This window comes from Aurantiacibacter suaedae, from assembly GCF_005434915.1.
Taxonomy (GTDB): domain Bacteria; phylum Pseudomonadota; class Alphaproteobacteria; order Sphingomonadales; family Sphingomonadaceae; genus Alteraurantiacibacter; species Alteraurantiacibacter suaedae.
Genome location: NZ_SKCG01000002.1, coordinates 520,451 through 632,209, shown reverse-complemented (window position 1 = coordinate 632,209; position 111,759 = coordinate 520,451). Strand labels below are relative to the sequence as shown.

Genomic DNA, 111,759 nt, shown 5'->3' with positions numbered 1-111,759 from the left:
CGCGCCGCGCTGACCTGGCTGGGCGTGGGCGTGTCGCTCCCTGTGCTCAGCGCCTGCGGCAGCGAGCCCGCCAAGGCCCAGCAGAGCTTCCGCGTTTCCCGCACCGACGGCGAATGGCGCCGCCGCCTCACCGATATGGAATACCGCGTGCTGCGCGAAGAGGCGACCGAGCGCCCGTTCTCCTCGCCGCTGAATGATGAAAAGCGCGCGGGCACCTTCACCTGTGCCGGATGCGGCAATGCGGTCTATTCGTCTCAAACCAAGTTCGAGAGCGGCACCGGCTGGCCGAGCTTCTATCAGGCGATCGACGCGGGCGCGGTGGGCTATTCTACCGACCGCAAGCTCGGCTACGTCCGCCGCGAGGTCCATTGCGCGGATTGCGGCGGGCATCTGGGCCACGTGTTCGACGATGGCCCCCGCCCGACCGGCAAGCGCCACTGCATCAACGGCGTGGCACTCGATTTCCGGCCTGCCTAGGGCCTAGCCGCAGGTCAGAGCGAAACGTGCTGCATGGCGGCGACAATGCGCGCCAGTTCGCTCATTTGCAGCGTATCCTCGAACACGAGGCCATAGGCCCCGTTGCGCCGCCAGCGGATCTTGGCTCGCGTGGAGGGAAGGTGAGCGGCCCTGAGGACGACGCTGGAGGCGAGCATCAGGTGCTCGTCACAGGCGATTTTCGCCCCCTGGCCCGAGATATCGCAGATCCGTACCGAAAAATCGCGCCCCGGCATCGCGAGAATGGCGGGACAATCGAACTCGACGCGAATCGGACGCTTGCCGAAGCGGCTCGGGCTCTGGATGAGCCGGTCGAGATCGGCACGCTCCATAAATTGCAGGCCCATCCGGTCGCCATCGCGCCACATCACTTCGGCCTTGATCTGGTCGCCGTTCTGAAACTCGATCGTATATTCGCTGCAATCGGGCAGGGCGTGAAACACGCAGACGCTAAGCCCGGTCTCCGACAAGTCGCGGATAACGCAGACGAACTGGTGTTCGGGCGAGATGAGCTTGGCTGGGCGAATCAGCAGCCCAACGCGAGGCGCCGCACGCATTTCGGCGCCCTTGGGCTCCGGCCCTGAGTTTGCGGTGCTCGTGCTGTCGAGCCTTGCTGGGTCTTGCATAGGCGTTACCGATTGCTCCGTGACAGAAAGGTTCATTGTTTCTGCCTGCGTCACAAATTGACAAAAGATCGTTCAGGATTGGTTTATCAACACCTACGCCCAGACACTAGAAGGTATCAGACCAGCGACAGTAATGGCACCGCATCTTCATGGCATTTACATAGCGCAAAGCGCATAGTGCGGTGTTCGAGCAGCGATGCTGCGGTAGCGGGATGCTGGTGCGGGCGGCGGGACTCGAACCCGCACGAGCAAGGCTCAGGGGATTTTAAGTCCCCGGCGTCTACCATTCCGCCACGCCCGCACTGCCAGCAGCCCGCCTAGCGCGGGAAGGCCCGGCTTACCAGTAGCGTGACGTGGCTATCCGCGCGCCTTCGCTCAGCGCGGCCAGTTTCGCCCAGACCACTTGCGGATCGAGCGCATTGCTGCCGGCATGGACCGAGAACCCGCAGTCCACCCCCGCCATCACCCGCTCGCGCCCGAGCAGATCAGCATAGCGGCCGATCCGCTGCGCGATCAGCTCGGGGTGCTCGATATAGGGGCTTTGCGGTTCGATCATGCCAGGGCAGAGCACCTTGTCTTGCGGCAAGGGATGGCTTTCGAAGTAGGCGAACTCGTGCGCATGGCGCGGGTTGGCGCCTTCGAGCAGCACCGTCTGCGGCTTCGCCTGCCACACGATGTCGGCGATTTCGGCCAGCGCCACGTCGCAGTGGTGCGGGCCGGGGTAATTGCCCCAGCACAGGTGCATCCGGCATTGCTCGGGCGGAATGTTCTGCAAGGCATGGTTGAGCGCGGCGACGTTCATGCCGATCCGCTGGCGGAACTCTGCAAGGGTGAGATCGGTGAACTGCACATGGCGGCCCATGGCAAGGTCGGGGCAATCGACCTGCAAGGTGATCCCCGCCGCTGCGATGGTCTCGTATTCGTGCCGCAGCCCCTCGGCGAGCGCGAAGACATAGTCCTCGTCGCTGGCATAGTACTGGTTGGGGAAGAACAGCGCCGTAACCCCCGGCGAGGCCGCCGACATGAAGGTGCCGCGCCCCTGCGCCAGCCGCTGGAGCCGCTCGGCGTCGATGCGCGGGGCTTCCATGTCGATCACCGTGATCGGCGCGGTGCAGGCGGGGGCCGAGCGTTTCGTGCGCCCCTTGTTGCCGAACACCTGTGCCTTGGCACCGGGGAAGTCCTCGAGGTCGGCGAATTCGTATTGCCCTGCCTCGCCGCCAAAGCCCGAGAGCCGGTGCTTGATGTAGGTGGCGTAGCTCGGCTTCGACATCTCGCCATCGTTGACGACAGTGAGCCCCGCTTCGATCTGCCGCGCAACCACCTCCGCCGTGGCCTGTTCCACCGCTGCATCGAGCGCGGCGGGATCGACCGTCTCGCCGCCCTCGCGCGCGAACATCAGATCGAGCAGATAGTCGGGACGTGGCAGGCTGCCGGTGTGGGTGGTGGCGAAACCGCTCATGCGCGTGGCCCTATGCCGCCTCTTCCTTGCGGAAGGTGTTGTTGTTCTCATAATTGCCCGCGAGCCAGCGCTTGAGCTCGGCATGGGCCTTGGCCTTGCGCTCGGCCTTGCCTTCGTCCGCGCGCGGGTCGTCGTTGCAGAATTCCACGATCATGCCATTCGGGTCCTTCACATAGACCGAGCGGCAATAGCCGTGCTCCAGCACATAGGTATCGGGCGCTGAAATCCCGGCCTCCTTGATCCGCTGCTCGATCCCTGCCTGGCATTCGGCATCGACATTCAGCGCGATGTGGATGAACGGCGAAGAGGGAATCTCCGGCCCGAACTCGGCCTGATCGTCGGCATTGGCGAACTGGAAGAACGCCAGCGAACTGCCGTCGCCAAGGTCGAAGAACACGTGGCAATAGGTGCGCATTTTGCCGAACAGCATATCCGCCTCGCACCAGGTGGCCGACAGCGGCAGGCCGATCACGTCCTCGTAAAAGGCGCGCGTCTTTTCCAGATTCTTCGTCACATAGGCGGTGTGGTGCAGTCTGCTCGGCAGCTTTGCCATGATCCATTCTCCCGTTGGGCCGAGTCTTTTCGCGCGGCCTCAAGCTTAGCAATCTAACGCATCATGGCTTGCGGCCAAGTATTTCTTCATTGTGCTGGCCAAGCTCGGGCGGCGGGGTCACATCGCTTTCTGCCTCGCCATCGAACCGGATAGGATTGCGGATCGTGCGGAAAGTACCGCGCTGGCCCTCACCGCTAACCTCCAGCTGGTGGTGCTTGGCGAGATCGCCTTCCAGCACTTCCTTGCTCGAATAGACCGCCGAATGCGGCACTTCGAGGCTGGTCAGCCGCTCCTCCCAATAAGCGCGCGGCTGTCCGGCGAAGATCGGGGCGAGGAATTTCACCACGTTCTCGTAGTTCGCGATCCGCGCCGGGCGGCTTTCGAACTCGGGCCGCGCGAGCATATCAGGCTGGCCGACCGCCTCGGCGAGGTTCTCCCAGAACTTGGGCGGGCTCGACATGTGCAGCGCAATCCAGCCGCCGTCCGCGCATTCGAACACATAGCTCTGCGAAACATGCGGGCGGCTCCACGGCCCCATCACCTCATCGGCGCTGAGATAGTGCGTAAAGTCGTCGAGGTTGAAGTGCGCCATGGCCTCGAACATCGAGGTTTCGACCCGGCGGCCCTTGCCCGTCTTCTCCCGCTCATAGAGCGCGGCCAGCACGCCATAGGCGGCATAGAACCCGGTCACCGCATCGCCAATCGCGGGGCCGACCACGCGCGGATTGCCGGGGTTCACCAGCAGCCTGAGGAAACCGCTCGCGGCCTGCGATACGGTGTCGAAGGCCGGACGGTCCTTCCACGGGCCATCGTTGCCGAAGCCGGAAATATCGACATAGACCAGCCGTGGGTTGATCACCTGCAACCGCGCGGCATCGACATGCAGCCGCTCGGCCACGCCGGGGCGGAAATTCTGGATGAACACGTCTGCCGTTTCGACCAACTCGTCGAGCGCCTTGCGGTCGTCCTCGCTGGTCTTGGTGTTGAGCGTGATCGACTTCTTGTTCCGGTTATAGGTCTGATAATGCGGCGAATAGAGGTCGCCCTTGAAGGCGCGGAACGGGTCGCCCGTCTCGGGCATCTCGACCTTGATGACCTCGCCCCCGAGGTCCGCCAGCAGCATCCCGCAGGCCGGCCCGGTAATGAAGGTGCCCATATCGAGCACACGAATGCCGTTAAGCGGCTTTGCCATTTGTCTCTCCCACGATCCCCGCACCCGCTCGTCCTGAGCTTGTCGAAGGACTGTCCTTACTTCTAGTCCAAGCTTGAAGAAAAAGCGGTGCTTCGACAAGCTCGGCACAAACGGATCTGGGAGAATTGAATGCGCATCGGGAAACAGGATCAGCCCTACACTGCGATCTGCACCTCGGACGCGGAATCGATCACCGTGCGCGGGCGCGACCTGTGCGAGGACATCATCGGCAAGTTCGATTTCTCCAGCTACTTCTGGCTGCTGGTGACGGGCGAGGAGCCCAATGAGAACCAGAGCTTCTTCCTCAACGCGGTGCTCTGCGCGCTGGCCGAGCACGGGCTGGTGCCCTCGGTGGTGGCCGCGCGGATGACGCTCGCCGCCGCGCCCGAGGCAGTGCAGGGCGCGGTCGCGGCGGGGTTGCTGGGCTGCGGCTCGGTGGTGCTGGGCAGCGCCGAGATCGCGGGCAAGTTCTACCACGACTGCGTGAACGACCAACGCGCGAGCGGCGATGCGGTGGAAACGGTGGCGCGGCGCAAGATCGCCGAGTGGCGCGCGCATACGAAGGCCGTCCCCGGCTTCGGCCACCCGCAGCACTCCGAGGGCGACCCGCGCGCGAACCTGTTGCTGAAGCTTGCGGACGAGCGCGGTGTCTCGGGCGAGCACGTGGCGATGATGCGCGCGTTGCAGGCGGCGCTGCCCGAGACGATTGGCCGCGCGCTGCCGGTTAACGTGAACGGCCCGATCCCCGCGATCATGCTCGATCTGGGCTGGCCGGTGGCGGCGCTGAAGGGGATCGGCCTGCTGTGCCGGACCGGCGGGCTGATCGGGCACCTGACCGAGGAGGCCGAGCGGCCTATCGGGTTCGTGATGAGCGGGGCTGCGGCTGGGGCGATTAGCTATGATGGGGAGTGAAGCGGAAAGGCCGACGTGCTCTCAAATGCCCAAGGCCGTTCGATGGTTCGAGGCTCTCACTATACTACTCTTCACACTCGGTATAATTGCTCTCTGGCTATGGCCAAATGATCCAATCGAGCGGGCTATCTCGGTTTTTGTTGGCGTAGCGACGCTCCTGTTAGCTCTGGCAGCGTCTAGAGGAAAAAGCACCATTGCCCGGATCGTTCTTACGACCCTATTTATTGGCGACATCTTATTGTTAGCATACCGAGCTACCCGCTACGGAACCTATTGGCCGCCAAGCGGGCTTGAGGACTGGCTCAGTTTTGTTATTTTTTCGGGTCTCTCGATTGGGCAGATCATTTTTCTGTGGTCACCGGGATTCTCCGATTGGATCACTGATCGAGCAAGCGCAAAAAGCGCTAACATCCCCCAACCCTAACGCCCAACACAATTAGCCTTGCAATCATCGCGCCCGCTGGCACCATGCGCGGCGGGAGAGTACAACAATGCTGGCAGGCGAGTTCGACTACATCGTCATTGGCGCAGGTTCGTCCGGCGCATGCGTGGCCGCGCGGCTGGGCGAGGACACCAGCAAGACCACCTGCGTGCTCGAAGCGGGCGGGCATGACAGCCATCCGTTCATCCACGTGCCCAGCTTCGTCGCCGCCGCCATCGGGCGCAAGGTCACCAACTGGGGGTTCGAGACCGTCCCCCAGCCCGGCATGGCAGGCCGCAAGATCGGCGTGCCGCGCGGAAAAGTCATCGGCGGCAGCGGCTCGATCAACGGCATGGTCTACTTTCGCGGCCACCCCACCGACTATGACGACTGGGCCGACGCGGGCTGCAAGGGCTGGTCCTATGCCGAGGTGCTGCCCTACTTCACCCGCACCGAGCATAACGAGGACTATCCCGAAAGCGTCTTCCACGGCACCAGCGGCCCTATCAACGCGAAGATGGTCGAGGGGCCGAACCCGCTCAATTACGACTTCATGGCCGCGCTGGCCGAGCAGCAGTTCCCCGCCTGCCCCGACTTCAACGGCCCCGATCCCGAGGGCTATGGCCGCCGTCAGGGCCTGATCCGTGATGGCCAGCGCGAGAGCACGGCGAAATGCATGCTCCGCCCCGCGATGGCGCGGGGGAATATCCATTTGCAGGTCGATGCGCGGGTGGCGCGCATCGTGGTCGAGAACCGGCGTGCGGTGGGGGTCGAGCTGACCGATGGCCGTATTCTGCGCGCCCGCCACGAGGTGATCCTGAGCGCCGGTGCGGTGCAGAGCCCGCAGATCCTGATGCTCAGCGGCATCGGCCCCGCCGCACATTTGCGCGAGCACGGCATCGAAGTGGTCCACGATGTGCCCGGCGTCGGCCAGAACTATCAGGACCATGTCGCCAGCCCAATCCACATGGAGACGGGCGACATGACCAGCTATGGCATCAGCTGGCGCGCGATGCCGCGCAACGTGCTCCAGTTTTTCAACTATCTGCTCACCCGCAAGGGGCCGCTCGCGGGCAACGTGTTCGAGAGCGTGGCCTTCCTGCGCACCGACCCGAGCCTCGCCAGGCCCGATGTGCAATTCGTGTTCCAGCCCGCCAGGCGGCTGACGGTTAAGGGCGTGCCGTTCCCGGTCGGCCACGGCTATGCGATCAGCCCGGTGGCGCTTTATCCCAAGAGCTGCGGCGAAGTGACGCTCGCCTCCGCCGACCCGGCCGCAGCCCCGCTGATCGACCCGCACCTGCTCGAACACCCCGACGATATCCAGCCGCTGATCCGCGCTTTGAAGATCGCCCGCACGGCCTTCGCCAGCCAGCCTTTCGCGAAGTATCAGGGCACCGAAGTCGCCCCCGGCCCGGAGTGCCAGAGCGACAAGCAGTGGGACGCCTATATCCGCAAGACAGGCTACACCGTTCACCACCCGGTCGGCACCTGCAAGATGGGGGCGGCGGACGATTCAAGCGCCGTGGTCGACCCCGAGCTGCGCCTGATCGGGATCGATGGCCTGCGCGTGGCCGATGCGAGCGTGATGCCCAGCGTGATCGGCGGCAACACCAACGCCCCCTGCGTGATGATCGGCGAGAAATGCGCCGACTTCGTTCTCGGCAAAGCGCGGTTGACACCGGCGCAGCTTCCGGAGGAAAGTGTAGCACGCTACAAGCCGAAAGCGGCTGTGGCAGCCTGAGGAGAGGACAATGGCCGCAGAGCACGTGAAGAGCTGGCAGGTCGGCGATGTAACAATCAGCCGCATCGTCGAGCTTTGGGACTTCCGCGACGACATCCACATGACCATGCCCGACGCCACCCCGGAAGAGGTGATCGCGCTCGACTGGCTGCACCCGCACTATGCCACCCCGGAGGGCCAGCAGCGGATGAACTTCCAGGGCTTCGTGGTGCAGACGCCCGACAAGGTGATCGTGGTCGACAGCTGCATCGGCGCGGGGCGCGAGCGCGATTTCGATGTGTTCTGCAACTTGCCCGAAGGTTTTCTCGAAGACCTCGCCAGCCTTGGCATCACGCGCGAACAGGTGGACATAGTGTTCTGCACTCACCTGCACTTCGACCATGTCGGCTGGAACACCTACAAGGACCCGGCAACCGGCGAATACAAGCCGACTTTCCCCAACGCCCGCTACCTCTTCGGCAAGACCGAATACGAGGCATGGCAGGAGGTGATCCGCCACGATGGCGTGCATTCGGACGGCCATTTGGTCGAATGCGTCGATCCGATCGTGGCGCTGGGCATGGCCGACTTTATCGATACCGACCACCGGATCTGCCCCGAACTCACCTGCGAGCCGAGCCACGGCCACACCCCCGGCCACATCCACGTCCGCATCGAGAGCAAGGGCGAACGCGCGGTCATCACCGGCGACCTGATGCACCACCCGATGCAATGCGCGATGCCGCACCGCGACGCCACCTTCGACATGGACAAGGATGCAGGCCGCGCCACCCGCGTCGCCTTCGTCGACACCTACAAGGACAGCGGCACGCTGATCGTCGGCGCCCACTTCGCCGAGCCGACCGCCGGGCACTTCGAAACCGGCGCAGATGGCAAGGTGTGGTTCCGGGGGCTTGGGCTGTGAGCACGCCGATCCCCGACTATCCGCTCGACATCTTCACCCCCGAGGCGGTGCGCGATGCCCGCAGCGTCGACGATGCCCTGCGCGAATTCGCCCCCGTGGTGCGGCTGCACGACGGCACCTGCATGATCGCGCGGCACGAACACGTCACCAGCGGATTGCTCGACTGGAAGAGCTTCTCCTCCACTAGCCGCCCCTGGCACGATCCCAATTCGCCGCGGCCCGAAATCCTCCTGACCGACGATCCGCCCCGCCACACGCAGGTGCGCAAGGTCGTCTCCGACGCGCTCAGCCCGCGCGCGCTGGAGCGGACCAAGGCGATCTTTCAGGCCTCCGCCGAAGCGTTCGTCGGCAAGCTGCGCGAGCGTGAAGGCGAGGCCGTCGACGCCGTGGGCGAGATCACGCAGGCGTGGATCTTCGACATCCTGCCCGAGGTGCTCGGCCTGCCCAAGGAGGGCCGTCACCACATGCACGGCTTCTCGCAAATGGTCTGGGCGACGATGGGGCCACCGGGCGAGCTGTTCGACGAGGCGATGGACCACGATTTCAGCGCCGTGGTCGAATGGCTTGGTACGGCCTGCGATCGGAATGCGCTCGATCCGGCGGGCATCGGCGCGAGCATCTTCGCCGCCGCCGATGCGGGGCAAGTGACCGAGGACGAGGCCAAGCTGCTGCTGCAAACCGTGCTCAGCGCCGGGGCCGACACCACCTATCTCACCATGGCCAACGCGATCCGCGCCTGGGCGCTGTTCCCCGAGGAATATGCCAAGCTGCGCGCGAATCCCAAGCTGCTGCGCAGCGCCTTCGACGAATCGCTGCGGTGGGATTCGCCCAGCCGCATGGCGGGCCGCATCGCCACGGTCGATGTGGCGATTGGCGACTATGTGGTGCCCGCCGGCACCCGCTGCGGGCTGATGTTCGCCGCCGCCAACCGCGATCCGCGCTTCTGGGACGCGCCTGATGAGTATCGCATTGAGCGCGACACCAGGCACTCGCTCGGTTGGGGCTACGGGGTGCATGGCTGCGTCGGGCGGATGCTCGCGCAGACCGAGGCGCAGGCGTTTCTCGGCACGCTCGTGCGCGAGGTCGAGGCGTTCGAAATCGCAGGTGAATACGAGCCGTGGATGACCACCGTCGGCCACGGCCCGATCAAGCAGCCCGTGAGGCTCAAGTTCACTTGAGCATGGCCGTCACCCGTATCGACGCCATCCGCTACGCCCGGCACGAGCGGACGGCTGCGGCCAACTTCGCCGCGCCGGTCGACGATCACGATCTGCCGATGCCGCTCGACTATTTCGTGTGGGCGATCCACCGCGAAGGCGCGCCGCCGCTGGTGGTCGACACCGGCTTCGGCGAGGAGGCAGCGGTGGCGCGCGGGCGCGTAATCACCCGCTCGGTGAGCGAAGGGTTGCGCGCGGCGGGGATCGATCCGCTGCTGGTCGAGGACGTGATCCTCACCCACCTGCACTACGACCACGCTGGCAACCTGAGCACCTTTTCCAATGCGCGGTTCCATCTGCAAGACGCCGAGCTCGCCTTCGCCACCAGCCGCCATATTCTCGAAGAACCGACCCGCGCGCCGTTCGATGGCGAGCCGGTCGCGCAACTGGTGCGCAAGCTCTATGCCGACCACGTAGTGTTCCACGATGGCGACAGCCAGTTTGCGCAGGGCATCCGCCTGGTGCAGCTTGCCGGGCACACCGCCGGGTTGCAGGCGGTGGTCTGCGACACCGCGCGCGGGGCCGTGGTGCTGGCGAGCGACGCCGCGCATCTCTATGCCAACATCACCCGCGCGATTCCCTTCCCTATCTTCGTCGACGAAGCCGCCTATACGGAAGCCCAGAAGCGGCTGATGGACCTAGCGGGCCATTCGCTTGACCACGTCATTCCGGGCCACGATCCGCTGGTGCTGCGCTGCTTCCCCTCGGATAACGACATCGCGCGGGTCGATCTCGCCCCGCATACCGCAATCGCCAACGCGTTATCGGAGCACACATGACCAAGGTTGGATTTCTCGGACTGGGCCGGATGGGCGCAGGCATGGCCGCACGCCTGATCGGTCATGTCGATAGCCTGCTGGTCCACGACATCGCCCCCCATACCATTGCCGCGCTGGTGGCCAAGGGGGCTGAGGCTGCTGACAGTGCAAAGGCGCTCGGCGCGCAGTGCGATATTGTGTTCACCAGCCTGCCAACCCCGGCCATCGTGCGCGATGCGATGGCCGAGATCGCCGGTGGCGGCAGCCCAGCGATCCTGTGCGATCTGTCGACCTCGGGGCCGCAGCTCGCAGCCGAACTCGATGCGCTGCTTGCGCCGAGAGGCGTGGCGAGCTTCGACGCGCCGGTGTCGGGCGGGATCGCCAAGGCGCACGATGGCACGCTGTCGCTGATGGTGGGCGGCCCGGCGCAGCATTATCCAAGGCTCGAACCGCTGCTCGAACGGCTGGGCAAGCCTACCTTCATGGGCGAAACGCCCGGAGCGGGGCAAACGATGAAGCTGGTCAACAACCTGCTCGGCGCAGTCGCTATCGGGGTCACCGCGGAGGGCATGGCCTTCGGGATCAAGGCCGGGCTCGATCCGGCCAAGATGATCGACGTGCTCAATCAGTCGACCGGTATCAATTCAGCCACCCGCGACAAATGGCCCAAATCGGTCCTGCCGCGCACCTTCGACTTCGGCTTTGCGGCGGCGCTGAGCCTGAAGGATACGCGCCTGTTGCTGGATGAGGCCGAGGCAGCCGAAGTGCCGCTGCCGCTCGGCCATATCATCGCCGACTATCTCGAACGCACGCTGGCGCGCGAGGGCGGCGAGGCGGATTTCACCGCCATCGCCAAGGTGGTGGAGGAAGCCGCCGGGCTCAACCCCGAAAGGCCGGCCTGAGCCTCCTCCGTTCGTGAGATCAGACCCCCGCTGCCGCCACCGTGGTGTCCGCCTGCACCTTTTCGCGAGCCTTTTCCTCGGGCGTCTTCGTCTTGCGTTCGGAATACTTCTTGTAGGCATAGCCGCCCGCGCCGAGCGCGATCAGCGCCGGAAGCGAGAGGCGGCGTACTACGGCCACACTCGCCGCGCCGAGCAGCGCGCCACCGGCACCGCCGATGTTCGAAGTCTTTTCCGCCATCTTGGCGCCTGCGAAGCCGCCGATAATCTTGCCGATCATGGTATTTCTCCTGTTGGGGTCTTTGCAGGATAAACCCCTGATGATGCGGGCTGGTTCCTGACTATCGCGCGCGGCAGCGCGAGGGCGGCGGAACATCCTGCAAAGCGGCGCGGATCACATCGGTCCATATCCGATAGCCGGAGGCGCGCATGTGCAGCCGGTCGGCTCCGAAGATGTTCTTCGGCGTGCCGGCCGGGGTCAGCATGGGGGAGGCCACGTCGATATAGCCCACGTCGCTTTCCTCCAGCGCCAGCTCGCGCGCCATGGCGTTGAATTCGACCTGATCTTCCCGCTGTGCCCAGCGCGATGGCGAGGGCTTGATGGAGACGACCCACATCGGCGTATCGCTCAGCCGTTCGCGCTTCAGCCGCAGCAACGCCTGCAGATCGCGAAACACCTGCCGCGGGCTCTTGCCGGCGGCGAGATCGTTCTCCCCAGCGTAAAACACGATGGCGCGGGGCGCGTAGGGCGTCACGATGCGGTCGAAGAAGCGGACCGTATCGGCGATGGTCGAACCGCCGTAGCCGCGATTGAGCACCCGGCGGTCGGAGAAATCGTTGGCAAGGCTCCGCCACATCCGGATCGAGGACGAGCCGACGAACAGCGTCGAACACGGTGGCGGCGGAAAGGCTGCGTCCACCAGTTCGAAAGCCTCGATGTCCGCTTCGAACGGGACGGACCGGACCACCGGCACGGGCCGGATAACGGGCGCGGCCTGCCGATTTGGCGCGGGCTGCGCCTGCACCTGCGATCCCGCCACAAGGCTAAGCACGGCGAGAATATTGAGGACTTTGCGCAGTGTCGTTTCCCTTCGAGAGGTCTTTACGCCGGCCCTTAGATATCGTTCCTGATCGTCGCCAGGGCCCCGCCGTCGATTTCCCACTTCGCGCCGTTGACGTAGCTCGCCTCCTCGCTGAGCAGGAAGGAAACGACATCGCCCACCTCGCGCGGCTGGCCCACGCGGTTGAGCGTAGCGGTCTGGCCGAGCTTCTTCATCCCCTCTTCAACGCTGTCGAACATCTGGTCGAGCATGCCGACCAGCAGCGGGGTCTCGATCACGCCGGGCATCACGCAGTTCACCCGAACACCTTTCTGCGCCACTTCGCTGGCCGCAGTGCGGGTGAGGCCGACCGCGCCGTGCTTGGCGGCATTGTAGGCGCAGGCCCCCGCCAGCCCGCGCTCGGAACCGATGCTGGCGGTGTTCACCACCGCGCCGCTGCCCGCTTCGACCATGTAAGGCAGCACGAAGCGCAAGCCGAGGAACATGCCGCGCAGGTTCACGTGCAGCACCTTGTCGAACCAGCCGATGTCGTATTCGTGCGTGGGGGCCAGTTCGCCTTCGATGCCGGCGTTGTTGAAGAAACCGTCGATCTTGCCGAATGTGTCGTGCGCCGCCTTGGCATAGGCTTCGACCGCCGCGTCATCAGCGCAATCGGCGACGTGGCCGTGCGCCTTATAACCCTTGCCTTGCAGCTCGGCGACACATTGTTCCAGCTTGTCGGCGGCGATATCGACCAGCATCACCTCGGCCCCGTCGCGGCAGAGAATTTCGCTGGTGGCAAATCCGATGGCGCCCGCCGCGCCGGTGACGATGATGGACTTGTCCTTGTGGCGCATCACTTGGCTCCTTTCCGAAATGGCATGGTGAGCAGGAACCACATAAGTTTCGGCGTCAGCATCTTGCCGAACTTGCGGGCTTCCTCGGGGGTGACGATAGCGGTCATCGGCATTGCGCCATAGACCTTGCCCTTCAGCACGAGATCGTCGCCCTTCACCTCGATTTTGCTGATTTCCATCAGCTCGCTTTTGTCGGCTGCGCGGATCTTCATGCCACTGCAATCCCGTCGAAATCGATGCCGAGATCCTCGGCCATCACCATGGCTGTCGCGCGGCCAGCCCCGAACACCCCGCCGCCCGGATGCTGGAACGGACCGACCAGATAGAGCCGCTCGACTCCGGGTACGGTGTAGCCGCCAAGATCGGGCGTGGGCCGGTGGCGACCCGATTGGTAGGTGGTGGTGGCGATGCCGTGAAGGTCACCGCGCAGGAAGCTGGGGCTGGTGCGCTCCATGTCGACGGGTGAGTCGCAGTGGTAGCTGAGCACCGCTTCGGGCACATTCTCGATATAATTGCCCATTTGCGCGATCATGGTCTCGGCGAATTCGCCCTTGGCCTCGTCCCAATCGCGGCCGTCCTTGCGCTGGTAGGGCACATAGTCCCAGGCGTGGAAAATGCTCTTGCCCTCGGGGCAGCGCGAGGGATCGTGTTGCGGCAACTGGCCCACGCCCACCAGCGGGGTGGGGCTGAAATTGCCATAGCGCAGCTCGTCGAAGGCGCGGCGCATGTCCTCGTAGCTGGCGGGCATCAGCTCATACATCACCGCCGAAAGCGCGCTGCCATCGGCATTCTTCGCCTTGAACTGTAACGGCGCATCGAGCGCAGCGTGGACGGTGAAGCAGGCGGCATCGGTGATGTGCGTGCGCTTCGCCTTGCGCGCGACCTCGGCGGGCAGGCTCGGCACGACATCGGGCAGAATATGCGGGTGAAGCGCGCCGATCACGCCATCGGTGCAGGTGAGCCGCTCGCCGCTGTCGAGCACCACGCCTGAAGCACGCGCGCCATCGGTGAACACCTCGCGCACCTCGCAACCCGAGCGGACCGCGCCGCCGTGGTCCTCGATGCAGGCGACCAGTGCATTGGTCAGGCTGCCCGAGCCGCCCACCGGCACGCCAAAGCCGAATTTCTCCAGGAAGCCGAGGAAGACATAGGCGCCGATGCCGGTCGCCTTCTCATCCGGGCTGACAAGGTTTTCGCCCGCCACCCGGCCGAAATGCGCCTTCACCTTGTCGTGCTCGAACAGCTCTTCCATCAGATCGAAGGTGGAGACGGCCATGGTCCGCATGATCTCCTGACCCTCGCCGCTCTGGTCCATCATCGCGGCCTGCGCGCCCAAAGGCATCGGCGGCGAATAGAGCCCGGCCTGAATCATCGGCAGCCACTGCGCAGCTTGCTGGCTCATTGTGAGGAAGGTCTCGGCGTCCTTCTGGCTGAACCGCGCGATGGCCTCCGCGCTTTTGGCCGGGTCGCGGTGAAGCGGCAGGGTGGTGCCATCCTCCCACACGCTCATCATCGGCACTTCGGGGAACACGTATTGGAGGCCGTACTTGCGCTTGAGGCCGAGATCATCGTTCAGCAGCAGCGGATTGCCCTGGATGAAGATGTGGCTCATCGAGTGCTGGTCGTGGAGGAAGCCGGGCTCGGTCAGCTCGCGGCTGACTACCCCGCCGCCAAGCCATTCGTTGCGTTCGAGCACCAGCACCCGCTTGCCCCCCACCGCCAGATAGGCAGCCGCGACGAGGCCATTGTGCCCTGCGCCGATTACGATGATGTCTGCGTCACTCATGGTCTCTTTCCCAAAATCCGCTCGTCCAGAGCCTGTCGAAGGACATGCACCGAGGGTCGCCCCACGGTTGGGCCGAAGTCGTGGCTGCCCTTCGACAGGCTCAGGGTGAGCGGGTGTGGTGTGGCTCGAAGGGTCACAGCATCGCACTCAGCGCGATGTCGGAGAGCTTGCCGCAGCGTTCGATATTCGCCGCCTGCGCCATCACCCCCGCGCTGAGGAACGAGAAAGTCACGTCGGCTTCGGGATCGACCCACAACATGGTCGAGCCCGCGCCATAGTTGCCGAAGGTTTCGGGGCTGGCGAGCTGGCCGAACAGGTGCTGGAACACGCCGCTCCCGCGCACCTGAAAGCCGAGCCCCTGATTGGCCGGTGGCACCTGCCACCCGGCGCGCAGGGCCACGCCTTTGTACAGCTCGTTGGGCTTGTCGCCGGTGTGGACCTTGCGCGCCAGCCGCACCATGCGGGGTGAGAGAATGCGCGCGCCATCCAGCTCGCCCTCGCGCCGCAGCATCTCGGCGAAGCGCCAGAGATCACCGCAGGTGCTGGCGCAGCCGACATGCGGGGCCTCGACCTCTGGATCTTCGAACAGCGCGTGATCGCCTTCGATATTGCGCGAGAGGTGCTTAATCGGGACCGTGCCGCGCATGTCTGGCCGCACGTGGCGTGCATCCAGATCGGGGCGCAGGCCCATCGAGGTCGAATCCATGCCGAGCGGGGCGAAGAGGTCTTCGTAAAGCAGCGTCTGATAGTTGCGGCCCTTCGGGTCGGTGCGGACCAGCGCCATCCCCATCAGCACATGGTTCACCAGCGGCGAATAGTCGCTCTTCTCGCCGGGCTGGCTGGTGCCGTGGACATGGGCGATGCTCTCGTCGAACAGCTCCTGCAGGCGGTCGAGGAACATGCCCGGCTTCGGGCTCCACACGCCGGGCATCCCCGCCTGATGGGTGATGAGGTGAAAGAACGTCGCATCCTCGCGCGGTTTGCCGGTGAACTCCGGCAGCACGTCCTTCACCTTGGTGGTGAGCTGGAAGCGCCCTTCTTCGATGGCGCGCATTATCAGCACGTTGGTGAAGGCCTTGGTAACCGAGAACAGCGAGAACACGTCGTCCTTTTGCAAGGGCCTCTCGCCCCCCGCATAGGCGTGGCCGATGGCCTCGTCGAACACGATGGTACCGCCGCGCGCCACGCGCAGCACGACGCCGAAATAATCGTCATTCGCGATGTCGGCTTCGATCACGCTTTTGAGGTGGTCGAGGCGTTCCTGCCAGATTTTCATCGTTTCTCTCCCCGTTCGCAGCGCACGATCACCCGGCCGCGATGATGCCGCCATCGACGGCGAGCATCGCTCCGTTGATGAATTCCGCCTCATCGCTGAGGAGAAAGGACACCGCCTGCGCCACATCGCGCGGCGTGCCATTGCGGCGCAAAGGAATGCCCTTGGCGCGCTGCTCGTACTGTTCGGCGGTAACGAAGCCTTCGGTCGCGGGCGTGGGCACCGAGCCGGGCGCAATCGCGTTCACCCGCACCCCGCGCGGACCGAGTTCTCCGGCCAGCACCTTGGTCAGCCCGGCAATCCCGGCCTTGATCGTGGTATAGGCCCCGGTATTGGGCCGCCCGCGATAGGCCACCGGCGAGGAATAGTTGAGGATCGAGCCCGGCGCGCTTTCGTTACGGTGGGCCAGGAAGGCCTGTACGCCCCAGAACACGCTTTTCAGCCCTGCCGACAGCATCTTGTCGAGCGTCTCTTCGGTCACCTGCTCTATCGGCTCGTAAACCAGCACCGAGGCGTTGTTGATTACCGCGCGCAGGGGCCCGGCATCCGCAGCAAAGTCCTCAGCCAGTTGGAAAAACGCGGCGCGGCTGCCGCAGTCCGCTCCATAGCTGAAGGCCTTGCCGCCCTCGGCAATGATCGCCTCGGCCACGGCGAGTGCGCTTTCACCGTTGATATCGGCCACACCGACAATCGCACCCTCGGCAGCGAGGTGCCGCGCGATCCCCTCGCCCAGCCCGCGCCCGGCGCCCGAAATCAGGATCGGCTGGCCATCGAAACGCGCCATCGCTTACTCCATACCAAAGAGTTTGGCGGTGTAATGCGAGTCCATATACTCGCGCATCGCGTCGATCTTGCCGTTCGAGACCTCGAACACCCAGCAATAGTCGTTGTCATAGACGAGGCCGTCCAGCGTCTTGCCGGTGGAGTTGCTCTCCACGCAGACGAATGGCCCGGCAGAGAACATGTTCTGCACGTGAATCTTGGGATCACCCGGCTCGAACATCCCGCGCACCGGGGCGAGGAACTTGTCGATGATGTCCATCCCGATGTGCTTGCCGGCGCCCGCGATCTCCTTGACCTTGGGCTCCCACACCGAATGGTCGTGGTAAAACGCGCGCAGCTTTTCCAGATCGCCCGAGGACAGCACCTCGAAGAAATCGAGCACCAGTTGTTCGTTTGCGTTTGCGGCTGTTACCGTCATTGTCATCCTCTCCCGTGGATGGTTAGCTGAGCCCGCGCGCCTCGTCGGATGGCGGCGGGAAATTGGGTATCGCCCCGCCCTCGTGCAGCGCGAGGTGGCCCTTGCGGCTGGCAAAGCGCCATGTGTCGCCGTCGAGCACGTATTCGTCGTCGAACCCGCCCACGAATATGCCGTTCGACTTCTGCGGCGGGGTGACGTGATCGTGGTTGCTCATCATGATGAGGTAGCTGCTACCGCGCGCGGTGGTTTCACTAGTCACCTCGACCAGCACGTTGCTGACCAGATGGCGCACGAGGATCGGCGGGCGGTCGCGGAAGATCGCCTGAATGCGTGTCCGCCCGTGGAACGGGTAGCCGGGGCTGAACGGGCGGTCGTAGGTGCCATCCGCCGTGAACAGGTCGGCCAGCGCAGCGTGGTCGCCGTTGTCGGCATATCTGGCGAACAGCAGCGGCAACTTGCCGCATTCGTGCTCGATCAGGAGGCGCGCGCTGGCATCCATCACTCGGCTTCCTCGGCTTCGATGGCGGCAAAGGCCTCGTTGGCGATGCGGAACGAATCGACCGCCGCCGGGATGCCGGCATAGATGCCCACCTGCAGCAACACCTCGCGGATTTCCTCTTTCGAGAGCCCGTTGTTGAGCGCACCGCGAATATGGATCTTCAGCTCGTTCTCTCGGCCGAGCACGGCGATCATGGCGAGGTTGATCAGGCTGCGGTCGCGCAGGGGCAGGCCCTCGCGGCCCCAGTTCCACCCCCAGCAATATGTGGTGACCAGCTCCTGCAACGGCTCGTTGAACGGCCCGCTTTTCGCCAGCGCCTTGTCGACATATTCGTCGCCCAGCACCTTGCGGCGGATCGCCATGCCCTGGTCGAACATCTCCTGTCCGGTCATTTCGGGCGCGCTTTTCTTGTCGGTCATTTTGAAACCTTCGATGACTAATATTCGCGAATATATTTCAATGATTGTCCGCAGGACCCATGATGGCCCATCACGGAAACACCTGCCTCCATCTCGAGCCAATCAGAGTATGTTGCAAAAAACAAAATTCTCGATTCCAAATGATCAATACGGTTAGATTCATTTACTTCAAACACTGGCGATGCAATGAGATTTATTGCTTTCTTGCATGAGGGATTTTTTGGAAATTCGATCTGACAAAGAGTTTCTCTGCATTTTGAGACTGCGTGCCCAAACTGCTCTGCCCGTTCTATGTCGGCAGAACGTTCAACTCGCAGCCTGTTGGTCTTCCAAACATCGTATAAATGACTGATTCCAATGGTCGACGCGCTAACCCCGGCAACCAATATCGCGGTCGATGCGGCCTTGTGCAGCGCCATCACTCGAACGCCCCGTAAACCGCGTCGATCAGCCGCCTTGCGCGCGGGCCGTTGTCGCCCACGGCGTGCATCTGGTTGCAGCAATAGGAAAAGCCGAGCTTCGCATCGGGGTCGCCGAAACCAATCGAGCCGCCGAGGCCATGGTGTCCGAAGCTGCGCATGTTCGGCCCCATGTAGACGGCCTCAGGCGTGTTCAGCAGCACGCCCAAGGCCTGATGATAGGGCCGGTCCTGCAACAGCTCGACCTGGTTGTGCTGCTCGGTGATCATCGCCTCCAGCGCGGAGTTGCTCAACAGCGACACACCCTCGACCTCGCCCGTCGCCGCGCCATAGATCCGCGCCACCCCGCGCGCATTGCCGTGGCCCGAGCCGCTGGCGATCTCGCAGGTGCGCCAACTCGGTGAGTTCATCGTGGTGTGCCACGGCTCCTCCGGGTTCTGGAGGAAGGCAAACTTGCGCAGCACCGCGCCATCCTGCCAGCCTTCGGGCGTGGAGGGTTTCTCGGGCATGGCCGTATCCTTCGCCGCGAACAGCCGCGCTCCGGTGTTGGGCAGCACCTCGGCGACATGGCTCTGCTCCTCTGCGTCCATCCCGCCGATGTAATATTCCGCCTCAAGCGGCCCGGTGACATGCTCGCGCAGGAACGGGCCGACCGTCAGCCCCGTCACCCGGCGCATGATCTCGCCCAATAGAAAGCCCTGATTGTGCACATGGTAAGCCGCGCGCGTGCCCGGCTCCCACAGCGGCTCCTGCACTTCGAGCGCCTTGATGTAGGGCCCATATTCGAGGAACACGCCGGGCCACAGCACATCGGTGGTGAGCACCGGAATCGCCGCGCGGTGATCGAGGCACCAGCGCACGAGAATATCCTCTTTTCCGTTCTGCGCGAACTCGGGCCAGTAATGCGCCACCGGCTTGTCGATATCGATCAGCCCCTGATCTACAGCCATGTTGAAGGCGATTCCCGTCACGCCCTTGGCCGTGCTCATCATGCAGACGGTGGAATGGGCATCCCATTCGCGGCTGCGATCGGCATTGGCCCAGCCGCCCCACAGGTCGACCACGGTCTCGCCGTCCACCACCACCGAGCAGGCCGCGCCCAGCTCTTCTTCCTGTTCAAAATTCTGCACGAAGGCATCGAAGACGGGCGCGAACTTCTCGTCGCAGATCCCGCGCAGAGTGGCGCTGCCACCGCGCGCTTCGACGGTCTTCTCGAAATCGAAATGGCCCAAGGTTTCTCTCTCCCGTTGAGTACTTGCGACTCTAACGATTTTTAGTGCTACGGGTGCAAAGGCCGCGTGGCAATGGGCTGCGGGCGCAATCGCGGCGCGCGGTCAGAGATAGGCGATGGTCCGCAGCTCGATCGACTGGCGCGGGGCGGCATCGGCAGGTGCGCCCGGATCCTCGAACGCGGTGTGCGCGGTGAACTGGACGGCATCGTCGTCGCTATCGAACAGCTTGAAGGCGAGCAGCTCGTGCGGCTGCATCTGCGGCGCCCAATACCAGCGTTGCCCCGGCGCATGGGCGAGGTTGAAGCCCCAAAGCGAGCGGTCGATCCCGCCCAGCCCGCCGACGACTTCGCTGTCGAACAGGTCTTCGCAGCGGATGGTGCTGGCATCGGCAACGGCGAAGGGCGTCGATTCGACCGGCGCAATCGGACGCCAGACGTTGATCAGGATGTGCCGCCGCGCCAACCGCGCCTCGGCCTCTTCGCGCGGCAGCAGGTCGAAGGTGTAATCGGCCACGGTGAGCGCGCCATAATCGACATGGGCCCCGAAGGCGGGCTGGTTATGCCCGTGCGTTCCAGCCGCGCTGGTGCGCACGACTGCGCCGAAGCTCACCACCTTGTCCGCGCCGGTCAGCCGCTGCACCAGCGCTTCGCACTGGCGGGAATAGCGCGCCTTTTCGTCCGGATCGGTAAAGTCGGTGACGTCGGTGGGCTCCTCGATCAGCACGAAGCCGTTGCGTTCAAGCGCAAGCTCTTCAAGGATCGGGCGCATGTCGTGGATCGTGACCTCGTGCTCCTCGCCGGGCCAGTAGCTGCGCTCGCGGTCACCCGCGTAGAAGGTCGCCTTCTCGCCGCGTTTCACATGCCGCAACGTGGTGGTGACATCGCGCGGCAGCGTCGCCTCCTTGGTCATTGCGGGGCCGTCCTTTCGTTCTGGCTAGAGGCAAAGCGCGGGTTGGTCTCGGCCACAAACAGCGCCACCAGCGCCGCCAGCATTCCGCAAATGAGCTGCGCATAGAGCGCGAAGTCGAGCGAGAAGCTGTCGGCCAGCCGCCCGGTCAGCGGCGGCAAAGCGAAGCCGCCGAAGATCTCGCCCACGGCAACCACCGCGCCCATGGCGGTCGCCGCGCGGGCATGCCCCAGCGTCTCGGCGGGGATCACCCCCATGAACAGCGGGAACGACCCCAGCCCCATCCAGCTCACGAACAGCGCCATCGCCAGCACCACCGGCGAAGAATCTAGCCACAGCAGCGCAGCGGGCGAAATCGCGAACAGCGCGCAGAACAGCACCAGCGCCGGCTTGCGCCCGATCCGCTCGGACAACAGCCCGGCGCTCACTGCGCCGACGGCGGGCGAGAATCCGATCACCGACATGATCCGGCTCCAGGTGGCAGGCTCGATCCCGCGCGGCCCGTCGAGGTAGAGCGGCATGAAGATCGAGCCGATGACCACGGTGCCGACCCCGAACACGCTCACCAGCGAACACAGCGCGATGTTGCGCGTCGCCATCAGCCCGCGCATCTCGCGCAGTTCCGACCCGATCATCTCGCCAAACGTTTCGCGGCGCACCGGCACGGCCATGGCCGGTTCGGCCATCGGCTCACGGATAAAGCGCCAGATCAGCAACGCCAGCACCAGCCCCGGAATGCCCGAGAAGAAAAACGCCGCGCGCCAGTCGAAAGCCTCGGCAATGGCGATCAGCACCACCGGCGCCAGGGCGGTGCCGATGATCGAGCCGAACACGTTCTGAACCACGCCCGCGTTCAGCCCCTTGCGGTGCTCGGCCGAGGTGGCGACCATGATTGCAAGACAGATCGGCAGGAACGGTCCCTCCGCCGCGCCCATCACGATCCGGCTGACCAGCAACGAACCGAAACTCCATGCCAGCCCGGAAAAGACCGAACACAGCGAGAAGACGACCAGCGCGGCCAGCAGGAACGGCTTGCGCCTGCCGATCCGGTCGGACCAGCGGCCCACGAAGTAGGCCCCCAGCGCCCAGGTCAGCGACAGGCCCGAGCCGAGCCAGCCCAGCTCCTCGTTGCTCAAGCCAAGGTCAGCCTTCACCAGCGGGCCGAGGAAGGTCATCGCCATGCGATCGAAATAGGCGAACCCGTAGGCCAGCCCGAGCAGCAGCAGAACTCTCAGCTCATAGCCGCCCAGCCGCGCATGTGCGACGCTGCCAGCCTTCGTCATACAGTCTCTCCCGTGGGCGGCTTTTCTTGCCACCTCAGCGGTGCAGCATGACGCGGCGCGGGCAGCGGGGCAAGCCCCGGCTTGCGTAACAGTCAACAAGCCGCCCGACGTATCACTGTTGCCAAATTGCGACAGATAGCTGCCCCCTGTTGTTCCGTTACCAAGGCGGCTTGATTGCCTTGACAGACCGTCTAAGCAGGTTGCGGGAGAGATGACTGAAACAGGCAGCTTGTGCTCAAAATTTTAGCACACTTCCTGTATTTCTCCCGCCAGTTCTGCCGTCGGATCGCTACATAAATCTGACCGCTGGCAGAGCACCACATCGGAGGGCCACTGGCCCTCGCACCTGGGGAGGATGCCTGATGAAGTTCAAGTCGCTCAGCGTCGTGTCGTCGCTGGCCATTATGGCCGGGATGGCGGCGCCAGCCTTCGCGCAAGATGAAGAAGAAGGTGCTCGCACCAATACAATCGTCGTCACCGCCGAGTTCCGCGAAGCCAATTTGCAAGATACCCCGATCGCAATCACCGCGGTCAACTCCGAGATGCTGGAAGCCCGCGGGCAGACCGACATCGCCCAAGTCGCCGCACAGGCACCGAACGTCACCCTAAAAGCGCAGCCGCAGGGCGGCGGCAGCGGCCTGATCGCGTTCATCCGAGGCGTCGGCCAAGTCGACTTCAACTATGCGCTCGATCCCGGTGTGGGTGTCTATATCGACGATGTCTTCATCCCGACGCTATCTAGCTCGTTGCTTGACCTGATGGATCTGGACCGGATCGAAGTGCTGCGCGGCCCGCAAGGCACACTCGCCGGGAAGAACTCCATCGGCGGTGCGATCAAACTCTTCAGCGCGCGCCCCCAAGGCGACAACAGCGGCTCTTTCCGCGCAACCTACGGTTCGTACAACCGGATCGAAGCGCGCGGGATGGCCGACTTCGCGATAACCGACAATCTTTTCGCCCGTGTCTCCGGGATCGGTCGCAGCGTGGACGGCTACGTCACGCGCCTCGACTATGCAACGACACACCCGGATTCGAACGTGCCAGCCAACAATGCACGCGGGCGCGGCAATGCCGGCAACGAGACGCTCGGCGGCGGATCGACCGTGGCCGGCCGCCTGGCGCTGCGCTGGGTCCCGACCGATCGGCTGGAGGTCAATGTCTCGGGCGATTACTCGTCAGACAAGGGCGAAGCCGGGCCGCAGGTTCTCCTCGCCATGGGCGCGGTATCGGACACCCCAGAGACATTCGACCCGTTCTCGCAGAACCCGGCCGTCTCGCTTGGCGAGTACAACCCTGCGGCCCCCTTTATCCCCGGTGTGGGCCGCTATGAAACCTTGCCCTGGCTGGTCGGCAAGGATGGTAATGCAGTACCGGGCAGCTGCGCCTTCGTGCCATCCGGCCCTTACAGCTGCGACACCGGCGGCAATCTGCAGGGGCTCGATCCGCGCTTCATCAACTATGGCAACTTCCTCGACGCACGCCAGCCCACTTCGCAGGCGCCCTACAAGCCCTACGCAACGAATCCGATCAGCGAACTCGTCGGCTGGGGTGTGCACGGCAACATCACCTTCGACGCTACCGAAAACCTGCAACTGGTGTGGATCGGTTCGTGGCGCGAATACCAGTCCAACTGGGGTGAAGATCAGGATGGAACGCCGATTCCGGTCGCACAGCTCGACAACCAGCTGAACCACCGTGCGTGGAGCCAGGAGGTCCGCGTCAACTTCGAACTGGCCGACGGACTGATCGAAGGCACGGTTGGCGGCTACTATCTCGACCAGGACGGCGAATACACCGCCCGGGTCGATCTGAACTATGCCGGTATCGACTTCATCCACGGCCCGGATACCACGCCGAGCACCACCAAGGCCGGGTTCGGCACGCTGACTATCCGTCCGACGGACTCGCTCAGCTTCACCGGCGGCATTCGCTATACGAAGGACGAGAAGATCTACACCTACTTCCGGTCCAATCCCGACGGCACCGCGCCGTTCGACGTCAATGCGGACGGAACGCCCGATATCTTCCCGCCCGCCTGCGAGTCGTTCGTCGGCGCCGGACCAGTCATCCGCGATGCCGACGGCAATGTCGTGCTTGGCCCCAATGGCCTGCCGCAAGCCCTGCCTACGGCGCTGGGCAACACGCCTAACTGTCTACTGGTCGGGCTGTTCGACGTTTCGGACACCTTCGAAGGCGATCGGTGGGACTGGCGCCTCGCGGCAGACTACCGTTTCTCGGACGGGTTCCTCGTGTATGCTTCAGCGTCAACCGGGTTCAAGGGCGGCGGCGTAAACCCGCGGCCGTTCTTCGGTCCGTCAGCGGGAAGCTGCGACCCTGCCGATGGCTATGTGGCCGGGCCATGCAACCAGCTCAAGGCGTTCAACCCGGAAACGATCACGACCTATGAACTCGGCTTCAAGTCCGACCTTCTGGATCGTCGCCTCCGCCTGAACGGTGCCGCCTTCTTCAACAAGTACGACAACATCATCCTGCAGCTGTCGGCTTGCCCGAGCACGCCGTGTCTCCAGCCGAACAATGTCGGCTCGGCTGACGTGAAGGGCTTCGAGCTTGAAATGTCGGCTTACCCGGTCGACGGCCTCTCGCTCGACGGCGGCCTGTCGTACATCGATTTCGAATATACCGACGTCGGTGCCTCGGGCCTGATCGGCAACGAAGTGACCCCCTTCACGCCCGAATGGACCTACAGCTTCGGCATCCAGTACGACTACGAAATGGACGCCGGAACGCTGATGGCCCGCTTCGACGGGGCCTATCAGTCGGAGATCTTCACCGACAGCTTCAACACCTCGTGGTCGAAGATCGACAGCTACTTCCTCGGCAACGCCCGACTCGGCTTCACCACCGCCGACGAGGACTGGAACGTCGCTCTCGAAGTGCAGAATGTGTTCGACAAATATTACTTCCTGACCGTTAGCGACGTTACGACCTCGCTCGGACTGGTGACCGCGCAGCCCGGCATGCCGCGCACGTGGTCGCTTTCGGTCGGACGCAAGTTCTGATCCTGGTGCGCTGCCCTCCCGCAAGGAAGGGCAGCCACCGCCATAGAAAAAGGGGCGCGAAGCCTATTCGGATCGCGCCCCCTTTTCCTGTCTTGCGACTGGCAAACGAAATCAGTCGGCGTTCAAACGCTCGCGGATTTCCTTGCCCGGCTTGAAATAGGGTACCTTCTTTGCCGGCACGTCGACGCTGTCGCCGGTGCGCGGGTTGCGCCCGCTGCGCGCATCGCGCTGGCGCGTGGAGAACGTGCCGAAGCCGCGCAACTCTACCCGGCCGCCTTCGGACAGGCGCTGCGCAATTTCGTCGAAGAACAGGTCCACCACCTGTTCCACCTCTTCGGCCCGCAAGTCCGGATTATCCTCAGCGAGGGATTGCAGGAGTTCAGAGCGGATCATCGAGACCTCTTTAGTGACGCGCGAAACGAAGGGTTTTGTTTTGTGCCGCGAGTGATCCGCCTTGGCGCCCCCCGCGTGCTTGCCTGTTTCAGTGCCAGAGAACTTGACATAGTGCAACGTTGTATCACCCGCCACCGTGGACGGACCTACCCCGGCGTTAACAGGTCTTCCAGCCGCAGGCCGAGGCGTTTGAGCCGCTGGCACAGTTCGGGCCACTCGTCGCGCAGGAAGGCGGCCCGCTCTCGCTCGCGCAATTTGGCCGCCGCACCTTCGCACACGAAAATGCCCACGCCGCGCTGCACGCGGACCAGACCATCGGCCTGGAACTGCTGATAGGCCTTGGCGACGGTCAGGGGATTGGCCCCCTGTTCGGCTGCGAAGGCCCGCACCGAAGGAAGCATCTCACCTTCGCGATAGACCCCGTCGATAATGGCGGCGGCAATGCGATCGCGCAAACGCAGATAGACGGGACGGGTGTCGCTCATGACAGGTGCCTCACTGCCATAATACAGCGGCGCAGGTCAAGCGAGAGCGCACAAGGTCGGTTTCCAATGCAACCTTTTGCGCTTCACATGCGCGCGCGAGGCGTTAGTGTGCCTCGCTTGTGCGCAGGCTGCGGCCGCGCTGCCAAGTATGGATGAGGACGAACATATGGTTTCACAAACACTGCCTGATGGGGATTCCAAGGGCACTATTTTGGGTCACCCCAAAGGCCTGTTTGTCCTGTTCTTTGCCGAAATGTGGGAGCGCTTCTCCTACTACGGTATGCGCGCGCTGCTGATTTTCTATCTCATCCAGCACTGGATGTTCTCCGACGCCGACGCCTCGGTGATCTATGGTGCCTACACGGCGCTGGTCTATATCGCCCCGGTGGTGGGCGGCTATCTCGCCGACCGCTATCTTGGCCAGCGCAAGGCGGTGACCTTTGGCGCAGTGCTGCTCACACTGGGCCATCTGTTCATGGCTTTCGAAGGCGACGGCGGACAGGCGGGCGCGGCGATCAACGTGTTCTGGCTGGCGCTGGCGCTGATCATCGTGGGCTCTGGCTTCCTCAAGGCCAACATCTCGGTGATGGTCGGCCAGCTTTATCCCCGCACCGACGTGCGCCGCGATCCGGCTTACACGATCTTCTACATGGGCATTAACGTTGGCGCAGCGCTGGGTTCGCTGCTGTGCGGTTATCTCGGAATGCACCCGGATTATGGCTGGTCCTACGGCTTCGGCGCGGCGGGCGTGGGCATGTTGCTTGGCCTGATTGTGTTCATCATCGGCAAGCCGCTGCTGCTGGGCCGGGGTGAACCGAAGGATCCGGCGGCGCTGGCCGGCGGCAAGGAATGGGCGATCTACGGCGCGGGCTTTGCCATGGTCGCGCTGTGCTGGCTCGCGATCCAGTATCAGGATCTGGTCGGCTGGGTGCTGGCTTTCTTCGGGCTGGCGCTGGTCGCCTACGTTGTCTTCATCGCGGTGGTAAGGCTGCCCGCGCAGGAGCGCGACCGGATTTTCGCCGCGCTGTTCCTGATCATCGTCTCGATCATCTTCTGGGCGCTGTTCGAGCAGGCCGGATCGAGCCTCAACCTGTTCACCGATCGCCACGTCGATCGCTCGATCCTCGGATGGGAGCCGACCGCGGCGATGTTCCAGTCGCTGAACGCGATCTACATCGTTACGCTGGCCCCGCTGTTTGCCGGGCTGTGGCTGTGGCTGGGCCGCCGGGGGTTCGAGCCTTCGGCCCCGATGAAGTTCGGCCTCGGCGTGGTGCAGGTCGGGCTCGGCTTTCTGGTGCTGGTGTGGGGCGCGCAGGCGGTAGGCGTGAATGCCGCCACCCCGGTAATCCTCATCTTCCTCGTTTATCTGCTGCACACCACGGGCGAACTGTGCCTGTCTCCGGTCGGCCTTTCGGCCATGAACCGGCTGAGCCCGGCGCACATGGCCTCGCTGGTGATGGGCACCTGGTTCTTCGCCTCGGCCACCGGCAACTTCGCCGCTGGCCTGATCGCGGCCGCCACGGGCGGTGAGGGCGTGGGCGAGGAAGCGGGCAAGCAAGTGGTGCTCGATGTCTATTCCAACGTCGGCTGGGTCGCCGTGGGTGTGGGCGTTGTGGTCCTGCTGGTCAGCCCGCTGGTGAAGAAGCTGATGCACCTCGATACGCTCGAAGACGAGAATGTCGGCGACGATCTGGTCGGCGGCGGCGAAGTGGGCGAGCCGCAGGCGGCAGGCGTCCATCCCGAGGTGCGCGGCTGATTTCAGCGGGCGGCGCACGCCAAAGGTGCTAGGGTCCTTCGCAAGAGGACCTTGGCCATGGACCCGCTTACCTCGCTGCTGGCTGCCTGCGTGACCTTCGTCGGCAGCCATTTCGCCATGTCGCATCCCTTGCGCCCCGCCATCGTGGGCGCGCTGGGGGAGAAGGGCTTCCAGGCGGTCTATTCGTTGGTGAGCCTGGCCGAATTCGTGTGGATATACTTCGCGTTCAAGGCCGTCGCCCCTTCGATCCCGCTGTGGCCGGGCTTCGACGATGTGAGCTGGGCGCTGGCCTCGGCGCTCACCCTGGTGGCCATGGTGCTGCTGGCTGGATCGTTCGTCGGCAACCCCGCCTTGCCCGCTCCGGGTGCGGCCGAGGCAGCAGCCAAAGAGCCGCGCGGAGTGTTCCGCGTAACCCGCCATCCGATGATGTGGGCAATTGGCCTGTGGGCGCTCGGCCACCTGATCGCCGCGCCGACCGCCCGCACGCTGGTCGTAGCAAGTGCGATTGGCTTTCTCGCGCTGGTCGGCGCACACTTGCAGGACCGCAAGAAGGAGGCGCTGATGGACGAAGCCTGGGCGGGGTGGGAAGCGCGCACAAGCTACTGGCCGAAGCTGGGCAAGCTGTTTTCGGTCGGCTGGCTGTGGTGGCTGATCGGCACCGCACTATGGCTCGCCTTCACCTATGCCCATATTCACCCCAGCGGCTGGGCTGCCGGGGTATGGCGCTGGGTGCTTTAAGCCCGCGCCTCTTCAACGCCCGCGCTGTTGTGCCGCAGCGCGCTGAGCACCGTATCGACGATCTGCGGCGCATTAAGCCCCGCCTCGTCGTACTGCTTCTCGGGCGCGTTATGGTCGATGAAAACATCGGGCAGGCGCAGAGTGCGGATCTTCAATCCGTCGTCGAGCAGGCCTGTATCGCTCGCCATGGTCAGCACGTGCGCGCCAAGTCCGCCGAAAGCCGCCTCTTCCACCGTCACCACCACATCGTGGCTGGCGATCAGCTTGCGGATCAGGGCTTCGTCCAGCGGCTTCACGAAGCGCATGTCGGCCACCGTGGTCGGCAGGCCCTTCGCTTCAAGCTGGTCTGCGGCCTTCAGCGCCTCGGCCAATCTCGGGCCGAGCGACAGGATCGCGACCTTGCCGCCATCCACATCGCCGCGCACCACGCGGCCCTTGCCGATCTCCAGCCGCTGCGGCGTTTCCGGCAGCGCCACGCCAACGCCGTTGCCGCGCGGATAGCGGAACGCAATCGGGCCGTCGTCATGCAGAGCGGCGGTGTAAGTCATATGGACCAGCTCGGCCTCGTCCGCCGCGGCCATCACCACGAAGTTGGGCAGGCTGGCAAGATAGGTGACGTCGAACGAACCCGCATGCGTCGCGCCATCCGCCCCGACCAGACCGGCACGGTCGATGGCGAAGCGCACGGGCAGGTTCTGGATCGCCACGTCATGCACCACCTGATCGTAGGCACGCTGAAGGAAGGTCGAGTAAATCGCGGCGAAAGGGCGCATCCCCTGCGCAGCAAGGCCCGCGGCAAAGGTGACCGCGTGCTGCTCGGCGATGCCGACATCGAATGTGCGCTTCGGATGCGCCTTGGCGAACTTGTCCACCCCCGTGCCCGAAGGCATGGCGGCGGTGATGGCGACGATGGTCTTGTCGCTATCGGCCAGCTTGGCCAGCGTTTCGCCGAACACGTTCTGGTAAGCGGGCGGGCCTTCGGCGCTCTTGGCCTTTTCGCCGGTGACGACGTTGAACTTCGGCACGCCGTGATACTTGTCGGCGGCGTTTTCTGCGGGCTCGTAGCCCTTGCCCTTCTGGGTCACGACATGGACCAACACCGGCCCCTGCTCCGAATCGCGCACGTTTTCGAGCACCGGGATCAGGTGGTCGAGATTGTGCCCGTCGATCGGGCCGACATAGTAGAAGCCCAGCTCCTCGAACAATGTGCCGCCGGTTGCCATGCCGCGGGCATATTCCTCGGCCTTGCCCAGCCCCTGATGGACCCGCCGCGAAAACTTGCGCGCCACCTTCGAAGCCAGCGAGCGCAGGCCAAGGTACTCACTGGAAGACACCATCCGCGCCAGATAGGCAGACAGCCCGCCAACCGGCGGCGCAATCGACATGTCGTTATCGTTCAGGATCACGATCAGCCGGTTGCCCGCCTGCTCGGCATTGTTCATCGCTTCGTAGGCCATGCCGGCGCTCATCGCGCCGTCGCCGATCACCGCGATGGCGCGACCCGGCTGGCCCGAAAGCTTGTTGGCAATGGCAAAGCCCAGTCCGGCACTGATCGAAGTGGATGAATGCGCGGCGCCGAACGGATCGTATTCGCTTTCGCTGCGCTTGGTGAAACCCGACAGCCCGCCCGCCTGCCGCAGCGTGCGAATGCGATCGCGCCGTCCGGTCAGGATCTTGTGCGGATAGGCCTGGTGGCCGACATCCCAGATCAGCCGATCTTCGGGCGTGTTGAAAACATAGTGGATCGCCGCCGTCAGCTCGACCACGCCAAGCCCGGAACCCAGATGCCCGCCCGTCGAACCGACGGCATCGATCATTTCAAGGCGCAGCTCGTCAGCGAGCTGGCGCAGTTGCGCAGGCTCAAGCTGGCGCAGCTCAGCGGGGCTATTGACCGTATCGAGCAGGGGAGTTTGCGGGCGATTGCTCATCGAACCGGCTTAGCCGCTGCTTCACCCCAAGTCGACCTAACAAACACTTGGTTTAGCCGGAGCATTCCGCGCAAAGGCCGCGCAGCTCCACCACGGGGCGCACTTGTGTGAAGCCAGCGTCGGTCCCGGCCTTACGCAGCGCGCCAGTCAGGTTGTCGTCATCGAGGTGATCGGCAAGGCCGCAATCGTCGCAGATCAGGAAGATGCAATCGTGGCGGCAGCCAGGGTGGCTGTTCACGATATAAGCATTGGCGCTCTCTATCCGGTTGGCAAGGTTGGTGCGCACGAACAGGTCGAGAATGCGGTAAACGCTGTTGGCAGCGACCCGCTTGCCCCGCATGGTGCCGACCTCTTCAGCAATGTCATAGGCCGAGGCGGGGCGGCTCTGCGCGGCGAGCGCGCGAAACACGTCCTGTCGCATGGCGGTCCACTGTTCGCCCGCCTTCACGATGGCATGGCCAGCTTCTTCGATCAGCCGGTCGCCGCTATGTTCCTTGTGCGCATGATGTGCCATGGCAACCTACATAGGCACGCACCGCGCCGTGGGCAATCAGCCCTTGCGGAAGCTGGCGCGGTAGAAGCGGGGGAAGTTTTCCTCCAACGCCTCTACCTTGGGCGCATCCCAGCGCCGGATGTAGGCGTTGTTGGGGTTCTTGTCGGCGAAATCCTGATGATAGGCTTCGGCCGGATAGAAGCGCTGCTCACGCTCGACCTGAACGACGATGGGATCGTCCCACACGCCCGACTGGTTCATCTGCCGCACGTAAGCCGTGGCAACCGCGCGCTGTTCGGCGGTGGTGGGAACAATCGCGGCGCGGTACTGGGTGCCGTGGTCGGGGCCCTGGCGGTTGAGCAGCGTGGGATCTGCACCTACCGAAAAGAGGATTTGCAGCAATTGATCGTAACGGATCACGGTCGGATCGTAGGTGATCTTGACTGCTTCGGCATGGCCAGTGCGCCCGCTCGTCACGCGCGAGTAGGTCGCATTGTCGGCGCTCCCGCCGTGATAGCCGGATACCGCGCTGGTCACGCCGCGCGTGTGGCTGAACACCGCCTCGATACCCCAGAAACAACCGCCGGCCAGGATCGCGGTCTGCAATCCACGCTCGTTCGCTTGGCGGGTGGCAACCGGTGCGTCAAACACCTCCTCGGCAGCAATCGCCGGGCCGGAGCATGCGCTCGTCGCCAAGGCCGCGCCAATCAGCAAGGCTTTCCAATGCATCAGGATCCTCCAAGCAGCGGCAGTATGTGCGCTCCCAATACAATAGCAGTAATGCCGAAGCCGGCAAGGAAGCTGCGATAGAGTTCAGATGTGAAGAGGGCCATTGGGCAGTCCGTGGGGTTTGTTGCGTTTCAATCGTTGCCACGGGTGTAGCGCAGGCAAACTTGCTACGCGGTGAAGCGCGCTCGATTTTCGTCTCGCCCGGGCGCCGCTTCGTCGCAGTGGCGCACCGTGGGGCCTAATGGCGGAAGTGGCGCATTCCCGTGAACACCATGGCAAGGCCCGCCTTATCGGCGGCAGCGATCACCTCCTCGTCGCGCATTGCGCCGCCCGGCTGGATCGCCACGCTGGCGCCTGCGTCGAGCGCAACTTCGATCCCGTCGGCGAAAGGCAGGAAGGCGTCGGAAGCCATGGCGCTGCCTTGCGTGCGCGAGGCGCTCCAGCCTGCGATCTCCGCCGCTTCCTGCGCGCGGACATTGGCAATGCGCCCCGAGTCGCGGCGGTTCATCTGTCCGGCCCCGATGCCTGCCGTCGCCCCGTCCTTCGCGAAGACGATGGCGTTCGACTTCACGTGCTTGGCCACCTTCCAGGCGAACAGGCAATCGGCCAGCTCCTGCTCGGTCGGCTGGCGCTTGGTCACGACCTTGAGGTCAGCCAACCCGATATCGCCATTGTCGCGCGATTGCAGCAGCATACCGCCGGCGATGGTCTTCATCTGCATGCCCGGACGGTTCGCCTCAGGCAGCGCGTCGAGCAGCAACAGCCGTAGGTTCTTCTTGGCCGAGAAGGCCGCCAGCGCCGCATCGTCGGCACCGGGCGCGATCACCACCTCGGTGAAGATTTCGCAGATCGCTTCCGCCGTCGCGCCATCGAGCGCGCGGTTACACGCCACGATCCCGCCGAAGGCCGAAACGCTGTCACAGGCGAGCGCTTGTTGCCATGCCTCGAGCAGGCTCGGCGCCTGCGCCACGCCGCAGGGATTGGCATGCTTGATGATCGCGATGGCTGGATCGCCCCCCGCAAATTCGCTCACCAGTTCAAGCGCGGCATCGGCATCGTTGAAGTTGTTGTAAGACAGCTCCTTGCCCTGCACCTGCCGCGCCTGCGGAATGCCCGCGACCGAAGGCCCGCGCGGAACATAGACCGCCGCGCTCTGGTGCGGGTTTTCGCCGTAACGCAGCTCGTCCTGCTTGGCGAAAGCGAGCGTCATGCTTTCGGGGAAGGGCGTGGCCTTCAGCGCCTCGGGCCCGAGCGGATTGGTATAGGCATCGCCCTGCGCGAACCAGGTCGCAATCGCCGAATCGTAAGCCGCGGTGCGGGCATAGGCCTTGCCCGCCATGCGGGTGCGAAAGGCGAGGCTGGTCTTCCCGCCGAGCGTTCCCAGCTCGGCCAGCAGTTCGGCATAGTCGGCCGGATCGGTGACGATAGTGACGAAATCGTGGTTCTTGGCCGAGCTACGCACCATGGCCGGGCCGCCGATGTCGATGTTCTCGACGATTTCCTCGCGCGTGCCGCCGCGGGCAACGGTCTGCTCGAACGGGTAGAGGTTGACCACCAGCAGGTCGATCGCGCCGATCCCGTGGGCTTCCATCGCAGCGACGTGCTCGGCATTGTCGCGCACCGCCAGCAGCCCGCCGTGGACAACCGGGTGCAATGTCTTCACGCGGCCGTCCATCATCTCGGGAAAGCCGGTCAGCTCGGAAATGTCCTTCACCGGCAGGCCTGCATCGCGGATCGCCTTCGCGGTGCCGCCGGTCGACACCAGCTCCACGCCGCGCCCGGCCAGATTACGCGCGAGATCAACCACGCCTTCCTTGTCGGACACCGAGAGGAGGGCCCGTTTGATCGCAACATCGGTCATGTCAGAAGCTATCCCATTTTCTTCAGCAGCCACGCAAAGTGGCCGCCGCCGCGCGAGGCGAGTCCTTGAATCACCAGCTGCTGTACAGGATGCAGGTGCCCCATGCCATCGACCCAGAGGCTTTCATCGACCTCGATCTCGCCATCGGCGCTGACAAACTGCCAGTAGCTGCCATCGGGCAGGACCAGCCCTGCGCTGCGGTTGTTGCTGGACGACCTCAACTCAACTTGAGGTCCGAGGTGGAAGCGGATGGCAAACGGCACTTTTCCGCGCTTTCCGCGCCGCCCGGCGGGCACCAGCAGATCCTCGCCGCGCAGTTCCGAGCCGTCTTCGCGCAGTGTCAGGATGCGCTGGTGAACCAGCCCGAAGCGCGCGGCATAGCCATCGTGGCTCGCCTCAAGCCGGGTTGCCGTGCCATATTCAAGCTCGATCGTGCGCCGGTCGATTTCGACCTCGTTGACGCCGCCGCCCAGTTTGCCGTTGATCAACACCGCAGTGGAATTGGCATCGCCCAGCACCATGGTCGAATGTGCCGCCGTCGCGCGCAGCCCCTGCTCGATCCGCACCGGGACCTGCCCGCCCGCGATCCCCGCGCCGCCGCAGTTCACGATGAGGCGGTGCGCGCCATAGGAGAACTCGAAGGCCAGCGTCGAGCCACAGCCGCTGCGCGCATGTTTGGCGAGCGGCGGCGGCGACGCATCGAGCTGCAGCGTAGCGGGCTTGGCATAGACGCGCTGATAGCCCCAGCCACGCACCTCGCGCAGCGGCCGCGTGCGCACGCCGCTGGCGGCGATAAGCGCGGCCAGCCGCTCTGCCGAAATGGCAGGCGCGCCCTGCCAGCTGCCGAGGCCGCCGTCTGAATGCATCAGCGCCAGCAACGGCGGCACCAGCATGGCCAGCATCGTCTCAATCGCCGAAGGCGGATCGCGCCGCGTTGCGCGATAGCAGGCGCGCAGATCGATCAGCATGGCGATGGCCTGCATCTGCGCCTGCGGGCTGCGCGACAGCACACCGCCATCGTCGCCCACCATTTCACCCAGCGCGCGCACAAGGCCAGCCTCGCCAAACAACCGGCGCGGCTTGCCGTCGGGCAGCAACAGGCCCGCCGCCGTGATCGCGCACCAGCCCGCCACCTCGCCCAGCCGGTCATCCGCACGGCCCACATGCCGATCGAGCCAGCGCGCGGTTTCCTCGCAGGCTTCGAGCGTGCGGGTGCGCAGCGCCTTATCCTGCCCGCCCATCACCAGCGGCGCGTGGACCAGCCAGGCCAGCAACCGCAGCCCGGCATTCTCGACCTTCCAGGCCGCACCCTTGCCCGGCTGGCCATTGGCATCGAGCCAGGCCGTCAGCACCCGCTCCGCCACCGGTGCGCATTGCGCCCGCGCGCCGCAGCTTTCGAGATCGCGCAGCCACGAGAAGCCATGCACGGTCCGCTCGAACGGCGGGGTCAGCTTGGCGACGGGCGAAAAGTCGACCTGCGCGATCGGCGCCTTGACTCCGTAAACCAGAAAGTGCCCTGCCCGCATCGCCATGCCGGCCACCCGGTCACCGTCGAGCGGGCATTCGACCGTCGCCAACAGGCGCGGCTTGGCTGGCTTGCGGAAGGGCGAAAGGATGGTCGGCCCCGACATGCCCAGCCGATAGGCCATCCGCATCAGCCGCTCACCCGCCGTGGTGGCGGGCGGCGTGATGTCGGAGACGATCAGCGAGCGCTGCGTTACCGGCTCGGCAGCGGGCTTCTCGCTGTTCACCAGCGCCTCGCTGCCAGTGTTGCGCAAAGGGATGGCGCTCGAAGACCCATCGCCATCGGCCACGTGACTATCCGGGGCCTGCCGATCCTTGGCGCTAGCGGTGCGCAACGTAGCTTCGGCAGACTGGGCATTCACGCTGCTTCCCCCCTCAGCGCAAGAATGTTGTTGGCGTAGTGGTCTGGCCCACCCTTGAACGTCGCCGAGCCCGCCACCAGCACGTCGGCCCCGGCGTCAATACATTGGCGGGCGGTTTCGGCATTGACCCCGCCGTCGACCTCCACCAGCACATCCAGCCCGCGCTTATCGATGGCTTGCCGGATCGCCTCGATCTTGCGCAACTGGCTGGAGATGAAGCTCTGCCCGCCGAAGCCGGGGTTCACGCTCATCACCAGCACCAGATCGATCTCTTCATAGAGATAGTCCAGCATCTTGGCGGGCGTGCCGGGGTTGAGCGATAGCCCGGCCTTGCACCCAGCCGCCCTGATCGCCTGCACGCTGCGGTGCACATGCGGGCCAGCCTCAGGGTGAACGGTGATGATATCGGCACCGGCCTGCGCGAACTCGTCGATCCACATGTCGACCGGCGAAACCATCAGATGCACGTCGAAGGTCTTTTGCGTGTGCGGCCGCAGGGCTTTCACCACGCCTGGCCCGATGGTGAGGTTGGGCACATAGTGGCCGTCCATCACGTCGACATGGATCCAGTCGGCCCCGGCTGCGTCGATCGCGCGCACCTCTTCCCCAAGCCGCGCAAAGTCGGCCGAAAGGATCGAGGGAGAGATGAGCACATCGCGCATGGATTGCCTAGGAGCGTTATAGCCCTGTGATTCGCCCTACAAGCTCAAAGCAAATTCTTATCCACGAACAGTTTGCTCCGTTTCGGAGCCGCTTTGCGCCCAAACACAGATTTGTGTCGCCCTGCCAGTTGCGCTTTAGGGGCCATGAGGGGCAAGATCGCCATGCCTAAACAGAAAGCCAGACCATGCTGACAGACTCCTTGATGGACAACGCCCTTGCGCTACGAGACCGCATCGTCGCCCTGCGCCGCAACATCCATTCCGAACCTGAACTGGGGCTGGAAACCCCGCTCACGCTCGCCAAGGTGAAGGCCGATCTGGCCGATCTTCCGCTCGAATGGCGGGACGGCGCCTCGTGCACCGGGGCGGTAGCCGTCCTCAAGGGCATGCGCGAGGGGCGCAGCGTGTTGCTGCGCGGCGATATGGATGCGCTGCCCATGAGCGAACAGACCGGCCTGCCCTTCGCCTCGCAGCTTGACGGACGAATGCACGCCTGCGGCCACGATGCCCACACCGCGATGCTCGCGGGCGCGGCGCGGCTGCTGGCCGAGCGGCAGGGCGAACTGGCGGGCGAAGTGCGCTTCATGTTCCAGCCGGGCGAAGAGGGTTTTCACGGCGCGCGCCACATGCTCGACGACGGCCTGCTCGATCCGCTGCCCGAGGCGGCCTTCGCGCTGCACGTATGGCCCAATGCGCCGCACGGCGTGCTGATCGGACGCGCGGGTCCGATGCTGGCCTCGGCCGATCAGCTCGAAATCACGGTTTCGGGCAAGGGCGGCCATGCCTCAATGCCGCACGACGGAGTGGACCCGGTGCCGGTCGCGGCGGAGATCGTGCTCGCCCTGCAAACGATGGTCACACGCCGCTTCAACGCTGCCGAGGCGACCATCGTCACCATTGCCAAGCTGAAGGCGGGTTCGGCGCACAATGTCATCCCTGACGAGGCACATCTGCTGGGCACGATGCGCACGCTTTCGGCGGAGCGCCGCGCCGATCTTCATGCAGCGGTCGCGCAAGTGGCGGAACATGTGGCGCTTGCGCATGGCTGCACCGCATCGGTGCGTATCATCGAAGGCTTCCCTGTCACGGTGAACGACCCGCGCGCCGCGCGCCTGGGCGAAAAGGTCGCGCGCGATCTCGGCGGCGAAGGCGCGTGGGAAGAGCGCAGCCACCCGACCATGGGTGCGGAAGACTTCTCTTACGTGCTGCAACAGGTGCCGGGCGCGATGTTCTTCCTCGGCGTGGCGGCAGAGGGCAGCGATTGGCAGGACTGCTGCGGCCTCCATTCCAGCCGGATGATCGTCGACGAGACCGTGCTGCCGAAGGGCGCAGCGCTGATGGCAGGCTTCGCGCTGCGCTTTCTCGAGCGTGGTTGGGACTGAGCCGAGCAGGCTCAGGAGGCGAGCGCCAGGGGGCGCACACGGTCTTCAAGAATGAAGTCCGCCGCGCGTTCGGCGATCATTATGGTTGGTGCGTGGGTGTTGGCGCTGACCAGTGTCGGCATGATCGAGGCATCGACCACCCGCAGCCCCGCCATGCCATGCACACTCAGCCGCTCGTCGACCACGGCCATCGGATCGATGCCCATCTTGCAGGTGCCGACGGGGTGAAAAACGGTCGAGGCGTTCTGCGCGATCCAGTCGTCGATTTCGTCGTCGGTCTGCGGATCGCTGGCGGGGACCAGGCGCTTGCCGCGGATGCCGTCGTAGGCGGGCTGCGCAAAAATGCGGCCCAGTTCGCGGAAGCCCGCACGCAGAGCAATACGGTCGGCCTCCTCGGTGGCGTAGTTGCCCTGAATGCGCGGGGGCCGCGTGGCGTCGGCGCTGTGGAGCGAGATGGTGCCCCTGCTGTGCGGATGCAGGTGGCACATATGGCCCGCAAAACCATAGGGCGTGCCGCCCTGAAGCGCCTGCAACGGCCAGCGGATTTTCCGGCTGTTGAAGCCTGCGGGCATGTAGTGAATCTGGAGGTCGGGCGAGGCTTTTGCCGGATCGCTCTTGAGGAAGGCCCCCGCGTTGTGCGGCACGATGGCCCCCTTACCGGACTTGCGCAGGAACGCGTTGGCCAGCAGCCCGAAGGCGCGATCGAAACGGGCCTCGCGGAAGAACAGGTCGGGCACCAGGCTCTCGTAGAAATGGGTGAAGTTGAGGTGATCCTGCAAATTGCGACCAACCCCTTTGAGTTCGTGGCGCGTTTCGATGCCGACCTTGGCAAGCTCCGCCGGATCGCCGATTCCGGAATGAAGCAGCGCGACAGGCGAACCGATAGCGCCGCCTGAAAGAATGACCTCGCCGCCGCAACGATAGGTCTCGACGCTTTCGCCCCGGCGAATCTCGACGCCTGTGGCGCGCCTGCCCTCGATCAGCACGCGCTCCACCAGGCCGCCGGTCACGACATGCAGGTTGTCGCGCCCACGCGCGGGTTGGAGATAGGCGCGAGCCGTGCTCCAGCGCTGGCCTGCGGCAATGTTGGTATCATACCGCCCCACGCCTTCGAGTTCCGCCCCGTTGAAATCAGGGTTGTAGGGCAGCCCCGCTTGCTGCCCCGCTTCGATAAAGGCGTCGAACAGCGGATGCTCGCTGTCGAGCCGGCTCACGCGAATAGGGCCTTCGGTTCCGCGATAGTCGCTGGCCTCGCCCTCATAGCTTTCCAGTTTGCGGAAATAGGGGAGCACCTTGTCGTAAGACCACTGCGGCAAGCCCGCCTGCGCCCAGCAATCGTAATCCTCGCGCGCGCCGCGGGTGTAGATCATGCCGTTCATCGAGGATGATCCGCCAATCACCCTGCCGCGCGGCCAGATAATGCGGCGATTGTTGAGACCCGGCTCGGGCTCGGTCTGGAAATTCCAGTTGTTGTATTGCCACTGGTAGAGATGCACGCCCATGATCGGCACGCGGTAAAGCGGATTGGAATCCCACGGCCCGGCTTCGATCAGCAACACCCGTGACCGGCCATCGGCGGTGAGCCGGTCGGCCAGAACGCATCCCGCAGTTCCGCCTCCAGCGATAATATAATCGTAGACCTGCGCAGAAGCGCCGCCAGCCATGCCCTTTTTCGTGGTCATGCCTTTTCCCTTTTTCCTCACCCGGCCTGCCCGCTTGCCCGTCAGGACCAGGACCGGACAGACACCGCAACCGCACCCGTTGAGGCGCGATTAAGTTTAACTATAAACAAAAGCTGCGTCAAAACGGTTGACATGTCAAGCGCGGGCAGGAACGGCTTGGCTATCTGGTTGGCATGAGCAGCCGCGCGCGATTAGGGCCGGCCGCCATGCACGAGAAGGGACATGAGCAGCCAATGGCATCGAGTGAGGACCGCAAGCAGGAGCCGACCGTCAATCGCCACACCTTCGTGCCGCATTACCTGGGCGTGCTGTCCAATAATTTCATCTGGTCGCAGTCGCGCTTCTTCCTCGAAGCCTACGGGACCGGCGTGAACGAAATCCGCGTAATCTCGGTCCTCGCCGACTGCCCTAATCTCACCGCAACAGGGCTTTGCGACGCACTGGTGATGAACAAGTCCATTGTCAGCCGCACGGTGAGAGATCTGTTGCAGAAGGGCCTGATCCAGTCCGATGGCACGGGCCGCAAGCAGCAACTCACCCTCACCGACGAGGGATATGTGCTCAACGCCAGGATCGTCAAAATCTCGCTCGCCCGTGAGAAAAGGCTCCTCAACGGCCTCTCGGAGAGCGACAAGGTCATCCTGCTGGGCTATCTCGCACGCATGGCGAAAAACCTCGAATATGCCGGCGACTTCGAGAGCCTGCTGCGCGAACTGGGCATGGAGGAGTAAGCGAACACAGGTCGCTCCCGCCCGAAAAAGGACAATTGTGTCCATCTATCCGCATTGACCTTGTTTATATTTACACATATCGTTCCCGCTGAATCACAACAGTGATCGCCATTTCCGGCCGCTAGGCCGGATCGCGCAGCCGGGAGAGTTCGCGATGTTGGAAAGCCGTTTCGTGCGGGGGCGCAGCTCCTGCGAGCACGCAAGCCGGGCAGCAGGCAAATGAGCACCGCGCCCGCCATCGACGTCTCGCAAGTGGTCGAGAACCGCCGCCTCAACCTCTTCAACTACAAGCTGATCGCGGCCTCCTGGATTCTCACCGTCTTCGACGGCTTCGATCTCTCCATCGCAGCCTTCGCCGCACCCTACATGCGCGATGACATGGGACTGGGGCCGAACCAGCTTGCCAACATCCTGTCAGCGGGCCTGCTGGGCACCGTCATCGGGGCCATCGTGTTCTCATCCCTCAGCGACAAGGTCGGCCGGCGACCGGTTTTGCTGGGGTGCTCATTCGCTTTCGGGCTGCTCACGCTGGCGATGGGCTTTGCGCCCTCATACGAATGGCTGGTGGCGATCCGCTTCCTCGATGGCATTGCGATCGGTGCGGTTGTCCCGATCGCCTGGGCGCTCAACAGCGAGTATGTGCCCAAACGGCTTCGCGCCACCGTGGTGACCGTGATCATGGTCGGCTACAGCGTCGGCACCAGCGGAGCCGGGCCGATCACCGTCTTCCTCGAACCGCATTTCGGCTGGCGCGGGCTGTTCATTTTCGGCGGGCTTGGCTCGCTTGCAGCAGCGATGCTGCTGGTCGCAACCCTGCCCGAGAGCATTCGCTGGCTCGTCCTGCGCGGAGACCGCAAGCCGCGCGTGCGCGCCATTCTCGGCCTGCTGGGGCAGGACACCTCGCGCATTTCGCAATCAGCCGATTTCGTGTTGGGTGACGAGCCAGAAATCTCTGTCCGCAAGACCCGGTTCAGCGATCTTTTCGCGGGTTGGCTGCGCTATGCCACGCCGCTCATCTGGCTCGCCTATACTGCGGCCATCATTGCAGTTTACTACGTGAACGGCTGGGGGCCGATCATTCTGGAAGAGCTTGGCTTCGACCGCACGACAGCCGCCATGGCTACGGCTTTTGGCGGCGTGATGGGATCGGTCGCGGGGCTCGCGATCATGCGCTTTACCGACCGGTTCGGCTATGTGACGGTGCTGTTCTATCCGTCCCTGCTGGTGCCGATCCTGCTCGTGCTGGGGCTTGTCCCGCTGTCACAGGATGCGGTGCTCGTTCTGGCCATGGTGACGCTCGCACTCATCGGCGGCATGACCTTTGCGGTGCTCAGCATAATCGCCCCACTCTATCCCACGCAGATCCGCGCCAGTGGCTCGGGCTGGGCCAACTCGGTGGGCAAGCTGGGCGGAGTGCTCGGCCCGATCTTCGGCGGCTGGATGCTGGCCAGCGAGATTCCGATCGTTCGCAGTTATGCCCTGCTCGCGCTGATGCCTGCCATCGTGATCGCCGCCATGTTTGCGATCATGGCCGCCAAACGGCGCGCGCAAAACCCGTCCAGCAATCTGGAAACCATGGAGGGTGCGCTCGTCCCGGCAGAGTGACGACGCCATCGCCACATCAACGGAGAGTAACGCAATGAGCCCCGAAGGCGTCAAAATCACCCACACCGCATCGCTGTTCATCAACGGCGAGTGGGTCGCGCCGAGCGGCGGCGAGATCGCGGTGGTCAGCCCGAACACCGAAGAGGTGGTGGCCCGCGTTGCGCAAGCCTCGGCCGCCGACATGGACACGGCGGTTGCCGCAGCACGCCACGCCTTCGATCACGGCGAATGGCCCCGCACCGACCCGGCCAGGCGCGGCGCGATGCTGGCTGAACTGGGCAAGCGGCTGGAGGCGCGCGCGGGTGAACTGGAAGCGGCGTGGATCGCACAGATCGGCGGCCTGCCCGGCATGGCCAAGGGCGTTGTCGCCAGCGGCCATCGCCACATCGCCGATATTGCCGCGCTCGGGGAGAGCTTTGCCTGGGTGGAGGAAGTCGCCGGCACGACGGTAGACACCGCCTTCATCGTGCGTGAGCCGGTAGGCGTCGTCGCCGCCATTGCGCCTTGGAATTCGCCCTACATGATCATGGCGACCAAGCTCGCCTATTCGCTGGTGGCAGGCTGCACCTTGGTGATGAAACCGGCGCCCGAAACGCCGCTGGAGGCCTATATCATCGCCGAGGAGGCGGAGAAGGTCGGCTTCCCGCCGGGCGTGATCAACCTCGTGCCCGCCGATCGCGAGGTGGCCGACCAGCTCATCACCAATCCGGCTATCGACAAGGTCAGCTTCACCGGCTCCACCGCGGTCGGCAAGCGTATCGCACAGGTCTGCGGCGCGCGCATCGCGCGCTATTCGCTCGAACTGGGCGGAAAGTCGGCGGCGATCATCCGCGACGACTATCCCACCGAGGAAGCCGCGAAGCTGCTGGGCAATACGATCACCATGCTTTCGGGCCAGATCTGCGCCATGCTCACGCGCGCCATCGTGCCCGAGACGCGCCACGATGAGATCGCCGAGGCCATCGCCAAGGTCATGCAGGGCGTGACCATCGGGCACAGCCGCGATGAAGGCGTGCAGCTCGGCCCGCTGGCTATGAAGCGCCAGCTCGAGCGCGTCGAAAGCTATATCGAGGAAGGTCGCAAGAGCGCCGATCTGGTGACCGGCGGCCAGCGTCCGGCCCATCTCAACAAGGGCTATTTCATCGAGCCCACGCTGTTTGCCAATGTCGACAACACCTCTCGCATTGCGCAGGAAGAGATCTTCGGCCCCGTGTTGTGCCTGATCCCGGCCAAGGACGATGACGATGCGATCCGCATCGCCAATGAAAGCGACTATGGCCTGCACGGCTCGGTCCTGACCAAGGATCCGAAAGCCGCCTTCGCCATCGCGCGGCGCGTGCGAACCGGCACGATTGCGCAGAACGGGATGCGGACACAGCCCGGGATGCCTTTCGGCGGTTTCAAGCAGTCCGGCATTGGCCGCGAGGGCGGGGCCGAAGGATTGCTCCCCTACGTCGAGACGAAGAGCATCCTGCTCGACGGGGCGCCCTGATAGGCAACCCTGCGCGCAGGCGATGGATCGGCGTTCAGGAAGCAAGGTCCGATGACGGACAAAAGCAGGCACGAGAAGCCGCATCTGCGGAACCCACCCGTTCGTCATGTTCATATTTCAACTTATTGTTGGGCTTTTTATCACAATACTAAGTATTAGCCTTCTAATTCTAGTTTACATTCCAACTTGTCCGACTTAGCCTGCATGTTCGGAGCGCGAGGCTCCGAAACAGAGGATAGCCCGCCACGAAGACGGGTGGCCGACATGGGAGGTATGCTATGAGTTCACGACACTCGAGATGTGTCCGTGCCGCACTGGGCTGCACCAGTGCGATCTACCTTTTTGCAGGTGCGCAGGGCGTTCACGCGCAGCAGGTCCCGGGCGAAGAGGCGGCACAGGGCGGCGATGATACCCGCATCGTCGTAACCGGCTCGCGCATTCAGCGGCGCGACTTCGAGGCCAGCAGCCCGATCGTGACGGCAGGTGAGGACCTGTTTGAAAACAGCTCCACCGCCGCGATCGAGACCAGCCTCAACAAATTGCCAGCCTTTACGCCGGTGCAGACGCCATCGCTGGGCGGCGACGTTCAGCCCACGGCCACCAGCACGCCGGGTGCGGCCACCGTCTCGCTGCGCGGGCTGGGTACGAACCGCAATCTGGTGCTGGTCGACGGTCGCCGCGCAACGCCCGCCAATGCGCTGGGCGTGGTCGACATCAACACGATCCCCTCCGCTGCCATCGAACGCGTGGAGATCATCACCGGCGGCGCTTCGGCCACCTACGGTGCCGACGCCATCGGAGGTGTCGTGAACTTCATTCTGAAGAAGGATTTTGAAGGTCTTGAACTCGATGCCTCCGCAGGCATTTCGCAGGAAGGCGACGCGTTCGAATATACGATCAGCGGCCTGATGGGCACGAACTTCTCCGACGGACGCGGCAATGTCACGATCGGCTTTTCGACCAACACCCGCGAATCCGCCTATGCGCGCGACCGCGACTACCAGATCGATGCCTGGAACGATCCGCGCTTCGTCGGGACCGAGTTCTTCCCCGACTTCTCGGGCTTCCAGCCGCTTGGCGGCGTCAACCCTTCGCAGGAATCCTATGACAACCTGTTCGGAGCGGGCAACGTCGGGGCGGGCAGCCGTCTCTACTTCAACCCCGATGGCACGGCTTTCACCGGCTTCTTCCAGAGCCCTCCGGGCGGGGCGTTCCGCTTCAAGGGCGATCTGAGCGATCCCAAGTTCAAGCTGCTCAACGACGGTTCGCTGGGCCAGAACTTCCAGGACAGCCTGCTCGTGCTGCCGCTCACGCGCTATAACATCTATGCGCGCGGGAATTACGAGATCAACGACTGGATCGGCGCCTTCGCGCAGATGAACTATACGGCGGTGCAGACTGATACGGTTCAGCAGCCTTCGCCCTCGGTCAACGGGTGGTCGGCACTGGTTCCGGCCTCTAACCCGGTGCCCGAGGAACTGCGCACCATCCTGGATAGCCGCACCATTCCCGTCGGCACCTCGCAGGCCGCGCTGGAGGGGCTGGGCTGCGATCCGAGTGCCACGCCGGGCGCTCCGGGATCGGGCGCAAGCTGCAACTGGCAGCTGACCTATTACCTCGATTATGCCAACCGCGAGGCCAGCACCGATGTGCAGACCTACAATATGACCGGTGGCTTCGAAGGCAGCGTTCCCGGGACGGACTGGACCTGGGAAGCCTTCGTGCAGCACGGCGAATCGCAGACATCGACCGTCATCACCGGCATCGCTTCGCTATCGCGTCTGCGCTCAGTTCTGACCAGCCCTGATTGGGGCCGAGGCTTCTCAGCGCAAGGGAACCCGGCATTCGGTGGCTTCGGCGCGGCGAGCGCGAGCTGCACCAGCGGGCTCGATCCTTTCGATCTCGATTTGCAGATTTCAGACGACTGTATTCAGGCCATATCGGCCAACTTGCAGAGCAAGGCGACAATGCGGCAGACCATAGCCGAGGCGAACGTGCAGGGTCCGCTGTTCTCGCTCCCGGCTGGCGAAGTTCGCGCCGCTTTCGGCACCAGCTATCGCGAGAACGATTACGAGTTCATCAATGATAACCTGACATCACAGGGTGTTTCGTTCGAGGATCAGGCCGTCGGCATCTATCCTTCGGGAAATTCCGAGGGCTTCATCAAGGTCCACGACATCTACGGCGAGGTGCTGATCCCGCTGTTGTCGGACCTGCCTGCCATCGAGAGCTTCGAACTGACGCTCGGCGCGCGGCATTCGGATTACAACACGACCGGAAGCGACACGACGTGGAAGATCATGGCCGACTGGCAGGTGACCGACTTCCTGCGTCTGCGTGGCGGATTCAACAAGGCAGTGCGCGCTCCGAACGTTGCCGAACTGTTCCTCGCGCCGCAGCAGACCTTCACCGCAGCGGGCGGCGGCGACGTCTGCCGGCTCAACAACACGCTGTCATATTCGGCCAATCCGAACACCAACAGCAATGCAGCCAACGTCGAGGCCGTGTGCCGAATCCTGATGGACCAGTCGATCGCTGGCACTGCGGATACGTTCTATTCGAACCCGCAGTTCTTCAACGCGCTCGGCCCGGCATTCGCCTTCCCCACGCTGGTGGGCAATGTCGACGTCCAGCCTGAAACGGCCAAGACCTGGACCATCGGCGCAGTGATCGATTCGCCGTTCTATGGCAGCGAAGCGCTCAGCAACCTGCGGCTGTCGATCGACTATTATAACATCGCCGTCGACGACGCGATTGGCCCGCAAACGCTGGATTCGGCCCAGCGTTCGTGCTTCGATCCCACGTTCAACCCGGACATTGCGACCAACCCGCAGGCGGCAGCGGCAAATCCGTTCTGCCAGGCGATCGGCCGCGTGGCAGGTGATGGCGCACTGGGCAACGTGAAGACGACTTTCCTCAACAACGGGCGCTTCCGCACCGAAGGGATCGACGTCCAGCTCAACTGGCGCGCTCCGGTCGGGCCAGGCGATCTCTCGCTCACCTCGGTGTTCAACTACCTGATCACGATGAAGTCGTCGCCGCTTCCCGAAAGCGTCGGGCCGGCAGGCGAACTGGTGGAATATGCCGGAACGCTCGGCCCCTCGGGCAGCGCCGGCGTGGCCGAGAACGGGCTCAACCCCGGCTCTTTCCGCTGGAAGATGCTGAACACGCTTGGCTATTCGATCGGTCCGGCAACGGTGTCACTGCAATGGCAGCATCAGCCTGCCGCGAAGTCGATCACGGCTCCGTTCAACCCGAACACACCCTTCGTCGGATCGCCCGCCTACAACCTGTTCAACCTGAACACGACCTTTGCGGCGACCGACAACGTTACCCTGCGGTTCGGCGTGGACAACCTTTTCAACCAGAAGCCGCCACTGGTGGAATATAATGCCGAGAGCACCGGACTCGCCAATGCGGTCGGCTCCAATCCGATCAATCCCTATTTCTTCGATCTGATCGGACGGCGTTTCTACCTCGGCGCGAAGATGACCTTCTAGGTTTGCCGGTCGGGAAGTCGGCTTTCTAGCTCCCTTCGAAAATCGGCTTACCGAAACGGCAAGGGGTGTCCGACATGTGCTGGGCACCCCTTTTCTTGTAAGCGGTTTGGCCCCGCGCGAAGGAACTTGGCGTGCGCCTATTGCGCGAGGTCGAGAACCATGCGTCCTTCGATTTGACCCTTGCGCATCTTCTCGAACACCGAATTGATGTCTTCCAGCCTAGCGGTGAAGATCGTCGCCTTGACCTTGCCGTCGCCTGCGAAATCGAGCGATTCTCGACAGCAACATACCTATAAAGTCCCTCAGATCGGACGAAGACTCGCCGAGAACTGCGTCGACAAGCAAAGTGGGCTAGCTGCTTTACACGGCGTTCACCCCGAAGTGGTCGAAGCAGCCTGCCTTGCGCATGACCTAGGACATCCCCCGTTTGGTCATGCTGCTGAAGGCGAACTTGATCGACTGGCATCCGATCCCACACTGGCAGGCGGAAAGCTCGCGGATCCAGCCGACGATGGCTATGAGGGCAACGCGCAAACTTTTCGCATACTGACGAAACTAGCGGTCAGGTACGGCCGAGGAACGCCAGGCCTTGGTTTAACACGGGCAACCCTTGCTGCTACATTGAAGTACCCTTGGCTCCGCGATCGTAAGGATCGAAAGAAGGCCAAAAAGTGGTCAGCATACCAGACCGAGAGAGACGCATTCGAGTGGGCGAGAGAACATTGCTCTGGTGATCATAAGACTGCTGAGGCCGAGCTAATGGATTGGGCTGACGACATTGCCTATTCTGTTCACGACTTTGAAGATTTCCACCGTGTTGGCGTAATTCCATGGGATAGAATTGCTTCAGGTTGAACGCGGACGATCTGCTTTCTGGTGCGCACAAGGACTGGTCCAAGGACCCCGATTGCCCGGACGATGCGCCCGCGAGGCTGGAGGCCGCTCTGGGGCGATTGGGAAGAAAAATTGTCCTGTTTCCCGCCATGACAAACGAAGCGTACGACGGCTCTCGAGAACAGCGTAGACAGCTTCGGAACTTCTGCTGGACCCTTATAGGTCAATATGTGAGTGCGGCGACACTCAGCAACGCACTAGGAAACGTAAAGAGCGTAGCGATTGAGCCATCCGCGGCAGATGAGGTGAAGCTGTTAAAGCGCTTTGCACGGCACTACATAATTAGCCTGCCCTCCCTCCATGCCCAGCAATATGGTCAAAAGCGTATTGTCCAAGAGCTCTTTGGCATTTTCCTATCTGAAGGCAAATCCGGCAGCTCGAAACTACTCCCTAAGCGAATGCGCTACATTTGGGAGGACAATCCATCTGATCCTCCCGCACGGCTTGCCGCTGACTGCGTCGCTTCCTTGACCGAAAACGAGGCGTACGAATTCCACGCTCGACTTACCGGTAGCCACAGCGGCTTAGTTCTTGACCCAATTGTGCGATAAACCTGTGGCCAGAGCCGCAAGAGCTACGCCTACCCGAAACCGTTAGCCCTCCTTAGATTTCCGTACGCGTTCCGCACGAACTTCCCGAAAACCGCCTAAGTCATTGAAAAGCTGGTGCACCCGACAGGATTCGAACCTGTGGCCTCTGCCTTCGGAGGGCAGCGCCTAATACCATAAATGGCGGAAAACCGACGTTTATATAATCACAATTGGCAGAACAATTGCTGAACGAAAGGAGAATATCAGCTACTTTCGACGGAGACTCGCCGGAGAATCGCTGCGTCGAAAAGCTCCGGCGAGAGGCTTTTCAACGCCCTTCTTCAATATTTGAGTAGTGTCACGGCGAGCCGTTCAAGCGGCCAACGCTATCGATCTGGTCTGAGTAGGGGATCAATATCTCCGCCTCGCTGCGGTCGTTGAGGAAGGCCAAGACCTCACCCTCACCGACCTTGGCCGATACAATCACGGGCTCTCTAGTGTCGCCCCAACGTTGCGGCCACTCGTTTGCGTAAAATGACGCTACCTCAGGCTTGAGAGTCCAACTGATGCCAGTTGCGACTTCCTCGACTGCGCCCCTCCCACCACGATAAACAGTCAGCGGAAATTCCATTGACTTCAGCTCCCGCTCCTCAGTTTCCAACATAAGGGATTCGCCCCATTCTTCGATGAACTCGTCCATGCTGAACATGTCGGCGTCACGAAGTCTCGCCACTGCGCTTGTCACATAGGAGCCGACGCGGATCCCACCAACGTAAGGCTCGCTATCCCAAGCGTGTCGCAGCGCGCCGCTCACCATGGCCCTATTGAGATCGCCCTCGTCGAGCCAAGTGTCGAGGATTTTGGTAATTAGATCGACACGTTCGCCTTCCCCGAGGCGAAGAAAGATAGCCACGCCCTTTTCGCGATCTTCCGCCCAAGCTTCGGCCCCGCTGATGCCAGGCTCAAAGTAGTCACCCGAACCCTGCGCATCATGCCCAATCGAGATGCTCATTACCTTACTCCCCAAAATTTAGGGGACGCTGCCTGCAAGAGCTTGAAATTTCATTGAAATAAGACCTCCCCATAGCCTGCTCTGCTCGAGACGGCGCCACAAACGCCAACAAGCGTTTTCCCAACTGGCCGGGCCCCTGATCGGACACTAAGAGCCGCCTTCTCCCCATGAACGAACTTAAAGTGACTGAATTAACTTGGCCAAGGACAGATATTTTGAACATTTCCGCATTGGAAAGTGTCAAGGATTTCTGCGCACCTACGAGTTAAAAGGCAATATATAGGTAACAGAATTTCTGTAAGTTTCAGACATTTCGTCTTTCTCGCATTACTCTAATATCTCTGGCCATACTATAACTTCTGGACGGGCAATGACGCCGCAATGGCTGAGCACCCTTTCAACCAGAAGGAGGAAAGAGATGAATTGGATAAATGAAGCAGTAGCCGACAGTGGACCAAAAACCCCCGTCAGGGATGCACTTCGGGAGGTCCTCGGCGAAGTCGCGCGCATGCATGTGGCCGGAGCATCGTGGGCCGCGATTTTTCGCACGCTCAAGAAAGAGGGCAAGGATGTCGGCGCCGGCGTCTCCAGCTTCAACAACGCACGCCGCCTGTTGCAGGACGAGCTGGACGTCCTGATTGAGGAAGCGCGGGTTGGCGAAGGCGGAGATGCAGCTGCGATCGCGAACCAAGCAACCTCCTCTGCAGAGCAGTCCACTGGACTGGCGCTCAATCGCGACAGGTTTGCCGACGATCGCAAGCCGCTCACTTTCGGTGCTCACTGAGCGCAACTCTAGCGATACGTCCGGCACGCATGGCAGCCCGACCTCGACCGCAATCCGCAGCTCATCGTCTGACCATCACCCCGGACAACCAAGAACATGAAACCGGCGGAGCGCCGCTTACGGATGCGCCATTTTCCGCCCTCAATAATGGAGAACCACATGAGCATGATCCATCGCCTGCTCTTCATCATCATCCTGAGCAACGCCGGCGGCCAAGGCAAAACGACCATTGCTCGCATTATAAAGGCACTGCTCGAGACTTCCGGTCATCACCCGGTGCAGATCCTCGACGCCGATGCTGGAAACGCGGCGGCATCTATCCTCGATCCGAACTCCGAGCGGCTCGGATGGGGTGTCCAAGCTACCGTCGGACCGCAAATCGTAGAGGCATATTCAGGACGGCACGTGATCCTTGATCTCGGGGCGAACACGATGGCCTCGGCCCGGGAAATTGCCGATATGCTCCCCGAGCTCACCACTTTGTTCGAAAAGGTTGGCTACAGCAGTCTCGCTATCTATCCGGTCACACCAAACAAGCCGGGAGCTTTGGGTGCGCTCGAAAAGCTGATGCTTCAGCTGCCTGCACAAGAAAAAATGCTCGTGCTCAACAATGCTGACGGCACCGGCAATTTTGAACAGCCCCTCCCCACTCTCCCGACCGCCCGGCTTGGCGCGCTCAAGCCTGGCTTCATGGATTACGTGAATGCGCTCGACAGTCGTTCATTCTCCGAGGCGGTGTTTTCGCCCGCACCTGATCGCACGATCGCCGCTCAGCACATCGCGGAATGGATGAGAAATTTCGCTCGGGATCTGCCCTTGCAGGATGCATTCCTGCCTGCGCTGAATAGGCTCGGGGAGATCCCAAAGCCCACGCCCATTCGCTTCCAGGTCCCGAAGGCTTCGGATACCAGCAACGTTAAACTCGTCGAGCTTGCTCATAGAAGTGCGATTTTGAAGCTGCTTGATGCTCATGGGTGGGACAAGGTTGGACTCGGCCGGGCTGCCGATGAGTTGGAGATCATCCAACCATAGAAGTTCTCACAACTCACATGCGATCCTTATTGACGCCGGCCAATCCATCGATTGGCCGGGGCTTTTTTAGCCTAGTTTGGAAAATGCTCAGACAGTGCTTGGGCGGAGCACAAATTCTGTCAGCCAAAGATCGCCAAGAAAGTTATAACCAATGTCGAGCCATCACTAAGATGATGGTCGTTAAATGTTCTGAGGCGCAATACCGCTAACTTGGGTCCCAAGTTAGCTTGCGGTTTCAATAGCTATTGTCAGTAGCTATAAGAATAAATTCTACTATTCATATCATCGAACCGTCCAGCCACTGTCCATACAGTGTCTATCTGAATATTTATGTCAGTATAGGTGATTTATAACTTGGGCCCGGCCCTTTTCTGTCCCATAATTGCGGCAGGAGACCTTCTCATGCCAACCAATGCACAGATGGAAGCCCGCAACGAATTCGAGGCTGCTTGCATCAGGATCAAGCTGAAACGAGAGGGGTTGCTCGAAGAGCTCGAGGGTAAGGCGATGAGCCATCGCCCCATGCGCAGTAGCGCCATGCGGTGGGATGGATCTGGAGCGGGCGGGCGCGGGAAATCGCCAGACTTCCACATACCTGCGGCTCGGCAGATTCGGCATCGAACACCCCAGGGCGTGACCTCATTTCATTTCGCCCATACCTCGATCACGAAGGTCACCTATCGCGTAGTGATCGAAGGAAAGTCTCAAATGCCGGGGGCTGCCCGTGCCCACGGCCTCTACATCGAACGTGAGAGCGCCGTCGCCGATGTCACGCTTGAACCCGATCGAGGCCTCGAACTCGTCCCGACCCGTGGGTCCCCTCCTGAAGCCGAGCTTGAACGATCGGGGGCTACGCCTGCATCTCGAACGGCCGGCGATGTCGCCGAAACTCCGCCACCTCATACTCGAAGCGACCGCCGCGCATCAGTGAATGGGCCGAACGCGGAAGGCCTGCAAGGGGGGCTGCTTAGCGAGCAGCAAGCTGGAGAAGAAGCAGACCACGAAGAATGCTCGCCCGCGTCAGAGTTCGATAACTATCTTATACGGCCTTCGGCCCTGGCCGTCGAGCCAAGTCAATCGCGTGCCCTTGTGACCACCATTGACGACGATGATGAGGAGCGCGCCGAATTCTGGAAACTAGTCGAAAAGCATGAGCGCACACCAGGTCCGGACAAGATGGTCTTCCGCCATCGTGACCACCCTGAGTTCTGGGATTCCATCGCCCAGCAGCCCGACTGCCCGAGCGCGATAAGGGAAAAACTTGCCGGACCTTCCCGGGACTCGAACACGCCGATCAAGATCGGCAGTGGCAAGAAAGTCCGGGCCTTTCTGCGCCGCCAAAACGGGTGGGTGAAGGCCGACCCTACCTGTGAGCAGCCCACTGCCGAACCGCCCATGGCTGAGTTTAAAGATGGCCGGGGCGGAAGAGTCCAATACCGGATTAATGGTGAGCTACCCGACGAGCTAAGTCCTGCCCAGAACTTTGCCCTTCTCAAGGATTTTGCCAAAGAATTTGAGAAGCGGGCGATGCCTTTCGTGGCCGTAATGCATGCACCTGATCATCATAATGACGATCGCAACTGGCACTTTCATCTGGCCTACTCGGATCGCCCTGCCCGCCGGATCACGCCATATGATATTGATCGACTGGCGCGAGAAGGTTTCGATGTAGCAGGCCTCGCGCCTGGCCAGTGGGATTTCACCGTGCGCGTCCCCACCCCCGGTCGAACCGATGGCCGCACGACGGCCCCACTCAAACAGAACAAGGTCTCAGAGGTTTCCCGTTCGAAGGAGTGGCCGAAGAAACTGCGCGTCGCTCTTGCAAACGTGACAAACTATCATCTCGCACTCGCCGGTGTCGGGAGGCGGGTTAGCCCCGATAGCTTCAAGGATATCGGCATAATCGCCGACCCCCATGAACATCTCGGCACAGCGTTCAATGCGAAGGAAACAAAGGGTGTCGCAACACCAATCGGTATCGAGAACGAAACGAAGCAGTGGAAAGCGGTTCAAGCTCAAGCCACGGCGCGGTATCAACAAGAGCTCGAAGCGATAGAATCTCGGTTCGCCACAATGGCGCTAGGACAATCGGCCGATGCCGCAAAAAAAGCGAAGCAGATGAAGATTCGTGAGAACCTCGAGCGAGCTGCACGGCTCCGCTTAGATGCTCTCCTGCTCCACGAGGAATTGGAAAGATCTGCTTCGCGAGCGCGCATGATTCGCGAGCGCAATCTGAAATTGCTCAAAGCGTCGCAGGCAAATCCACAATCCGGCAGCGCCAATCGGATGGCTGAATATCAGCGGCTCATTGGCCAGGCGACGCGCTATCTTGTGGCGCTGGAGGAAAGCACTGCCGATGAAATGATGTTGGCTGCCCGCTGGCAAGCCAACGCCCGCCGATGCGAGGAAAAAGCGAAGGCGCTGGAGGCACAGATGGAGCGGGAAGTAACAGAAAGAGCGCGGACACCGGCTCAACAGTCTTCAGATTTCGAGCCGCCACAGTCCGCTCAGCGGTTGACATCTGATCGACACCGCGGGTCCTTCCAACTGCCGAATGACGAGAACGACTACATGTCGAAGGCCCGTCGCAAAGTCGAAGCGACGCACAAGAAGCAGGAGACGATAGCGAAGAAAGGCACAGGATCCGCGCCTGGCCCGGCTCCCGTGGACAAGCGGAAGCGACCACCGCGCCCAGCTCCGCAAATGCCCTCGCCGGGATACGATTTCGGACGGTGATACACTAAGGAACTGGGATGGTCACGATATGCCTGGACCGGAATGCATGGCCGGGGGCCTGCGGACCAGTTGCTCTGCGTAGCGGTCATTCCTTACCGCTTGTTAGCATCTTCGCTCATACCCTATCGGAATGCGCTGGACGATTTATTTCGCCATTTTCCTATCGCCCGCGGCTGTTGCTGCACAGACGTATACGGGCCCTGTCGAGGTCATCGACGGCGATACATTGATCATGACCGGCGAGCGGTTCCGGCTTTTCGGAATCGACGCCCCGGAGATGGACCAGACCTGCGCCCGGGGCAGTGAGAATTGGGAGTGCGGGAAGGACGCCGCTGCCTTCTTGGCAGGGTTGGCCAGGGGCAAGCAGATCGCATGTCAACAGGTGGAGCGCGACAGCTATCGACGCATAATCGCGATTTGCAGATCCGGGCGGGTCGACCTTTCCGAGGCCATGGCGTCAGCAGGTATGGCGATCTCCCTACCGCAATTTAGTAGCGCCTACGTCTCTGCGGAAGCAGATGCGAAAGCACGCCAGGCAGGTATCTGGGGTTCCACGTTCGAGTTGCCGGAGAATTACCGAGCGGCACGGCCGGAGCATTACGCGCAGCGAGCTCGCACCAACCAGCGGGTGGCCATTGAAGATGAGCCGCGGACAACCGTCCAAGTCTATTATCGCAACTGTGCAGCGGCCCGGGCTGCTGGGGCTGCGCCACTCTATCGCGGACAGCCTGGCTATCGGCCACAGATGTATGGCGACGGCGATGGGATCGCTTGCGAACCATATAGGCAGCGTTAGGCCCGGTAGCGCAAGGCTCCGCAGTAGCGCTCTAGCATCCGCGGAAGTTGGACCGGTTGCTGACTGGCAGTAATTGGCTGGCTAATGGCCGAAACATACATCGCCAGTTTCGGTTCCAGCCTAGACGACTGATGGGTCCTCAGCGCGAGCTGACTGCGCGAAGCTCTTTGCCTTCCCGCGTTACGCGCAGTCCAAGCCGCCCGGCCAGCGGTTCGAGTGCGTCGAGGACCACTCCCTTAAGGTGACCGTCCTTGAGTGGACCGTATGCTCTGATGAGGGCGTCGGCTGCCTCTCTGGTTCCCCGCCCAGCAATCACCCTCGCTGCTGAAGACGACATGTTATAGTCCTCCTCGGCCAGCAGTTCGAGGAGTCGCGATAGAGTGAGCCGGTTGGGTCCCTTCTCCAGTTCCTCAATGGCCCGCCCGGCGGTCGCCGCGTCCGCCAAGTGGCTGTCGGCGGGTTCCTTCAGTGCCTCCTCCAAGAGAACCGACAGGTCCGACGCTGAGGACGCCCCGATACCGATCGCGTCCAGCACGAGACTTAGCCGCTCTCGTGCCGTGTAGCCGCCAAGTGAAAGCCACTGTCCGATGAGATCGAGGGGGATAGCCCGTCCGGGGTGTGGCGGGATCGGGTGAAGCGAGCCCGACCGGAACGAGAACATTTCCATGCGGTAGGTCAGGCCCGTGATCAACGAGTGCGCGATCATCAACCGGTCGGCGGGGGACCAGTCTCGGGCCTCGATAAGTTCGACAGCGCGCTCGACCGGCCCACGCCGCAGCACATGCCCGAACATGATCGCCACGGCGGCCACCATCTGTGCGTCCGTGGCCGACATACGCTCGACGAGCGGGTCGATCAGTTCCCCCGCACCGGCGGCCAGGGCGAAGAGTGCCGCGCGGTCGCGCAGAGCGTTGGGCAACGACTTGTCGCGGGCCAGCTTCTCAATGCGGCCGCGCTCCTTCGAGCGGAGCCAATCCGCCAGCAGATAGTCCAGCGCGTTCTCGCGGGCTTCATCCTCCAGATTGGGGTCCAAAAGTAGGCGAAGCACCGCCTCTGTGCTCATCGCTGGGACGCTCAGCGCCCGCGCCGCGGAACTACGGTGCTCGTAGTCGTCGACGCGGAGTGCCTCCGAGATCAAGCCTTCGATTACGTCGTCGACCGGCGCATTCGTGTGCACCCAGGCTGCCAGCCTGATCACGATCGGAAGTTTCTCATTCAAGAAAGCATCGTGGGCGTCGACTTCGGGGACCGACCCACGGCCCATGTGCGAGATCAGAGCCGCGATAGCCCCGAACGCGCCGTCTGATGGGTTGGTGAGCGCCGCCCCGACATACATCGCGAAGACCGGTCCTCCGATGCGGTTCACCTCTCCCTGCAGCTCGCCGATATTCAGCATGTGGTCGATGTTGCCGGCCAGTAGCCGCGCCATGACATCCAACGTGAGCCCATGGTCTCGGTGCCGCGCCAGTATCGCACCCGAGCCGTGGTGGATGAGGTGCCGGTCGCCAAGTCGCTCGCGAACTGCCGGGTGGAGGGGCTGCGAGAACGCGTCGATGATGATGCCCGCCACGAGCTCGGCGGTTCGCCAGGAGGTCCGGCCCCAAATTGCTACAAGACGGTCGCCCACCTCGTTTCGGAGCCCCGTCGGCAGCCGCATTCCATTCGAGACACAGCGTCCTGTAAGGCGGAGCGCGGTGTGGAAGGCGTCGTCGGTCGTTGAGAGCATATGCCGCACGAGCGGTTCGGGATGGGGATGCCGCTCGAGCGCAAATTGGATCGCCTGGGCCCACGGACGGTGCGCGATCATCGCAAGGCGCGCCTCCAGCTCCGGCGCGTGGTTACGCAGCAGTTCGGTCGATGCCAGGAACTCCTGCACGATCGGGAACGGGAAGTCGAAGCGCACCGCATTGACCCTCCGTATCACGCCCCGGCTGAGCAGGGAGCGGCGGACGACGTCAGGACCCACTTCCGGTGCAAGGTGGTGGGCGCACCCATCGAGGGCCTGCGCGTCAATGCTCACATCGTCATCCTCCAGCGCCTCGAACGCGGCGCGCTCGGCAATGTTGCGCAGGATGGTCGGATCGACGGCCTCGTCCTGCGACGCCTTGTAGTCCTTGGGGTTGAACAGGACTTCGAGATAGGTCTCGAGCAGGTCGCTCCTGCTGATGTTCCTCTCCTCCTGGCGGAGCACTAGCATCAACGCGATGAATATCGGGATGCGCACCAGGCGGTTTAGGTCGGGCCGCCCGCGCAGGCGTTCGCGTATCAGCGCCGGCAGTGCGGGTTCGCCCGGACGGTAGAATTCGACGTAGCGGTCTATCTCCTCGTCGCTCAGCGGTGCCAGCTCGAGGATGCGCACACCTTCGGGCATGGCGAGTGCCGCAGGATCACGCACCGTCATGAGCCATCGCACCTGAGGCGAGCTGGCGCGGTAGTCGGACAGCTTTTGCAGCACCGCGGTCCGCCGGGATCCCGAGACCTCGTCGAGGCCGTCGAGTAGCAGGACGAGCGTGCCCGCGCCGGCGGCGGTGGCCCAATCTATGCCGACCTCGAACGCCGCGTTGACCTCGTTCGCGAGGAACTCGGCGATGCCGGAGCCGGCGTCCGCCAGTTCGGGAATCCGTATGATGGCTGGAAGGAGCCCGTCGTTTGCGAGTCTCGCCGCGATCGCCTGGATGAGGGTCGACTTCCCGAACCCTGGGCCGGCGATTAGGACGACCGAATCCAGATCAGCACCGGGAAATTTCTGGAGTGTCTCCGCGGCCGACTCCCCCGCTTGCCGCCACCGCGGCGCGTCGTCGTCGAAGTCCGGCTTGCGGTCGCGGTCGTAGGGCAGGCAGCGGGGCCACAGGAAGTCGTCGCCTATCGGTTGGCTGAAACCGGTGCCCGGCAATGTTACGACGGCGGACCTCGCAATCGCTCCGCGATAGCGTGCCGCACCCCACGACTCAGGCGAATCGATGCGAATATCCCAGTCCGCGCGCAGGCGGTCGTAGAGTTCGGCGGGCGCAAAGCGCTGGCGGGTGGCGGCGCCCTCAAGCGCGATCCCCGTAAGGACGGCGTGGAGCTTGTCCGGCGACTGGTCGCACGCCGGCATCCAAAGAGGTGCGTAGTCGCGCGCCAGCCCTTCCGCAGGCCAGATGTGGACGTCGAGCTGCCGACATACGTGCAGTGCTAGAGCGTCGTCGCCGCCGAGCGCGGCCGCTATCGCGTCAGCGAGGCGGCGCTGCGACTCGCTGAGCCGCTGGCGCCACTCCACGACGTTGGACTCGTTCGAGCGGGTGCAGATTTCCCTGAGGCGGGTTGCCACGGTCGTGGTCTCGCCGATCGCGAGGGAGAGCGAGTCGCCGGGGTGGAAGTCTGTTGTCGCCTGGTTGGCGAAGGCCTTCCACATGCCCGTCCACGCATCGCCGCTCGTAGCGAGCGCGCGCTTCGCCTGGATGAAGAGGCGGCGGCCGTCTGCCATCACGACGAGCGCGTCGTCAACCGCTGACGTCGCCTCGACTCTGACCGATTCGGGGCGGTCCTTCGGCGGCCGGGGCCGCTGGTCGAGCATGCGCCCCATATAGAGGGCCGCGACCTGGTCCTGATAGCCGACCCCGCCCTGGGTCGCCGCGCCCCCGCCTTCCATTAACGCGTGGCCGGGTCGTCCGCCCGTCCCTTGCGCTCTAGGATGCGCGCCTTCGAGCCGGCCTTGGCGTCGTCGATCGCTTTCCTTACTTCCTCGATATTGCTGAGGCAGATCTGCGCGCGGGCCGGCGGCAGATCGGGCAGGTCCAGGTTCATCCGCATGATGAAGTAGTAGGCCATGGACAGGCGGACATCGATCTCGCGGCGACCGTCCTTCATTGCGTAATCGCGCTGGATGGCGAGGCTCTGCTCCTCGGTAAGGCCAGGATGCGGCCGAAGGTCCAGCTTGGTGAAATTCTCCCACTCGAGGTCGTCCGCTGGATCGAAGTCCGCTGCCGGACCCGGCTTGATCCGGTCGATGCGCGTTAGGACGAAGTCGCGGAAGTCGTCGCGGTCGCACGCCCACGCGCGAACGTGCCAGCGGTATCCGTCGTAGGCGAGCGCGTGGGGGGCGATCAGCCGGGTGCGCGAATTCGTTAGCGACTGGTAGCGCACCTCGACGCACCGCTTCGCGCGGATCGCGTCAAGAATGCGGCGGAGGCAGTCAGGATCGACGTGCCGGACGATGTCGGGCGCGATGTCGGTGCGGGGAAGGTCGCGGAACCAGACCTCGCGCCGCGGCAGCGCGCCTGAGAGCAGGGCGCGCAGCTGCAGCAGGAGTCTGTCCGCCGACACCTTCAGGAACGACGGCTTCATGTCTCGCGTCGGGCGGAAGGTGCGATCGGTGCGGTCATACTCGAGGTTGTCGGCGGCGATCTCGCGGTATCGGCGAAGGTCGACCGACGCCTGGGGGGTCGAGATCTCGAACGCGCTCTCGAGGTCGCTGCGGTTCAGTCCGCCCTCCCAGAAGAGCTTCCACTCGATGAACTCGAATCGCCGGTTCTGCGTCCAAGGACGCTTTTCCTCCTTTGCCATGGGTATAGTTCCTTTACGGCTATAGTTTCTACACCCATATAGTTCCTAGCGGGTCACTTACCGATTCGCGCATTTACTGGCCCAGGTCAAGGACGTCAGGCGAGGGGAGACCAATCGATGAGCCGTGAGCATGTCGGACACCGCGACATCGTGACGTTCGCTGAGGAGCGCGTGAACCTGCCGCAGGACAAGGCGCAGGAATATCGCGCCCAGGCGCGCCGGCTGCGCGAGAAGCTCGAGGGTTATGTCGGTGAACATCCCGACTTCACGCTCCGCAAAATGATGCTGTCGGGCAGCCTGGCCAAGGGCACCGCCCTCCGCTCGCTGAACGACATCGATGTCGCCTGCTACATCAGCGGCGCGGACGCGCCGCATTCGATCGCCGAGCTCCTGACCTACCTCGCCGAGCAGCTACGCAAGGCGTTCCCGAACTTCGCGCCCGATCAAGTGAAGCCGCAGACCTACTCGGTCACGGTGTCGTTCCGCGGGTCGGGTCTCGACGTCGATGTCGTCCCCATACTCTATGATGGTGATCCGCAGTGGTATGGCAACCTCGTCAGCCAAGACGACGGGTCGTTTCTGGAAACGAGCATCCCGCTTCACCTCGACTTCGCCGGTCGGCGCAAAAAGGCGCAGCTCAAGCACTTCGCCCAAGTCGTCCGGCTGGTGAAGTTCTGGGCACGCCGCCAGAAGGTCGAGCGCGACGGCTTCCGCTTCAAGTCGTTCATGATTGAGCTGATCCTGGCCAAGCTGTGCGACGACGGCCTGGACCTGTCGGACTACCCCGAGGCGCTGCAGCACTTCTTCACATACTTGGCGACCAGTGGGCTGGCCCAGCGGATCGCCTTTTCTGACTATTACTCGCTGTCGAGCATCGGCACGTTCTCCGATCCGATGCAGATCATCGACCCCGTCAACGCAATGAACAACGTCTCGCGGCTCTACACCGCGGCCAACATGGACGGGATCGTCGACGCCGCGCTGGACGCTGGCGACGCGATTGACGCCGCGCTTGCCGCCCCCACCAAGCAATTGACCCTCGGCTATTGGCAGAAGGTCTTTGGTTCCACCTTCCAGGTCTGAGGACGGTCATGTCGAGCTACAGCTATGCCGAAAGCATCACCTTCACGGTCACGCATGCGCGACACATGGCGGCGAAGATCGCCACCGACCTCAAGCGCATCCAGCGCCTCTACGGCCGGCCTTCCGACCGCGAGATCACCGAATACGAGGAGGAGGCGGTGGCGATGATGAAGGCGGGCCACCTCGGCGCCGTCACCTACGGCTTCAAGCGCGACGGCTCATGGATTGAGCCCACGCTCAAGTATTCGGCGCGCGACCTCGCCGGTGGCTCCGCTGGCGACGACGATCCGGGCCGCATCCGTCCCGGCAAAGACGTCTCAGGTGCCTCCTTCAGCAGCTTCATGACCTACAACGACGCGTGGTTCGCGCTGTCGCAGGCCGAGCGGGAGGCGTTCAAGAACGGCCTGCCGATCTACCGCACGAGCGGGACCGAGCCGCCGATCTGCGGCTATCTCGACGCCGACCGGACCTATTCCGCCGGGGGCCACGCGCTCGACCGGTCCAGCGTGAGGAGCTACTGATGCAAAATGTGCCTGGATTCGATGAGTTGTTCGAGCGACGTCAGACCTATCCGGACTTCGACCCGCAGGAGCGCCTCGCGCGGCTGGTCGGTCTCGAGGACCAGAAGGCTCGCCTCGCCAAGATCCTCGGGATGCTGGTCAACCCGGCGGGCCTCGAGAAGTGGGCCGCCCGGTTCCATGCCGCCGAGGCGCGCCCGTTGCTCGACGTCGTCCTGCGCCGTCCGCCACTCGTCGTCCTTGCCGGTGACGTCGGCTCCGGAAAGACCGAACTCGCCGAGACAATCGGCGATGCCGTTGCACGGCAGGAAGGCATCGAGCTCACGCTCTTCCCCCTCAGCCTTGCGACGCGCGGCCAGGGCCGCGTCGGCGAGATGACGCAGCTCCTCTCCGCCGCGTTCGAGCACACGGTTCAAGCGGCGACGCGACTGAAGGGTTCGGGCAAAGCGAAGGGGGGGATCATCCTCCTCGTCGACGAGGCCGACGCGCTCGCTCAATCGCGCGAGGCGGCGCAGATGCACCACGAGGACCGTGCTGGCGTGAACGCGTTCATTCGCGGCATTGATCGGCTCGCCAACCTGCGGCTGCCAGCAGCGGTTATCATGTGCACCAACCGCCTCAACGCGCTCGATCCCGCCGTCCGCCGCCGCGCGGCCGACGTCATGGCCTTCTCGCGACCGAACGACGAGCAGCGTGCGCACATTCTCTCGCTGAGGCTGACCCCCCTTGGCCTGGCCCCCTCCCATGTCCAGGCGATCGTGGACGCCACCGGCCAGTCGCGGACCGGGCCAGGCTTCACCTTTTCCGACCTGACGCAGCGCCTTCTGCCGGCGATCGTGCTCGACGCGTATCCCGACCGGGCGATCGAGGGTCCACGCGCTGTCGAGATCGCGAGGGCGATGAAGGCCACCCCGGCATTCCGCGATGAGGCAGTAAGAGACGCGAAATGAGCAATGGCTGGTCAATCCAAACGCTCCTGTCGGAGCTGCACGACGACATACAGGAGCAGCTGACGCGGGCGCGGAAGGCATTCGGCCACCCAGGGGCGAAGGGCGCCGCGAGCGAGTCCGTCTGGCTTGAACTGCTCCAGATTTACTTGCCGGCCCGATATCAGGCGGCCTCCGCACACGTCGTTGATAGCGCCGGCACGTTCAGCGACCAGATCGACGTCGTCGTATTCGACCGGCAGTATTCACCCTTCATATTCAAGTTCAAGGGTCAGACGGTGATCCCGGCCGAGAGCGTTTACGCGGTGTTCGAGGCCAAGCAGTCGATCAACGCCGAGCAGGTCGCCTATGCGGGCGACAAGGTCGCGAGCGTCCGGGCGCTCGAACGGACTAGCCTCCCGATCCCGCATGCCGGCGGGACCTACCCGCCCAAGCCGCTGCAGCACATCGTCGGCGGCCTCTTGACGCTGGAGAGCGATTGGAAGCCCGGCCTTGGCGAGCCGCTAGTGAAGGCGCTCGCCATCGGCGACGCGGACGACCGGCTGGATCTCGGATGCGTCGCGGCGCACGGCATCTTCTCGTGCGACGACGAGGGGTGCAGCACGCTGACGCCGATGGGAAAGCCCGCGACTGCCTTCCTGTTCGAGCTCATCGCGCGCCTCCAAGAGAAGGCGACCGTGCCGATGATCGACGTGCGGGCTTACGCGCGGTGGCTGGACGTGGACGTTCCGGCTTGACGGGCCGCCAGCATTGATCGGCTCCGCCCAACGACTGCAGAATCTCAGGGAGCGGCTGCGCTACCGGTTCACGCCGCGCATCGTCGACTGGATGGTCGGGATGTCCACCGCGCGTGCACGCTCGCGTCTGCGATCCACAGGTAAGATAAGGATCCTGGTCGACAACACTGTGCTCTACCACGCCGTCACCCATGAGACCGGGTGGGTCTCGACGGGCGCGAAGAACTGGGGGCCACATGTGCGGGAGACTGGCTACGCCGCCCGCATTCCGGTGCACAATGCCGACGTCCGCACCCGCGAATATCTTAACGTCTGCTATCTGCCGGGCATCGCGGACCTTTGTCGGCGGGGACTGGTGGAGCTCTTCACCTCGGCCGAACTGCGGGACGAGCAGTTCCGGCAACCCTCGGGCCGGTATCGCGGCTACGGCTACTTCGACCACAGCCTTTTCGGCGACCTGCGGATAGACACAATCGACGGATACACCTTCCCGACAATGGGCCCGGGCTTCCTCGGTCTGCCGCCCGCGGAGGATCAGCAGCGCGAGCGCATTGCCCAGCGCCGCGCGGATCCCAGGTTCGACGCACTGGCCCGCACACTCGGACCTGCTAACAGCCAAGACGCCTGGCACATCTACACCGCAGAGACCTACGACTGCCTCTGCTTCCTGACGATGGACTTCAAGTTGATCCGGACGGTCGAGGCCCAGTCTGGCAGCGCACGACTTCGCAAGCTCTCGACTCGGGTAATGACACCGGAGGCGCTTGGGCGCGAGCTAGGCATATTCCGGGTGGCCCCGCACTTATTCAGCTACCATTCCGCCAGCTTCATTGTGCGATCCGACATCTCAATGCCGGGCGGAAAACGGCGGCCCCGGAGGGACTATCGATGATCGTCTTGGCGAACGACAGGTTTTAGGAGCGTCTCGTTGTGCGCTGGATAGCTCATTAGGGGCGCAAAGCCGTCATCCCACCATACGATGCCGACTGCCTTCGCATGCATCCGCATTAGGAAAACTCCTCCCGCCAGCGGCGCTGTCCGAGGTCGGTGGTAGAGGGGAAAAGCCCTTCGGCCGGCCTCGCGATACGAGGCATATTCATGAACGGATTACATCATATGCCGGGCATTCCCGGCTGCAGCGACACACGCTCCAGCGAGCCGCGCATTCTATATCCGGTGCGCAACAGAGCCGCCTGGCCACGCAAGGCACCGGAAGGCCAACAGGTCCGAAGGATTTGCGTGATCGATACGGAGACCACCGGGCTTAGGCTTGAGAGGCACCAGATCGTCGAGCTTTGCGGCGCGGTTGTCTCGGTCGACGATCGGGACCGCGTGGTCGCCATCGAACAGGTAAAGGCCGGGCTGGTTGACCCCGGCCATCCGCTGTCACCGGAGATCGCCGAGCTGACTGGTCTCAGCGATGCCGACCTTGCGGGCAGGTCGATTTGCCCAGAGCAGCTGGTCGCGTTCCTCGAGGGTTGCCACGGGGTCGTCGCATTCAACGCCGGCTTCGACCGGCCCTTCGTCGAGAAGCATGTCGCTAGGCACGTCGCGGTGCCATGGGGGTGCGCCATGCGGGACGTGCCGTGGCGCACTCTCGGGTTCGAGCCGGGGCCGCAAGGCTACGTGCTCGCGCAGGCGGGCTACTACATGCCCAACGCCCATCGCGCGCGCGACGACGTCCTCGCGCTCGTCGAATTACTGGACCACGTCTGCGCCGATGGCGAGAGCGTGATGGCGAAGGTGCTCGCAGCAATTGAAGCGCCAGCATGGCGGTTCGAGGCATGGGGTGCTCCATACGGGTTCAAGGATGAGTTGAAGGACCGCCGATACCAATGGGCGCCGGAGCGCACCCACAAGATCTGGCACAAGCATGTCCGGCAAGCGGATTTCCGGTCGGAATATCGCTGGTATCGGCAGACGATCGGCAAGCGTCCCATGGTGGCCCCTCTGTTAGCGACCGAGCGATACCGCGCCAACGAAACCTGGGTGCCTAAGCAACCCACGGTCAGCGTGCCTGATTTTCTGCGGTGAGAGTGAGCCGGGTCCCGGGAAGGGAAAAGGCTCCGGCCAGAAAGGCCGTCTCTCGAACACAAGGAACTTTGTATGAATACGCACCACACCTGCGGACACGATGTCCGCCGGGCCAATGCCAGCGCGCTCAAGCTCGAGCTTGGTCTTACCCTTGGCGGGAAGATTGCCTCGTCGGTCTGCTTCGCCTCGGTCACCGGCCTTGACGGGCCGATCCTGGAAGCTGCGGCGCGCCGGGTCGCAGAGGAGCGGCAAGACTGCGTGATCGCTGTCTATGCCGACGACGAAGCGGTCACTCCGGAGTTCTATCTTCTGCTTCTGCGGCATCACTTCCAGGTGCTGGCGAGCAAGGTCGTGCCGTCATCGACCGGCTATGACGAACCTCTCGTTCTCATGACCGAAGACCGCGAACGGCAATTCGCAATCGACCAGCGCGGAATGCTCTCGGAGCTTCCGATCGAAGCGGCGACCAAGAAGCCTCGCAACCACCGGCGGGCCGCTGACCGCATCGCGGCGACCGCCGACGCGGTCAGGCCGCTGGTGAGCACCGGTGGTCAGATGCCGGGCGACGTCTTTCTCAACAGTCGCGGCGTCGTGACCACCGCTGCCGTCGCCTGATCCCACCAACCTCTGACCGCACACGGGCGGCGTCTCCTCCGAAGGCGCCGCCCGTGTCGTTTTGATCCTACAGGAAACCACCTCCCATGAACTTCTCACCCACGCGCCATCCGCGCGTGCTCGCCTCTCTTGAAATCGTGCGCAATCCGACCGAACCCAGCCACCGATCCGCGATCCGCAGTATCGCGATCCTCACCGTCACCAGATGCCCGGAATGGGGTGCCCGGTTCGCCAGCGAGCACTATGCGTTTCAGCGCGAAACCAAGCGTTCCGATATCATCGAAGGCATCGCCAAGAGCATCCCAGCCGACGGCACCCTGATCTGCAAGGCTCGGCCTGGCAAACACCATCATCTGCGCAAGGCTATGGCAGGGATTCCCTTTCCGCCCTCGGACCTGCAGCTCATCCAGCGCCTCCGCGGTGATCTCGATATCGTCCCAATCGAGTGCCGCGAGACGGCACTCAACGAGACCGCGGCAGCTTACGCGATCCGGCGCGCAGGTCCGGGTTCATCGACCATGGCGAAAGCTCGCCGCGCTGCCGACGAAGCGCAGGTGCTCTGGTTGACCTTCCTTGCGAGTTGCTGCCGCGACAGCGACCGGACCTCGCTCGGCTCGGCCTTCCTGGCTTGGCGGGCGATCGAGCAGGCTCGCCCGCTGCCCTTCTGACGAAGCGTGATGGTGCCAACAGTCAGAGAAAGGAAAAGGCAGATGGCGAAAAGCTACATCGCGCTCGACGCGGAATTTTACTGGGACGAGGATCTGCATAAGGCCCACAAGGCCATGGATCCGAAGTCCGATACCCGGGCGGTCGCGGTCAAGAAGGTCATGGCTGCTGCCGTCTTCCGATTCACGATCGACGATGAGGGGCGGGTATCTGTAGGCGACATCCTCAGCTGGTCTGAGCGGGACTGGGGCGACGAGGAAGGCGTGGTCAGTCAGCTGTTCGACTGCCTGCGCGCGCACGATGACAAGCCGGTGATTACCTATGGGGGCCTTGCGATGGACATTCCTGTCTTGCTCCTCGCGGGCATAGCTCATGGGCTGCGGCTGCCTCCGCAGCTGATCGATCTTCCAGGTCGCAGAGGGCCGCGGCCGCACCTCGATCTTGGCTTGATGTTGAAGGGTGGCGGGCGAACGTGGAGCCATCTCAGCCAGGTATTACTGCGTATGGGTGTGCCGTTCGCACTCGTTGCCTCCAAGCCTGGCGTCAGGCGCCCCGCGAGCGGGGGCGCATGGTGGGCGCTACGTGATCACGTTGAGCTGGATTGTTTGTTGCTCTCGATCGCCAAGCTGGGCTGGCTCGTTGCTCAAGGAGCCAACGGCCTGCGGCTCGAACCGGCGATCATCGCGCTCGTCGAGGGATTCCTGCGCAGACGGCCAGATCATTCGCTTGCCGGCGAGTTGCACGCCTATGCCAACCGGCTCCAGCGGCAGATCGCCGAGGGGTTCGACCTCGCGGCGTAACCGGCACTGCTATATGCGCCGGGCCGAAGGAATTCAGACATCATCGGCCCGGCGCAGTGGAAAAACTCCTTTCGCAGCTTCTCCACGCACAGCCGGTAACTGGTTCTTAATGCCTGTGGCGGTATCTCAAGCAACAGTGGCGATGTAGCGCGCCGGGGCAGCACCCCGAGCCGGTGACCTGAATTTGAATCGCTCCAACCCCGTGAACCCGCATTTTGAAATGCGCGTTCAATAGGCGTTCGAGGTCACGAAATGGCACCATCGACACCGAAGTCCACAGCCGTGGTCTCGCTCGCCGAGCGAGGAAACCATGGTAAAGTCCTCCGCCATTAACGGCACCATTCACAATAATGCGAAAGCCCCATGTCCGAATTCGGTCGGTGGTGCGCATACACCAATAGCAAATGCTTCAGCGTCACTGACCCGGCCCCAGATCCGGGCAGCACTGACGAAGATCGATATCGGACCGGGCTCCCGTCTGAAGAAGTGTGCGGGCTATCGCGCCTTCACCGCCGATATCTGCGCGGACGATTTGCTCCAGGAGGCAATCCTGCGAGCCATGACCTCGCGCAGGTGTCCGGCAGGCCTCGCGATCGAACACTTCCTGATGGGCATCATGCGCTCGATTGCCAGCGAGATCATCGCGAAGCGTGAAAGAGCGACCGAAGCATTGCTGGGCCTTTGTCAGGAAGGCCCGGCTGCACCGCTATCGCCGGACGAGGGAATCGCTTTTACCGAGCGTGCCGAGGCCTGCAGACAATCCCTCGACGAGATCGTCGAAGGCTCGCCGGTCGCTGAAGGGGTGCTCGATGGCATCGATCAAGGCCTGTGCGGAAAGGCGCTCGCCCAGTTCGCTGGGATAGACCAGGCCAAGCTCGCAACGGTCCGAAAGTTCATTGTTCGAAGGAGCGCGATCGCGTGGATTAAGCTGGAGAAGCTCGACGAGGCCGCGTGAGCTTGCAGAAGGGATCAGTTCGTCTCGCTACGCGGCGCTCTTTCGAGCCCCGCGAAGCGAGACGCGACTTCTTCCCACATTCTGACTGCGCCACCTTCGTTTGTGTCGGTGAAGTGCTCGATACGCCCTTCGATGTAGGCTTGCCCATCATCGCCGTGGTGCTTCTCGACCCACAGCGCGAGAGCCCACAGCTCCTGCTCTTGCGTAACGGCCATCCTAGGAGGAACCGAACAATACCGATGATCGCCATCACCTGAAGCGCGCCGAACAACGTCACTTCGATGCTAAGGATCGCCCTGCTGCGAAAGTTCGGCGACTTGCTAGCACCAGGGCTCCCGCCTTCCGGACCACGTTCTTGCAAGTCCTTCCTCGACGAGCTGGTCTCCAAGCGATCTGCCTCCGCGGTTAATGACGGCAAGGGTGCGACCATAGCGATCCTTGGCGGTCCTGGCGATCTCGAAGCTGTCCGTATTTAGAAGAGCGATGAGCCGGTCGCGCGCCTGCAGTGCGAGTTCGCGCTCGTAGACGCATGCGATGTTGAGCTCTGGCGCGTCGATGTGCTGTAGCCTGATCTTCTCGCCCTCGATCCAAACGGTATCGCCGTCGTGGACGCAGTGATCCCGGGGACCGGGTGCGCAGATGGCTAAGGCAGAAGCTAGCATGAGCATGGCACCGAGCTATGCGCCTGCGATTATCATTTTCCTACTTGGAACAAATATGGAACATGAGTCTCGAATCGGAGACCCTCGATGATCGTTCTCGGCCCTTTTGTCCTTGCAGGCCTCATCACCGCGACCGCCACTCTGGTGTGGTCAATCAGGCGTAAGCCGTGAGCTCGATACGCCTGAAGTCGCTTTCGGACTTCTCGCGGCACGGCTACAAGGTTCGCATAGATTGCCGATCGTGCAAGCGCGTCGTGCTGATCGACCCCGTTGGCTTGTCCTTCTTGTGCCAGCGCAAAGGCTGGTCACACCGGATCCACGAGTTAGAGCGCAATCTACGCTGCACCAAATGTGGGGCGCGAAATGCTGTGTTAGGGCCTGGCGTTGGGGGCCACACGAGGAGCGCCTCTTGATTATCCAAGTTTGGCCCAAAATTATCAGACGACCGACATCCGGATTGGCGGTGCGCTTGGAAAGAGCGGCAGAGGCAGACCTCGAATATCTAGCGCCTCTGGCTGATATTTGGCTTCACGTGACCAACGTGTCAGAGGACCTGTAGCCGCTCATGAACGCAGTCGAGAAGAGCCTTGAGCCTATCTTTGTCAGTATCGTCATAGCGAAATTGCCTGAGAAGATAGGCATAAGCGACCGCACATAATTCTCGTTCCCCCGTGCAAACCCTCAGCGCGTTGTCGCGACAATTCCTCACGAAAACCTCGAATGGACTTTGTTCCACGAAAGCGTCGATATCGGCCCAATTCCTGCATTGTTCGATTGTGGGCCATTCCTCACCCCTAGCGGGTCCGTCGATGTTGAACAGAAGGCTAAGTTCTAGCGAGATCCAATCAAAGACCGCAGGCCGCCGCTCGATATCATTGAAATCGATTAAGGCGGTGCGATCCACCCCATCCACAAGAACGTTTCCCCCGTGAAGGTCTCCGTGAGTGACCCCCTGCTTCGTCCCTACACGGCGGTCCTCGAAAGTTTCCGCCCATTCGAGACCGAAAGTGCCAATAACTTCCGTGGCCCGCTCATCACTTAGATTGGTTCGGCGGATCTGCCGGATGTCCACCGCCGTCTCGCCCTCTATCGAATGCCAAGGAGCCAGTGCCTCAGCGAGATTCGACAAGACTGCGATCGATTTCTCTGCATCCCCCGCAATATCAAACAAGCTGCCTTCTGCGTCGGAAACGAGATCGTAAATTATCGCTGCGCGGCTGTGCCCTCCGTATTCAAGCCTCTCCAGTAGTCGAGGGGTATGGCTGGAGTTGAGCTGCTGTGCGTGAAGTCGGTATTTTCGCTCCTCCTTCTCGGCTTTGATGTGATCGTCGATCTTTAGAACTAGGTTGAAAATCTGTTTCCCCGACGAGTCTTTCACTTTGACACTAAAGACGTCAGCCGATGATTTCCCGGCGCCTAGTTTGTGGACCTCGTAGCTCGTTCCTTTAAGTCGGCGGACTGCTATCCGAATTAGCCGGTCAGCATCGATCGGCAGATTTATCGCGGCACGATTTCTATGGTCGCAATCACCTAGAGCTTGAATGTCAGAGACAATCTCCTTTAGCTCTGCCGCGAACTCAGATTTGCTGTCCTTTCGAACCAGATCCAATGTAGGCTTTTTGCTACCGCATCCCCATATATCTTGTTTGTCGCCTTCCTTCATCAAAGTTCTAACGAGCGACTCGTATTCGCTGCCGGTGAAAATGAGAATGGGAAGACCAGGCGCCAATTTTCGCGCTTCGCTAAGCACAGAAACCCCATGATCCGGATCTGTCTCAAGAGGATTCTCTGATGAGTAAGGGATCCGTAAATCGAGTATCATCAAATCGAAAAACATCGATTCAAGCGCTTGGATGGCGCTTTCCGCATCATACGCGAACGTCAAGCGCGCGGTCGGATCGACATCTTTCAAAACCTCCTCAATAAAGGCCCGATCGTCCGAATTATCTTCGACGCTTAAGACCTCAATCAAGGCCGATACCACTTCATACTAAAAATGACGCCGCTGGGGTTATTGGCCTCAAGCGATATCTCGCCATCCATACTGGCCATAGCTGTTCGGGCAATGGAGAGGCCAAACCCCATATGACCTTGCTTCGTGGTTCGACCCAAAGTCATGGCGGCCTTCGCTGCCCCCTTTAAACCCGGTCCGCTATCAATGATCCGTATGAAGTATTGCACCTCGGACTCACCCCAAGTGACCACAATAGGGCTGGCTCTTGCGTTTGATGACGCTTCAACAGCGTTTCTCAATCCGTTGCAGAATGCCAATTTCAGAAAGTTAGGATCGCCCAGAACGACAAGCTTCGTGTCGCCATCATATTTTATTAGATCTCCAGCGCCCTCCTCAGAGACGCATTCTTTTAGAATTCGGTAAATTGGAAAATCTGTAGGCTTCCGGGGATGCGACACCTCCTGAAGCTGCTGCATAGCTGTCATTAATTCTTTGAGGCTTTCAATTTTCGCCGCCAATTTGCTTTCAGCATAATTGTCCACTGACCGTCCTGCCTCGTATTCAATACTTCCCAAGCGAGGCAAAATTTCATGAAGGAGGGAGCCGGTCACCTCCCTCATGGCCCGCCATTCAGCCAGATTCCGATGGTGGTGATCTTCTTTTTCGTCGGCAGGATCGCTCTTCGCAATCTGTGGATGCTCAAGTTTGGCGATAGCGCTTTTAAGTGCTGTCTTTACAAACGCAGTCGTCTCCACCGCGAGAGCGGCATTCAGCAAATCAATGTCCTCAGCGTTGAGATCGCGGCTTAGATCTCGAACGGCGGAGAGGCGCTCATGGGGTGACGTGCTGTGCAGGCGAGTGCAAAGTTCAGCTCGATCATGGTTCTGCATGATAGAACTTCGATCTGGCGTCAAAAGCTTCAATTCCCCCTTCCATCACGTTCGTGATGGCTTCAACGACCTCGGGGACATCAAGCGAATTCGATACGAGCAAAAACCCTCGATCGCCAGTTGAACCCATTTGAGTGACCCTTGTGGCGTTCCCGAGGACTGGAATGTTGGCATTGTGTGAGGCGACTAGAAGCTGGTCGTCCTTCGCCCTCTCGCGCATAGACTTTACCAGCGTCCCAACGATGAAGGCGTTGTCAATGTGATCCTCGGGCTGATCGAATATCAAAACCCGGCCGGTCTCATTAAGTATTATGGGCAAAATCACAGTGCACTGCTGCCCTGTCGACAACGCATTTAAAGGTTTATGTTTGGACTGGTCTTGCAGATAGAATTGAACCGAGTCTTCAACCTTCAGAACAAACAGATCACCGAGGTCGTTTTGCGAGATTGCCCAAATGATCTTCGCAGCTCGATCTTCAGATATTCCGATTGCCTGTGCCAATGCGCGTGTGTCAAAATCCTCAACCCATTCGCCAAGTTCGCGTGGACTCACAGTTGACGCTATTTTTTTCGAGACTTCGGAATATTGGATGCCGCTGCCCTGCATCATATTGCGCAACAATCCAGAGTATGGAGCGGTGTAACCGAATTGCTCCACGTCAGCCTTAATGAGAGGAGCAAATTTTGCATTGATGTCAGCAGCCACCAATTTCCGCTTCTCGAACGTTCTCTGCCAGGCCTCCTCCAACGTTTGTAGTAATTCCGCCCGCTGTATCTTGAGCTGATCAATCGAGGATTGCCGAGCTTGACGACGCTCTACTACAGATTCACATTTGCGAATCTCAGCATCTAGCTGCTGGATAGTTGCTGCGATCGCACCAGCGCCCGCGCTTAATGCCTCGACTTCTGATCGCAGATGTCTCGCCTCCGCTTCGAGTTCACCTCGCCGCATACGTGCCTGGTTCGTGGCGGAGTTAATGGGTTCAGATAGCGCATCTATACGATTGGTCGCAGTCCTGAGGTCGTTTCCGATATCAAGGACATTGGCTGCAATTGCGCGACTTGAGTCCGAATTTAATGTCTTGAGCCAATCGCCTTCGATCGCTTGGGTTGCATCGGAGAGGCTGCCATAGGCGACGTTGAGTTCGAGATCGAGGCGATCCAGCTCTTCGATTTCCCGGGACAGCAGAGCAATCTTTTGTGAGAGTTCATCGAGTTGCTTCGATTTCTGCGCAATCTCGGCTGATTGCCCCTCTTGGGCTTGCTGTTGTTCACGAGAATGCTTCAAGCTCGCCCGAAGGTTAGGAAGCCGTTCAACCTCGTCTCCTAGAGTGTTGATCTCGCGCTGGCGATTAGCGATCTCCTTGGTCAAGGAGCGTATTCTTGCCTCTTGCTGAGCCACCTCACTGGTCGCCCCACCGCTAGGCTCGATGAAGCCATCCAAAAGCCGCAACCTACCGGTCGGATGCAAACCTATTTTCTCTATCTCCCGCTGTGAAAACACGAGCGGGGGCAGGCCTTTGAAAATATTCTGAGGTGGCGGAGGCACATTAACGGCTCGCGAAATATGGCGCGTCTCACCATCCTCTTCATAAACCAGCTTTACTGCCCCGGTGCCGAGAATAGCCTGCGCGTGTTCGACACTTCGTTGCGAACTCTCTGGAACAACATTCTCCAGCCCGAGGACGAATCGGATAAGTTCGATTATCGATGTTTTCCCCGTGCCTCTAGCGCCGATAAGCACGTTGAGGCCTTCATCAATTTGCAGATCGAGGCCGTCCAAAAATCCTTCGTCTACCTGCAGGCGCTTTAACTTCAAAACTCACCCCACTTCCTGTTCGCGCAGGTTATAATCTAGCTTGCAAGTGGCGATAAACGCTGTTCCGGCCACTGCCTAGCTTCTTCGCAATCTCTGTCTGCGATGGGCTACAGGTGTTGTGTTTGACAAATCCAAGCACCTTCAATTTTCTGGGGCCTTCCTGACTAGCCGCCCTGCACGTTCCGCATATGCGCGGCTTCTAACTCCACCGTCGCGTCCTGGACCCGGGGAAAGATATCTTCGTCGTGCCCCCGCCCCGCCTTCATGGCCGCCACGGCGCGCTTCGCTTCATGGGCAGTAATTGTCAGATCGCTCGTATAGTTGTCGAACGTGAGCCGGATCGAAAACGTGTCCTTTGAAGGATGGCTGACGGTAATTTGTGGGAAGCCCTGAATGCCGAGGCCGTTGACGCGAACGTCATAAATGACCGCTTCCGCAATCGCAGCGCCAATGTCGCCTGACGAAATTCCAATAGCGTATGCCGTCCCCATGTTTCTATCTCCATCACCCGCTAGGCGCGGTTCTGCATCCGTCGTAGCGACTGCAGAGCGACGTTTGCCGTCTCGCCCGTGAAGATCGCAAGCTATTTTTCCCGGTCGACGATCGCGTCGCAGTTGAAGCACGTCGCTTCCTCGCGCTCATTTGCGCGATGGTATCCGGCATAGGCCTCGACGATACGGTTGAGCCTCCCACACGATGAGCAGCTCGTTTGGCGGGTCTCTTCAGTGTAACTCATAACCATCCCAGAGTTTGGGGACGCCGCGCCGCGCCGCGTTTAGCGAGCCTTCGTATCGACGCCTTGTCCCAGTAGGGTCACGAGCCCCGCGTTCGGTTTCCACGCGGACACCTGCGACCGCACAGTGGGCGCGACGCCAACCTGCAAGCGCAAACGCCCTCCGAAGGAGCCGACTTCTAAACCCGGGCGAACGAATGGCGGGTTTCGGCATTTACGGCAGGGCCGGCGAAGGGCGACGATTGGGGCGCAATTGAGCTATAGGCGAATGACATTCATCTCAAGCGTCGCATTTTTCAAAAACCGCTTTGTAATCTGAACTTTTCATCCTTTAACCTCAAAGATGAAGGTCCGGATTTTTACAGCCGAGCGAAGCGACGCAGTCGCAGTAACCGCATCCGGAAGCGGCGAGCCTCCGCTTGCGCTCCTTTTTTTCAGCCATCTTTCTCGGGGGGCAGACCATGTCCCTTTCGGATGAAGGAAGGTTTCGTGCCGCCGAACGCGACCGCGATCGGTGCATCACCTTTGAGCGATTGCGCTCGCGCATGATCAAAAAATTCGACGAGCAGCGTGAGCTGCGACTGCAGCCTCATGAGGTCCTGCTGCTGGTCGAACTCGGAACACTAACGAGGCTGGAAAAGGAGATTGCAGCCGGAAGGGAAAAGGAATGTCAAAAAAGAAGATCTATGAACGAGGCGATTACTACCTCGCATTCGACACAAATCAAAATGGAACGCTCCGTTCGAAAAACCTCTACATCTTCTACTACGACCGCGAAGAAAGAAGGAGCCGCAGCTATTCGACGTGCACGTCAGATATCCAACTCGCTAAGGAAGAGTTAGATCGCTTTTACGAGGAGCGGGAAAAGTCACATAAATTCTGCCCCACGTGCGGACAGGCATTTAGCGGCGAACTACCGCCGCTCGTTGCTACAGCCATCGCGGAATATCTCGAGAAGACCGATTATGAGGCTGCGAATGCCAGGCTGGGTCACGTCCTTGCCTTTCTTGAGGATGAGGGCTTGGAAGACGCTCGTTGCGACGAGATAAACGACGCATGGATTAAGAAATTTCGCAAATGGGCAGCGGGCGTCGATATCGTGTCACCCACCGGCAAAAAGAGAAAACGTTCGCCGACAACGATCGCGGCAAGCGTATCGATGTTGCGAACCGCAATCAATCGAGCGTTCGAGAACCGAAAGCTTTTGCATCGTGCCGTCATCAAGGTGAAAAAATCTGAAATTGAAGGAAAAACACCGTGGTTTCGTGCGTCCGAGGGCCAAATCATCGCTATGTTCAGATACGCGTTGGTTCTCGATGCTCCAGAAGATGCAAGCCTGAAGCAAATCGCGAAATGGAAGCGCGAGAGGAAGAACCTGCTCTCGTATCTTCGGCTGGGAGTAGCGACCTGGGCTCGCCCAGACGCACTGATGGACTTCTCAACCAGTTCCGACGCAGAGCAGTGGAATTCTCAAAACGGATACATCAATCTCAATCCCGCGGGCCGTGAGCAATCAGACAAATATCGCCCCCTGATTCGAGCTCCACGACAGATTGTCCCGCTACTGAATGCTAACGAAGGGAAGTGGGTCAAAGTCGCTTCAATTAGGACGGCATTTCGACAAATGACGAAGACTCTCGAATTTCCGTCCGAGCGTGGTCAGAGCGGCGTCAAGTTGATTCGCCGAAGTGTGTCGAACCTACTGCGGCCTCGGCTTGAAAAGGCAGGCTCGTGGCAGACCCAAGGGCCACTCATGCTCGGGCATGTTCGGAAGAAGGAGTCGGACAAGTATGCGACACCCTACCACGAGGATTATCTCGGAGATGTTCTAAGGCTGACGGAAGAGCTGATCGATTGCATCGAAGCCTCCGCTCCGGGCGCGTTCTCATTAGATTAACCGGAGTTTCGCCGGAGCTCGGGCGCCGCGTAAATCAGAAAGTGGCGGAAAAGCTGGCGCACCCGACAGGATTCGAACCTGTGGCCTCTGCCTTCGGAGGGCAGCGCTCTATCCAGCTGAGCTACGGGTGCATTATGGCCAGCGCCCTCGCGCCTAGCAATGCGGCGCGCGAACGCCAAGCGCAATCGTCAATGCACGGCTTTGAGCTCCCATCACGCCGCGCAAATGCAACATCTCGCTACCGTTGGTCTTCTCTGCCTGAGCCGCAAAGTCGCTATCGAGTTGACACAACCAACCTCGACCTTGACTTGAGCAACAAAGTCGCCCCACTCTTGGCGTGCAGATGTCAGTCCACAACGGAATCGCATCTCGTGGGGAGAGGAAACCTATGCTCAAAGCGACCGTGATCGCCGCAGGCCTGGCGCTGAGCCTGCTCGGCACCCCGGCTGTTGCGCAGCCGGGCAGCAGCTTCACGCCCGCCCGCGCCGCGGGCTATGCCGAAGTTACCGACTGGCCCGATTTTACTGGCGTCTGGAGCCCCGATTGGGCCTATCTGTTCGCCAGCAGGGGCTCGCGGCAGGGGGCTGGCCCGGTCCTGACACCGCAGGCCCAGGCGAAATACGATGCCTTCCTCGAACGGCAGGAGCGCGAGGGGGTCGATCAGTATCTGCAGGTCAACTGCATTCCGCCGGGTATGCCGGGCATCATGCGCCAGCCCTACCCGGTCGAATTCCTGTTCTCGCCCGGTCGGGTCACGCTCCTCACCGAAACCTATTCGCAGGCGCGCCGCCTTTACCTCGACGGGCGCGCGCTGCCCGAGGATCCCGAGCCGCTGTTCAACGGCACCTCGGTCGCTCGCTGGGAGGATGACATGCTGGTGGTCGACACGGTCGGCTTCAACCATCTGGTGACCTACCAGAGCGGGATCGAGCCTTCGCAAAAGATGCGCATCCACGAACACTTCTGGCTCGCCGAGCCCGACGTGCTGATGGTCGAGACCACCATCACCGATCCCGGCGTACTCGCCGAGCCGCTGGTGCAGATGCTCGCTTTCCGGCGCAAGCCCGATTGGGACATGCGCGAATACGTGTGCGAGGAGAACAACCGGCTGACCGATGACGAGGGCGGTGCCAACATCGATCTTGGACTCGACTCGCCGGACGACGATCCCTTCGGCCCGCCTCCGGACAACTGAGCTACGCAGGGCTGACCGGCGGCCCACCGATTCGTACCTGTTTGATCGCTAACGGGTTTTCAACCAGGCCGGCATAGGCTTGCCTGATGACCGCCGTTTCCCCTTCTCTTGCCCCGGTAACCGGGCGCCATCCCAGCGGATCGAGCGCCTGCGCGCTGCGCTGGGCGGCGCTCACCGATGCCGGGCAGGTCGTCGCCATGCTGGCGGGTGTCAGCACCGGGCGTCCGGGCCGCGAGATCAGGGATTTTCCGATGCTTATGCGCGATGCCAAGCCATGGCGGCGCGAGGCAGCAGAACGCGCGCTCGACGATTTGAGCGCGATCATGGAGCCGGGCATCGCCGCGCTGATGGCGATTAACGCGCGCGGCGGCGATTGCCGCTCTGCCGCCGAGGCGCTGTGGAGCGAATTCTCGGCGGCTCGTGCAGCGCTGCTTGCCATGGTCCCCGCCGCCGGCTCGTTCGGACCCTTGCGCGCCGCCTGAATGGCGCACAAGCACATCGTGACTTGACGATGTTCACATTTCGTTCCAGCATTTGCGCATGATCGAATCGCTTTCCAAATCCGCCCCTTCGCCTGTCGTCGATGCTGATGTCACGCCAGCGCGTGCGCGCGAGGTGTGTCGCGGGATCGGCCGCCTGTTTGCGCGCAATGGGATCTGGGTGCTGCCGGAAATGCCGCTGCGCAACGGACGGCGGGCCGATCTCATGGGGCTCGATGCCAAGGGGCGGATCGTGATTGTGGAAATCAAAGTCGCGCGGGCTGATCTGCTTGGCGATGCCAAGTGGCCCGACTATCTCGATTTCTGCGACCGGTTCTACTGGGGCCTGCCGCCCGAGCTTGATCGCGGCTGCCTCGATGGCGAGGATTTCCGGCCCGACATGTGCGGTGTGATCGTGGCCGATGGCTACGATGCGGAAATCGTGCGCCCTGCCCCCAGCCATCCGCTCGCGGCCGCGCGGCGCAAGGTCGAGGTGGAGCGGCTCGCACGAACTGCCCTGCGCCGCCAGCAGGTCGCGCTCGATCCGCATTGCGCCGGGTGGGACGAATAGGGCGCGGGCCATCTGTCGCCTGAGGCTCTGCGGTGCTAGGGCGCAGGCGTGAGCTTCGATGTGACCACCGCCATTATCCTGTCCGCGCTTGCCATGACGGTGATCGTGGCGCTGCGCTATCTCGCCACCAGCGGCATCTTCGCGCTGGCGACGGCGCGCGTGCGGCCCGGCCACTATGCCGGGCGCGGGCGTCAGATTCGCAAGGAAATCGGGTGGTCGCTCGCTTCGGCCGCGATTTATGGCATTCCCGCCGGCGTGGTCGCATGGGGCTGGCAGGAGCACGGCTGGACCCGCATCTACACCGATGCTGGCGACTATCCGCTGTGGTATCTGCCGCTCTCGCTGCTGATCTACCTCTTCGCGCACGACACCTGGTTTTACTGGACACACCGGCTGCTGCATGTGCCGCGCTGGTTTCGCCTCGCCCATGCGGTCCACCATGCCAGCCGCCCGCCCACCGCCTGGGCCGCGATGAGCTTCCACCCGATCGAAGCGCTGACTGGCGCCGTGGTAATCCCCGCGTTGGTGTTCCTGGTCCCGATCCACATCGGCGTGCTCGCTCTGGTGCTGGCGATCATGACGATCATGGGCGTGACCAACCACATGGGCTGGGAGATGTTCCCCCGCTGGCTCGTTCATTCGCGCTTAGGAAACTGGTTGATAACGGCCAGCCATCATCACGTTCACCACGAGGCCTACCTGTGCAACTACGGCCTCTACTTTCGCTTCTGGGATCGCTTGTGCAAAACCGACAAAGGCCTCTCCTCGCCCTGATCGCCCTTTCGCTGGCGGCCCTGCCCCTCGCTCCGGCACTCCCGACCGAGGGCGGCGTGAACGTGGACGTCACCGTAACGGACTTGCGCAACACCAAGGGCCGGATCATCGCCTGCATGACCAGCGACGAGAGCCACTTTCCGCGCTGCCGCGATGTGGCAGGCTCTTACAAGGCAAACGCGGCCGCCGCCGATAGCGTGGTGCTGCATTTTGCCGGAGTCGTACCGGGCACCTATGCTATCGCCCTGCTGCACGACGAAAACCAGAATGGCCGCGCCGACCGCGCGCTGACCCTGATCCCGCGCGAGGGCTTCGGCTTCTCGCGCGATGCGCCGGTGCGGATGGGGCCGCCGTCTTTCGAAGATGCCGCCTTCCCGGTCGGCGCTACGCCAATCAGCCAGACTATTCGGATGCGCTACCTGCTGTAACCGCACCGGGCATGGCCACCGCAATCTTTACCTGGTTGCGCGCAACTTTACGCTAAATTTACCATGTCGCGCCACAACGGCCCTTGAAGCAAGCAAAGGGCCATCGGCATGGATACGTTCCGCAGTTCGGGCAACGATTACGAGGGATATTTCGAAGGCGCGGACGAGCACCTGCTCGACGAGCCGTACGATGCGCTCCCACCCGACATCGGCACGAACGAGCGCCGGATGCAGGTGCGCGCCTACAATTTCTGGGCCAGCCAGCTTGGCGACGGCGACCTCCCGCGCATTTCCAGCCTCGATCCTTCGAAGGTAGAGGATTTCGGCGTCAATGCCGTGCTGCTCGACTTTTCGGACGGCAGCGACGATCCGCGCGTGACCTTCCTTGGCAAAAGCCTCGCCGAAGAATGCGAAGTCGGCACCAGGGAAGTAGAGCGGTTGTCCGATGTTCCGGCGCGTTCGCTGCTGAGCCGGATCACCGATCATTACATGCAGATCATCGCCAACCAGGCGCCGATCGGGTTCGAGGCCGAATTCGTGAATCAGCGCGGCCGTTCGATCCTCTATCGCGGCATCCTGCTGCCCTACACCGGCGACGGTGCCGGCGACACGATCACCCATATCTACGGCGTCATCAACTGGAAGGAACTGGCCGACCAGGCCATGGCCGACGAACTGCTGCTCGAGATCGAGCAGGCTATCGATCCGGCTTTGCGCAAGCGTTCCGAACACTCGCCGCTGGCCGACTGGGCCGATGGGCCTGGCACTCCCTTCAACGACAATCCCGATTCCGATCCCGACCTTGGCCCGGATCTCGGCGAACACATCACCACCACTAGCGACTCGCTTGACGATCAGGACATGGCGCTGGCCGACTGGCTGGCCCGCGCCCGCGAGCAGGTAGCCGAAGCGTGCGAGCGCGAGGATCGCACCCGCACCGCGCTTTACGATGCGGTGAGCCGTGCCTGGGACTTTGCCCTCGCCGCAGCCGATGCGCCCGATGAATTCGCCGAAATGCTCGACGATGCGGGCCTCACGGTGCAAGAGCGTGCCCCGATGACGCCGATCGTCAAGCTCGTGTTCGGCGCCGATTACGACAAGACCCGGCTTACCGAATACGCCGCCGTGCTCACCCATGCCCAGCGCCTCGGCCTGGCGCGTGGCAGCCTCGCTGCATTCCTGCGCGAGGCCGAGGGCGGCCTCAAAGGCGTGGTCGCGGCCGAACGCAAGCTGCGCCGCGAGGAAGCGGGCAAGCCCGAACCCGAACCGCGCAGCGCCCCGCGCAAGGTTATCGCGCGCAAGTTGCGCGAAATAGAACCACGCAGCCTCGCCGCGCTGCCCGCGGAGGGCGAAGAATTCGCGCTCGTCATGGTCCGCCGTGGCAGCGACGGCAATGTCAGCGTGCTGGGCGAAGTGCCCAACGATGTCGCGCTGGTGGAGAAGGCCGCACGCCGTCTGCTGGCGTGACCGGCTGACGTCTGGGCGGCGTCCGGGCGCAAGCTTCAGTTTGCGTTCAGCCGCCGGGTCGCTACGCCTGTGTGACCCATGCGCAAGATTGCTCGCCCGCTCACCCGCCTGATCGCCCATTCGCTGGCCGCATTCGCTGCTCTGGCGTTGGCGGCGCAGCCTGCCGCTGCGCAAAGCGTGCTGCGCGATGCCGAGACCGAGGAACTGCTGCAGGACATGCTCGACCCGCTGCTCGAAGCGGCGGGGATGAACGCGGGTCAGGTCGACGTGGTGATTCTCAACGACAGTTCGATCAACGCCTTCGTCGCCGGGGGGCAGCGTATCTATGTCCACTCGGGCCTCATCAACGCAGCCGACAACGCCAACGAGGTGCAGGGTGTGCTCGCCCACGAGCTGGGCCATATCACCGGCGGACATATCAACCGTTTCTCCGAAGGCGCCTCGAAGGCGACCTCGATCACACTGCTGTCCGCCGTCCTCGCCGCCGCCGCTGCGGCTGCGGGTGGCGGAGAAGCAGCGATGGGCGTGCTGGCTGCCGGGCAACAGGCTGCGATGGGCTCGTTCCTCGCCTTCAGCCGCGTGCAGGAAGCCAGCGCCGATGCGGCGATGGTAAGCTATCTGAAATGCTCGGGAATCAGCGGCGAGGGCGCCGTGGCCTTCTTCCGCAAGCTGCAGAACCTCGAATATCGCCATAATGTGCGGCAAAGCGACGATGCCGAGTTTTCCCGATCGCACCCTTTGACGGGCAACCGCATCCAGCGGCTCGAAGAATCCCTCGCCTCGGACACTCCCGCCGATAGCCCACCGGCCGATCTGGTCACCGTGGTAACCGAGGGGGTCGATGCCGATCCGCAGAGCGAGATCATCCCGCGCGGCCCCGCCACCTGCCGCACCGCACCGCCGCTGCAAGCCGAAACCGCCGCGCTCGAAACGCGCTTCGCCAAGGCCAAGGCCAAGCTGTTCGGCTACCTCGCCGAGCCGGAGCGCACGCTCAACTTCTACCCGGTCGCCGATACCAGCGAGCCGGCGCACTATGCCCGCGCCTATGCCTACCACAAGGAGGCGCTGGTCGATCAGGCGCTGGCCGAGACCGACTCGCTGGTCACGGCCGAGCCGGACAACCCCTATTTCCTCGAGCTGCGGGGCCAGATCCTGCTCGAATCGGGCCGCGTCGCCGATTCGCTGCCGCCATTGCGCGAGGCCACTCGGCTGACCGGCGCCCACCCGCTGATCGCCGCGATGCTGGGCCATGCCCTGATCGCGACCGAGAATCCGGGCAACCTCGACGAGGCGGAGCAGGTCTTGCGCGCGGCAGTGGGCCGGGACCGCGAAAACCCCTTCGCCTGGTATCAGCTCGGCGTGGTTTACGGCAAACGCGGCGACATCCCGCGCGCCCGGCTGGCGAGCGCCGAACAGCAGATCATGTCAGGCCAGCCGCAGCTCGCGCTGAGCAGCGCGGAGGCCGCCGAGGCGCGCCTTCCCACCGGCAGCCCCGACTGGCTGCGCGCGCAGGACATTGCGCTGCAGGCCCGCGCCCAGCTTGAACGCGCCCGCGACCGCAACTAGGAGCCGAGCCCATGCGCTGGTTACTTACCTTCATCATCGCTCTGGTCGGCGGCTTTGCCGGGGCTGCTGCATGGCAATTTGCGGGCATCGGCCCCAACCCCACGCGTGACTATCTGCTCGCCAACCCCGAAGTGCTGCCCGAAGCGATCGAGGTGCTCAACCAGCGCGAGGCGCTCGCCAAGGTGGAACCGTTGCGCGATGATCTGGAAACGCCCTTCCCTGGCGCGGTGCTGGGCAATCCCGATGGCAAGATTACGCTGGTCGAGTTCAGCGACTATGCCTGCACCTATTGCCGCCAGTCGATGGGCGATGTGATGGCTTTGATAGAAGCCAATCCCGATCTCAAGGTGGTGATCCGCGAGCTGCCGATCCTGTCCGAAGGCAGCGGGGATGCCGCACGCATGGCGCTCGCCGCCGCGCAGCAGGGTAGGTTCGCTGCCTTCCACGATGCTATGTTCCGCCAGGACGGGCCGAGCGAGGAAAACATCGCCGCCGCCGCGCGCGAAGCCGGCGTCGACCTTGCCAAAGCACAGACCGCCATCGATAGCGGCGCATTCGAGGGGCAATTGCAGAACAATCTGTTCCTTGCCCAGTCGCTCGGCTTCTCCGGCACGCCGAGCTGGATCGTCGGCGATGAGCTTCTTAACGGTGCGGTGGGGATGGATGCCCTTTCCGACGCCATCGAAACGGCGCGAAATACGTGAGTCGGGCGCAGGCCGGGCACATATCGTCGCAAGGCTGATGCGCGGACTCTTGCAGGAGGCCAATTTCGGCTAAGACAAGGCCCATGGCGATGCTGCCGTTTCAACCTACGCCGTTCTTCAAGGACAAGAACCGGGCTTTCTGGCGGCTGCAGCTGATCGGCTGGGGCGGCGCCATGGCGCTGCGTTCGGCCACGGCGATCACCAACGAACGGCCGCCCGAATTCCTGGTTTCGGTGCTGATCGCCACGGTCACCGGCTTTTCGATCAGCCTGATCCTTTCGGTGATCTATGGCTATCTGATCAACCGCCGCCCGATCATCACCTGGACCGGCACCATAGCGGCGCTGGCCGTGGCCGTGGCGGTATCCGCCTTCATCAACGCCTCGACCATCAGCCTGCGCCCCGAAGCGAGCGAGACCGATTTCCTCAGCCTCGTGCTCGGCCTGCTCTATATCGACATGACGCTGCTCGGCGCGTGGTCGGCGCTCTATTACATGATCAACTTCTTCCTCCAGGTGGAAGAACAGACCGACCGGCTCGAACGCCTCGAAGCGCAGGCCACCAGCGCGCAGCTGGCCATGCTGCGCTATCAACTCAATCCGCATTTCCTGTTCAACACGCTCAATTCGATCAGCACGCTGGTGCTCCTCAAGCAGACCGAGCGCGCCAATGCCATGCTCACGCGTTTGTCGGGCTTTCTGCGCCATACGCTGGTGAGCGAGCCGGGCGGCAAGGTGGCCGTGGCGCAGGAGGTCGAGACCTTGCAGCTTTACCTCGAAATCGAGCGGATGCGGTTCGAGGAACGGCTCCGCACCGAGTTCGCGGTCGATGCGCTCGCCTCGCGCGCCGCCATTCCCTCGATGCTGCTGCAGCCGCTGGTCGAGAACGCGATCAAGTATGGCGTCTCCCGGCAGGAAGAAGGCGCGCGCATCAGCCTCAGCGCCAAGGTCATCGGCACGCGGCTACGCATGTCGGTTTCGGATACCGGGCCGGGCCTGCAGAACGTGAGCCGCCCCGCCAACGAGCTGACCAAGACGCCTTCGTCCACCGGCGTGGGCCTTGCCAATATCGCCGAACGCCTTAGCCAGGCCTATGGCGAAGATCACCGTTTCACGATCGAGACCCCGGCCGAGGGCGGGTTTACCGTCATCATCGAAATCCCGTTCGAGCCGATCGCCAGCGACGAGGCGAGCAGAGACAAATTCCCATCCCCCCAGCCGCGGCCATCCCCTCCGGCCCCGGCCCAAACAATCGGAACCCCCGCATGACCATTCGCACCATCCTCGTCGATGACGAGAGCCTTGCCGTTCAGGGCCTCGCCCTGCGGCTCGAAAAGTTCGCCGATATCGAGATTATCGAAACCTGCTCGAACGGGCGCGAGGCGATCCGTGCGATCAAGACGCTGAAGCCCGATCTGGTTTTTCTCGACATTCAGATGCCCGGCTTCGACGGCTTCTCGGTGGTGAAGGGCGTGATGGAGATCGAGCCGCCGCTGTTCGTGTTCGTCACCGCCTATCAGGAACACGCGATCCGCGCCTTCGAGGCCAATGCGGTGAACTACCTGATGAAGCCGGTGGACGAGGATAAGCTCGCCGACACGGTGGAGCGTGTGCGCCAGCGGCTGGCCGAGAAGCGCTCGACCGAAGAGGCCGAGAAGCTGAAGGACGTGCTGGCCGAAGTCAGCCCTGAAAGCCTCGAAGACCTCACCAGCGGGGAGGACGATCTCACCAGCCGCTACGAGAAGATGATCAATGTGAAGGACAAGGGGCAGATCTTCCGCGTCGATGTCGACACCATCGAGCATATTGAGGCGGCGGGCGACTACATGGTGATCTACACCGGCGACAACTCGTTGATCCTGCGCGAAACGATGAAGGATCTGGAGCGGCGGCTCGATCCCAAGGTGTTCCAGCGCGTGCATCGCAGCACCATCGTCAACCTCGACCTGGTGCGGCAGGTGAAGCCGCACACGAATGGCGAGTGCTTCCTCGTGCTCGAATCGGGTGCCGAGGTGAAGGTCTCGCGCTCGTACCGCGATGTGGTTGCGCGGTTCGTGCATTAGTTTTCGTTTCGCGGCCCCATCCGGGGCCGCGTCCTCGCTAGACGGCCAGCAAGCTGGCCCCGCTGCGGGCGGGCGGTCGCCCTTGCGGTCCCTTTGGGATCGATAAGCAAACCAAGCCCGCTCACCCTTAGCTTGTCGCAGGGTCGCTTTTCCTCTTTCCCTCGCGCACAGTTCGCCGCACAGGAACCCCATGGAATTCACACTCGAAGGCTTCGACCTGGAACGTTTCGTCCTGCGCACGCTGGATGAGGACCTTGGCGTAGGCTGGCCCGGCGGCGGCAAGGATGTCACCGCCACCAGCGTGATCCCCGCCGATGCGCGCTTTTCCGGCGTGATGGACACGCGCGACCCTATTGTCGTGGCAGGCCTGCCGATCGCCGCCGCCTTCTTCCGCCAGCTCGACCCCGAGATGGAAATCACGATCCTGCGCGAAGAGGGTGAGAAGGTGCCCGTCGGGGCCGACCTGATGCGGCTGGCCGGTAATGCCCGCGCGCTCCTCACCGCCGAGCGCAGCGCGCTGAATACGGTGCAGCATCTCAGCGGCATTGCCACCATGACGCGCGAATATGTCGACGCCATGGGCGAGACCGAGTGCGTGCTGCTCGATACCCGCAAGACGATCCCCGGCCTGCGCGTGCTTGAGAAGTACGCCACCCGCCAGGGCGGCGCACAGAATCACCGCATGGGCCTGTGGGATGCAGCGATGATCAAGGACAACCACATCCTCGTCGCCGGAAACGTGGGCGAAGCGGTGAAGCGGGCGAAGGAGGCCGGGATCACCAGCATTATCTGCGAGGTCGACCGGATCGACCAGATCGAACCCGCGCTGGAGGCAGGCGCGAACCATATCCTGCTCGACAATATGGACCCCGAAACTCTCCGCGAGGCCGTGCGGGTGGTCGCAGGCCGTGCCCGGACCGAGGCCAGCGGCGGGATCAATCTCGAGACCATCGCCGCCAAGGCCGCAACGGGGGTGGACTATTGCTCGGTCGGCCGCCTCACGCAAAGCGCACCCGCGGCCGATATCGGGCTCGACTTCACGCCGCTGTGATATCGCTCGCGGCCAGTCGGCTGCACCGATGCCTCCTCCGGGGCGGCCTAACGGCCGGCGCGCGGTTGCGCTTGCGGGCTGTATGGGTCAGCCCGATCGTCGCGCTGCTTTGCCATGGCGGCATCGCGCAAGCCCAGGCCTACCAGTGCGCCATCCCGCGCGGGGCAATCACCCTGCCCCGCGTCACCCCCGACGGGCCGCGTCGCGAGATGCCCGTCACAGGCTACACCCTCGCGCTGAGCTGGAGCCCGGAGTTCTGCCGCAGCCGAGAGGATCGTCCGCAAAACGCGCGGCAGTGTTCCGGCCGCGCGGGGAGCTTTGGCCTCATCGTCCACGGCCTCTGGCCCGAGGGTCGCGCAAGCTGGCCGCAATGGTGCGAAGCCAGCCGCCAGCCGAGCCAGACAGAACTGCGCCAGTCGCTGTGCATGACGCCCGATGCCGCGCTTCTGGCGCACGAATGGGCCAAGCACGGCAGCTGCATGACGCAGAGCCCCGACGCCTACCTGCGCGTCACCCGCATCCTCTGGCGCAGCTTGCGCCTGCCCGATTACGACGCGCTCTCGCGCCGCGATGGCCTCACCGCCGCAGACGTGCGCCGCGCCTTTGCCGATGCCAACACGGCCTTCGAGCCGGAGATGGTCGGTCTGGTGGTGAACGAGCGCGGCTGGCTACGCGAACTGCGGCTCTGCTACGGACGCGACTTCATGCCCGCCCACTGTGACCGGCGACGGCTCGGGCCGGAGGATGACAGGCAGGTGCGTATCTGGCGGGGGTTATAGAACGCGCAGAGACAAACTTGGGGCCTGATCAGAGCGGGGTCGTCTCACCATGCCTCAGCGTCAGTACCTCCACCCCTTCGGCGGTGACGGCCACGGTGTGTTCGAACTGGGCCGAGAGCCTGCCATCACGGGTTTTCACGGTCCACCCGTCGTCCATCGACACGACATGGCGCTTGCCCGCATTGATCATTGGCTCAACAGTGAAGACCATTCCTTCACGCAGCACGAGGCCTCGGCCCGGATGGCCAAAATTGAGCACCTCCGGCTTCTCGTGCATTTCACGGCCGATACCGTGGCCGCAATACTCGCGCACCACGGAACAGCCGTGCCTCTTGGCATGTCTTTCGATCGCAGAGCCGATATCGCCTAACCGGGTACCGTGACGGACCTGTCGGATACCCGCCCACATCGCGCCATTCGCAATGCGAATCAGCCGCTTCGCATCGCCTGATACATTGCCCACCGCGTAGGTCTTGCTGGAATCGGCAATAAAGCCATTCTTTTCCAGCGTGATATCAAGATTAATGATATCGCCGTCCTTCACGATCTCATCGGCGGCGGGCACCCCGTGACATACAACATCATTGATCGAAGAGTTCAGGACGAATTCGAACCCGTATTGCCCCTTGCTTGCCGGACGTGCTGCCAAATCCTGCGTGATGAAGCGATCGACCAGATCGTTGATCTGGAGGGTGGACATGCCAACCAGATCGACGCCATCAAGCATCTCGAACACCGAGGCAAGCAAGCGCCCAGAGATACGCATGAGGGCGATCTCATCGGGTGATTTTACCACGTCAGGCCGCCTCTGCTTCCTGTGGTTCGAGCGCGGCGGCCAAAGCGAGCTGTTCTCTCATGATATCCGTGAACGAGAGCGTGGGATTGGCCTCGGCCAAGCGTCCGATCTTCATCCAGAACTCGGCCTGCGCGTTGATGGATCTGCACATCACCGCCGAAGCCTTGCGCACTTCTTCGTGCAGCTGATCGTCAATTTTTACGATACCCAAGCCAGAACTCCATTTTATATACGTTCCATATATATTCCATATATCTGGTTGCGTCAATTTCTTAGCGCCGCTGAGCGAAGAACACGGCAGAACCTTTCTCGCATCGGCTTCGCCAACGCCCGCCACCAGCTCGGGCTGGTGGTAGCACTGCGGCTACGCGAACACCCGCGCCATGCGCCACGCCTCGCCCCTGGGATCGCCCTCCCAGTAGGTCAGCCAGGTCGGCGGCGATTCGCTACGATCTAATGTAACGCGCGCTACTCATCACGCGGTGGTTGCGTGATGATGGCTTCGGAGGGGTGCTCCTGCATTTGTTGCCGAACGAGGCGCGCCTGCGCTGATACGTTCAGCCAAGCTGCGAGGAAACGCGTGCCAAAACCAAGGGCAATCAGGATCGCAACGTTGCCCAGCACTTCCCACGATGCGCTGAAAAGCGCCGCCAGGATTGCCGTGAACACCACGCCGATGCCCGCTACGATCACTCCCAGCACCACGCCGATCATGCCCCACTCGGTGTAGGTAAAGGCCAAGGAGTAGAGCCACAGACCGGCGAGAAAAACAAACGACGCCAAGCCATAGGCAGCCCCGGCCATGGCTCTTGCGGCGGGAATTATCGCCAGCGGGACCATGGCGATGCAAAGCACCATCGCGACCCAGAAGACATCGGGTATCCAAGTAAGCGCCCAGACGCTGAACTCGGCAAGGCCGAACAGGAACAGGAGCGGAATGGCGAGGATCAGCAGCACCAGCGGCAGGCAGGCTGCCGATCCGCGAATCTGCCTGATCTTGGTCACCATCATCACTTGCACTCCGTAAAATCTGCGCCGGGGCCAACCGGCTCACCGACGCCCCGCAAAAAACCCGCGCAGCACCTCTGCCGCCTCGGCTTCACCCACGCCGCTGACCATCTCGGGCCGGTGATGGCACTGCGCCTGCGCGAAAACCCGCGCGCCGTGTTCCACCCCGCCACCCTTGGGATCGCTCGCGCCATAGGTGAGCGCAGCCAGCCGCGCATGGGCAATCGCGCCCGCGCACATCGCGCAGGGCTCCAGCGTCACGAACAGCGCGCAGTCCTCCAGCCGCTCCTGCCCCAATGCCTCGGCGGCGCGGCGAATCGCTACGATTTCGGCATGGGCGGTCGGGTCACTGGTGGTGCGGGTGAGGTTGTGCCCCTCACCCACAATCTCGCCGCCCTTGACCACCACCGCGCCAACCGGCACCTCGCCCAAAGCGGCAGCTTCTCTAGCCAATTCAAGGGCTCGCAGCATGGGCAGGGGCATGGGCCAGCGGGTCATCAGCACGGCGCTAGGCCATCGAAAAGCGCGCCGCAATGTCGCGTTTTGGGCGCCATTTTCTTGACGACCCCGCCAAGGCTATGTATGCGCGCGCCTTTCCCAGCCTCGTTGCTGATTTTTCTGACCCGTTTTGAACGAGAGATTTCGTCATGTCGCGCATCTGCGAACTTACCGGCAAGGGCCGTCAGGTCGGCCACAATGTGAGCCACGCCAATAACAAGACCAAGCGTGTGTTCCTGCCCAACCTGCAGAACGTCACGCTTATCAGCGAGAAGCTCGATCGCAGCTTCAAGTTCCGCGTTTCGACGCAGGGCCTGCGTTCGGTTGAGCACAACGGTGGCCTCGACAACTGGCTGCTGAAGACCAAGGACGAGAAGCTCTCGACCAACGCCCAGAAGGTGAAGCGCGAGCTGAAGAAGGCCATCGCCGCAGCCTAACGGCTTCGCGATTGCCAGCTAGCTAGCGGCCCGCAGGCGATTGCGCCTGGCGGGCCGTTTGCTTGCCCGCTTTCCCGCTCAGTCCGCATATTCATAGCGTAGCTTCAGCAGCAGCGTGCGCTGGAGCATCGACAGGTTATCGTCTGCGATCAACCATACGCTCGCCGCGCCCTCGCCATCCGGCTTGATCGCCATCCCCTCGTAGTTTTCGCGAAGCCCGGCGGCGTCGATCCGCGCCAGTTCGGTGAGCGGCCACAGCTCGCCCTCGCGTATTTCCGCTGGGTCCGCCACCATAACCATGCTGGCGAATGGCGGGAAGGCCAGCGTCAGGTCGCGGAAGAGTATCAGCACGCGGCCATCGGGCAATTGGGCCATATCGGTCGGCAGAAACTCGCCCGGCGGCAAGATCGAGAACTTCAGCGGCTCTTCGTTGTTGAGCGGATCGTCCGCGAACAGCAGGCCATCGCCGCCCGCCTCGGCCAGCACGATAAAGCGTCCGTCGCTCAGCCGCACCATCGATTCGGGGCCGGCGTTGGTTTTCCAACCGGCCATCGCTTGCGGCTGAACGATCTGCGAAGTTCCGTTGGGGGAATAGCGGCGAATCGCATTATGGTCCTCATAGCCGAGCCAGATCGTGCCGGTTGCCGGATCGGCAGTGACCGATTCGATATCCTGTGGGTCGCGCAGCAATGGATCGCGCGGAACGACGGCGGTCTGCGCCCGGGCGCTCCCGGTGAATGGCGGGCGGGGCAGCTGGGCATAGGTGCCGCGATCCGAATAGGCGATGAAGCCGGTGCCCTCTTGGTCCACCCGCAAAGCCGAATAGCCCCCGAAAGCCGGATTGGAGTTGGCGACATTCCACGCGCCCTCAAGCGTCAACTCAGCGGGCCAGCCCTCGGGCTGTGTCACGTCGAGCGGTTCCAACTGCACCAGATCGCTCGGGGCAGCATTCGGATCGTCGCGCAGCCAGGTGCCGGGCGCGATCAGCACCGCCAGCGCGGCTACCACTGCCAGCCGCGTAATCCTGGTCTTGCGCATGAAGCCCGCGGTCAGCGCGGGGGAACGAACAATAGCGGGTCGAGCCGCGCGAGATGCCACTTGATGCTCCAATGCAGGTGCGGCCCGGTCGCGCGACCACTCGCGCCGATCAGACCGATAGGATCCCCCTGCTTCACCATCTGCCCCTCCGTCACATCGATCCGCGAAAGGTGCAGGAAGGCCGAATTGAGCCCGTCCCCGTGGTCGACGATCACCAGATTGCCCTCAAGGCTGAACGGCTGCGTGGTCGCCAGCGTGACCTTGCCCGAGGCCGGGGCCACAACCGGCGCGCCCGCACCGCCAGCAATATCCAGCCCCGAATGGTAGCTGCCTGGCTCGCCCTGATAGATCCGCTGCGCGCCGAACCGCCCCGAAATGCGCCCCTCGGCAGGCCAGATAAAACTCTCGCGCCAGCCGTCGACCGGCGAATCGGCGGTGCGCGCATCCCAGATCGCATCGAGTTCGGGCTGGCGGCGGCGCATGAACGCCTCCGACGATCCGCCGCCGGGGCGCAACGGCGCGTTGATATGTTCAAGCTGCCAGGCGCGCGGGCGCACGGCGATGGTGGCGCTTTTGATGCTTCCATCGGCCAGCCTTGCCGTGAGCAGCGCCTCCGGCCCGGCATCGCGGTCGAACGCGGCGAAGAACTTGCCGTCGGGATCCAGGGTGAGCGCCACGTCGTCGAGCTTCGCAGAAACTGTGCCCGCAGGGGCCTGCCCGCGAATCCAGCCGCCTTGCTCGGTCTCGCCGGCATAGGTGAACTGCGCGGGTCCGGCCGCCGTTGCGCTCGGAGTCGGAGTCGGAGTCGGAGTCGGAACTGGCGCAGGCGCAGCGACTGGAGCGGGCGCGGGCATGACCCGCCCGCTCTCGCCCGCCTCGGCAGCGGGAATGCAGGCGACCGTCAGCAACGCAGCGCCGATCAGGGCCCCGGCGGCGGCGGCGCGGTTCACAGCTCTTCGAGCGCGCGGCGCGTTGCCAGCTCGGCCGAAGCATAGGCCTCCTGCCGCTCGACGCTCCAGTAAGTCAGCACTTCAAGCGGGATCGGCTCGCCGCTCATGGCGCAGACCACGAAGTGGCCGGGCTTCACCACGCGAAAGTCGTTCGGGCCGTAAATCAACGTGGCCGCGCGGTGCGAAGGGGTATCCGATGACATCAACATGGGGCCTCATGTAGGGGCGCGGGCGGGTCAAAGCAATTTGGGTTGGCCCGGCGGTGAATCTTTTGCGGCAGACGGCTTCGGTTTCGGCTTCTTCGCGCCGCCGGTGGCGACATCGAGCGTACCGTCGGCGAATTTGAGCGTCAGCACGGGCTGCCCGGCGGCCACCTCGCGCGAGGAAATGGCCCGATGCCCCGGCGCGCTCACCAAAGCATAGCCGCGCGCGAGCGGCGCTTCGGGGTCAAGCTGGTGCAAGATGCGCTCCAGCCCGGCGAGGCGCTGGGTGCGCTCAGCCTGCGCGCGGGTGAGCAGCGCGGGGGCCAGCCGCAGCTGTTCGAACCGGCGCTTGGCATCGCGCAGGTTGCTGCCGAGCAAGTGCGGCCCGAAGCGGACCTTGGCGAGACGCTCGCGCCCTGCGCCCGCGCGGTCTGTCAGCCCCCGGCGCAGGCGCTCGGACAGGTCATCAAGCCGCTGACGTGCGGGCTGGAGCAGAGTCTCGGGCGTCGGCAGGCGCTGTGCCCGCACCGCCAGCCGTTCGCGCCCCATTTCGAGCGGACGCCAGGCCGCGCGCTTCTGCCTCAGGCCAATATCTTCAATGTAGGCGAGCAGCTCGCGCCGCACCGGCACCGCCATCTCTGCCGCCGCCGTGGGCGTGGGCGCGCGGGCATCGGCAGCGTGGTCGGCCAGCGTGGTGTCGGTCTCGTGGCCCACCGCGCTGATCACCGGGATAGGCGAGGCGGCGATGGCGCGCACCACCTCCTCCTCATTAAAGCTCCACAGGTCCTCGATCGAGCCGCCCCCGCGCGCCACGATCAGCAGATCGGGCCGGGGAACCGGGCCGTGCTCGCCCAAAGCACCGAACCCGCGCACCGCATTGGCGACCTGCGCAGCCGCGCCCTGCCCCTGCACCAGCACCGGCCAGACGATAACATGAGTAGGAAACCGGTCACGCAGCCGGTGCAAAATATCGCGAATCACCGCGCCGGTGGGCGAGGTCACCACCCCGATCACCTTCGGCGCGAAAGGCAGGCGGCGCTTGCGCTCGGGCGCGAACAGCCCCTCCGCCGCCAGCCGCTGGCGCGTCTTTTCGAGCAGCGCGAGCAAGGCCCCCTCGCCCGCGATCTCCATCGACTCCATCACGATCTGGTATTTCGAGCGGCCGGGGAAGGTGGTCAGCTTGCCTGTCAACACAACTTCGAGGCCGTCCTCGGGCTTGAACGCGAGGCGGCCGGTGGTGCCCTTCCACATCACCGCGTCGATGACCGCCTTTTCATCCTTGAGGCTGCAATAGAGGTGGCCCGAGGCCGCCCGCTTCACGCCGGAAAGCTCGCCGCGCACCCGCACGAAGCCGAATCGATCCTCCACCGTGCGTTTGAGCGCTTGGGAAATCTCGGTGATCGTGAGCGCGTGGGAATTGTCGCCGGGGCGGCTCGCCGCTACGAGCGCGGGATCGTTGTCATCGTAATAAGAGGCCGGGCAAGCCATGAATATCCTCGTTCTGGGATCGGGAGGGCGCGAACATGCGCTGGTATGGAAGCTCGCGCAATCCCGCGCCATTGCGCAAGATGGGGGCAAGTTGTTCGCCAGCCCCGGCAATCCGGGCATGGAAAGCCTGGCCGAATGCTTCACCATGGACCTCACCGATCACGAGCTGGTGGTCGGCTTCTGCGAGCAGGAGAGCATCGGCCTCGTGGTGATCGGGCCGGAAGCCCCGCTGGTCGACGGCCTTGCCGATTCGCTGCGCGGAGAGGGCATTGCGACCTTCGGCCCGTCGAAGGCGGCGGCGCAGCTTGAGGGCTCGAAAAGCTTCACCAAGGCCCTGTGCGACCGGGCGAACATTCCCACCGCCGGTTACGAGCATTGCACCAGCCTCGAACAGGCGCTGGCCGCGCTTGACCGGTTCCAGCCGCCCTATGTGCTGAAGGCCGATGGGCTGGCGGCGGGCAAAGGTGTGGTCCTTCCCGAGACGCGTGAAGAGGCCGAGGCGGCGCTGGCCGACATGTTCGACGGCCAGTTCGGCGATGCCGGGGCCGAAGTGGTGATCGAGGAGTTCATGGCGGGCGAGGAAGCGAGCCTGTTCGCGCTCACCGACGGCGCGACCGTGATGGCTTTCGGCACCGCGCAGGACCACAAGCGCGTGGGCGACGGCGATACCGGCCCCAACACCGGCGGCATGGGTGCCTATTCCCCCGCCCGCGTGCTGACGCCCGAGCTGCAGGCCGAGGCGATGGCGAAAATCATCGTGCCCACCGTGCGCCAGATGGCCGACGACGGCACCCCCTATTCGGGCGTGCTCTATGCCGGGCTGATGCTGACCGACGAGGGTCCGAAGCTGGTCGAATACAACTGCCGCTTCGGCGACCCGGAGTGTCAGGTGCTGATGATGCGGCTCGAAAGCGATCTGGCCGAGTATCTGCTCGCCTGCGCCGAGGACCGGCTCGGTTCGCAGGCGCCGCTGAAATTCGCCAGCGAGGTTGCTCTCACCGTGGTGATGGCGGCGAAGGGCTATCCCGGCACCCCGGAAAAGGGCGGACTGATCGACTTGCGCGACGCAGAGACCGATGGCGCAGCGGTGTTTCACGCCGGAACCACACGCGACGAGGAAGACGGCAGCCTGCGCGCCAACGGTGGCCGAGTTCTCAACGTCACGGCGCGCGGGGCGGACACGAAGGCGGCGCAGGACGCTGCCTACGCCGCCGTCGACAAGATCGACTTCTCGACCGGCTTCTGCCGCCGCGATATCGGCTGGCGCGAGATTGCGCGGGGGAGCTAGGTCATTTTCAAATGACTCAGCAGGTTACTAGCGACCTCTTTCGGCTCATGCTTTTTGCGGTCAACCGACAGCGAGTACCCACCGCTGTCACGGTACTCATAATTCGGCATTTTCAGATCAAAAACCACCCTTGGCTTCGGCGTCCGCTTTGCTTCGCTCTTAGCCATAATTTGCCTCCGTTGGGTTCAGTGTCTTGTCGAAATAATGCTTTCGCCTAACCCACTTGAATCCTTCATGTTTAGTAACAACACATATATCGGTGTCTCCGCCGACCGTGTCGGCACCCGGTAGAAAACGAACATAGCCCTTTGTCGTTTCGACGAGAAAATCGGCCAGTGCGATAGCATCTTGGACTGGCATCGCGGGCGAAATTAACCGTGCATAAGTTGCGGCTTCAATGTGAGCTAAAACTGAATCAAGTTCGTTTTCTGGAAGCCCAATTTTAAGCAAAGCGCTTGGAAGAAACTGGCTGTATCCATTAACTATCCGGTTAATTGCTTCTGGCTGCCCGTCATACAAAATGTCAAAGTCCCCCTCAGACGCCAAAAGCTCAGGCTCGGGGGAATCTCCATCTATAATTCGAATTCGCCAAATCTCGCCATGCGTCTGCCCTGAACTATTTCCGGCAATCCAGAACTGAAATTCATGAGGACCCGCCGGTCTATCAGGCAGCTTACAATAACACTCGTCAAAAAAGAATTTGCGAGACTGAATGGCTACGCTTTCAATTGTATAGCTCTCCGGGTCCAGCTTCCACACAGGATCATCAGAACAGAATAAGGATCGCAGATCTTTGGCAAGAGTACTTATAGAAACCTGTCCTATATTCCCCATGCCGCACGTCATGGCAGCAATTGGAAGACCCTTTTTAAGATTGAAAACTTTGTTACCATGCGCGTATACGTTTTCTATAAGCGGTCGCCCATCCGCAGCAGCTCCTCCGATGAGTGACGACGCACTATCAGCGGCAAACACTATGCAGTCATGAACCTTCACGGCAACACAGACAGTCATTCACTATCCCCTTAGGGCCTTGAATCACAACAGATTCTCTGAGTCAAATCAGTTCGTTAAGTGATTGATTTGACTCGCAATACAATCCAACCCTTCTGATACGATTAAGGTTCGGCACTATGCCCAAACAGAGCGCCAGCCCACGCTGGCCCCGTTCCTCGACGAACTGATCGACGACGACGCCCACTGAACCAGCCGCTGGCGACTTTCCTACAGCGGCCAAACCGTGCTTCATCAGCCGGTCATGCCCCCTGCCTTCCTCCAGTGCGCGCCGTTTCGGTTGGGCGAAGTGTCAAGTTCGCTCCGCTTTCAGCAACCGTTTGATTTTACGGAAGCTCGTAAAAAAAACGGCGGCGACATTGCGCCGCCGCCGTGTCAACTTCGTCAAGTTAGCAGTGGCTCAGCCGAGCTTTTCGGCCATCAGCGCCTTGAGGTCGGCCTCGGGCCGCGCGCCGTAGTGCGAGATCACTTCAGCCGCGCAGATCGCGCCGCGACGCAGGCAGGTCTTCAGCGCCTCGTCACGCGCCAGGCCGAACAGGAAGCCCGACGCGAACAAATCGCCCGCGCCGGTCGTGTCGACCACCGTCGTCGGCTCGGCAGCTACCTCGGCACGCTCACCAGCTCGCACGCACACTGCGCCTTTCTCGCTGCGAGTCACCACCAGCGTTTCCACCTGCGGGGCGAGCTGCGCGATGCCGCTCTCGAAATCGTCCTCGCCGGTCAGCGCGGCAAGTTCGGCCTCGTTCGCAAACAGGATGTCGATCAGACCATCGGCGATGAGGCTGCGGAAATCGTCGCCGTGGCGCGCGATCACGAAGCCGTCGGACAGGGTGAAGGCCACCTTGCGCTCCGCCGCCTTGGCCGCTTCGATCGCCCGGCGCATGGCCGCGCGCGGCTCTTCCGGGTCCCACAGATAGCCTTCGAGATAGAGGATCGCCGCCGCGCTCACCGCCTCTTCGTCAAGCGCGCTGGCGGGCAGAAACTGCGAGGCGCCGAGGTAGGTGTTCATCGTGCGCTGACCGTCAGGCGTGACAAAGATCAGGCAGCGCGCGGTGCTGGGCTGGCCTGCTCGCGCGGCAACGTCGAAATCGATCCCCACGGCGCGAATATCATGCGCGAAGACCTGTCCCAGCTGATCGTCGGACACCTGCCCCACAAATGCGCACTGCGCGCCGAGCGCCGAGAGGCCCGCCAGCGTGTTGGCCGCCGAACCGCCCGAAATCTCGCGCGCCGGGCCCATCGCTTCGTAAAGGTCGCGCGCGCCATCCTCGTCGATCAGGGTCATGCCGCCCTTGGCCATGCCGAATTCGTCGATCAGCTCGTCGGAACAGGAGGCCACAACATCGACAATGGCATTGCCGATGGCGATTACATCGTATCGAGGGTCAGTCATGAAATTTCCTTCTCTGCGGCAAATAATTGACGCTGGCCGCGCGGCGGCGTTGACTTGGCGCAAGCCACACGCAATCGCAAGGTGTGATGGCCGTGTTCTTCTCCAGCCTTGCCCTTGGCTTCGGGCAGATGTTTCAGGGCGCGGTGCTGCGCCTGCTGCTGAAGAGCGCGGCGCTGACCTTGCTGATCTTCGCCGTGCTGGCGGGGGTGGGCTGGTATGCGGCGGACTGGCTGCTGACCTTGGCCGGTCTGGGCGAGGACCTGTTTACCGGAGCGAGCACTCTGCGCGGTGTTGCCTCGGCCCTGCTGGCTGTGCTCGGGGCCTGGCTGTTGTGGCGGATTGTGGCCATGGCCGTGATCCAGTTCTACGCCGACGATATCGTGCTGGCCGTAGAGCGCCGGCACTATCCCGAAGCGGCGGCTCAGGCGCGCGATCTGGCGGTGCCGGCGCAACTGCGCCAAGCCCTGCGCGGCGCGGGCCGGGCGCTGCTGGCGAACCTGATCGTGGCCCCTTTTGCACTCGCGCTGGCCTTCACCGGGATCGGCACCGCGCTGCTGTTCTGGGCGGTGAACGCCTGGCTGCTGGGGCGCGAACTGCAGGACATTGTGTGGCTGCGTCATGCCCACGCCACTGGCGAACGGGCGCCGGTTGGCGCGGTTTCTCGGCTGGCGTTGGGCGGTTTTATCGCGGCATTGATGGTGGTGCCCTTTGTGCAGTTCCTCGCCCCCGTGCTCGGTGCGGCCAGCGCCACCCATCTCGTTCATCGCGCGCAATCTGCACGCGGGCATAAGGGTTTTCGATGACGACACTCCGTTCGGCTTTCGCGCCGCTGCTCTTGCTGGCCGTGGCTGGCTGCGCTTCGGGCGCGCCTGCGCCAGGTCCGCAGTCACCTCCGCCACCGCGCGGTCAGGTCCCCGTTCCGCCAACGCAGCCGCCGCCGCGCCCGGTGGCAGGCTTCCGCGCGCCCCAGATCATGAACGAGCCGGGGCTTGCCGGGATTATCCGTGAAGACGGGGCATCGTTGCTGCGCAAGTTCGGCGAGGCGCGGCTGAATGTGGCCGAGGGCGACATGCGCAAGCTGCAATTCGCAGGATCGGCCTGCGTGCTCGATGTGTTCCTCTATCCGCTGGCCGAGGGGCGCGAACCGGTCGCCACCTGGGTCGAGGCGCGGCGGGCCAGCGATGGCGCTGTTGTGGACCGCGCTGCTTGCGCCAGGGCGCTACAGCGGCGGTAAGACGGGCTCAGACCATGAAGCTTTCGCCGCAGCCGCAGGCGCCCTTGGCGTTGGGGTTGTCGAACACGAACCCGGCGGAGAAATCGTCTTCCACCCAGTCCATCGTGCTTCCGACTAGATAGAGCACCGAAGCGCCGTCGATGTAGAACATGCCGGCGGGCGTTTCGATCTTCTCGTCGAAGGGCTGTTCCTCGGTCACATAGTCGACCGAGTAGGCAAGCCCGGAGCAACCCCGGCGCGGGGTGGAAAGCTTGACCCCGATGGCACCTTCGGGCGCCTTGGCCATCAGCGCGGCGATACGCGCCTCGGCACCGGGGGTGAGCGCGACCGCAGCCTTGGGTGCGGGGCGGGTCTTGGTGGTTTCGGTCATCAAAGCCTCTTCTGCCAGAACATGGCCTGTCCGGCCGTAGGGTCCAGCTGGTAGTCGCTAAAGCCGCAGGCGGCATAGAGCGCGCGGGCAGGAGCATTGCCGCTCAACACTTCCAATGTGAGCTTGGCCGCACCACGTTTCAATGCCTCGGATTCTACGGCCTGCATCAGCGCCCGCCCGATGCCCTCTTCGCGGGCCTGCCGCACGACCGCGAAATCGTGGATGTTGACGAGCGGTGCGGCAATGAAGGTCGAAAAGGTGGTGAAACAGGTGGCAAGGGCCACCGCTTCGCCATCGCGCCGCGCGATCAGGCTGAAAGCGCCGGGCGTCGCGGCAAGGCCCTCCACACAATGGGCACGGGCATGGTCGCTCAGGGGTTCGCCGCCGCCCATCGGATCGCGCGCATAGGCATCGAGCAGCGCGATCAGGTCCGCCGCGTCACGCGGATCGGCATAGTCGGCGCGTTCGATCACCAGAGCAGGCGCCTGGGTGGCCACTTAAAGCATACCCAGTTCGAGCCGCGCCTCGTCGCTCATCTTGGCCGGATCCCACGGCGGATCCCAGGTGACGATCACCTCGGAATCGCGCACCCCGGGCAGCGAACCGATCCGTAGTTCGATCTCGGCCGGCATCGATTCGGCCACCGGACAGTTCGGCGTGGTCAGCGTCATGGTGACGGCAACGTCCGCCTCCTCGCTCACCTCGACGTTGTAGATCAGGCCGAGGTCATAGATGTTGACCGGGATTTCCGGGTCATAGATTTCCTTCAGCGCTTCGATCACGGTCTCGTAAATCGCGCCGCCCGGCTCGCCTGTGCTGGCCGGTTCGGGCTTCTTTTGCAGGAAGCCTTCGAGATAGTCGCGCTTGCGTTCGAGCTTCTCGCTCGCGCTTTCCTCCTCGATCGGCGCATCGGAAACGCGCGCACGCGGCGGCTTGGCGGCCACGTCCTCGGCTGGCGAAGGCGCGGCGATGAAATCGGTTTGCTTGGTTTCCTGGTCCATCAGCCGAAAATCCTTTTGGTTCGTTCGATGCCGCGGATCAGCGCGGCGATATCGTCCTCGTCCGAGTACAGCCCGAAGCTGGCGCGTGCGGTGGCAGGCACACCCAGATGCTCCATCAAGGGCTGCGCGCAGTGATGCCCGGCGCGGATCGCCACGCCCTCCTCGTCGAGAATGGTGCCCAGATCGTGCGGGTGGACACCGTCGAGCATGAAGCTGACGATGCCCGCCGACTGGTCCGGCCCGTAAAGCGTCACATCGTTCATCGCGCCGAGCCGGGCACGCGTTTCGGCCACCAGTGCACCCTCGTGCTCTGCAATGGTGCCGATGCCGATCGCGCTCACGTAGTCACATGCAGCCGCCAGACCCACCGCCTCGACAATGGCGGGCGTACCAGCCTCGAACCGCTGCGGCGGCGGGGCGAAGGTGGTGCCGGTAAAGGCGACCTTGTCGATCATCGCGCCGCCGCCCTGCCATGGCGGCATGGCGTCGAGCAGTTCCGCCCGGCCCCACAACGCACCGATCCCCGTCGGCCCATAAAGCTTGTGGCCCGAGAAGGCGTAGAAATCGCAATCGAGCGCAGCGACGTTCACCGCAAGGCGCGGCACTGCCTGGCACCCGTCAAGCAGCAGCTTCGCCCCTACCTTGTGCGCCAGCTCCGCCGCGCGCCCGGCATCGAGCACCGAGCCGAGCACGTTCGAGACATGGGCAAAGGCGACCATGGTATGCTCGCTGGTCAGCATCTCCTCGGCGGCATCGAGGTCGATCAGGCCATCTTCGGTGAGCGGGCAGACATCGACCTGCCAGCCCGCCAGCTGCCAGGGCACGATGTTCGAATGGTGCTCTAGCTGCGAGAGCAGCACGCGGCCCTTGTTCGGGTAGCAATAGGCGACGAGATTGATCGCCTCGGTCGCGCCGCGGGTGAAGACCAGCTCCTCCTCGCGCCCGCCGATGAACGCTGCAACCCTGCGCCGCGCCTCTTCGTAGGAGCGGGTCATGTCGGCGCTGCGGGCGTAGACCCCGCGATGGACCGTGGCATAATCGACCCCGATCGCGCGGGCGACGGCATCGACCACGGCTTGCGGCTTCTGCGCCGTCGCCCCGGTATCGAGATAGTGCCAGGGCGAGCCATCGGGGCGGACGAGGCCCGGAAAGTCTGCCTTCCGGCTGCGGGTTTGGGTCTCGCTCATGCCGCCTTCTCCAGCGCGGCGAGGGCGTGATCGAACAGGCGTTCCTGCTCGGCCTCGTCACCAAGCGCGGCCAGCGCATCGGCGAGAAACGCACGGATCAGCAAATGCTCCGCCACGTCGGGAGCAACGCCGCGGCTGGCCATGTAGTAGCGCGCCATTTCGTCAAGCTGACCGACCGTGGCACCATGCGCGCACTTCACGTCGTCGGCGAAGATTTCCAGTTCGGGCTTGGCGTTGGCGCTGGCACCCTTCTCAAGCAGCAGGCCTTTGAAATCCTGTGCCGCGTCGGTCTTCTGCGCGTGGCGGGCGACGTCGATGCGGCCAAGGTAGTTGCCAGACGCCGTGCCCCAGTGAACCGCGCGGACGGTCTGGTTGCTGGTCGCCTCAGGCTCGGCATGGATGGTGCGGGTGACGAATTCGCGCGTCACATCGCCGCCGCCGATCAGCACGCCGCCGAACTCGAAATGCGAGTGCGGAGTAAGCGTCACCTCGATCTCCAGCCGGGCATAAGCGCTGGCAGCATTCACGGCGAAAATCTCCGCGCGGGCGCCCTCGCCCAGCGTTATGCGCAAACGCTGGATATCAGGCGCTGCGCCATCGAGCACGAAGGTGCGCGCGAGCACTTCGCCCGGGGCGACGGCGATCTCGTCCCACCCGGTGACTTCCGCCTCGGGCACGGTCTCCAGCGCGGCGAAATCGGCGTAACGCCATTCCTCATCGCGGATGGTGGGCATGGTTGTGGTTGTCATCGCTCGCTCCTTGCAAGGCTGCGGCGGAAATCTTCGAGAATTCCGGGGCGACGGCGCTCGATACAGCGACTGACCGCCTCCTGATCGCTGCCATGGCGGCGCGAGCAGGTGGTAACGGTGCGGCACAACCGGTCGTCAACGCGGGCATTGCCCGATGAGACCGACAGGCTGCAATGCCAGCGGCCTTCCTGGTCTTGCCCGACATTGACGCTGATCGAGCGCAGCCGTTCGGCCATGACCACGATCTGGTCCTCCACCGATACCGGCGGCGGCGACGCGCTCGCGACTTGCGCAAACAGAAGGCTGGCAAGCACGATCATGCCGCCATCACCTCGTCGTAGCCCTCTTCCTCAAGCCGGTGAGCCAGATCGGCCCCCCCGCTCTTCACGATGCGGCCACCGGCGAGAATATGGACAAAATCGGGCTTCACGTAGTCGAGCAGGCGCTGGTAGTGGGTGATCAGCAGCACGGCCTTATCGGGCTGGCGCATGATCGCGTTGATGCCCTCGCCCACCACCTTCAATGCGTCGATATCGAGGCCGCTGTCGGTCTCGTCGAGCACGGCCAGTTTGGGATCGAGGATGCCCATTTGGACCATCTCGTTGCGCTTCTTCTCGCCGCCCGAAAAGCCGACGTTCACGAAGCGCTTGAGCATCTCCATGTCGAGCTTGAGCAGTGCGGCCTTTTCCTTCGCGAGCTTGAGGAATTCGCCGCCGCTAAGCGGCTCTTCGCCGCGCACGCGGCGCTGCGAATTGAGCGCCTCGCGCAGGAACTGCACGTTGGAGACACCGGGAATCTCGACCGGGTACTGGAAGCCGAGGAAGAATCCGGCAGCGGCGCGTTCGTGCGGGTCCATCGCCAGCAAGTCCTCGCCATTGTAGGTGACCGAACCGGCGGTCACCTCATAACCCGGACGTCCGCCCAGCACATAGGAGAGCGTGGACTTGCCCGCCCCGTTCGGCCCCATGATCGCGTGGACTTCGCCCGCGTTCAGTTCCAGGCTGAGGCCCTTGAGGATTTCCTTGCCGCCGATTTCGGCGTGGAGGTTGTCGATTTTCAGCATCAGTCGTTCCTGTATTCGTTTTCGCGGGCGGCGCGGGCATCGCGCTTGCTCGCCTCGTGCTGGCCACGCCGCACGCGCTTGTCGCCGATGCGCATGCGCATCCCGGCCGTGATGCGGTGCAGCACGTTATCCATATCGGCTAGAATATCCTCGGCCTTTATCCGCATCACGCGGATGCCGACCGCTTCCAGCGCCCGGTCCGAGCGCTTGGCGATGGTTTCGGGCTGGTCGCCCTCGTCGATCACCACGGCCATGCCGAGCAGGTGGCAGTTGAAGTCCACAATCGCACTGCCGACCACGGCGTGGCGGGTGAACTTGAACTTGCCGAGGTCCGCCTTGACGAACCGCTCGGCCAGCGCCTTGTGCGCGGGCGTCGAGAACCGGCGCAGCTCACGCGCGCGGTCGTGCAGTGCATCGAGGCGCTTCTCGGAGATTTCCCACCCGCGGCCCTTCTTCTTGAGGCCGGGGATTTCGGGCGTCTCCGAAGTGGGATGCGACGCGGGGCGGAGGTTGAGGGTTTTGCGGGTGGTCATTTTCTTCGCTCTGCAATCGCTTCTGCTGTCCGATTAAGTTCGTCGACTAGCGCAGCCGTGCTTTCGCCTTTGACGTTGTCCGCCACTTTTCGGCAAAAGCGCTCGACAAAATCTTCGTGCTCTTTGAATTCTCGCAATTGGTAAACCGCTCCGAGCTTCGCAGCTATCGGACCATCACCATCCAAATAGCCCAACAGTTCAAAAAACCTTCGGTGCTTTCGCTCGCCCGCCTCTTGATAAAGTCGTATAATGTAAGCGATTGCGCTTCCCGCGATACCTGCCAAAGGGATCACGGTAATTGCGATAGTGAGCCACTCAGGCATCACCCCACGCTCCCCTCAAGCGAAATCGCCAGCAGCTTCTGCGCTTCGACGGCAAACTCCATCGGCAGCTCTTTCAGCACTTCCTTGGCAAAGCCGTTTACGATCAGCGCCACCGCCTGCTCTTCATCCAGCCCGCGCTGCATCGCGTAGAACAGCTGGTCTTCGGAAATCTTCGAGGTGGTCGCCTCGTGCTCGATCTGGGCGCTGGGGTTCTTCACCTCGATATAGGGCACCGTATGCGCGCCGCAGAGGTCGCCCAGCAGCAGGCTGTCGCACTGGGTGAAGTTGCGGACATTGTCCGCATTGGCGCCCACCCGCACGAGGCCGCGATAGGTGTTGTTCGACTTGCCCGCCGAGATTCCCTTCGAGATGATCGTCGAGCGCGAGCCCTTGCCGTTGTGGATCATCTTGGTGCCGGTGTCGGCCTGCTGGTGGTTGTTCGTCACCGCCACCGAGTAGAACTCGCCGACCGAATCCTCACCGTTCAGCACGCAGGAGGGATACTTCCAGGTCACCGCCGAGCCGGTCTCGACCTGCGTCCACGAAATCTTCGAGCGCGCGCCCTGGCACAGCCCGCGCTTGGTCACGAAGTTGTAGATCCCACCCTTGCCTTCGCTGTCGCCAGGATACCAGTTCTGCACGGTCGAATACTTGATCTCGGCATCTTCCAGCGCGACCAGCTCGACCACGGCGGCGTGCAGCTGGTTCTCGTCGCGCATCGGTGCGGTGCAGCCTTCGAGATAGCTCACGTAAGAGCCTTTCTCGGCCACGATCAGCGTGCGTTCGAACTGGCCGGTGTTCTCGGCATTGATGCGGAAATAGGTGCTCAGCTCCATCGGGCAGCGCACCCCTTCCGGGATATAAACGAAGGTGCCGTCGCTGAAGACCGCGCAATTGAGCGCCGCAAAGTAGTTGTCACGCTGCGGAACGACCTTGCCGAGCCACTTCTTCACCAGCTCGGGATATTCGCGGATCGCCTCGGAAATGCTGCGGAAGATCACGCCCGCCGCCTCCAGCTCCTTGCGGAAGGTGGTGGCGACCGAAACGCTGTCGAACACCGCATCGACAGCGACCTTGCGGCTCGACTTCACATTAGCGAGCACTTCCTGCTCGCCCAGCGGAATGCCGAGCTTGTCGTAAACCGCCTTGATCTCGGGATCGAGCTCATCGAGCGATTCGAGTTCGGGCTTCTTCTTCGGCTCGGCGTAATAATAGGCGTCCTGATAGTCGATCGGCGGATAGTTCACCTTCGCCCAGTCCGGCTCGGGCATGTCCTGCCACAGACGGAACGCCTTAAGCCGCCAGTCGAGCATCCACTCCGGCTCCTGCTTTTTGGCCGAAATGAAGCGCACCGTGTCCTCGTTCAGCCCCTTGGGGGCGAACTCCTGCTCGATCTCGCTCGACCAGCCGAACTCGTAGTCGGCGGCCTTGGCGGCGGCTTCGCGCGCTGCGCGATCCTGTACTTCGATCTCTTGGGTCATGCTTCCAACTTCATCTCTTCCGGCACCCGCGCCAGCTGCGTGAGCGGAATATCCGCCAGCGCGCCGCGCAGCGCCTCATTTACCAGCGCCCAGTGCGGGCGGACCCGGCACCGTTCTCCGAGCGCACATTCGGGCCGCTCGTGCTCGACGCAGGCGGTGAGCGCGATCGGCCCTTCCACCGCCTCGACGATATCGGCGAGCGTGATCGCCGCCGCCGGGCGTGCGAGCTTGATCCCGCCGCCGGCCCCGCGCGTGGAGTTCAGCAGTCCGGCGCGCGAAAGCTGGCTGACCAGCTTCTGCACCGTGGGCGCGGGCAGCCCAGTCTCCTCAGCCAGCACCGCTGCCGAAACGCGCGCAAACCCGCAATGGCGCGCGGCGGCGCACATCGTGACGACAGCATAGTCGGCTAGGTTAGAGAGGCGCATGGTTCGGCTCGGGGCATAATCGGATCAATTCGTTCCGATTTGCAGCTAGTGGCGTTCGGGCAAGGTTTCAACGCCCGATTGCCTGTTGCGAGTCGTTAGCAAGCGCTAGCGAAGCTCGCGCAGGTTTCTGAGATCGAGCATCTCGCTGAGATAACTTTCCGGATCGTCGGACAGGCGCGCCGGGGTGCGTCCGGCAAACAGGCGAATCTCGCGGATCATGTGCGGCTGGTCGTAGAACGATTCGCGCACCATCGCCTCCGTCTCCGGGGCAAGGTCGGGCTGCGAGAACAACGCGGCAGCCCGCAGCGCACGATACTTGCGCCTCAGCGCGGTGGGCGGCAGCCCGAAATACTGGTCGACCAGACGCTGAACCTGGCGGCGCGAATAGCGGCTGGCCGCGAACAGCTCCTCTATCTCCGGATTGAAATCGCTGCCCAGCCAGTCTGCCGTAATGGCGATCAGCTCGCGATGCTCGTCGCTGAGCGGGCGCAGCAGAGAGCCGATGCACTGGCCCAGTTCCGCGGCGCAAGCCTCCGCATCCATCGCCCCATCGCGATAGGCGGCGCACAGGCGCGCACCCAGCCGGCCCACATCCTGGCCAAGATGATCTTCTGCCGCATAGAGCCGATTCGCATGGTTTCCCGCATGAAGACCGGTCAGCTCGGCCCAGCCAAGCGGCGTGAGCGCGGCACCGATGGCGTGAAACGGACCGTCCACCGCGAAGGTGGCGGCAACCGATACCGGGCTGAGCAGATTGATCTCGTGCGAACGGTCGGAAGTGCCGTCACGGAAGAAGATTTCGCCCTCGCCCCGTGCAAAAAGGGTTAGCTGGCCAACGGCGGCGGGCTGAATCTCGCGCACTTCCGCTTCGTCGCAGCGAAAGTGATAGAAGGTGGTGACATGATGCGCGAGCTGTTGGGGAACCGGGATATAGCGTAGCTCGAAGCGCGATGTCTGTGCCAGATCCTCACCGCATTCGTGGCTCCGTCCACCTGCTTTCCCCATATCTGGCGCACGCCCCACTCTTGTTTTCTGCGCAAGGGAAACCTCAACCCCCGCGCGCTTGCAGATTCGCAGCCTAGCGCAAGCGGCGCAGGCCTCGCACAAAATATATCGCAGAAAAAAAGGCGGCAGGCGCTTGAAGAGCCCGCCGCCCGTAAAGTGGAGAACTCGTAGCTATTCGGCTTCGAGCCCTTCGGGTCGCACCTTTTGTCTAGCCGATTCGGATGGATACGAATTGTAAGAAAACGCCAAACTACGTATTTTGCGCGATTGCGGATTGCCTCTTGCGGCTCGATCCTGCCACAGGCCGTGTCCATGATCTATTCGCTGCTGCGCCCGCTGATTTTCCGTCTCGATGCCGAAGACGCTCATCGTCTGGCCTTGCTCGCCCTGTCGTTTTCGCCTGCCAGCGGCCCTGCCCCGGCAGGCCCCTTGGCGACGCGCGTGGCGGGGCTCGATTTTCCCAACCCGCTCGGCATGGCGGCCGGTTTCGACAAGGACGGCGAAGTGCCCGATGCCTTGCTCGGCCTTGGCTTCGGCTTTGCCGAGGTCGGCTCGCTCACTCCGCTGCCGCAGCCGGGCAACCCGCGCCCGCGGCTGTTCCGGCTGGCCGAGGATCAGGCGGTGATCAACCGGATGGGATTCAACAATGGCGGCGCGGCGCTGGCATTCGAGCGGCTCTCGGCCCGCAAGGAGCGCGGCGGGATCGTCGGGATCAACATCGGCGCGAACAAGGATTCGGCTAACCGCATCGACGACTATGCCGTGATGACCCGCAGGATGGCCCCGCTCGCCTCCTATCTCGCGGTCAACATCTCCAGCCCCAACACCCCCGGGCTGCGCGCGCTGCAGGACGAAGGCGCGCTGATCGAACTGCTCGACGCGGTGATGGCAGCGCGCGGCGAGCAAGGGCCGCCGGTGTTCCTGAAGGTCGCGCCCGATCTTGAGCCCGCCGACATCACCGCTATCGCCCGCATCGCGATGGACAAGCAGCTCGGCGCGCTGATCGTATCGAACACCACCATTGCCCGCCCGCCGCTGGCCTCGCCCCATGCCGAAGAGACAGGCGGTCTTTCGGGCGCCCCTTTGCGCGATGCGGCGCTGGCGCGGCTGCGCGACTTCCGCCGCGAAACGGGCGGGGCGCTGCCGCTGGTCGGTGTGGGCGGGATCGCCACCGCGCATGACGCGTGGGAGCGCATCCGCGCCGGCGCGAGCCTCGTCCAGCTTTACAGTGCGATGGTCTATCGCGGGCCGGGCATCGCGCGCGAGATCGTTTCGGAGCTCGAACACCTGATGCGGCGCGACGGGTTCAGCAGCATTGCGGAGGCGGTGGGAACGGCATAGGGTCAAGCATATGTCGCACCGCACAATCGCGCCATTGGCGCTTTCGCTCCTGCTTGCCGCCTGCGCCACTGTTCCGCCGGTGGCCGAAGCTCCGGCAACACCGGCCACCACCACCGCTGCGCTCCACACTGGCATGGTCAGCACCGCCGACCGGCGCGCGAGCGAAGCGGGCATGGCGATGCTTGAACAGGGCGGCAGCGCAACAGATGCGGCTATCGCGGTGATGCTGGCGCTGACCGTGGTCGAGCCGCAGAGTTCGGGCATCGGCGGCGGCGGCTTCTTCGTTCACGGCACCCCCACCGGCGAAGTGACCACGCTCGACGGGCGCGAGAAGGCTCCCGCGGGGGCCGGGCCGGACTGGTTCCTCGATGCGAACGGCGAACCGCTCCCTTTCATGGACGCCGTGATAAGCGGGCTGAGCGTGGGCGTACCAGGCAACCTCGCACTCGCCCGCAAAGCGCACGAGCGATATGGCAAGCTCGAATGGGCGGCCTTGTTTCAGCCCGCCATCGCGCTCGCCCGTGATGGTTTCGAGATCACCCCGCGCCTCAACGCCACGCTTGCCCGCGCCGAAAATCGCGGCGGACGCGTGCCGGAAAGCCGTGCGCTGTTTTATGACGCGGCGGGCGAACCCCTGCCCGTCGGTACGCTGGTGAAAAACCCGGCGCTGGCCGCCACACTCGAACAGCTCGCCGCCGAGGGGCCGGACTGGCTCTATCAGGGCCCGGCGGGCGCATCGCTCGCCGAGTATGTCGCCGCCGACACCCCGCGCGATGGCGCGATGGTTGCTGAAGACCTGCGCAGTTATGAAGCCAAGTGGCGCGAGCCGGTCTGCGGGCAATATCGCGTCTATCGCATTTGCGGGATGGGGCCGCCTTCCTCGGGCGCGACGACCGTTATCGCGATCCTGAAGCAGCTCGAGCAGTTCGACCTTGCCGCTCTCGGCCCCGAATCGGCCACGGCCTGGCACCTGTTCGCCGAAAGCCAGCGCCTCGCCTATGCCGACCGCGAGGTCTATCTGGGAGACAGCGACTTCGTCGACGTGCCCGTAGCGGGCTTGGTCAATTCCGAATATCTGACGCAGCGCGGCGGCCAGATTTCTCCCACCTCCACCATCGCAGATCCTCAGGCGGGCACCCCGCCGGGTGCCGATCTTGCCCTGGCGGACGGGCCGGAGTGGCCCGAACATGGCACTAGCCATTTCGCCGTGGTCGATGACGAGGGCGACGCCGTCTCCTGGACCTCGACTGTCGAAGGACCGTTCGGCTCGGGCCTGATTTTCGGCGGGTTCTTCCTCAACAACGAACTGACCGACTTTACCATGGTGCCCGACGTTGACGGCGTTCCGGTCGCGAACCGGGTGGAGGGATCGAAGCGGCCGCGCAGCTCGATGTCGCCGACGCTGGTCTATGGTCCAGAAGGCAATTTGCGCATCGCCGTGGGCGCAGCGGGCGGGGCAACGATCCCGGTACAGACCGCCAAGGCATTGGTCGGGGTACTCGACTGGGGCCTCACCGCGCAGGAGGCCATCGCGCTGCCCGGCCTGTTTTCGCCCGGCGATGTAATCGTGCTCGAACCCGGTTCCTCGCTGTTGACGATGCAGAGCGATCTGGAAGCGCTCGGCCATAGGGTGACAGTGCGCGAGATGCCGTTCAAGGCCAATGCGGTCGAGTTCGCCAATGGCCGCTGGCTAGGCGCCGCCGATCCGCGCAGCGAGGGCGTCGCGCTCGGCAACTGACGGGCGCAAGCGACTGAATCCTCTCCTGCGCGGTGTCGCGAAACTTGCCGCGCGCCAGCGCCTTGCCTAAGTCCAGCCGCTGGCAGGTTGCGCCAGCAGCCGCACGAGAGGATCGCACGCGCGTGCAACTGAACGATATTTTCACGGCTCCCAACCTCGTCGCCCTGTTTCTGCAGCGCGCCGACGAGCAGGGCGAGGCCCCCTTCCTGACCGCCAAACATGGCGGCAGCTGGACCTCGATCTCCTATGCCGAAGCCGCGCGGCAAGTCTGCCTGCTGGCACAGGGGCTGCACAAGATGGGCCTTGGAAACGGCGACCGGGTGGTGATCGTGTCCGAAAACCGACCCGAATGGTGCATTGCCGATCTGGCGATCATGGCGGCAGGCTGTGTGACAGTGCCCGCCTACACCACCAACACGGTGAGCGATCACTGTCACATAATCGATAATTCCAACGCCAGCGCGGTGTTCGTTTCGGGCGAGAAGCTGGGCAAGACGCTGTTTCCCGCCATCATCCGCACCGGCGGCATCGGCCATGTCATCGCGATGGACCCGGTCCCCTCGTCACAGGCGGGCGATTTCCGGGTTCACCAGTGGAGCGAAGTGGTGCGCGGCGACTACGCCGAGGCACGCGCAGCAGTCGAGGCGCGCATCTCGCCCGTCACGCGCGACGACCTAGCCTGTATCATCTACACCAGCGGCACCAGCGGCAGCCCGCGCGGAGTGATGCTTCATCACGGGGCGATCCTGCACAATGTCGGCGCGGCCGGCGAACTGCTCGCCAAGGAGTTCGGCTGGGAACAGGAGCGATTCCTGTCGTTCCTGCCGCTCAGCCACGCGATGGAGCATACGGCAGGGTTCTATCTGCCCATTGGCCTGGGTGCCGACATCTGGTTTTCGGAAGGGCTCGACAAGCTTTCGAGCAATCTGGAAGAAGCGCAGCCGACCTTCATGATTGTGGTGCCGCGCCTGTTCGAGGTGTTGCGGGCCAAGATCATCAAGCAGGTAGAAAAGAAGGGCGGTAGCGCCCGGTTCCTGCTGGGGCGCGCGCTCAAGCTGGGCGTAAAGGTGGCCAACAATCGCCACGGTCTGATCGACAAGCCCACCGAAGCCCTGCTCGCGGCAACCTTGCGCCCCAAGGTGCGCGCGCTGTTCGGCGGGCGGATCAAGGCGCTGGTTTCGGGCGGCGCGCCGCTGAACCCCGAGGTCGGCGGGTTCTTTCAGGCGATGGGGCTGACCATGCTGCAAGGCTACGGCCAGACCGAAAGCGCGCCAGTTATCAGCGTGAACCTGCCCTCGGTCGGGATCGACCTTACAACCGTCGGCCCGCCGCTGCGCGATGTCGAGGTGCGCATTGGCGAGGATAACGAGATTCTCGTGCGCGGCGAGCTGGTGATGAAGGGCTATTGGCAGAACCCGCGCGATACCGCTGTCGCCATGAAGGATGGCTGGCTGCACACGGGCGACATCGGCCATATCGACAAGCGCGGACGGCTGGCAATTACCGACCGCAAGAAGGATATTATCGTTAACGACAAGGGCGATAACGTCGCGCCGCAAAAGCTTGAAGGGATGCTCACGCTGCAGCCCGAGATCGCGCAAGCGATGGTGGCGGGCGACAAGAAGCCTTATATGGTCGCCCTCGTGGTGCCCGATGAAGAGTGGATGAAGGGCTGGGCGCAAGCAAACGGCGAAAGCGCGGACCTTGCCAGCCTTCGCGAGTCGCCCGCATTCCGCAGCGCGATCAAAGCCGCGATCGACCGCACCAATTCCGACCTTTCGGTGATCGAGAAGATTCGCAAGTTCGCCTTCGCCGACGCGCCGTTCAGCGTCGAGAACGATCAGATGACGCCGACCTTGAAGATCCGCCGCCCCTTTATCCGCGCCGCCTATGGCGAGCGGCTTGAGGCGCTTTACTGACCGGCCAGATCCGGCTCAGGCGGCGTCGCTGAACACCCGCTCGGGAAAGAAGCTCGGTTCGCGCTCGGACCAGCCGGGGGCGGTGGCTGCCGTTTCCGAGAGGCTCTGCAGCAGTACCCGGCGGATACCGGGGCGAATCTGCGGCAGCGCGGCGGCGGCGCAGAACACCGCCGGCAGATAAGGCCGCGCCGAAGCGCCGAGCAGACGTTCGTACAAGAAGCGGAAAGCCGAGAAGGTCTCCAGCTGTTCGAGCGCCAGATCCTGCGCCGCGATACGAACCATGGCGCCCATGTAATAGGACAGGCCGTCCATCGTGTTCAGTTCCGGCGCTGCCTCACGCAAGCTGCGCAGCTCGCGATAGGCGAGGTATTGCTTGCGAATCGCACTGGCATTGCCGCCATCGGGGCACCACTGCTTGAAGGCATCACCGCGCCCCAGCGCGATGTCGAGGCTGCGTTCGATGAAGAGGCGCTCTATCGCGGAAAAGCCGGCGAATTCACGCATTTCGGCAATGGCAAGCGAAGCGGTGCTGGAATGGTACGACATAAGGCCAAGGTCCTTGCGATTCGTACAAGGACTGTCGCCCGCCGCGGTTATTTTAAGGTTAACGTGGTGATTAGATGAGTCCAGCTAGCGGCGAGGAAGGATCGGCATAGCGCCGACGCCCCATCCGTCCGGAGAGATAGGCATGGCGCCCGGCCTCCACCGCCAGCCGCATCGCGCGGGCCATGCGCACCGGATCTTTTGCCTCGGCAATGGCGGTGTTCATCAGCACGCCGTCACAGCCCAGCTCCATCGCCACCGCCGCATCCGAGGCTGTGCCAACGCCCGCATCGACCAGCACCGGCACGCTTGCGCCCTCTACGATCAGGCGAATCGTCACCTGGTTCTGGATGCCGAGGCCAGAGCCGATCGGCGCGCCCAGCGGCATTATCGCCACCGCCCCCGCCTCTTCCAGCTGCTTGGCTGCAATCGGATCGTCGGTGCAGTAGACCATCGGCTTGAAGCCCTCGCTGGCCAGCACCTCGGTCGCGCGCAGGGTTTCCTTCATGTTGGGGTAAAGCGTCTTGGCCTCGCCCAGCACTTCGAGCTTCACCAGGTCCCAGCCGCCCGCCTCGCGCGCAAGG

Annotated in this window: 113 protein-coding genes, 2 tRNA genes and 1 pseudogene (2 of these 116 only partly in view); 51 read left to right on the top strand and 65 right to left on the bottom strand. The window is 63.1% G+C overall.

The annotated features are described in order from the left end of the window. Positions 1-477, top strand: partial view of a peptide-methionine (R)-S-oxide reductase MsrB gene (gene msrB / locus E0473_RS09460; RefSeq protein WP_137680605.1) — the 3' portion only. Its footprint begins 27 nt before the window's first position; 477 of the gene's 504 nt are visible here — the last part of the coding sequence; the start codon falls outside the window, past its left edge; the stop codon is at positions 475-477. Positions 478-491: 14 nt separating this feature from the next. On the opposite strand, the gene E0473_RS09455 is transcribed toward msrB, so the two are convergent. The 5 genes from E0473_RS09455 to E0473_RS09435 form a co-directional block, all read right to left on the bottom strand. Further along, positions 492-1,052 (bottom strand): PilZ domain-containing protein, encoded by a 561-nt coding sequence (locus E0473_RS09455; RefSeq protein WP_161981563.1) that lies wholly within the window; start codon positions 1,050-1,052, stop codon positions 492-494. Between the two features lie 285 nt (positions 1,053-1,337). Continuing rightward, positions 1,338-1,422, bottom strand: a tRNA-Leu gene (locus E0473_RS09450). Positions 1,423-1,458: 36 nt separating this feature from the next. Beyond that, a complete protein-coding gene (locus E0473_RS09445; protein ID WP_137680603.1) occupies positions 1,459-2,580 on the bottom strand; it encodes a cobalamin-independent methionine synthase II family protein in 1,122 nt (373 codons plus the stop codon). Positions 2,581-2,590: 10 nt separating this feature from the next. Then, positions 2,591-3,133 carry a VOC family protein gene (locus E0473_RS09440; RefSeq protein ID WP_137680602.1) on the bottom strand — a complete coding sequence of 181 codons (543 nt, stop codon included), beginning with the start codon at positions 3,131-3,133 and terminating at the stop codon, positions 2,591-2,593. A 61-nt stretch (positions 3,134-3,194) separates the two neighbouring features. Continuing rightward, a complete protein-coding gene (locus E0473_RS09435; RefSeq protein WP_137680601.1) occupies positions 3,195-4,325 on the bottom strand; it encodes a CaiB/BaiF CoA transferase family protein in 1,131 nt (376 codons plus the stop codon). Between the two features lie 129 nt (positions 4,326-4,454). On the opposite strand from E0473_RS09435, the gene E0473_RS09430 reads away from it, so the two are divergent. From E0473_RS09430 to E0473_RS09405, 6 genes are all read left to right on the top strand, one after another. Further along, complete coding sequence (locus E0473_RS09430) at positions 4,455-5,237, top strand: citryl-CoA lyase (RefSeq protein WP_137680600.1); 783 nt, start codon at positions 4,455-4,457, stop codon at positions 5,235-5,237. A gap of 491 nt (positions 5,238-5,728) precedes the next feature. Continuing rightward, positions 5,729-7,399, top strand: coding sequence for a GMC family oxidoreductase (locus E0473_RS09425; RefSeq protein WP_137680599.1), 1,671 nt, complete (start codon positions 5,729-5,731; stop codon positions 7,397-7,399). A 10-nt stretch (positions 7,400-7,409) separates the two neighbouring features. Continuing rightward, on the top strand, positions 7,410-8,303 hold the full coding sequence (locus E0473_RS09420; RefSeq protein ID WP_137680598.1) for an MBL fold metallo-hydrolase: 894 nt from the start codon (positions 7,410-7,412) through the stop codon (positions 8,301-8,303). Next, positions 8,300-9,481: a cytochrome P450 gene (locus E0473_RS09415; protein WP_161981562.1), complete on the top strand. Its 1,182-nt coding sequence runs from the start codon at positions 8,300-8,302 to the stop codon at positions 9,479-9,481. Before E0473_RS09420 ends, E0473_RS09415 begins: the two co-directional genes overlap by 4 nt. Positions 9,482-9,483: 2 nt before the next feature. Then, positions 9,484-10,299, top strand: coding sequence for an N-acyl homoserine lactonase family protein (locus tag E0473_RS09410; protein WP_137680914.1), 816 nt, complete (start codon positions 9,484-9,486; stop codon positions 10,297-10,299). Then, complete coding sequence (locus E0473_RS09405; RefSeq protein ID WP_137680596.1) at positions 10,296-11,180, top strand: NAD(P)-dependent oxidoreductase; 885 nt, start codon at positions 10,296-10,298, stop codon at positions 11,178-11,180. The genes E0473_RS09410 and E0473_RS09405 overlap by 4 nt, the downstream gene beginning before the upstream one ends. Positions 11,181-11,199: 19 nt before the next feature. On the opposite strand, the gene E0473_RS09400 is transcribed toward E0473_RS09405, so the two are convergent. From E0473_RS09400 to E0473_RS09335, 14 genes are all read right to left on the bottom strand, one after another. Beyond that, the gene (locus E0473_RS09400; protein WP_137680595.1) at positions 11,200-11,457 is read right to left on the bottom strand and encodes a hypothetical protein; all 258 of its coding nucleotides are present in this window, start codon (positions 11,455-11,457) and stop codon (positions 11,200-11,202) included. 61 nt (positions 11,458-11,518) lie between these two features. Then, complete coding sequence (locus tag E0473_RS09395; protein ID WP_137680594.1) at positions 11,519-12,145, bottom strand: SGNH/GDSL hydrolase family protein; 627 nt, start codon at positions 12,143-12,145, stop codon at positions 11,519-11,521. A 146-nt stretch (positions 12,146-12,291) separates the two neighbouring features. Continuing rightward, the gene (locus E0473_RS09390; RefSeq protein ID WP_137680593.1) at positions 12,292-13,074 is read right to left on the bottom strand and encodes an SDR family NAD(P)-dependent oxidoreductase; all 783 of its coding nucleotides are present in this window, start codon (positions 13,072-13,074) and stop codon (positions 12,292-12,294) included. Further along, complete coding sequence (locus E0473_RS09385; RefSeq protein WP_137680592.1) at positions 13,074-13,286, bottom strand: hypothetical protein; 213 nt, start codon at positions 13,284-13,286, stop codon at positions 13,074-13,076. The genes E0473_RS09390 and E0473_RS09385 overlap by 1 nt, the downstream gene beginning before the upstream one ends. Then, the gene (locus tag E0473_RS09380; RefSeq protein ID WP_137680591.1) at positions 13,283-14,860 is read right to left on the bottom strand and encodes a phytoene desaturase family protein; all 1,578 of its coding nucleotides are present in this window, start codon (positions 14,858-14,860) and stop codon (positions 13,283-13,285) included. The genes E0473_RS09385 and E0473_RS09380 overlap by 4 nt, the downstream gene beginning before the upstream one ends. A gap of 133 nt (positions 14,861-14,993) precedes the next feature. Next, positions 14,994-16,136, bottom strand: coding sequence for a serine hydrolase domain-containing protein (locus tag E0473_RS09375; RefSeq protein WP_161981561.1), 1,143 nt, complete (start codon positions 16,134-16,136; stop codon positions 14,994-14,996). Positions 16,137-16,164: 28 nt separating this feature from the next. Next, positions 16,165-16,917 (bottom strand): SDR family NAD(P)-dependent oxidoreductase, encoded by a 753-nt coding sequence (locus tag E0473_RS09370; protein WP_137680589.1) that lies wholly within the window; start codon positions 16,915-16,917, stop codon positions 16,165-16,167. A gap of 3 nt (positions 16,918-16,920) precedes the next feature. Then, positions 16,921-17,334, bottom strand: a complete 414-nt coding sequence (locus E0473_RS09365) for a nuclear transport factor 2 family protein (RefSeq protein WP_161981560.1) — start codon at positions 17,332-17,334, stop codon at positions 16,921-16,923. 22 nt (positions 17,335-17,356) lie between these two features. Beyond that, positions 17,357-17,833: a nuclear transport factor 2 family protein gene (locus E0473_RS09360; RefSeq protein WP_137680587.1), complete on the bottom strand. Its 477-nt coding sequence runs from the start codon at positions 17,831-17,833 to the stop codon at positions 17,357-17,359. Next, positions 17,833-18,252, bottom strand: coding sequence for a carboxymuconolactone decarboxylase family protein (locus E0473_RS09355; RefSeq protein ID WP_241657424.1), 420 nt, complete (start codon positions 18,250-18,252; stop codon positions 17,833-17,835). The genes E0473_RS09360 and E0473_RS09355 overlap by 1 nt, the downstream gene beginning before the upstream one ends. 17 nt (positions 18,253-18,269) lie before the next feature. Further along, on the bottom strand, positions 18,270-18,674 hold the full coding sequence (locus tag E0473_RS09350) for a hypothetical protein (RefSeq protein ID WP_137680586.1): 405 nt from the start codon (positions 18,672-18,674) through the stop codon (positions 18,270-18,272). Then, positions 18,671-19,903: a serine hydrolase domain-containing protein gene (locus E0473_RS09345; RefSeq protein WP_161981558.1), complete on the bottom strand. Its 1,233-nt coding sequence runs from the start codon at positions 19,901-19,903 to the stop codon at positions 18,671-18,673. Before E0473_RS09345 ends, E0473_RS09350 begins: the two co-directional genes overlap by 4 nt. Positions 19,904-20,005: 102 nt before the next feature. Further along, entirely contained in the window at positions 20,006-20,812 is an 807-nt protein-coding gene (locus E0473_RS09340; protein WP_137680584.1) for a CmcJ/NvfI family oxidoreductase, read from the bottom strand. After that, entirely contained in the window at positions 20,809-22,092 is a 1,284-nt protein-coding gene (locus tag E0473_RS09335) for an MFS transporter (RefSeq protein WP_137680583.1), read from the bottom strand. The genes E0473_RS09340 and E0473_RS09335 overlap by 4 nt, the downstream gene beginning before the upstream one ends. A gap of 362 nt (positions 22,093-22,454) precedes the next feature. On the opposite strand from E0473_RS09335, the gene E0473_RS09330 reads away from it, so the two are divergent. Next, positions 22,455-25,112: a TonB-dependent receptor gene (locus tag E0473_RS09330; protein WP_137680582.1), complete on the top strand. Its 2,658-nt coding sequence runs from the start codon at positions 22,455-22,457 to the stop codon at positions 25,110-25,112. 111 nt (positions 25,113-25,223) lie between these two features. Here E0473_RS09330 and E0473_RS09325 read toward each other — a convergent pair whose 3' ends face one another. Continuing rightward, the gene (locus tag E0473_RS09325) at positions 25,224-25,640 is read right to left on the bottom strand and encodes an integration host factor subunit beta (RefSeq protein ID WP_277751513.1); all 417 of its coding nucleotides are present in this window, start codon (positions 25,638-25,640) and stop codon (positions 25,224-25,226) included. A gap of 11 nt (positions 25,641-25,651) precedes the next feature. Further along, positions 25,652-25,990 carry a GntR family transcriptional regulator gene (locus E0473_RS09320; protein ID WP_137680581.1) on the bottom strand — a complete coding sequence of 113 codons (339 nt, stop codon included), beginning with the start codon at positions 25,988-25,990 and terminating at the stop codon, positions 25,652-25,654. A 166-nt stretch (positions 25,991-26,156) separates the two neighbouring features. Here E0473_RS09320 and E0473_RS09315 point away from each other — a divergent pair, with 166 nt between their 5' ends. Continuing rightward, a complete protein-coding gene (locus E0473_RS09315; protein WP_137680911.1) occupies positions 26,157-27,746 on the top strand; it encodes a peptide MFS transporter in 1,590 nt (529 codons plus the stop codon). 57 nt (positions 27,747-27,803) lie between these two features. Beyond that, the gene (locus tag E0473_RS09310; protein ID WP_137680580.1) at positions 27,804-28,484 is read left to right on the top strand and encodes an NnrU family protein; all 681 of its coding nucleotides are present in this window, start codon (positions 27,804-27,806) and stop codon (positions 28,482-28,484) included. Here the strand turns inward: E0473_RS09310 and dxs are convergent. The 6 genes from dxs to rpe form a co-directional block, all read right to left on the bottom strand. Next, positions 28,481-30,412 carry a 1-deoxy-D-xylulose-5-phosphate synthase gene (gene dxs, locus E0473_RS09305; RefSeq protein WP_137680579.1) on the bottom strand — a complete coding sequence of 644 codons (1,932 nt, stop codon included), beginning with the start codon at positions 30,410-30,412 and terminating at the stop codon, positions 28,481-28,483. The two genes, E0473_RS09310 and dxs, sit on opposite strands and share 4 nt — an antisense overlap. A gap of 52 nt (positions 30,413-30,464) precedes the next feature. Further along, positions 30,465-30,926, bottom strand: coding sequence for a Fur family transcriptional regulator (locus tag E0473_RS09300; RefSeq protein ID WP_137680578.1), 462 nt, complete (start codon positions 30,924-30,926; stop codon positions 30,465-30,467). Between the two features lie 36 nt (positions 30,927-30,962). Further along, positions 30,963-31,634 carry a peptide-methionine (S)-S-oxide reductase MsrA gene (gene msrA, locus E0473_RS09295; RefSeq protein ID WP_137680577.1) on the bottom strand — a complete coding sequence of 224 codons (672 nt, stop codon included), beginning with the start codon at positions 31,632-31,634 and terminating at the stop codon, positions 30,963-30,965. 238 nt (positions 31,635-31,872) lie between these two features. After that, positions 31,873-33,495: a bifunctional phosphoribosylaminoimidazolecarboxamide formyltransferase/IMP cyclohydrolase gene (gene purH, locus E0473_RS09290; protein ID WP_137680576.1), complete on the bottom strand. Its 1,623-nt coding sequence runs from the start codon at positions 33,493-33,495 to the stop codon at positions 31,873-31,875. An 8-nt stretch (positions 33,496-33,503) separates the two neighbouring features. Then, a complete protein-coding gene (locus E0473_RS09285) occupies positions 33,504-35,381 on the bottom strand; it encodes a heparinase II/III family protein (protein ID WP_241657423.1) in 1,878 nt (625 codons plus the stop codon). Further along, entirely contained in the window at positions 35,378-36,043 is a 666-nt protein-coding gene (gene rpe, locus E0473_RS09280; protein WP_137680575.1) for a ribulose-phosphate 3-epimerase, read from the bottom strand. The genes E0473_RS09285 and rpe overlap by 4 nt, the downstream gene beginning before the upstream one ends. A gap of 185 nt (positions 36,044-36,228) precedes the next feature. Between rpe and E0473_RS09275 the strand changes: the two genes are divergently transcribed. After that, entirely contained in the window at positions 36,229-37,425 is a 1,197-nt protein-coding gene (locus E0473_RS09275; RefSeq protein WP_137680574.1) for a M20 metallopeptidase family protein, read from the top strand. Positions 37,426-37,436: 11 nt separating this feature from the next. On the opposite strand, the gene E0473_RS09270 is transcribed toward E0473_RS09275, so the two are convergent. Beyond that, positions 37,437-39,107, bottom strand: coding sequence for a GMC family oxidoreductase (locus E0473_RS09270; RefSeq protein ID WP_241657422.1), 1,671 nt, complete (start codon positions 39,105-39,107; stop codon positions 37,437-37,439). A gap of 206 nt (positions 39,108-39,313) precedes the next feature. On the opposite strand from E0473_RS09270, the gene E0473_RS09265 reads away from it, so the two are divergent. From E0473_RS09265 to E0473_RS09250, 4 genes are all read left to right on the top strand, one after another. Then, positions 39,314-39,838 (top strand): MarR family winged helix-turn-helix transcriptional regulator, encoded by a 525-nt coding sequence (locus E0473_RS09265; RefSeq protein ID WP_161981556.1) that lies wholly within the window; start codon positions 39,314-39,316, stop codon positions 39,836-39,838. Positions 39,839-40,057: 219 nt separating this feature from the next. Next, positions 40,058-41,443 (top strand): MFS transporter, encoded by a 1,386-nt coding sequence (locus E0473_RS09260; protein WP_137680572.1) that lies wholly within the window; start codon positions 40,058-40,060, stop codon positions 41,441-41,443. A gap of 34 nt (positions 41,444-41,477) precedes the next feature. Then, positions 41,478-42,935 carry an aldehyde dehydrogenase gene (locus tag E0473_RS09255; RefSeq protein ID WP_137680571.1) on the top strand — a complete coding sequence of 486 codons (1,458 nt, stop codon included), beginning with the start codon at positions 41,478-41,480 and terminating at the stop codon, positions 42,933-42,935. Positions 42,936-43,213: 278 nt separating this feature from the next. Beyond that, a complete protein-coding gene (locus tag E0473_RS09250; RefSeq protein WP_137680570.1) occupies positions 43,214-46,435 on the top strand; it encodes a TonB-dependent receptor domain-containing protein in 3,222 nt (1,073 codons plus the stop codon). 137 nt (positions 46,436-46,572) lie between these two features. Here E0473_RS09250 and E0473_RS15615 read toward each other — a convergent pair. Then, positions 46,573-46,713 (bottom strand): annotated as a pseudogene (locus E0473_RS15615) (zinc-dependent alcohol dehydrogenase); the annotation flags it as partial. On the opposite strand from E0473_RS15615, the gene dgt reads away from it, so the two are divergent. Then, positions 46,661-47,290, top strand: a complete 630-nt coding sequence (dgt, locus tag E0473_RS15535) for a dGTP triphosphohydrolase (RefSeq protein ID WP_241657463.1) — start codon at positions 46,661-46,663, stop codon at positions 47,288-47,290. The pseudogene E0473_RS15615 and the gene dgt sit on opposite strands and share 53 nt — an antisense overlap. 128 nt (positions 47,291-47,418) lie before the next feature. Then, complete coding sequence (locus E0473_RS15820) at positions 47,419-47,880, top strand: hypothetical protein (protein ID WP_421721787.1); 462 nt, start codon at positions 47,419-47,421, stop codon at positions 47,878-47,880. Positions 47,881-48,217: 337 nt separating this feature from the next. On the opposite strand, the gene E0473_RS15610 is transcribed toward E0473_RS15820, so the two are convergent. Continuing rightward, entirely contained in the window at positions 48,218-48,871 is a 654-nt protein-coding gene (locus E0473_RS15610; protein ID WP_241657421.1) for a hypothetical protein, read from the bottom strand. A 418-nt stretch (positions 48,872-49,289) separates the two neighbouring features. Here E0473_RS15610 and E0473_RS09220 point away from each other — a divergent pair, with 418 nt between their 5' ends. The 4 genes from E0473_RS09220 to E0473_RS09205 all read left to right on the top strand — a co-directional run bounded on the left by E0473_RS09220 (position 49,290) and on the right by E0473_RS09205 (position 54,219). After that, positions 49,290-49,655, top strand: coding sequence for a hypothetical protein (locus E0473_RS09220; protein WP_137680567.1), 366 nt, complete (start codon positions 49,290-49,292; stop codon positions 49,653-49,655). 159 nt (positions 49,656-49,814) lie between these two features. Next, a complete protein-coding gene (locus tag E0473_RS09215; RefSeq protein WP_137680566.1) occupies positions 49,815-50,687 on the top strand; it encodes a hypothetical protein in 873 nt (290 codons plus the stop codon). 402 nt (positions 50,688-51,089) lie between these two features. Then, entirely contained in the window at positions 51,090-53,423 is a 2,334-nt protein-coding gene (locus E0473_RS09210) for a MobA/MobL family protein (protein WP_137680565.1), read from the top strand. 130 nt (positions 53,424-53,553) lie between these two features. Beyond that, positions 53,554-54,219: an excalibur calcium-binding domain-containing protein gene (locus tag E0473_RS09205; RefSeq protein WP_137680564.1), complete on the top strand. Its 666-nt coding sequence runs from the start codon at positions 53,554-53,556 to the stop codon at positions 54,217-54,219. A gap of 139 nt (positions 54,220-54,358) precedes the next feature. Here E0473_RS09205 and E0473_RS09200 read toward each other — a convergent pair whose 3' ends face one another. Together E0473_RS09200 and E0473_RS09195 are read right to left on the bottom strand one after the other, a co-directional pair. Next, positions 54,359-57,850: an NACHT domain-containing protein gene (locus E0473_RS09200; RefSeq protein ID WP_137680563.1), complete on the bottom strand. Its 3,492-nt coding sequence runs from the start codon at positions 57,848-57,850 to the stop codon at positions 54,359-54,361. Further along, positions 57,850-58,764 (bottom strand): helix-turn-helix transcriptional regulator, encoded by a 915-nt coding sequence (locus E0473_RS09195; protein ID WP_137680562.1) that lies wholly within the window; start codon positions 58,762-58,764, stop codon positions 57,850-57,852. Before E0473_RS09195 ends, E0473_RS09200 begins: the two co-directional genes overlap by 1 nt. A gap of 117 nt (positions 58,765-58,881) precedes the next feature. Here E0473_RS09195 and E0473_RS09190 point away from each other — a divergent pair, with 117 nt between their 5' ends. The 10 genes from E0473_RS09190 to E0473_RS09145 all read left to right on the top strand — a co-directional run bounded on the left by E0473_RS09190 (position 58,882) and on the right by E0473_RS09145 (position 67,119). Further along, complete coding sequence (locus tag E0473_RS09190) at positions 58,882-59,847, top strand: CBASS oligonucleotide cyclase (protein WP_137680561.1); 966 nt, start codon at positions 58,882-58,884, stop codon at positions 59,845-59,847. Between the two features lie 8 nt (positions 59,848-59,855). Then, positions 59,856-60,368, top strand: a complete 513-nt coding sequence (locus E0473_RS09185) for an HORMA-1 domain-containing protein (protein ID WP_137680560.1) — start codon at positions 59,856-59,858, stop codon at positions 60,366-60,368. Continuing rightward, positions 60,368-61,315, top strand: coding sequence for an AAA family ATPase (locus E0473_RS09180; protein WP_137680559.1), 948 nt, complete (start codon positions 60,368-60,370; stop codon positions 61,313-61,315). The genes E0473_RS09185 and E0473_RS09180 overlap by 1 nt, the downstream gene beginning before the upstream one ends. After that, positions 61,312-62,049 (top strand): DUF6602 domain-containing protein, encoded by a 738-nt coding sequence (locus E0473_RS09175; RefSeq protein ID WP_137680558.1) that lies wholly within the window; start codon positions 61,312-61,314, stop codon positions 62,047-62,049. The genes E0473_RS09180 and E0473_RS09175 overlap by 4 nt, the downstream gene beginning before the upstream one ends. Before the next feature lie 13 nt (positions 62,050-62,062). Beyond that, positions 62,063-62,941, top strand: coding sequence for a hypothetical protein (locus tag E0473_RS09170; RefSeq protein WP_137680557.1), 879 nt, complete (start codon positions 62,063-62,065; stop codon positions 62,939-62,941). A 224-nt stretch (positions 62,942-63,165) separates the two neighbouring features. Further along, complete coding sequence (locus E0473_RS09165) at positions 63,166-64,083, top strand: exonuclease domain-containing protein (protein ID WP_161981555.1); 918 nt, start codon at positions 63,166-63,168, stop codon at positions 64,081-64,083. Positions 64,084-64,155: 72 nt separating this feature from the next. Further along, positions 64,156-64,698 carry a hypothetical protein gene (locus E0473_RS09160; RefSeq protein WP_137680555.1) on the top strand — a complete coding sequence of 181 codons (543 nt, stop codon included), beginning with the start codon at positions 64,156-64,158 and terminating at the stop codon, positions 64,696-64,698. Between the two features lie 137 nt (positions 64,699-64,835). Next, complete coding sequence (locus tag E0473_RS09155; RefSeq protein WP_137680554.1) at positions 64,836-65,366, top strand: hypothetical protein; 531 nt, start codon at positions 64,836-64,838, stop codon at positions 65,364-65,366. A gap of 42 nt (positions 65,367-65,408) precedes the next feature. Continuing rightward, on the top strand, positions 65,409-66,164 hold the full coding sequence (locus E0473_RS09150) for a 3'-5' exonuclease family protein (RefSeq protein ID WP_137680553.1): 756 nt from the start codon (positions 65,409-65,411) through the stop codon (positions 66,162-66,164). Positions 66,165-66,474: 310 nt separating this feature from the next. Continuing rightward, a complete protein-coding gene (locus E0473_RS09145) occupies positions 66,475-67,119 on the top strand; it encodes an RNA polymerase sigma factor (protein ID WP_137680552.1) in 645 nt (214 codons plus the stop codon). Between the two features lie 14 nt (positions 67,120-67,133). Here E0473_RS09145 and E0473_RS09140 read toward each other — a convergent pair whose 3' ends face one another. From E0473_RS09140 to E0473_RS15395, 7 genes are all read right to left on the bottom strand, one after another. Continuing rightward, entirely contained in the window at positions 67,134-67,334 is a 201-nt protein-coding gene (locus tag E0473_RS09140) for a DUF6961 family protein (protein ID WP_137680551.1), read from the bottom strand. Between the two features lie 105 nt (positions 67,335-67,439). After that, positions 67,440-67,781 (bottom strand): thermonuclease family protein, encoded by a 342-nt coding sequence (locus E0473_RS09135; protein WP_137680550.1) that lies wholly within the window; start codon positions 67,779-67,781, stop codon positions 67,440-67,442. Positions 67,782-68,325: 544 nt separating this feature from the next. After that, positions 68,326-69,753, bottom strand: a complete 1,428-nt coding sequence (locus E0473_RS09130) for a phosphotransferase (RefSeq protein ID WP_161981554.1) — start codon at positions 69,751-69,753, stop codon at positions 68,326-68,328. Then, on the bottom strand, positions 69,750-70,625 hold the full coding sequence (locus E0473_RS09125; protein WP_137680548.1) for an ATP-binding protein: 876 nt from the start codon (positions 70,623-70,625) through the stop codon (positions 69,750-69,752). Before E0473_RS09125 ends, E0473_RS09130 begins: the two co-directional genes overlap by 4 nt. Next, the gene (locus E0473_RS09120) at positions 70,612-72,444 is read right to left on the bottom strand and encodes an AAA family ATPase (RefSeq protein WP_137680547.1); all 1,833 of its coding nucleotides are present in this window, start codon (positions 72,442-72,444) and stop codon (positions 70,612-70,614) included. The genes E0473_RS09125 and E0473_RS09120 overlap by 14 nt, the downstream gene beginning before the upstream one ends. A 164-nt stretch (positions 72,445-72,608) precedes the next feature. Further along, on the bottom strand, positions 72,609-72,935 hold the full coding sequence (locus E0473_RS09115; RefSeq protein WP_137680546.1) for a hypothetical protein: 327 nt from the start codon (positions 72,933-72,935) through the stop codon (positions 72,609-72,611). A gap of 676 nt (positions 72,936-73,611) precedes the next feature. After that, entirely contained in the window at positions 73,612-73,770 is a 159-nt protein-coding gene (locus E0473_RS15395) for a hypothetical protein (RefSeq protein WP_161981552.1), read from the bottom strand. 74 nt (positions 73,771-73,844) lie between these two features. On the opposite strand from E0473_RS15395, the gene E0473_RS09110 reads away from it, so the two are divergent. Then, a complete protein-coding gene (locus E0473_RS09110; RefSeq protein WP_137680545.1) occupies positions 73,845-75,074 on the top strand; it encodes a phage integrase SAM-like domain-containing protein in 1,230 nt (409 codons plus the stop codon). 54 nt (positions 75,075-75,128) lie between these two features. Here the strand turns inward: E0473_RS09110 and E0473_RS09105 are convergent. Further along, a tRNA-Arg gene (locus E0473_RS09105) sits at positions 75,129-75,205 on the bottom strand. A gap of 257 nt (positions 75,206-75,462) precedes the next feature. Here E0473_RS09105 and E0473_RS09100 point away from each other — a divergent pair. The 12 genes from E0473_RS09100 (at position 75,463) to E0473_RS09045 (ending at position 86,150) form a co-directional block, all read left to right on the top strand. After that, on the top strand, positions 75,463-76,269 hold the full coding sequence (locus tag E0473_RS09100) for a hypothetical protein (protein WP_137680544.1): 807 nt from the start codon (positions 75,463-75,465) through the stop codon (positions 76,267-76,269). Positions 76,270-76,355: 86 nt separating this feature from the next. Next, the gene (locus tag E0473_RS09095; RefSeq protein ID WP_137680543.1) at positions 76,356-76,751 is read left to right on the top strand and encodes a hypothetical protein; all 396 of its coding nucleotides are present in this window, start codon (positions 76,356-76,358) and stop codon (positions 76,749-76,751) included. Between the two features lie 58 nt (positions 76,752-76,809). Then, positions 76,810-77,319, top strand: coding sequence for an MmcB family DNA repair protein (locus E0473_RS09090; protein WP_137680542.1), 510 nt, complete (start codon positions 76,810-76,812; stop codon positions 77,317-77,319). 60 nt (positions 77,320-77,379) lie between these two features. Continuing rightward, on the top strand, positions 77,380-78,093 hold the full coding sequence (locus E0473_RS09085; RefSeq protein WP_137680907.1) for a sterol desaturase family protein: 714 nt from the start codon (positions 77,380-77,382) through the stop codon (positions 78,091-78,093). Then, positions 78,060-78,521, top strand: coding sequence for a DUF2141 domain-containing protein (locus tag E0473_RS09080; RefSeq protein WP_137680541.1), 462 nt, complete (start codon positions 78,060-78,062; stop codon positions 78,519-78,521). The genes E0473_RS09085 and E0473_RS09080 overlap by 34 nt, the downstream gene beginning before the upstream one ends. A gap of 108 nt (positions 78,522-78,629) precedes the next feature. Beyond that, positions 78,630-79,988: a PAS domain-containing protein gene (locus E0473_RS09075; protein ID WP_137680540.1), complete on the top strand. Its 1,359-nt coding sequence runs from the start codon at positions 78,630-78,632 to the stop codon at positions 79,986-79,988. A gap of 78 nt (positions 79,989-80,066) precedes the next feature. Then, positions 80,067-81,554 carry a M48 family metalloprotease gene (locus tag E0473_RS09070; RefSeq protein ID WP_137680539.1) on the top strand — a complete coding sequence of 496 codons (1,488 nt, stop codon included), beginning with the start codon at positions 80,067-80,069 and terminating at the stop codon, positions 81,552-81,554. An 11-nt stretch (positions 81,555-81,565) separates the two neighbouring features. Beyond that, positions 81,566-82,258, top strand: coding sequence for a DsbA family protein (locus E0473_RS09065; RefSeq protein ID WP_137680538.1), 693 nt, complete (start codon positions 81,566-81,568; stop codon positions 82,256-82,258). 83 nt (positions 82,259-82,341) lie between these two features. Further along, a complete protein-coding gene (locus E0473_RS09060) occupies positions 82,342-83,526 on the top strand; it encodes a sensor histidine kinase (protein ID WP_137680537.1) in 1,185 nt (394 codons plus the stop codon). Continuing rightward, the gene (locus tag E0473_RS09055; RefSeq protein ID WP_137680536.1) at positions 83,523-84,320 is read left to right on the top strand and encodes a LytR/AlgR family response regulator transcription factor; all 798 of its coding nucleotides are present in this window, start codon (positions 83,523-83,525) and stop codon (positions 84,318-84,320) included. The genes E0473_RS09060 and E0473_RS09055 overlap by 4 nt, the downstream gene beginning before the upstream one ends. A 190-nt stretch (positions 84,321-84,510) precedes the next feature. Continuing rightward, a complete protein-coding gene (gene nadC / locus E0473_RS09050; protein WP_137680535.1) occupies positions 84,511-85,371 on the top strand; it encodes a carboxylating nicotinate-nucleotide diphosphorylase in 861 nt (286 codons plus the stop codon). Positions 85,372-85,442: 71 nt separating this feature from the next. Beyond that, positions 85,443-86,150 (top strand): ribonuclease T2 family protein, encoded by a 708-nt coding sequence (locus E0473_RS09045; RefSeq protein ID WP_241657420.1) that lies wholly within the window; start codon positions 85,443-85,445, stop codon positions 86,148-86,150. Between the two features lie 28 nt (positions 86,151-86,178). Here E0473_RS09045 and map read toward each other — a convergent pair whose 3' ends face one another. The 4 genes from map to E0473_RS09025 all read right to left on the bottom strand — a co-directional run bounded on the left by map (position 86,179) and on the right by E0473_RS09025 (position 88,452). Then, entirely contained in the window at positions 86,179-86,946 is a 768-nt protein-coding gene (gene map, locus E0473_RS09040) for a type I methionyl aminopeptidase (protein ID WP_137680534.1), read from the bottom strand. A gap of 1 nt (position 86,947) precedes the next feature. Further along, positions 86,948-87,157, bottom strand: a complete 210-nt coding sequence (locus tag E0473_RS09035; RefSeq protein ID WP_137680533.1) for a ParD-like family protein — start codon at positions 87,155-87,157, stop codon at positions 86,948-86,950. Between the two features lie 257 nt (positions 87,158-87,414). After that, entirely contained in the window at positions 87,415-87,957 is a 543-nt protein-coding gene (locus E0473_RS09030) for a hypothetical protein (RefSeq protein ID WP_137680532.1), read from the bottom strand. Positions 87,958-87,996: 39 nt separating this feature from the next. Continuing rightward, the gene (locus E0473_RS09025; protein ID WP_137680531.1) at positions 87,997-88,452 is read right to left on the bottom strand and encodes a nucleoside deaminase; all 456 of its coding nucleotides are present in this window, start codon (positions 88,450-88,452) and stop codon (positions 87,997-87,999) included. 149 nt (positions 88,453-88,601) lie between these two features. Here E0473_RS09025 and rpmB point away from each other — a divergent pair, with 149 nt between their 5' ends. Continuing rightward, the gene (rpmB, locus tag E0473_RS09020) at positions 88,602-88,889 is read left to right on the top strand and encodes a 50S ribosomal protein L28 (protein ID WP_137680530.1); all 288 of its coding nucleotides are present in this window, start codon (positions 88,602-88,604) and stop codon (positions 88,887-88,889) included. Positions 88,890-88,967: 78 nt separating this feature from the next. Here the strand turns inward: rpmB and E0473_RS09015 are convergent, their stop codons facing one another. From E0473_RS09015 to xseA, 4 genes are read right to left on the bottom strand one after another with little or no spacing between them, the layout of a single operon-like run. Further along, positions 88,968-89,927: an esterase-like activity of phytase family protein gene (locus E0473_RS09015; protein WP_137680529.1), complete on the bottom strand. Its 960-nt coding sequence runs from the start codon at positions 89,925-89,927 to the stop codon at positions 88,968-88,970. Between the two features lie 11 nt (positions 89,928-89,938). Continuing rightward, positions 89,939-90,877, bottom strand: a complete 939-nt coding sequence (locus E0473_RS09010; protein WP_241657419.1) for a M23 family metallopeptidase — start codon at positions 90,875-90,877, stop codon at positions 89,939-89,941. Beyond that, positions 90,874-91,086: a DUF2093 domain-containing protein gene (locus E0473_RS09005; RefSeq protein WP_137680528.1), complete on the bottom strand. Its 213-nt coding sequence runs from the start codon at positions 91,084-91,086 to the stop codon at positions 90,874-90,876. Before E0473_RS09005 ends, E0473_RS09010 begins: the two co-directional genes overlap by 4 nt. A 27-nt stretch (positions 91,087-91,113) precedes the next feature. Then, on the bottom strand, positions 91,114-92,568 hold the full coding sequence (gene xseA / locus E0473_RS09000; protein ID WP_137680527.1) for an exodeoxyribonuclease VII large subunit: 1,455 nt from the start codon (positions 92,566-92,568) through the stop codon (positions 91,114-91,116). On the opposite strand from xseA, the gene purD reads away from it, so the two are divergent. Beyond that, complete coding sequence (gene purD / locus E0473_RS08995) at positions 92,567-93,856, top strand: phosphoribosylamine--glycine ligase (protein ID WP_137680526.1); 1,290 nt, start codon at positions 92,567-92,569, stop codon at positions 93,854-93,856. The genes xseA and purD overlap by 2 nt on opposite strands. Here the strand turns inward: purD and E0473_RS15390 are convergent. The 3 genes from E0473_RS15390 to E0473_RS08985 form a co-directional block, all read right to left on the bottom strand. Beyond that, on the bottom strand, positions 93,853-94,023 hold the full coding sequence (locus E0473_RS15390; RefSeq protein ID WP_161981551.1) for a hypothetical protein: 171 nt from the start codon (positions 94,021-94,023) through the stop codon (positions 93,853-93,855). The two genes, purD and E0473_RS15390, sit on opposite strands and share 4 nt — an antisense overlap. Next, the gene (locus E0473_RS08990; RefSeq protein ID WP_137680525.1) at positions 94,016-94,870 is read right to left on the bottom strand and encodes a hypothetical protein; all 855 of its coding nucleotides are present in this window, start codon (positions 94,868-94,870) and stop codon (positions 94,016-94,018) included. The genes E0473_RS15390 and E0473_RS08990 overlap by 8 nt, the downstream gene beginning before the upstream one ends. A gap of 400 nt (positions 94,871-95,270) precedes the next feature. Continuing rightward, positions 95,271-96,263, bottom strand: coding sequence for an adenosine kinase (locus E0473_RS08985; protein ID WP_137680524.1), 993 nt, complete (start codon positions 96,261-96,263; stop codon positions 95,271-95,273). Positions 96,264-96,349: 86 nt separating this feature from the next. On the opposite strand from E0473_RS08985, the gene E0473_RS08980 reads away from it, so the two are divergent. Further along, positions 96,350-97,066 carry an EI24 domain-containing protein gene (locus tag E0473_RS08980; protein ID WP_137680904.1) on the top strand — a complete coding sequence of 239 codons (717 nt, stop codon included), beginning with the start codon at positions 96,350-96,352 and terminating at the stop codon, positions 97,064-97,066. Then, a complete protein-coding gene (locus E0473_RS08975) occupies positions 97,063-97,497 on the top strand; it encodes a hypothetical protein (RefSeq protein WP_137680523.1) in 435 nt (144 codons plus the stop codon). Before E0473_RS08980 ends, E0473_RS08975 begins: the two co-directional genes overlap by 4 nt. A 7-nt stretch (positions 97,498-97,504) precedes the next feature. Here E0473_RS08975 and E0473_RS08970 read toward each other — a convergent pair whose 3' ends face one another. From E0473_RS08970 to E0473_RS08915, 12 genes are all read right to left on the bottom strand, one after another. Continuing rightward, positions 97,505-97,867, bottom strand: a complete 363-nt coding sequence (locus E0473_RS08970; RefSeq protein ID WP_137680522.1) for a HesB/IscA family protein — start codon at positions 97,865-97,867, stop codon at positions 97,505-97,507. Next, the gene (locus tag E0473_RS08965; protein ID WP_241657418.1) at positions 97,867-98,364 is read right to left on the bottom strand and encodes a GNAT family N-acetyltransferase; all 498 of its coding nucleotides are present in this window, start codon (positions 98,362-98,364) and stop codon (positions 97,867-97,869) included. Before E0473_RS08965 ends, E0473_RS08970 begins: the two co-directional genes overlap by 1 nt. After that, a complete protein-coding gene (locus tag E0473_RS08960; RefSeq protein WP_137680521.1) occupies positions 98,365-98,868 on the bottom strand; it encodes an SUF system Fe-S cluster assembly protein in 504 nt (167 codons plus the stop codon). Continuing rightward, on the bottom strand, positions 98,868-100,055 hold the full coding sequence (locus tag E0473_RS08955) for an aminotransferase class V-fold PLP-dependent enzyme (protein WP_137680520.1): 1,188 nt from the start codon (positions 100,053-100,055) through the stop codon (positions 98,868-98,870). The genes E0473_RS08960 and E0473_RS08955 overlap by 1 nt, the downstream gene beginning before the upstream one ends. Next, positions 100,052-100,804: a SufD family Fe-S cluster assembly protein gene (locus tag E0473_RS08950; protein WP_137680519.1), complete on the bottom strand. Its 753-nt coding sequence runs from the start codon at positions 100,802-100,804 to the stop codon at positions 100,052-100,054. Before E0473_RS08950 ends, E0473_RS08955 begins: the two co-directional genes overlap by 4 nt. Further along, positions 100,801-101,124: a hypothetical protein gene (locus E0473_RS08945; protein ID WP_137680518.1), complete on the bottom strand. Its 324-nt coding sequence runs from the start codon at positions 101,122-101,124 to the stop codon at positions 100,801-100,803. The genes E0473_RS08950 and E0473_RS08945 overlap by 4 nt, the downstream gene beginning before the upstream one ends. Then, on the bottom strand, positions 101,121-101,867 hold the full coding sequence (gene sufC, locus E0473_RS08940; protein ID WP_137680517.1) for a Fe-S cluster assembly ATPase SufC: 747 nt from the start codon (positions 101,865-101,867) through the stop codon (positions 101,121-101,123). Before sufC ends, E0473_RS08945 begins: the two co-directional genes overlap by 4 nt. Further along, entirely contained in the window at positions 101,867-102,400 is a 534-nt protein-coding gene (locus E0473_RS08935) for an endonuclease domain-containing protein (RefSeq protein ID WP_137680516.1), read from the bottom strand. The genes sufC and E0473_RS08935 overlap by 1 nt, the downstream gene beginning before the upstream one ends. Next, complete coding sequence (locus E0473_RS08930; protein ID WP_137680515.1) at positions 102,397-102,723, bottom strand: hypothetical protein; 327 nt, start codon at positions 102,721-102,723, stop codon at positions 102,397-102,399. The genes E0473_RS08935 and E0473_RS08930 overlap by 4 nt, the downstream gene beginning before the upstream one ends. Continuing rightward, positions 102,723-104,204, bottom strand: a complete 1,482-nt coding sequence (gene sufB, locus E0473_RS08925; protein ID WP_137680514.1) for a Fe-S cluster assembly protein SufB — start codon at positions 104,202-104,204, stop codon at positions 102,723-102,725. Before sufB ends, E0473_RS08930 begins: the two co-directional genes overlap by 1 nt. Further along, positions 104,201-104,629: an SUF system Fe-S cluster assembly regulator gene (locus E0473_RS08920; protein WP_137680513.1), complete on the bottom strand. Its 429-nt coding sequence runs from the start codon at positions 104,627-104,629 to the stop codon at positions 104,201-104,203. The genes sufB and E0473_RS08920 overlap by 4 nt, the downstream gene beginning before the upstream one ends. Positions 104,630-104,734: 105 nt before the next feature. Continuing rightward, positions 104,735-105,634 (bottom strand): helix-turn-helix domain-containing protein, encoded by a 900-nt coding sequence (locus E0473_RS08915; RefSeq protein WP_137680512.1) that lies wholly within the window; start codon positions 105,632-105,634, stop codon positions 104,735-104,737. A gap of 312 nt (positions 105,635-105,946) precedes the next feature. Between E0473_RS08915 and E0473_RS08910 the strand changes: the two genes are divergently transcribed. From E0473_RS08910 to E0473_RS08900, 3 genes are all read left to right on the top strand, one after another. Beyond that, a complete protein-coding gene (locus E0473_RS08910) occupies positions 105,947-106,975 on the top strand; it encodes a quinone-dependent dihydroorotate dehydrogenase (RefSeq protein WP_137680511.1) in 1,029 nt (342 codons plus the stop codon). A 10-nt stretch (positions 106,976-106,985) separates the two neighbouring features. Beyond that, positions 106,986-108,713, top strand: coding sequence for a gamma-glutamyltransferase (gene ggt, locus E0473_RS08905; protein WP_137680510.1), 1,728 nt, complete (start codon positions 106,986-106,988; stop codon positions 108,711-108,713). A gap of 122 nt (positions 108,714-108,835) precedes the next feature. Then, the gene (locus E0473_RS08900) at positions 108,836-110,632 is read left to right on the top strand and encodes an AMP-dependent synthetase/ligase (protein WP_137680902.1); all 1,797 of its coding nucleotides are present in this window, start codon (positions 108,836-108,838) and stop codon (positions 110,630-110,632) included. A gap of 15 nt (positions 110,633-110,647) precedes the next feature. On the opposite strand, the gene E0473_RS08895 is transcribed toward E0473_RS08900, so the two are convergent. Together E0473_RS08895 and thiS are read right to left on the bottom strand one after the other, a co-directional pair. After that, positions 110,648-111,178: a hypothetical protein gene (locus tag E0473_RS08895; RefSeq protein ID WP_137680509.1), complete on the bottom strand. Its 531-nt coding sequence runs from the start codon at positions 111,176-111,178 to the stop codon at positions 110,648-110,650. Positions 111,179-111,248: 70 nt separating this feature from the next. Next, positions 111,249-111,759 carry the 3' portion of a sulfur carrier protein ThiS gene (gene thiS, locus E0473_RS08890; RefSeq protein ID WP_137680508.1) on the bottom strand. The gene runs 479 nt beyond the window's last position, so 511 of the gene's 990 nt are visible here — the last part of the coding sequence; its start codon lies beyond the right edge, outside the window; its stop codon occupies positions 111,249-111,251.

Excerpts from the sequence above, each read along its gene's own strand:
- E0473_RS09455 (WP_161981563.1), bottom strand. The coding sequence starts at position 1,052 with ATGCGTGCGGCGCCTCGCGTTGGGCTGCTGATTCGCCCAGCCAAGCTC.
- E0473_RS09445 (WP_137680603.1), bottom strand. The coding sequence starts at position 2,580 with ATGAGCGGTTTCGCCACCACCCACACCGGCAGCCTGCCACGTCCCGAC.
- E0473_RS09440 (WP_137680602.1), bottom strand. The coding sequence starts at position 3,133 with ATGGCAAAGCTGCCGAGCAGACTGCACCACACCGCCTATGTGACGAAG.
- E0473_RS09435 (WP_137680601.1), bottom strand. The coding sequence starts at position 4,325 with ATGGCAAAGCCGCTTAACGGCATTCGTGTGCTCGATATGGGCACCTTC.
- E0473_RS09430 (WP_137680600.1), top strand. The coding sequence starts at position 4,455 with ATGCGCATCGGGAAACAGGATCAGCCCTACACTGCGATCTGCACCTCG.
- E0473_RS09425 (WP_137680599.1), top strand. The coding sequence starts at position 5,729 with ATGCTGGCAGGCGAGTTCGACTACATCGTCATTGGCGCAGGTTCGTCC.
- E0473_RS09420 (WP_137680598.1), top strand. The coding sequence starts at position 7,410 with ATGGCCGCAGAGCACGTGAAGAGCTGGCAGGTCGGCGATGTAACAATC.
- E0473_RS09410 (WP_137680914.1), top strand. The coding sequence starts at position 9,484 with ATGGCCGTCACCCGTATCGACGCCATCCGCTACGCCCGGCACGAGCGG.
- E0473_RS09405 (WP_137680596.1), top strand. The coding sequence starts at position 10,296 with ATGACCAAGGTTGGATTTCTCGGACTGGGCCGGATGGGCGCAGGCATG.
- E0473_RS09400 (WP_137680595.1), bottom strand. The coding sequence starts at position 11,457 with ATGATCGGCAAGATTATCGGCGGCTTCGCAGGCGCCAAGATGGCGGAA.
- E0473_RS09390 (WP_137680593.1), bottom strand. The coding sequence starts at position 13,074 with ATGCGCCACAAGGACAAGTCCATCATCGTCACCGGCGCGGCGGGCGCC.
- E0473_RS09385 (WP_137680592.1), bottom strand. The coding sequence starts at position 13,286 with ATGAAGATCCGCGCAGCCGACAAAAGCGAGCTGATGGAAATCAGCAAA.
- E0473_RS09380 (WP_137680591.1), bottom strand. The coding sequence starts at position 14,860 with ATGAGTGACGCAGACATCATCGTAATCGGCGCAGGGCACAATGGCCTC.
- E0473_RS09375 (WP_161981561.1), bottom strand. The coding sequence starts at position 16,136 with ATGAAAATCTGGCAGGAACGCCTCGACCACCTCAAAAGCGTGATCGAA.
- E0473_RS09370 (WP_137680589.1), bottom strand. The coding sequence starts at position 16,917 with ATGGCGCGTTTCGATGGCCAGCCGATCCTGATTTCGGGCGCCGGGCGC.
- E0473_RS09365 (WP_161981560.1), bottom strand. The coding sequence starts at position 17,334 with ATGACGGTAACAGCCGCAAACGCAAACGAACAACTGGTGCTCGATTTC.
- E0473_RS09360 (WP_137680587.1), bottom strand. The coding sequence starts at position 17,833 with ATGGATGCCAGCGCGCGCCTCCTGATCGAGCACGAATGCGGCAAGTTG.
- E0473_RS09355 (WP_241657424.1), bottom strand. The coding sequence starts at position 18,252 with ATGACCGACAAGAAAAGCGCGCCCGAAATGACCGGACAGGAGATGTTC.
- E0473_RS09340 (WP_137680584.1), bottom strand. The coding sequence starts at position 20,812 with ATGACCAAGGAGGCGACGCTGCCGCGCGATGTCACCACCACGTTGCGG.
- E0473_RS09335 (WP_137680583.1), bottom strand. The coding sequence starts at position 22,092 with ATGACGAAGGCTGGCAGCGTCGCACATGCGCGGCTGGGCGGCTATGAG.
- E0473_RS09330 (WP_137680582.1), top strand. The coding sequence starts at position 22,455 with ATGAAGTTCAAGTCGCTCAGCGTCGTGTCGTCGCTGGCCATTATGGCC.
- E0473_RS09320 (WP_137680581.1), bottom strand. The coding sequence starts at position 25,990 with ATGAGCGACACCCGTCCCGTCTATCTGCGTTTGCGCGATCGCATTGCC.
- E0473_RS09315 (WP_137680911.1), top strand. The coding sequence starts at position 26,157 with ATGGTTTCACAAACACTGCCTGATGGGGATTCCAAGGGCACTATTTTG.
- E0473_RS09310 (WP_137680580.1), top strand. The coding sequence starts at position 27,804 with ATGGACCCGCTTACCTCGCTGCTGGCTGCCTGCGTGACCTTCGTCGGC.
- dxs (WP_137680579.1), bottom strand. The coding sequence starts at position 30,412 with ATGAGCAATCGCCCGCAAACTCCCCTGCTCGATACGGTCAATAGCCCC.
- E0473_RS09300 (WP_137680578.1), bottom strand. The coding sequence starts at position 30,926 with ATGGCACATCATGCGCACAAGGAACATAGCGGCGACCGGCTGATCGAA.
- msrA (WP_137680577.1), bottom strand. The coding sequence starts at position 31,634 with ATGCATTGGAAAGCCTTGCTGATTGGCGCGGCCTTGGCGACGAGCGCA.
- purH (WP_137680576.1), bottom strand. The coding sequence starts at position 33,495 with ATGACCGATGTTGCGATCAAACGGGCCCTCCTCTCGGTGTCCGACAAG.
- rpe (WP_137680575.1), bottom strand. The coding sequence starts at position 36,043 with ATGCGCGATGTGCTCATCTCTCCCTCGATCCTTTCGGCCGACTTTGCG.
- E0473_RS09275 (WP_137680574.1), top strand. The coding sequence starts at position 36,229 with ATGCTGACAGACTCCTTGATGGACAACGCCCTTGCGCTACGAGACCGC.
- E0473_RS09270 (WP_241657422.1), bottom strand. The coding sequence starts at position 39,107 with ATGACCACGAAAAAGGGCATGGCTGGCGGCGCTTCTGCGCAGGTCTAC.
- E0473_RS09265 (WP_161981556.1), top strand. The coding sequence starts at position 39,314 with ATGCACGAGAAGGGACATGAGCAGCCAATGGCATCGAGTGAGGACCGC.
- E0473_RS09260 (WP_137680572.1), top strand. The coding sequence starts at position 40,058 with ATGAGCACCGCGCCCGCCATCGACGTCTCGCAAGTGGTCGAGAACCGC.
- E0473_RS09255 (WP_137680571.1), top strand. The coding sequence starts at position 41,478 with ATGAGCCCCGAAGGCGTCAAAATCACCCACACCGCATCGCTGTTCATC.
- E0473_RS09250 (WP_137680570.1), top strand. The coding sequence starts at position 43,214 with ATGAGTTCACGACACTCGAGATGTGTCCGTGCCGCACTGGGCTGCACC.
- E0473_RS15820 (WP_421721787.1), top strand. The coding sequence starts at position 47,419 with ATGACAAACGAAGCGTACGACGGCTCTCGAGAACAGCGTAGACAGCTT.
- E0473_RS15610 (WP_241657421.1), bottom strand. The coding sequence starts at position 48,871 with ATGAGCATCTCGATTGGGCATGATGCGCAGGGTTCGGGTGACTACTTT.
- E0473_RS09220 (WP_137680567.1), top strand. The coding sequence starts at position 49,290 with ATGAATTGGATAAATGAAGCAGTAGCCGACAGTGGACCAAAAACCCCC.
- E0473_RS09215 (WP_137680566.1), top strand. The coding sequence starts at position 49,815 with ATGAGCATGATCCATCGCCTGCTCTTCATCATCATCCTGAGCAACGCC.
- E0473_RS09210 (WP_137680565.1), top strand. The coding sequence starts at position 51,090 with ATGCCAACCAATGCACAGATGGAAGCCCGCAACGAATTCGAGGCTGCT.
- E0473_RS09205 (WP_137680564.1), top strand. The coding sequence starts at position 53,554 with ATGCGCTGGACGATTTATTTCGCCATTTTCCTATCGCCCGCGGCTGTT.
- E0473_RS09200 (WP_137680563.1), bottom strand. The coding sequence starts at position 57,850 with ATGGAAGGCGGGGGCGCGGCGACCCAGGGCGGGGTCGGCTATCAGGAC.
- E0473_RS09195 (WP_137680562.1), bottom strand. The coding sequence starts at position 58,764 with ATGGCAAAGGAGGAAAAGCGTCCTTGGACGCAGAACCGGCGATTCGAG.
- E0473_RS09190 (WP_137680561.1), top strand. The coding sequence starts at position 58,882 with ATGAGCCGTGAGCATGTCGGACACCGCGACATCGTGACGTTCGCTGAG.
- E0473_RS09185 (WP_137680560.1), top strand. The coding sequence starts at position 59,856 with ATGTCGAGCTACAGCTATGCCGAAAGCATCACCTTCACGGTCACGCAT.
- E0473_RS09180 (WP_137680559.1), top strand. The coding sequence starts at position 60,368 with ATGCAAAATGTGCCTGGATTCGATGAGTTGTTCGAGCGACGTCAGACC.
- E0473_RS09175 (WP_137680558.1), top strand. The coding sequence starts at position 61,312 with ATGAGCAATGGCTGGTCAATCCAAACGCTCCTGTCGGAGCTGCACGAC.
- E0473_RS09165 (WP_161981555.1), top strand. The coding sequence starts at position 63,166 with ATGCCGGGCATTCCCGGCTGCAGCGACACACGCTCCAGCGAGCCGCGC.
- E0473_RS09160 (WP_137680555.1), top strand. The coding sequence starts at position 64,156 with ATGAATACGCACCACACCTGCGGACACGATGTCCGCCGGGCCAATGCC.
- E0473_RS09150 (WP_137680553.1), top strand. The coding sequence starts at position 65,409 with ATGGCGAAAAGCTACATCGCGCTCGACGCGGAATTTTACTGGGACGAG.
- E0473_RS09145 (WP_137680552.1), top strand. The coding sequence starts at position 66,475 with ATGGTAAAGTCCTCCGCCATTAACGGCACCATTCACAATAATGCGAAA.
- E0473_RS09140 (WP_137680551.1), bottom strand. The coding sequence starts at position 67,334 with ATGGCCGTTACGCAAGAGCAGGAGCTGTGGGCTCTCGCGCTGTGGGTC.
- E0473_RS09135 (WP_137680550.1), bottom strand. The coding sequence starts at position 67,781 with ATGCTAGCTTCTGCCTTAGCCATCTGCGCACCCGGTCCCCGGGATCAC.
- E0473_RS09125 (WP_137680548.1), bottom strand. The coding sequence starts at position 70,625 with ATGCAGAACCATGATCGAGCTGAACTTTGCACTCGCCTGCACAGCACG.
- E0473_RS09115 (WP_137680546.1), bottom strand. The coding sequence starts at position 72,935 with ATGGGGACGGCATACGCTATTGGAATTTCGTCAGGCGACATTGGCGCT.
- E0473_RS15395 (WP_161981552.1), bottom strand. The coding sequence starts at position 73,770 with ATGAGGCTGCAGTCGCAGCTCACGCTGCTCGTCGAATTTTTTGATCAT.
- E0473_RS09110 (WP_137680545.1), top strand. The coding sequence starts at position 73,845 with ATGTCAAAAAAGAAGATCTATGAACGAGGCGATTACTACCTCGCATTC.
- E0473_RS09100 (WP_137680544.1), top strand. The coding sequence starts at position 75,463 with ATGCTCAAAGCGACCGTGATCGCCGCAGGCCTGGCGCTGAGCCTGCTC.
- E0473_RS09095 (WP_137680543.1), top strand. The coding sequence starts at position 76,356 with ATGACCGCCGTTTCCCCTTCTCTTGCCCCGGTAACCGGGCGCCATCCC.
- E0473_RS09090 (WP_137680542.1), top strand. The coding sequence starts at position 76,810 with ATGATCGAATCGCTTTCCAAATCCGCCCCTTCGCCTGTCGTCGATGCT.
- E0473_RS09075 (WP_137680540.1), top strand. The coding sequence starts at position 78,630 with ATGGATACGTTCCGCAGTTCGGGCAACGATTACGAGGGATATTTCGAA.
- E0473_RS09070 (WP_137680539.1), top strand. The coding sequence starts at position 80,067 with ATGCGCAAGATTGCTCGCCCGCTCACCCGCCTGATCGCCCATTCGCTG.
- E0473_RS09065 (WP_137680538.1), top strand. The coding sequence starts at position 81,566 with ATGCGCTGGTTACTTACCTTCATCATCGCTCTGGTCGGCGGCTTTGCC.
- E0473_RS09060 (WP_137680537.1), top strand. The coding sequence starts at position 82,342 with ATGGCGATGCTGCCGTTTCAACCTACGCCGTTCTTCAAGGACAAGAAC.
- E0473_RS09055 (WP_137680536.1), top strand. The coding sequence starts at position 83,523 with ATGACCATTCGCACCATCCTCGTCGATGACGAGAGCCTTGCCGTTCAG.
- nadC (WP_137680535.1), top strand. The coding sequence starts at position 84,511 with ATGGAATTCACACTCGAAGGCTTCGACCTGGAACGTTTCGTCCTGCGC.
- E0473_RS09030 (WP_137680532.1), bottom strand. The coding sequence starts at position 87,957 with ATGATGGTGACCAAGATCAGGCAGATTCGCGGATCGGCAGCCTGCCTG.
- E0473_RS09025 (WP_137680531.1), bottom strand. The coding sequence starts at position 88,452 with ATGACCCGCTGGCCCATGCCCCTGCCCATGCTGCGAGCCCTTGAATTG.
- rpmB (WP_137680530.1), top strand. The coding sequence starts at position 88,602 with ATGTCGCGCATCTGCGAACTTACCGGCAAGGGCCGTCAGGTCGGCCAC.
- E0473_RS09015 (WP_137680529.1), bottom strand. The coding sequence starts at position 89,927 with ATGCGCAAGACCAGGATTACGCGGCTGGCAGTGGTAGCCGCGCTGGCG.
- E0473_RS09005 (WP_137680528.1), bottom strand. The coding sequence starts at position 91,086 with ATGTTGATGTCATCGGATACCCCTTCGCACCGCGCGGCCACGTTGATT.
- purD (WP_137680526.1), top strand. The coding sequence starts at position 92,567 with ATGAATATCCTCGTTCTGGGATCGGGAGGGCGCGAACATGCGCTGGTA.
- xseA (WP_137680527.1), bottom strand. The coding sequence starts at position 92,568 with ATGGCTTGCCCGGCCTCTTATTACGATGACAACGATCCCGCGCTCGTA.
- E0473_RS15390 (WP_161981551.1), bottom strand. The coding sequence starts at position 94,023 with ATGGCTAAGAGCGAAGCAAAGCGGACGCCGAAGCCAAGGGTGGTTTTT.
- E0473_RS08990 (WP_137680525.1), bottom strand. The coding sequence starts at position 94,870 with ATGACTGTCTGTGTTGCCGTGAAGGTTCATGACTGCATAGTGTTTGCC.
- E0473_RS08985 (WP_137680524.1), bottom strand. The coding sequence starts at position 96,263 with ATGACTGACCCTCGATACGATGTAATCGCCATCGGCAATGCCATTGTC.
- E0473_RS08980 (WP_137680904.1), top strand. The coding sequence starts at position 96,350 with ATGGCCGTGTTCTTCTCCAGCCTTGCCCTTGGCTTCGGGCAGATGTTT.
- E0473_RS08975 (WP_137680523.1), top strand. The coding sequence starts at position 97,063 with ATGACGACACTCCGTTCGGCTTTCGCGCCGCTGCTCTTGCTGGCCGTG.
- E0473_RS08970 (WP_137680522.1), bottom strand. The coding sequence starts at position 97,867 with ATGACCGAAACCACCAAGACCCGCCCCGCACCCAAGGCTGCGGTCGCG.
- E0473_RS08960 (WP_137680521.1), bottom strand. The coding sequence starts at position 98,868 with ATGGACCAGGAAACCAAGCAAACCGATTTCATCGCCGCGCCTTCGCCA.
- E0473_RS08955 (WP_137680520.1), bottom strand. The coding sequence starts at position 100,055 with ATGAGCGAGACCCAAACCCGCAGCCGGAAGGCAGACTTTCCGGGCCTC.
- E0473_RS08950 (WP_137680519.1), bottom strand. The coding sequence starts at position 100,804 with ATGACAACCACAACCATGCCCACCATCCGCGATGAGGAATGGCGTTAC.
- E0473_RS08945 (WP_137680518.1), bottom strand. The coding sequence starts at position 101,124 with ATGATCGTGCTTGCCAGCCTTCTGTTTGCGCAAGTCGCGAGCGCGTCG.
- sufC (WP_137680517.1), bottom strand. The coding sequence starts at position 101,867 with ATGCTGAAAATCGACAACCTCCACGCCGAAATCGGCGGCAAGGAAATC.
- E0473_RS08935 (WP_137680516.1), bottom strand. The coding sequence starts at position 102,400 with ATGACCACCCGCAAAACCCTCAACCTCCGCCCCGCGTCGCATCCCACT.
- E0473_RS08930 (WP_137680515.1), bottom strand. The coding sequence starts at position 102,723 with ATGCCTGAGTGGCTCACTATCGCAATTACCGTGATCCCTTTGGCAGGT.
- sufB (WP_137680514.1), bottom strand. The coding sequence starts at position 104,204 with ATGACCCAAGAGATCGAAGTACAGGATCGCGCAGCGCGCGAAGCCGCC.
- E0473_RS08920 (WP_137680513.1), bottom strand. The coding sequence starts at position 104,629 with ATGCGCCTCTCTAACCTAGCCGACTATGCTGTCGTCACGATGTGCGCC.
- E0473_RS08915 (WP_137680512.1), bottom strand. The coding sequence starts at position 105,634 with ATGGGGAAAGCAGGTGGACGGAGCCACGAATGCGGTGAGGATCTGGCA.
- E0473_RS08910 (WP_137680511.1), top strand. The coding sequence starts at position 105,947 with ATGATCTATTCGCTGCTGCGCCCGCTGATTTTCCGTCTCGATGCCGAA.
- ggt (WP_137680510.1), top strand. The coding sequence starts at position 106,986 with ATGTCGCACCGCACAATCGCGCCATTGGCGCTTTCGCTCCTGCTTGCC.
- E0473_RS08895 (WP_137680509.1), bottom strand. The coding sequence starts at position 111,178 with ATGTCGTACCATTCCAGCACCGCTTCGCTTGCCATTGCCGAAATGCGT.